The 85,924-nt window shown below is 76.2% G+C and carries 11 protein-coding genes (1 of these 11 running past the window's edge); 9 read left to right on the top strand and 2 right to left on the bottom strand.

The features are described from left to right. Positions 1–63 precede the first annotated feature (63 nt). Positions 64–28,452 carry a type I polyketide synthase gene (locus F6X68_RS00860; RefSeq protein WP_225851879.1) on the top strand — a complete coding sequence of 9,463 codons (28,389 nt, stop codon included), beginning with the start codon at positions 64–66 and terminating at the stop codon, positions 28,450–28,452. Positions 28,453–28,604: 152 nt separating this feature from the next. On the opposite strand, the gene F6X68_RS00855 is transcribed toward F6X68_RS00860, so the two are convergent. Then, positions 28,605–29,006: a hypothetical protein gene (locus F6X68_RS00855; RefSeq protein ID WP_151452416.1), complete on the bottom strand. Its 402-nt coding sequence runs from the start codon at positions 29,004–29,006 to the stop codon at positions 28,605–28,607. Further along, entirely contained in the window at positions 28,999–29,757 is a 759-nt protein-coding gene (locus F6X68_RS33915) for a hypothetical protein (RefSeq protein WP_225851877.1), read from the bottom strand. Before F6X68_RS33915 ends, F6X68_RS00855 begins: the two co-directional genes overlap by 8 nt. Positions 29,758–29,941: 184 nt before the next feature. On the opposite strand from F6X68_RS33915, the gene F6X68_RS00845 reads away from it, so the two are divergent. The 8 genes from F6X68_RS00845 to F6X68_RS00810 all read left to right on the top strand — a co-directional run. Continuing rightward, complete coding sequence (locus tag F6X68_RS00845; protein WP_151452415.1) at positions 29,942–30,376, top strand: hypothetical protein; 435 nt, start codon at positions 29,942–29,944, stop codon at positions 30,374–30,376. Then, the gene (locus F6X68_RS00840; protein ID WP_151452414.1) at positions 30,373–31,815 is read left to right on the top strand and encodes a PrsW family intramembrane metalloprotease; all 1,443 of its coding nucleotides are present in this window, start codon (positions 30,373–30,375) and stop codon (positions 31,813–31,815) included. The genes F6X68_RS00845 and F6X68_RS00840 overlap by 4 nt, the downstream gene beginning before the upstream one ends. A gap of 57 nt (positions 31,816–31,872) precedes the next feature. Then, positions 31,873–32,652: a hypothetical protein gene (locus F6X68_RS33345; RefSeq protein WP_192581215.1), complete on the top strand. Its 780-nt coding sequence runs from the start codon at positions 31,873–31,875 to the stop codon at positions 32,650–32,652. An 894-nt stretch (positions 32,653–33,546) separates the two neighbouring features. Next, complete coding sequence (locus F6X68_RS00830) at positions 33,547–43,677, top strand: type I polyketide synthase (protein ID WP_151452413.1); 10,131 nt, start codon at positions 33,547–33,549, stop codon at positions 43,675–43,677. Between the two features lie 43 nt (positions 43,678–43,720). Continuing rightward, positions 43,721–58,327 carry a type I polyketide synthase gene (locus tag F6X68_RS00825; RefSeq protein ID WP_151452412.1) on the top strand — a complete coding sequence of 4,869 codons (14,607 nt, stop codon included), beginning with the start codon at positions 43,721–43,723 and terminating at the stop codon, positions 58,325–58,327. Positions 58,328–58,368: 41 nt separating this feature from the next. Beyond that, entirely contained in the window at positions 58,369–69,558 is an 11,190-nt protein-coding gene (locus F6X68_RS00820; protein ID WP_151452411.1) for a type I polyketide synthase, read from the top strand. A 61-nt stretch (positions 69,559–69,619) separates the two neighbouring features. Beyond that, positions 69,620–83,746 carry a type I polyketide synthase gene (locus tag F6X68_RS00815; protein ID WP_151452410.1) on the top strand — a complete coding sequence of 4,709 codons (14,127 nt, stop codon included), beginning with the start codon at positions 69,620–69,622 and terminating at the stop codon, positions 83,744–83,746. A gap of 47 nt (positions 83,747–83,793) precedes the next feature. Continuing rightward, a protein-coding gene (locus tag F6X68_RS00810; protein ID WP_151452409.1) for a type I polyketide synthase crosses the window boundary here: on the top strand, positions 83,794–85,924 show its 5' end (the start). Its footprint extends 8,816 nt past the window's final position; 2,131 of the gene's 10,947 nt are visible here — the first part of the coding sequence; its start codon is at positions 83,794–83,796; its stop codon lies off the right edge, out of view.

Below are 85,924 nucleotides of genomic sequence, written 5' to 3'. Positions count from 1 at the left end.
GAGCCGCCCGCCGCCGACGCCGCGGCCCCCGCCGACGCCGGCCCGGCCCCCGCCCTGCCGGCGGTGCCCGTGCTGCTGTCCGCCCGGTCGGAGGCCGCGCTGAGGGCGCAGGCGGGCCGCTGGGCCCGGTGGCTGGACGACGACGAGACCCTCCGGCCGGTGGACGTCGGCTGGTCGTCGGTGGTGTCGCGCTCCGCGCTGGAGCACCGCGCGGTCCTCACCGCCACCGACCGCGAGGACCTGCTGGCCGGGCTGCGCGCCCTCGCCGCCGGCCAGCCGTCCGGCGCGGTGGTCGCCGCTCAGGCCGCCGACCGGGGCCCGCTCGCGGTGCTCTTCTCCGGCCAGGGCGCGCAGCGCGCCGGCATGGGCCGGGAGTTGTACGCCGAGTTCCCGGTCTTCGCGACCGCCCTCGACGAGGTGTGCGTGCAGCTCGACCCGCTGCTGCCGCGCCCGCTGAAGGACGTGCTGTTCGCACCGGAGGGTTCCGCCGAGGCGGAGCTGCTGGACCAGACCGCGTTCACCCAGGCCGGGCTGTTCGCCGTCGAGGTGGCGCTGTTCCGGCTCGTCGGCTCGTACGGCGTGGTGCCGGACTTCGTGGGCGGCCACTCGATCGGCGAGGTCGCCGCCGCGCACGTGGCCGGGGTGCTGTCCCTGGCCGACGCGGCGGCGCTGGTGGCGGCGCGGGGCCGGCTGATGCAGGCGCTGCCCACGGGCGGCGGGATGCTCGCCGTCGCGGCGGCCGAGGCCGACGTGCTCGCCACGCTCGACGGCCTGGCCGACGTGGGAGTCGCGGCCGTGAACGGGCCGACCTCGGTGGTCGTCTCCGGCGCCGTCGAGGCCCTCGACGAGGTGGAGCGGCTCTGGAAGGACCGAGGCGCACGCACCCGCCGGCTCACGGTCAGCCATGCGTTCCACAGTCCGCTGATGGAGCCGATGCTCGACGGGTTCCGGGCCGTCCTCGACGGGCTGACCTTCGCCGCGCCGACGTTGCCGATCGTGTCGAACGTGACCGGGGCGCTCGCCGACGCCGACGAGATCCGCACCGCCGACTACTGGGTGCGCCACGTCCGGCAGGCCGTCCGCTACGCCGACGGGGTCGCCGCGCTGCGCGCCGCCGGCGTGGACGCGTTCCTGGAGATCGGCCCGCGCAGCGTACTGACCGCGATGACCCGGGACGTGCTGAGCGGGCAGGAGCCGGCGGACGCCGACGACGACACCCCGGTCATCGCCGTGCCCGTCCTGCGCGCCGACCGCCCCGAGGCGCGGGCCCTGCTCGCCGCCCTCTCCGAGCTGCACGTCAACGGGGCGCCCGTCGACTGGCCGGCCCTCTACGCCGGCACCGGCGCGACCCCGGTCGCCCTGCCCACGTACGCGTTCCAGCGGCAGCGTTACTGGCCCGAGCAGATGCCGGTCTCGGTCACCGGCCCGGTCAGCCCGGACGTGGTGGACGTCGAGTTCTGGTCGGCGGTGGAACGTTCCGACGTGGCGGCCCTCGCCGCGCAGTTCGGCGACGACGGGGCGGACGTCCTGGCCCCGGCCCTGCCGGTCCTGTCGTCCTGGCGCAAGGCGCGGCTGCGGGACGCGGTCGTCGACGGCTGGTCGTACCGGGTGGTGTGGAAGCGGACCGCCGCCCCCGCGCCGGTCAGCCCGTCCGGCCGCTGGCTGCTCGTCGAACCGGCCGGCGACGCCCCCACGACGGAATGGGCCGAGGCGCTCGCGGGGGCACTGGTCGCCGCCGGCGGCGAGGTGTCCCGGCTGGCGGTGGACCCGACGGCGGAGCGCGACCAGGTGACGGCGCGGGTGGCCGAGGCCGTGGGGGACAGCCCGTTCACCGGGATCGTCTCCCTGCTGGGCCTGCTGGACCGGCCGCACCCCGGCCAGCCGGCGGTGCCGCTCGGCACGGCCGCCACGATGACGCTGGTGCAGGCCCTGCACGCCGCCGACGTCGCCGCGCCACTGTGGACGGTCACCCGGGGCGCGGTCGGCACCGGCGACGCCGACCCGGTCCGCAGCGTCGCCCAGGGCGGCCTGTGGGGCCTGGCCCGGGTCGCCGGGCTGGAACACCCGCAGCTCTGGGGCGGCCTCGTCGACCTGCCGGACGGCCCCGACCGGAGCGACTGGGACCACCTGGTGGGCGTCCTGACCGGCGGCGGCCCCGAGGACCAGGTCGCCGTACGGCCCTCGGCCGTCTTCGTACGCCGACTGGTGCGCGCCACGCCGGCCGCCGTAGGCACCGTCGAGCGCTGGCAGCCGTCCGGCACCGTCCTGATCACCGGCGGCACCGGGGCGCTCGGCGCCCACGTGGCCCGCTGGGCGGCGGCCAACGGCGCGGCGCACGTCGTGCTGACCAGCCGCCGGGGCGAGCACGCTCCCGGGGCGGCCGAGCTGCGCGACGAGCTGACCGGGCTCGGCGCCCGGGTGACCCTGGTCGCCGCCGACATGGCCGACCGCGCCCGCGTCGAGGCGCTGCTGCGCGACGTCGACGCCGATCCGGCGCCGCTGACCGCGGTGGTGCACGCCGCCGGGGTGGGCCAGCTGAACATGCTTGCCGACACCGACCTCGCCGGGCTGGCCGGGGTACTCGACGGCAAGATCGCCGGTGCCGTGCACCTGGACGAGCTGCTGGGCGACCGGCCGCTCGACGCGTTCGTGCTCTTCTCCTCCATCGCCGGCATCTGGGGCAGCGGCGGACAGGCCGCGTACGCCGCCGGCAACGCCTTCCTCGACGCGCTCGCCGAGCGGCGCCGCGCCCGTGGCCTGGCCGCCACCGCCGTGGCCTGGGGACCCTGGGCCGAGGGCGGCATGGCCAGCGGCGAGGGCCAGGAACTGCTGGCCCGGCGCGGCCTCAGCCCCATGTCGCCGGCCCAGGCCGTGTACGCGCTGCGCAGCGCCGTCGGCCGGGCCGTGCCGTCGGTGACCGTGGCGGACGTCGACTGGTCCCTGTTCACCCCGGCGTTCGCCGCCGCCCGCGCCCGCCCCCTGCTCGACGACATCGCCGAGGCGCGCGACGCCCTGCGCGTGGTCGACGCCGAACCGGAGGACACCGCCGGCGGCGGGCTGCGGCAGCACCTGTTGACGCTGCCCCGCGCCGAGCAGGACCGCCACCTGACCGACCTCGTACGCACGCACACCGCCGCCGTGCTCGGCCACTCCGGCACCGAGCTGGTCAAGGCGAACCGGGCGTTCAAGGAGCTGGGCTTCGACTCGCTGACCGCTGTCGAGCTGCGCAACCGGCTCGGCGCCGCCACCGGACTCACCCTGCCCACCACCCTGGTCTTCGACTACCCGAACCCGGCCGCCCTCGCCGACCACCTGTCGGCGACGCTGCGCCTGCACGAGGTCGACACCGTCACCACCTGGGGCCCCGCCGGGCCGGTGGACGACGACCCGATCGTCATCGTCGGCATGAGCTGCCGGTACCCGGGCGGCGTGGCCAACCCGGACGACCTGTGGGACCTGGTCGCCACCGGGCGCGACGGGATCAGCGGCTTCCCCGACGACCGGAACTGGGACATGGGCCGGCTGCTGGCCGTCGACGCCGACGGGCGACCCGTGTCGCACACCCGCGAGGGCGGCTTCGTCGACGGCGCCACCACGTTCGACCCCGGCTTCTTCGGCATCTCGCCGCGCGAGGCGGTCGCCATGGACCCGCAGCAGCGCCTGCTGCTGGAGGCGTCCTGGGAGGCCGTCGAGCAGGCCGGCATCGACCCGGACGAGCTGCGCGGCAGCCGTACCGGCGTCTTCGTCGGCGCCTCCCCGTCGGGCTACGGCACCACCGACACCCCGGCGGAGCTGGCCGGATACCAGCTCACGGGCGGCGCGCACAGCGTCATCTCCGGCCGGGTGTCGTACACCTTCGGGCTGGAGGGCCCGGCGGTGACGGTCGACACCGCCTGCTCGTCGTCGCTGGTGGCGGTGCACCTGGCCGCCCAGGCGCTGCGCGGCGGCGAGTGCGACATGGCGCTGGCCGGCGGCGTCACCGTCATGGTGACCCCGGGCGCCTTCGTCGAGTTCTCCCGCCAGGGCGGCCTCGCCCCGGACGGGCGCTGCAAGTCCTTCGCCGCCGACGCCGACGGCACCGGCTGGTCGGAGGGCGTCGGCGTACTGCTGGTCCAGCGGCTCTCCGACGCCCGGCGGCAGGGCCGCCAGGTGCTCGCCGTGATCGCCGGCAGCGCCGTCAACCAGGACGGCGCGTCCAACGGCCTCACCGCCCCCAACGGGCCCGCCCAGCAGCGGGTGATCCGGCAGGCCCTCGCGAACGCCCGGCTGACCACGGCCGACGTGGACGCCGTCGAGGCGCACGGCACGGGTACGACCCTGGGCGACCCCATCGAGGCGCAGGCGCTGCTGGCCACCTACGGCCAGGGCCGCCCCGCCGACCGGCCGCTGCTGCTCGGCTCGATCAAGTCGAACATCGGCCACAGCCAGGCCGCCGCCGGTGTCGCCGGCATGATCAAGATGGTGCAGGCGATGCGGTACGGCCTGCTCCCGCAGACCCTGCACCTCGACGAGCCGACCCCCCACGTGGACTGGACCGCGGGAGCGGTGTCCCTGCTGGCCGAGGCGCGTCCCTGGCCAGCGGTGGACCGGCCGCGCCGGGCCGCCGTGTCGTCGTTCGGCATCAGCGGTACGAACGTGCACCTGATCCTGGAGCAGCCGTCCGCGCCGACCGGCGGGGACGAGCCGGAGGTCGAGGGCGAGCCCTCGCGGACGCCGTCGGTGCTGCCGGTGCTGCTCTCGGCCCGGGACGCGGCCGGACTGTCGGCGCAGGCCGACCGCTGGGCGCAGTGGCTCAGCGGCACCCGGACCTCGCGCCCGCTCGACGTGGCCTGGTCGTCGGTGGCGTCGCGGTCCGTGCTGGAGCACCGGGCGGTCGTGTCCGGTGCGACCCGCGACGAGCTGCTGGCGGGCCTCGAAGCCGTGGCGGCGGGCGAGCCCTCGGCCGGCGTGCTCACCGGCCCGGGCACTCAGCGCGGCCAGCTCGCGCTGTTGTTCTCGGGTCAGGGTGCGCAGCGTGCCGGGATGGGCCGGGAGTTGTCGGCGGAGTTCCCGGTGTTCGCGACCGCGCTGGCCGAGGTGTGTGCGCATCTCGATCCGTTGTTGCCGCGTCCGTTGCGGGAGGTGTTGTTCGCTGAGGCGGGCAGCCCCGAGGCGGGGTTGCTGGATCGGACGGTGTTCACGCAGGCTGGGTTGTTCGCGGTCGAGGTGGCGCTGTTCCGGTTGGTGGAGTCGTTCGGGGTCGTGCCGGACATGCTGGCCGGTCACTCGATCGGTGAGGTGACGGCGGCGTACGTGGCCGGGGTGTTGTCCCTGGCCGACGCGTGCCAGCTCGTGGCCGCGCGGGGCCGGCTGATGCAGGCGCTGCCCACGGGTGGCGGGATGCTGGCGGTGGCCGCTGACGAGGCTGCGGTGGCGGAGTCTCTCGCTGGGCTGACCGACCGCGTCGGCATCGCCGCGGTCAACGGCCCCGCCGCGGTGGTGGTGTCGGGTGCGGTTGACGCGCTGGACGAGGTCGAGCGGCTCTGGCGCGACCGGGGCATCCGCACTCGCCGGCTGACGGTCAGCCACGCGTTCCACAGCCCGTTGATGGAGCCGATGCTGGCCGAGTTCCGGGCGGTACTGGACGGGTTGACGTTCTCCGTGCCGTTGCTGCCGGTCGTGTCGAACGTGACCGGTGCGCTGGCCGGCGACGAGATCCGTACGGCCGACTACTGGGTGCGGCACGTGCGTGAGGCCGTCCGCTACGCCGACGGGGTCACCGCCCTGCGCGAGGCGGGTGTGGACACGTTCCTGGAGGTCGGCCCGCAGAGCGTGCTGACCGCGATGGCCGCCGACGTGCTGCCCGACGACGACGGTGTGCTGGCCGTGGCCGTGCAGCGGCGGGACCGGGCGGAGGCGCAGGCGCTGCTGCACGCCCTGGCGGAGCTGCACGTGCACGGCGTGCCGGTGACCTGGACGCAGTGGTTCGCCGACACTGGCGCGCGCCGCGTCGACCTGCCCACGTACGCCTTCCACCGCGAGCGGTACTGGCTGCCGCCGGCCGGCCAGTCGGCCGACGTCTCGGGAGCCGGCCTCGGCGTGGCGCGGCACCCGCTGCTCGGCGCGGCGGTGTCGGTCGCCGGCGAGGACATGGTCGTGCTGACCGGCCGGCTGTCGGTGTCGACCCACCCGTGGCTCGCCGACCACGTCATCTCCGGCGCCGTGATCGTGCCCGGCACCGCCCTGGTGGACCTCGTCGTCCGGGCGGGCGACGAGGTCGGTGCCTCCCGTGTCCGCGAACTGACCGTGCTCGCCCCGCTCGTGCTGCCCGCCACCGGCGGCGGGGTACGGGTACAGGTCCGGGTCGGTCCCGTCGACGGGACCGGCAGCCGCTCGGTGACCGTGCACTCCCAGCCCGAGGACGACCCCGAGTCGGGCTGGACCCGGCACGCCGACGGCCTCGTCAACGCCCCCACGGCCGACGAGCCCACGGTGGGCGCGTGGCCGCCGCCCGGCGCGTCCGAGGTGGACGTCACCGGCTGGTACCCGGCGGTGGCCGAGCACGGGCTCTCCTACGGGCCGGTCTTCCGTGGCCTGCGGCGGGCGTGGACCGCCGAGGGCGAGGTGTTCGCCGAGGTCGCACTCCCCGACGAGGTGCTCGGGGACCCGGCGGGATTCGGGGTGCACCCGGCACTGCTGGACGCCGCCCTGCACCCCGTCGGGCTGCTGCCCGCCGACGGGGCCGGTGGCGCCCGGGTGCCGTTCGCGTTCGAAGGCGTGCAGGTCCACGCGGTCGGGGCCCGGACGCTCCGGGTCCGCCTCACCGCCACCGGCAGCTCCGTGCGGCTGGTCGCCGTCGACGAGACCGGTGTGCCGGTGGTGTCGGTGGACTCGCTGACGCTGCGCGAGCTGACCGGCATGGCGGCGCCGTCCGACGAGGCGCACCGATCCCTGTTCGAGGTGTCCTGGCAGCCCGAGCAGATCACCGCGCCCGACGGCGCGTACGGCTGGGTCGTGCTCGGTGACCGGCCGCTCGACGGCGCGCCGCAGCTTCCGGCGTACGCCGAGGTCGCGGCGGTGGCCACGGCGGTGACGGACGGAACGGCCCCCGCTCCCGCGGCGCTGCTGCTGCCCGTCTCTCCGGCGGCGCCCGGGGCGGACCTGCCCGACGCGGCGCGGTCGGTCACGGCGGACGTCCTCGGCGCGGTGCAGGCCTGGCTGGCCGCCGATTCCCTGGCGGACTCGCGGCTGGTCGTGGTGACCCGTGGCGCGGTGGCCACCGGCACGACCGACCGCGTCACCGACCTGGCGGGCGCCGCGGTCTGGGGCCTGCTGCGCTCGGCCCAGTCGGAACACCCCGGCCGGATCGTGCTGGCCGACCTCGAACCGGGCGTCGACCTGGACGCCGACCTGCTGGCCCTGCTCGCCGCAGCCGCCGACGACCCCGCCCTCGGCGGGCAGCTCGCGGTGCGGGCGGGCACGGCGTACCTGCCGCGGCTGGTCCGCGCCACCGGCGACGCGCGCACCCCGGCGACCCTGGGCCGGGGGACCGTCCTCGTCACCGGCGGCACCGGCTCGCTCGGCGCCCTGGTGTCCGAACACCTCGTCACGGCGTACGGCGTGCGCTCGCTGGTGCTGGCGTCCCGGCAGGGCCCGGCGGCCCCCGGCGCCGACGACCTGGTGCAGCGGCTGGCCGAGCTGGGCGCGACCGCCCGGGTGGTCGCCACGGACGTGACCGACCGCGAGCGCGTCGGCGAGCTGGTCCGGGCGATCACCGCCGAGGACCGCCTGGCCGGGGTGGTGCACACCGCCGGCGTCCTCGACGACGGCGTGATCAGCGGGATCACCGCCGAGCGGCTGGCGGACGTGCTGGCCCCGAAGGTCACGGCCGGCTGGTGGCTGCACGAGGCGACCGCCGAGCTGGACCTCGACCTGTTCGTGCTCTTCTCCTCCGTCGCCGGGGTGCTCGGCTCTCCCGGCCAGGCCGCCTACGCGGCCGGCAACGCCTTCCTGGACGCCCTCGCCGTGCTGCGGGCGCAGCGCGGGCTGCCCGCGGTCAGCCTCGCGTGGGGCATGTGGGACACGGACGGCATGGCCGCGTCGATCAACGACACCGACCGGGCGCGGGTGACCCGGGCCGGTCTGGTTCCGATGACCGCCCCGGTCGGGCTCGGGCTGTGGGACGCCGCCCTGGCCCACGGCGGCGCGGCGCTGGTACCGGCGGTGGTCGACCTGCCCGCCATGCGGGCGCAGACCGCCGCCGGCCGGGTGCCGGTGATGCTGCGGGCCCTGGTGGGACCGGGCACGAAGCGTCGCCGCTCCGGCTCCGGCGCCTGGGTCGACCGGCTGGCCGGGCTCGACCCACAGGAGGCGCGCACGCAGGTGGCCCTGCTGGTCCGGGGGATGATCGCGCAGGTCCTCGGTCACGGCGGCGCCGAGGCGGTGCCGGCGGACCGGGCGTTCCGGGAACTGGGCTTCGACTCGCTGACCGCCGTCGAGCTGCGCAACCGGATCAACGGCGCGACCGGGCTGCGGCTCACGTCGACGCTCGTCTTCGACTACCCGACCCCCGGCGCCCTGTCGGAGCACCTGTACGAGCAGCTGTCCGGCCAGGTCGCCGACCAGCAGCAGGCCGTGCGGGCGACCACCGTCGACGAGCCGATCGCGATCGTGGGCATGGCCTGCCGCTACCCGGGTGGCGTGACGAACCCGCAGCAGCTGTGGGACCTGGTCGCCGCCGGGGCCGACGGCATCGGCGAGTTCCCCACCGACCGGGGCTGGGAACTCGACCGGCTCTTCCACCCCGACCCGGACAACCCCGGCACGTCGTACACCCGGCACGGTGGCTTCCTGTACGGGGCCGCCGAGTTCGACCCGGACTTCTTCGGCATCTCGCCGCGCGAGGCGATCGCGATGGACCCGCAGCAGCGGCTGCTGCTGGAGACCTCGTGGGAGACGTTCGAGTCGGCCGGTCTCGACCCGCAGCGGTTGCGCGGCAGCCGGACCGGCGTGTTCGCCGGCCTGATGTACCACGACTACGCCTCCGGCGTGCAGGACCTGCCCGAGGGCGTGGGCGGTTACCTCGGCACCGGCACCTCCGGCAGCGTGCTGTCCGGTCGGGTGGCGTACACGTTCGGCCTGGAGGGGCCGGCGGTCACCGTCGACACGGCGTGCTCGTCGTCGCTGGTGGCGCTGCACCTCGCGGTGCAGGCGTTGCGCAGCGGCGAGTGTGATCTGGCGCTGGCCGGTGGCGTGACGGTGATGGCCACCCCCGGCACGTTCATCGAGTTCTCCCGGCAGCGGGGTCTGTCGGCCGACGGCCGCTGCAAGTCGTTCGCGGCGTCGGCCGACGGCACCGGCTGGTCCGAGGGCGTCGGCGTGCTGCTCGTGCAGCGCCTCTCCGACGCCCGGCGCGAGGGCCGGCGGGTCCTGGCGGTGGTACGCGGATCGGCGATCAACCAGGACGGCGCGTCCAACGGGCTGACCGCCCCGAACGGTCCCTCTCAGCAGCGGGTCATCCGGCAGGCGCTGGCGAACGCGCGGCTCACCACCGCCGACGTGGACGCCGTCGAGGCGCACGGCACCGGCACCACCCTCGGCGACCCCATCGAGGCGCAGGCCCTGCTGGCGACGTACGGGCAGGACCGTCCGGAGGACCGGCCGCTGTGGCTGGGCTCGATCAAGTCGAACATCGGCCACACCCAGGCCGCCGCCGGGGTGGCCGGCATCATCAAGATGATCATGGCGATGCGCCACGGGCTGCTGCCGTCCACGCTGCACGTCGACGAGCCGTCCCCGCACATCGAGTGGAGCGCCGGGGCGGTCTCCCTGCTCACCGAGGCACGCGACTGGCCCGTGGCGGGCCGGCCGCGCCGCGCGGCGGTCTCGTCGTTCGGAGTCAGCGGCACCAACGCGCACGTCATCATCGAGCAGCCCCCCGCAGAGGCGGAGCCGACCCGGGGCGAGGGCGCGCCGACGCCCGCCGCCGAGCGGCTGCCGGCCCCGGTGCTGCTGTCGGCCCGCTCCGAGGCCGCCGTCGCGGCCCAGGCGGAGCGCTGGGCCCGCTGGATCGCCGGCGACGAGGAACTGCGCCCCGTCGACGTCGGCTGGTCGTCGGCGGTCAGCCGGGCCGTCATGGAGCACCGCGCGGTGGTCACCGCGACGGACCGGGACGAACTGCTGTCCGGGCTGCGCGCCCTCGCCGCCGGCGAGTCGGCCGCCACCGTGGTCGACGGCACGGGCGCGACGCGTACGCAGCTGGCTGTGCTCTTCTCCGGCCAGGGTGCGCAGCGCGCCGGGATGGGCCGGGAGTTGTCCGCCCTGTTCCCGGTGTTCGCGACCGCGCTGGACGAGGTGTGCGGACACCTCGACCCGCTGCTGCCGCGTCCGTTGCGGGAGGTGCTGTTCGCCGAGGCGGGCAGCCCCGAGGCGGAGCTGCTGGACCAGACCGTCTTCACGCAGGCCGGTCTGTTCGCGGTCGAGGTGGCGCTGTTCCGCCTCGTGGAGTCGTTCGGGGTCGTGCCGGACATGCTGGCCGGTCACTCGATTGGCGAGGTGACGGCCGCGTACGTGGCCGGGGTGTTGTCGCTGGCCGACGCGTGTGCTCTCGTGGCCGCGCGGGGCCGGTTGATGCAGGCGCTGCCCACGGGCGGCGGGATGCTGGCCGTGGCCGCCGCCGAGGCCGCCGTGGCGGAGTCGATCGCCGGGCTGACCGACCGCGTCGGCATCGCGGCCGTCAACGGGCCCACCGCCGTGGTGGTCTCGGGTGCGGTCGAGGCCCTGGACGAGGTGGAGCAGGCCTGGCGGGACCGGGGCGTGCGTACCCGCCGGCTCACCGTCAGCCACGCGTTCCACAGCCCGCTGATGGCGCCGATGCTCGACGAGTTCCGCGCCGTACTGGCGGGGCTGACGTTCCGGGCGCCGCTGCTGCCGGTGGTGTCGAACCTGACCGGCGCGCTCGCCGACCCGCAGGAGATCACCCGCGCCGAGTACTGGGTGCGGCACGTGCGGGAGGCCGTGCGCTACGCCGACGGCATCGCCGCCCTGCGGGCCACCGGGGTCGACACCTTCCTGGAGATCGGCCCGCAGAGCGTCCTGACCGCGATGAACGCCGACCTGCTCGCCGAGGACGCGCTCGCGGTGGCCGTCCAGCGCCGGGACCGTCCCGCCCCGCAGGCACTGCTGCACGCCCTCGCCGACCTGCACGTCCACGGCGTCCCGGTGACCTGGACGCAGTGGTTCACCGACGCCGGCGCCGCCCGGGTCGACCTGCCGACGTACGCCTTCCAGCACCAGCGGTACTGGCTCGGCGCGGGCCAGGCGCGTACCGCCGACGTGTCCGGCGCGGGCCTCGGCGTGGCCGGGCACCCGCTGCTCGGCGCGGCGGTCACCGTCGCCGGCGCGGACATGGTGGTGCTGACCGGCCGGCTGTCCCTCGCCACCCACGCGTGGCTCGCCGACCACGTCGTCTCCGGCGCGGTCATCGTGCCCGGCACCGCCCTGGTGGAGTTGGCCGTCCGGGCCGGCGACGAGGTGGGCGCGTCGCGGGTGCGGGAGCTGACCGTCGCCGCGCCGCTGGTGCTGCCGGAGGCCGGCGCCGTACGGGTGCAGGTACGCGTCGGCGCGGCCGACGAGGCCGGCACCCGGGTCGTGGCGGTGCACTCGCAGGCCGAGGGCGACCCGGAGGCCGACTGGGTCCACCACGCGGAGGGCGTGCTGGAGCCGGCGACGGCCGACGAGCCGAGCCTGGGGGAGTGGCCCCCGACCGGCGCGTCCGAGCTGGACGTCACGGGCTGGTACCCGACGCTTGCGGAGCACGGCCTGACGTACGGGCCGGTGTTCCAGGGGCTGCGCCGGGTGTGGACCGCCGGCGACGACGTGTACGCCGAGGTGGCGCTGCCGGACGAGGCGGCGACGGAGGCGGCGCGCTTCGGCGTGCACCCGGCGCTGCTGGACGCCGCCCTGCACCCGATCGGGCTGCTGCCCGGCACCGAGGGGTCGGGCGGGGCGCGGGTGCCGTTCGCGTTCGAGGGTGTGCAGGTGCACGCCTCGGGTGCGCGGGTGCTGCGGGTGCGGCTGTCGCGTACGGGCTCGGCGGTGCGCCTGGTCGCGTGCGACGAGTCGGGCGCGGCCGTGGTCTCGGTCGACTCCCTCGCCCTGCGCGAGCTGACCGGCGTGGCCGCGGCGGGCGCGGCGGCCCGCTCGATGTTCGAACTCACCTGGCAGGCCGAGGAGATCGCCGCCGCCGGGGACCTCTCCGGGTGGGCGCTGGTCGGCTCGCCGGCAACCGCCGACCTGCCGGCGTACGGCGACGTCGAGGCGCTCGTCGCGGCGGTCGACGCCGGCCGGACGGTCGCACCGAAGGCGCTGCTGCTGCCGCTCGACGCGCCGGAAAGCGCCGTCCCCGACGCGGTACGCGCGGCGACCACGGCCGTGCTGGCGACCGTCCGGTCCTGGCTGGCGGCGGACGTGCTGGCGGAGTCGCGGCTGGTGGTGGTGACCCGGGGCGCGGTGTCGGTGGGTGCCGAGGACCGGGTGTCCGACCTGGGCGGTGCGGCGGTGTGGGGTCTGCTGCGGTCGGCGCAGTCGGAGCATCCGGGTCGCATCGTGCTGGCGGACGTCGACGGCGACGTGGACACCGGGTTGCTGGGTGTGCTGGCCACGGTGGCCGACGAGCCGGTGGCGTTCGGTGGTCAGGTCGCGGTGCGCTCCGGTGGGGTGTTTGTGCCGCGTCTGGTGCGCGCGGTGGCCCCGGCGTCGGTGGAGACGCCGGTTGTGGGTGGCGGCGTGGTGCTGGTGACCGGTGGTACGGGTGCGTTGGGTGCGCTGGTGGCGGAGCGCCTGGTGTCGGTGCACGGGGTGCGGTCGCTGGTGCTGGTGTCGCGGCGTGGCCTGGAGGCTGCGGGCGCTGGTGAGCTGTCGGAGCGGCTGACGGCGCTGGGCGCGTCGGTACGGATTGCCGCCTGCGACGTGACGGACCGGGACCAGGTGTTCGGTCTGGTGGCCGAGGTTTCCGCCGGGGGTCGGCTGGCGGGCGTGGTGCACACGGCCGGTGTGTTGGACGACGGGGTGATCGAGCGGGTCACCGAGGAGCGGCTGGCCGGGGTGTTGGCGCCGAAGGTGTCGGCGGGTTGGTTCCTGCACGAGGCGACGGCGGGTCTGGATCTGGATCTGTTCGTGGTGTTCTCGTCGGTGGCGGGTGTGCTCGGTTCGCCGGGCCAGTCGGCGTACGCGGCGGGCAACGCCTTCCTGGACGGGTTGGCGGTGTACCGGCGGCAGCTCGGGTTGCCGGCCGTGAGCCTGGCGTGGGGCATGTGGGACACCGCCGGCATGGCGGCGTCGATCGACGAGGCGGATCGGGCGCGGTCCGCGCGGGCTGGCCTGACGCCGATGAGCGCCGAGGTCGGGCTGGAGCTGTTCGACGCCGCCCTGGTGGCGGAGCGGCCGGCATTGGTGCCGGCCGTGATCGACGTACCGGCGATGCGCGCAGCGCTCGGCGCCGGCCCCGTGCCGGCCGTGCTGCGTACCCTGATCGGGTCGACGGCGGCCCGGCGACGGGCCGCGCGGGGCGGCGACTGGGCCAACCAGCTCGCGGGCCTGACGCCCGACGAGGCGCGCGCCCAGATCGACGTGCTGGTGCGGGGCCTGGTCGCGCAGGTGCTCGGGCACGGCGGTGCGGAGGCGGTGCCCGCGGACCGGGCGTTCCGGGAGCTGGGCTTCGACTCGCTGACGGCCGTGGACCTGCGTAACCGGTTGAACGCGGCCACCGGGCTGCGGCTGGCCTCGACGCTGGTCTTCGACTACCCGACCCCGGCCGTGCTCGTCGACCACCTGCACGAGCAGGTCTCCGGGCAGATCACCGCCCGCCAGACGGCGGTGCTCACCGCCAGCACCGACGAGCCGATCGCGATCGTGGGCATGGCCTGCCGCTACCCCGGTGGCGTCGAGAGCCCGGACCAGCTGTGGGCGTTGCTGGCCGGCGGCGGCGACGGGATCTCGGAGTTCCCCACCGATCGCGGCTGGGACCTGGAAAGCCTGTTCGACCCGGACCCGGAACACAGCGGCACGTCGTACACGCGCCACGGTGGCTTCCTCTACGGGGCCGCCGACTTCGACCCGGGCTTCTTCGGGATCTCGCCGCGCGAGGCCCTGGCGATGGACCCGCAGCAGCGGCTGCTGCTGGAGGCGTCGTGGGAGTCGTTCGAGTCGGCCGGGCTGGACCCGCAGCGGTTGCGGGGCAGCCGGACGGGTGTCTTCGCCGGCGTGATGTACCACGACTACGCCTCCCGCCTGATGGACCTGCCGCCGGACGCCGAGGGCTTCGTCGGCACGGGCACGTCGGGCAGCGTGCTGTCCGGCCGGGTCGCGTACACCTTCGGCCTGGAAGGCCCGGCGGTCACCGTCGACACCGCCTGTTCCTCCAGCCTCGTGGCGTTGCACCTCGCGGCGCAGGCGTTGCGCTCCGGCGAGTGCGATCTGGCGTTGGCCGGTGGCGTGACGGTGATGGCCACGCCCGGCACGTTCATCGAGTTCTCCCGGCAGCGCGGGTTGTCGCAGGACGGCCGCTGCAAGTCGTTCGCGGCGTCGGCCGACGGCACCGGCTGGTCCGAGGGCGTCGGCGTGCTGCTCGTGGAGCGGCTGTCGGACGCGCGGCGCAACGGGCACCGCGTGCTGGCGGTGGTGCGGGGCACGGCCGTGAACCAGGACGGCGCGTCCAACGGCCTGACCGCCCCGAACGGTCCGTCGCAGCAGCGGGTGATCCGGCAGGCGCTGGCGAACGCGCGCCTGACCACCGCTGACGTGGACGCCGTGGAGGCGCACGGCACGGGCACGACGCTGGGTGACCCGATCGAGGCGCAGGCGTTGTTGGCGACGTACGGGCAGGAGCGTCCGGGGGACCGGCCGCTGTTGTTGGGGTCGGTGAAGTCGAACATCGGGCACACGCAGGCCGCCGCTGGTGTGGCTGGTGTGATCAAGATGGTCATGGCGATGCGGCACGGCCTCGTGCCGGCGACCCTGCACGTGGACGAGGCGTCGCCGCACGTCGACTGGACGGCCGGGGCGGTGGCCCTCGCGACGGAGGCGACGCCGTGGCCGCAGGTGGGCCGGCCGCGTCGGGCGGCGGTGTCGTCGTTCGGGATCTCCGGCACCAACGCGCACGTGATCATCGAGCAGCCGCCGGCCGAGGCGATCGAGGGCGAGATCGTCGCCCGCGACGTGCCGCCGGTCGTACCGGTGCTGCTGTCGGCCCGCGACGCCGCCGCGCTGTCGGCGCAGGCGGGCCGGTGGGCGCGCTGGCTGACCGCTGAGGAGGCCCCGCGTCCGCTGGACGTGGCCTGGTCCTCCGTCACCACCCGGCCCGCGCTGGAACACCGGGCGGTCGTCACCGCCGCCGACCGGGACGACCTGGTCGCGGCGTTGACCGCCCTCGCCGACGGCGACCCCACCGGTACGGTCGTCTCCGGCGCCGCCGGCCAGCGCGGCCAGCTCGCCCTGCTCTTCTCGGGTCAGGGTGCGCAGCGCGCCGGGATGGGCCGGGAGTTGTCCGCCCTGTTCCCGGTGTTCGCGACCGCGCTGGACGAGGTGTGCGGACACCTCGACCCGCTGCTGCCGCGTCCGCTGCGGGAGGTGCTGTTCGCCGAGGCGGGCAGCCCCGAGGCGGAGCTGCTGGACCAGACCGCCTTCACGCAGGCCGGTCTGTTCGCGGTCGAGGTGGCGCTGTTCCGCCTCGTGGAGTCGTTCGGGATCGTGCCGGACATGCTGGCCGGTCACTCGATCGGCGAGGTGACCGCCGCGCATGTCGCGGGCGTGCTGTCCCTGGCGGACGCGTGTGCCCTCGTGGCTGCGCGGGGTCGGTTGATGCAGGCGCTGCCCACCGGCGGCGGGATGCTGGCGGTGGCCGCCGACGAGGCCGCGGTGGTCGAGTCGATCGCCGGGCTCGCCGACCGGGTGGGCGTCGCGGCCGTCAACGGGCCCACCGCCGTGGTGGTGTCGGGTGCCGTCGAGGCCCTCGACGAGGTGGAGCGGGCCTGGCGGGACCGGGGCGTGCGCACGCGCCGGCTCACGGTGAGCCACGCGTTCCACAGCCCGTTGATGGAGCCGATGCTGGCCGAGTTCCGCGCGGTCCTGGACGGCCTCACCTTTGCCGCGCCGCTGCTGCCGGTCGTGTCGAACGTGACCGGTGCCCTGGCCGGCGACGAGATCCGCACGGCCGACTACTGGGTGCGGCACGTGCGCGAGGCCGTCCGCTACGCCGACGGGATCACCGCCCTGCGCGAGGCGGGTGTGGACACGTTCCTGGAGGTCGGCCCGCAGAGCGTCCTGACCGCGATGGCCGCCGACGTGCTGCCCGACGACGACGCCGTGCTGGCCGTGGCCGTGCAGCGCCGGGACCGGCCGGAGGCGCAGGCGCTCCTGCACGCCCTCGCCGAGCTGCACGTGCACGGGATGCCGGTGACCTGGACGCAGTGGTTCGCCGACACCGGCGCGCGCCGCGTCGACCTGCCCACGTACGCCTTCCAGCACCAGCGCTACTGGCCCGCCGCCAACCGGGCGCGTACGGGCGACGTGTCCGGGGCCGGGCTCGGCCGCACCGAGCACCCGCTGCTCGGCGCGACGGTGGACCTGGCCGGCGACGACGAGATGGTGCTGACGGGCCGGCTCTCCCTGGCCACGCACCCGTGGCTGGCCGACCACACGGTCTCCGGGCTGACGCTGGTGCCGGGCACCGCCCTGGTCGAGCTGGCCGTGCGGGCCGGCGACGAGGTGGGCCTCTCCCGGCTGCGGGAGCTGACCATGGCCGCCCCGCTGGCCCTCCCCGGAACGGGAGGCGTGCGGATCCAGGTGCGGGTGTCCACGTCGGAGTCGCCGCAGCGTCCCGTCGCCGTCTACTCCCGCCCCGACGACGACCCCGAGGCGGGCTGGACCCGGCACGCGGAGGGCGTGCTGGAGCCCTCCACCGCCGACGAGCCGGACCCGGTCACCTGGCCCCCCGCCGGCGCGGCCGAGGTGGACCTGGCGAGCTGGTACCCGACGCTGGCGGAACACGGCCTGACGTACGGGCCGGCCTTCCAGGGACTCCGGCGCGCCTGGACCAGCGGCGCCGAGGTGTACGCCGAGGTGGTCCTGCCGGACGACGCCGCGACGGAGGCCGCCGGGTTCGGCGTGCACCCGGCGCTGCTGGACGCCGCCCTGCACCCGATCGGGCTGCTGCTCGATGGCGAGGAGTCGGGCGGTCCACGGGTGCCGTTCGCGTTCGAGGGCGTGCAGGTGCACGCCTCGGGGGCGGGGGCGCTGCGGGTGCGCCTGACCCGCGACGGCTCCGGGTTGCGGCTGGCCGCGTACGACGAGGTGGGCGCGCCGGTCGTGTCGGTGGACTCCCTCGTCCTGCGGGAGCTGACCGGTGTGGCCGCGCCGGGCGTGGCCGCGCGGTCGCTGTTCGAGCTGCGGTGGCCGGCCGTGGAGGCCGCGCCCGCCGGGGAGCTTTCCGGATGGGCGCTGGTGACCGGCGGCCGGGAGCTGGTGGCACCCGCCGGAGTGCCCACGTACCCCGACGTGGCGACGGTCGCGGGGGAGGAGTCCGTCCCCCGGACGCTGCTGCTGCCGGTGTTCCCCGCGTCCGGTTCGGCGGCGGCGACGCCGGAGTCGGTCCGGGCGGTGGCTTCGGACGTGCTGGCGACGGTGCAGTCCTGGCTCGCGGCGGACGCCCTGGCGGACTCGCGGCTCGTGGTGGTGACCCGGGGCGCGGTGTCCGTCGGGGACGAGGACCGGGTGACCGACCTGGCCGGTGCGGCGGTGTGGGGTCTGCTGCGGTCGGCGCAGTCGGAGCACCCGGGCCGCATCGTCCTCGCGGACGTCGACGGTGACCCGGATGCCGGGCTGGTGGCCCTGCTGGACGGCGTCCTGCGGGAGCCGGCCGCGACCGGCGGCCAGCTCGCCGTCCGCGAGGGCGCGGTGTACTCGCCGCGCCTGGTCCGGGCCGGCATCACGGCCGCGCAGACGCCCAGCCTGGGTGCCGGTGCGGTGCTGGTGACCGGCGGTACGGGTGCGCTCGGTGCGCTGGTCGCGGAGCACCTGGTGTCGGTGCACGGCGTGCGCTCGCTGGTGCTGGTGTCGCGGCGTGGTCCGGAGGCCGCCGGTGCGGGCGAGCTGTCGGAGCGGCTGTCCGCGCTGGGTGCGTCGGTGCGGGTCGTCGCCTGTGACGTGACGGACCGGGACCAGGTCGGTGCGCTGGTGGCCGAGGTCACCGCCGGGGAACGCCTGGCGGGTGTGGTGCACACCGCTGGTGTTCTCGACGACGGGATCGTGGAGGGGCTGACGGCGGAGCGCCTTGCCGGAGTGTTGGCGCCGAAGGTGTCGGCGGGTTGGTTCCTGCACGAGGCGACGGCGGGTCTGGATCTGGATCTGTTCGTGGTGTTCTCGTCGGTGGCGGGGGTGCTCGGCTCGCCGGGCCAGTCGGCGTACGCGGCGGGCAACGCCTTCCTCGACGCCCTGGCGGCGTACCGGCGGCAGCTCGGGTTGCCGGCCGTCAGCCTGGCGTGGGGCATGTGGGACACCCCCGGCATGGCCGCCTCGATCGAGGAGGCGGACCGGGCGCGTTCCGCGCGGGCTGGCCTGACCCCGATGAGCGCCGAGACCGGGTTGGAGCTGTTCGACGCCGCCCTGGGCGCCGACCGGGCGGCCCTCGTACCGGCCGTGATCGACGTGCCCGCGCTGCGGGCGGCGACCTCCGGCGGCCCCGTGCCGGCCGTGCTGCGCACCCTGATCGGCGTGACCGGCACCCGCCGCCAGGCGGGGCAGGGCGGTGGCGGCTGGGCCGACCGGCTCGCCGGGCTGACCGAGGACGAGGGCCGCGCCCAGGTCGACGTGCTGGTGCGGGGCCTGGTCGCGCAGGTGCTGGGGCACGGCGGTGCGGAGGCGGTGCCGGCGGACCGGGCGTTCCGGGAGCTGGGCTTCGACTCGCTGACGGCGGTGGACCTGCGTAACCGGTTGAACGCGGCCACCGGGCTGCGGCTGGCCTCGACGCTGGTCTTCGACTACCCGACCCCGGCCGTGCTCGCCGACCACCTGTGGTCGGAGTTGGCCGGGGTACGCCAGTCGACCGCCGGCCCGGTCGCCGGCACGGTCGTCGGCACCGACGAGCCGATCGCGATCGTGGGCATGGCCTGCCGCTACCCGGGCGGGGTGGAATCCCCCGACGAACTGTGGGAGCTGCTGGCCGGCGGCGGCGACGGGATCTCCGAGTTCCCGGCGGACCGCGGCTGGGACCTGGAGTCGCTGTTCGACCCGGACCCGAACCGCAGCGGTACGTCGTACACGCGCCACGGTGGCTTCCTGTACGGCGCCGGCGAGTTCGACCCGGGCTTCTTCGGGATCTCGCCGCGCGAGGCCCTGGCGATGGACCCGCAGCAGCGGCTGCTGCTGGAGGCGTCGTGGGAGTCGTTCGAGTCCGCCGGGCTGGACCCACAGCGGTTGCGGGGCAGCCGGACGGGTGTCTTCGCCGGCGTCATGTACCACGACTACGCCTCCCGGCTCATGGACCTGCCGACCGAGGTGGAGGGCTACGTCGGGACCGGTACCTCCGGCAGCGTGCTGTCGGGTCGGGTCGCCTACACGTTCGGCCTGGAAGGCCCGGCGGTCACCGTCGATACGGCGTGCTCGTCGTCGCTGGTGGCGCTGCACCTCGCGGCGCAGGCGTTGCGCTCCGGCGAGTGTGATCTGGCGCTGGCCGGTGGTGTGACGGTGATGGCGACGCCGGGGACGTTCATCGAGTTCTCGCGGCAGCGCGGGTTGTCGCAGGACGGCCGCTGCAAGTCGTTCGCCGCGTCGGCCGACGGCACCGGCTGGTCCGAGGGCGTCGGCGTGCTGCTGGTGCAGCGCCTCTCCGACGCCCAGCGCGAGGGCCGGAAGATCTACGCCGTGGTGCGCGGCACCGCCGTGAACCAGGACGGCGCGTCGAACGGGCTGACGGCCCCGAACGGTCCCTCGCAGCAGCGGGTGATCCGCCAGGCCCTCGCGAACGCGCGGCTCACCACCGCCGACGTGGACGCCGTCGAGGCGCACGGCACCGGCACCACCCTCGGCGACCCGATCGAGGCGCAGGCGTTGCTGGCGACGTACGGGCAGGAGCGTCCGGGGGACCGGCCGCTGCTGTTGGGGTCGGTGAAGTCGAACATCGGGCACACGCAGGCCGCCGCCGGTGTCGCCGGTGTGATCAAGATGGTCATGGCGATGCGCCACGGGCTCGTCCCGGCGACCCTGCATGTGGACGAGGCGTCCCCGCACATCGACTGGACGGCCGGGGCGGTGACCCTCGCGACCGAGCCCACCCCGTGGCCGGCCGTGGACCGGCCGCGTCGGGCGGCGGTGTCGTCGTTCGGCATCTCCGGCACCAACGCGCACGTGATCATCGAGCAGCCGCCGGCCGAGGCGATCGAGGGCGAGATCGTCGCCCGGGACGTGCCGCCGGTCGTGCCGGTGCTGCTGTCCGCGCGCTCCGACGCGGCCCTGGCCGGCCAGGCGGGCCGGTGGGCGCGCTGGCTCGCCGCCGAGGAGGCCCCGCGTCCGCTGGACGTGGCCTGGTCCTCCGTCACCACCCGGCCCGCGCTGGAGCAGCGCGCCGTCGCCGTGGTGGCCGACCGGGACGACCTGCTCGCCGCGCTGCGCGCCCTCGACGCTGGCGAGCCCTCCGGGGCCGTCGTGACCGGCTCCACCGCCGTACGCGGCCAGCTCGCGCTGCTGTTCTCGGGTCAGGGTGCGCAGCGTGCCGGGATGGGCCGGGAGTTGTCGGCGGAGTTCCCGGTGTTCGCCGCCGCGCTGGCCGAGGTGTGTGCGCATCTCGATCCGTTGCTGCCGCGTCCGTTGCGGGAGGTGTTGTTCGCTGAGGCGGGCAGCCCCGAGGCGGGGTTGCTGGATCAGACGGTGTTCACGCAGGCTGGGTTGTTCGCGGTCGAGGTGGCGCTGTTCCGGTTGGTGGAGTCGTTCGGGATCGTGCCGGACATGCTGGCCGGTCACTCGATTGGCGAGGTGACGGCGGCGTACGTGGCCGGGGTGTTGTCGCTGGCCGACGCGTGTGCTCTTGTGGCCGCGCGGGGCCGGTTGATGCAGGCGCTGCCCACCGGCGGCGGCATGCTGGCTGTGGCCGCTGACGAGGCCGCGGTGGCGGAGTCCATCGCGGGCCTGGGCGACCGCGTCGGCATCGCCGCGGTCAACGGGCCCACCGCCGTGGTGGTGTCGGGTGCCGTCGAGGCCCTCGACGAGGTGGAGCGGATCTGGCGCGACCGGGGTGCGCGTACCCGCCGGTTGACGGTGAGCCACGCGTTCCACAGCCCGTTGATGGAGCCGATGCTCGACGAGTTCCGGGCGGTCCTGGACGGGTTGACGTTCTCCGCGCCGTTGCTGCCGGTCGTGTCGAACGTGACCGGTGCCCTGGCCGGCGACGAGATCCGCACCCCGGAGTACTGGGTGCGGCACGTGCGGGAGGCGGTGCGCTTCGCCGACGGGGTCACCGCCCTGCGCGAGGCGGGTGTGGAAACGTTCCTGGAGGTCGGCCCGCAGAGCGTGCTGACCGCGATGGCTGCCGACGTGCTGCCCGGCGACGACGGTGTGCTGGCCGTGGCCGTGCAGCGGCGGGACCGGGCGGAGGCGCAGGCGCTGCTGCACGCCCTGGCGGAGCTGTACGTGCACGGCGTGCCGGTGACCTGGACGCAGTGGTTCGCCGACGCTGGCGCGCGCCGCGTCGACCTGCCCACGTACGCCTTCCAGCACCAGCGCTACTGGCCGGAGGGCACGCCCGCGAAGCAGGCCGCCCCGGAGGGCGGCGACGCCGAGTTCTGGGCCGCCGTCGAGCGGGGCGACCTGGCCGCCCTCGCCGCCGAACTCGGCGACGACACCGAGGACCTGGACGCGCTCGCCCCGGCCCTGCCGCTCCTGGCGCGCTGGCGTCAGCACCGGTCGCGGGACACCGCCCTCGACGGGTGGTCGTACCGGGTCGGGTGGGAGCCGGTGCGGCCGGCCCCGGCGACCCGGTTGTCCGGGCGGTGGCTGGTCGTCACCGTCGACAGCGGCGCCGACGCGGGCGTGGCGAAGACCCTCACCCAGGCGGGCGCGCGGGTGGACACGCTCACCGTGTCGTCCACCCTCGCCCGCGCCGAACTGGGCAAGCGGCTGGGCCGGATCAGCGGGGACGGCTGGGCCGGGGTGCTCTGCGTGCTGCCCCGGCAGGACCGGCCCCTGGCGCACACCCCGGCGGTACCCGCCGGCGCGGCCGCCCTGCTCACCCTCACCCGGGCGCTCACCGAAACCGGCCTGCCGGGACGGGTGTGGGCGCTGAGCCGTACCGCGATGCCGGTCACGGCCGGAGAGCGGGCCGGCGACGTCTGGGCGGCCCTGGCCTGGGGCCTGGGCCGGGTCGTCGCCCTCGAACAGCCGGACCGCTGGGGCGGCCTGGTCGACCTGCCCGACCGCGCCGACCGCGGCGCCCGCGCCGGGCTCGTCGCGATCCTCGCCGACGGCACCCTGGACCAGGTGGCCGTCCGCCGCAACGGCCTCTTCGGCCGGCGGCTGGTGCCGGCCGCGCCGCCCGCGGGTGCGGGTTGGCGGCCCGCCGGGACGGTGCTGGTGACCGGTGGTACGGGTGCCCTGGGTCGGCACGTGGCGCGCTGGTTGCTGGCCAACGGGGCCGCCGAGGTGGTGCTGGCCTCGCGGCGGGGTCCGGCGGCGCCGGGCGCGGCCGAGCTGGTGGCCGAGTTGGGCGCGGTGCGGGTGGTGGCGTGCGACGTCACCGACCGGGCGGCGGTCGACGCCCTCGTGGCGGACCTGCCCGGGCTGACCGCCGTCGTGCACACCGCCGGGGCGTCCGGCGGCACCACCCCGGCGTACGAGGTGACCGACGGCGAGCTGTCGGAGACCCTGGCCGGCAAGGTGCTCGGCGCCGTGCACCTCGACGCCGCCTGCCGGGGCCGGGACCTCGACGCGTTCGTGGTCTTCTCCTCCGTCGCCGGCGTCTGGGGCGGCGGCGGGCAGGCCGGCTACGCGGCCGGCAACGCCCTGCTCGACGCGCTCGTCGCCGCCCGTCGGGCGGCCGGCCTGCCCGCCACCGCCCTGGCCTACGGCCCGTGGGCGGAGGACGGCATGGCCTCCGGCGAGACGGCCGACGGCCTGCGCCGCCGCGGGTTCAGCCCGCTCGCACCCGACGCCGCCGTCGCGGCGCTCGGCCGCTGGGTGAACGCCCCCGAGGCGGCCCCGGTGATCGTGGACGTCGACTGGGCCCGGTTCGTCACGGCGTTCACCGCCGCGCGGCCGAGCCACCTCTTCGACCGGGTCGCCCCCGCCGTCACCGAGGAGCCGGAGCGGCCGGAGAACGCCGCCGCCACCGACGGGCTGCGGGCCAGGCTCGCCACGCTGCCGGCGACCGGCCAGGAGGCGCTGCTGGTCGACCTCGTCCGCGCCGAGGCGGCGGCCGTCCTCGGCCACCCCACCACCGACCAGGTGCCGGCCGGCCGGGCGTTCCGGGAGCTGGGCTTCGACTCCCTCGCCGCCGTGCAGCTGCGCGACCGGCTGGGCCGGGTCACCGGCCTGACCCTGCCGTCGACAGTGGTCTTCGACCACCCGTCGGCGGCGGAACTGGCCCGCTTCCTGCGTACCGAAATCGTGGTCGGCGCGGACGGCGGACCGGTCACCGGCGGCGTGGCCTCGGCCCGGCCGCCGGCGGACGAGCCGATCGCGATCGTCTCCATGGCCTGCCGCTTCCCCGGCGGGGTGTCCTCGCCGCAGGAACTGTGGCGGCTGCTGGCCGACGGCGTGGACGCGGTGACGCCGATGCCCACCGACCGGGGCTGGGACCTCGACGCCCTGTTCGACAGCGACCCGGAGCGGGTCGGCACCAGCTACACGCGCAGCGGCGGCTTCCTGCGGGACGTGGCCGGCTTCGACGCCGCATTCTTCGGGATCAACCCGCGCGAGGCCCTCGCCATGGACCCGCAGCAGCGGCTGCTGCTGCACACCACCTGGGAGGTCTTCGAACGCGCCGGCATCGACCCCCACCGGGTGCGTGGCTCCGCCACCGGCGTCTTCATGGGCACCAACGGGCAGGACTACGCCACGCTGCTGCTGGGCGCCCGCTCCCAGGTGGAGGGCTACCAGGCGACCGGCAACGGCGCGTCGGTGGTCTCCGGCCGCCTGGCGTACTCGTTCGGGCTGCACGGCCCGGCGGTCACCGTCGACACGGCCTGCTCGTCGTCGCTGGTGGCGCTGCACCTGGCCGCGCAGGCCCTGCGCAGCGGCGAGTGCGACCTCGCCCTCGCCGGCGGCGTGACGGTGATGTCGACCCCCGGCGCGTTCCTGGAGTTCTCCCGGCAGCGCGGCCTCGCCGCCGACGGGCGGGTCAAGGCGTTCGCCGAGGCCGCCGACGGCACCGGCTGGGGCGAGGGCGTCGGCGTCCTGCTGCTCCAGCGGCTCTCCGACGCCCAGCGCGACGGCAACCGGATCCTCGCCGTGGTACGGGGCAGCGCCGTCAACCAGGACGGCGCGAGCAACGGCCTCACCGCGCCGAACGGGCCCGCGCAGCAGCGGGTCATCCGGCACGCGCTGGACAACGCCGGCCTCACCCCGGGCGACGTGGACGTCGTCGAGGCGCACGGCACCGGCACCACCCTCGGCGACCCGATCGAGGCGCAGGCGCTGCTGGCGACGTACGGCAGGGACCACTCCGCCGAGCGACCGCTGTGGCTCGGGTCGGTGAAGTCGAACATCGGCCACACCCAGGCCGCGGCGGGCGCCGCCAGCCTGATCAAGATGGTGCTGGCCCTGCAACACGAGGTGCTGCCGGCGACCCTGCACGTGGACGCGCCGACCCCGCACGTCGACTGGTCCTCCGGCACGCTGGCGCTGCTCACCGAGGCGCGGCCGTGGACCACCACGGACGGGCCGCGCCGGGCCGGCGTCTCCTCGTTCGGGATCAGCGGCACCAACGCGCACGTGATCATCGAAGAGGCCCCGCAGCGGCCGGCACCGGTCGCCGCCGACGGGGAAGGGCCCGAAGCGACCGTCGGGCACGGCGACACGCGACGCGACCACCGCGCCGTGGCCCTGCCGTGGCCGGTCTCCGCCGCCGACCTGCCCGCGCTGCGCGAGCAGGCCGGCCGGCTGGCCGACCGGGTGGCGACGGACGACGACCCCGCCGACCTGGTCGCCTGGGCGCTCGCCGACGGCCGGGCCCACCTCGGCCGGCGGGCCACCGTGGTCGCCGCCGACCGGGAGACCCGGCTGGCCGCGCTGCGGGCGCTGGCCGGCGGGGAGGACCACCCCGCGCTGGTCACCGCCCGACGGCACGGCGGCGGCCTCGCCGTCCAGTTCTCCGGCCAGGGCGCCCAGCGCCCCGGCGCCGGCCGGCAGCTGTACGACACGTTCCCCGTCTTCGCGGCGGCCCTCGACGAGGTCTGCGCGGCGCTGGACCACCAGCTGCCGCAGCCGCTGAAGCCGGTGCTGTTCGCGGCCGAGGGCAGCGCCGAGGCCGCGCTGCTCGACGAGACGGTGTTCACCCAGGCGGGGCTCTTCGCGCTGGAGGTGGCCCTGTTCCGGCTGGTCGAGTCGTTCGGGGTGGTGCCCGGGCACGTCGCCGGGCACTCCATCGGCGAGATCACCGCCGCGCACGTCGCCGGGGTGCTGTCCCTCGCGGACGCCGCCACGCTGGTGGCCGCCCGGGGCCGGCTCATGCAGGCCCTGCCCGCCGGGGGCGGGATGCTCGCCGTCGCCGCCGACGAGTCGGCGGTGGTCGAGTCCCTCGCGGGGCTGACCGACCGGGTCGGCGTCGCCGCCGTCAACGGTCCCACCGCCGTGGTGCTCGCCGGGGCCCTCGACGCCCTCGACGGGCTGGAGCGGACCTGGCGGGAGCGGGGGGTGCGCACCCGGCGGCTGCGGGTCAGCCACGCGTTCCACAGCCCGCTGATGGAGCCGATGCTGGCCGAGTTCCGCGCCGTCCTCGACGGGCTGACGTTCGCCGCGCCGCTGCTGCCGATCGTGTCGAACCTGACCGGGCGGCTCGCCGGGCCCGACGAGATCCGTACGCCCGACTACTGGGTGCGCCACGTCCGGGAGGCCGTCCGGTACGCCGACGGGATCGCCGCGCTGCGCGACGCGGGCGTCGACACCTTCCTGGAGCTCGGCCCGCAGGCGGTGCTGACCGCGATGACCGCCGGCCTGCTGCCCGGCGACGACGACGGGACGGCCGTGGCGGCGCTGCGCGCCGGCGTCGACGAGCCGGCCGCCCTGCTCGCCGCGCTGGCCGTCGTGGACGGCACCGGGCGGGACGTCGACTGGGCGGCGGTGCTCGCCGTGCTGGCCGGCCCCCGTCCGGATGCCCGCCGGCTGCCCGAGCTGCCCACGTACGCGTTCCGGCCGCAGCGCTACTGGCCGACCCTCGATGCGGCGCCGACGCCGGCCGCCGACCCGGTCGACGACGCGTTCTGGCGGGCCGTCACCGACGGCGACCTGGGCCGCCTCGGACTCGACCCGGACCAGCCGATGCGCGAGCTGCTGCCGGAACTGGAGTCGTGGCGGCGCCGCCAGCACCTCGACGGCACCCTGGCCGGCTGGCGGTACCGGGTCACCTGGGAGCGCCGGGCGCTGACCGGCGCCGACCCCGGCACGTGGCTGGTGGTGGCCCCGCCGCACCAGGTCACCGACCGGGTGCTCGCCGCCCTCACGGCCGGCGCCGCCACGGTGCACCTGCTGACCGTCGACCCGGCCACGGCCACCCGCGACGGGCTGGCCGCCGACCTCGACCGGCTCGCCGCCGCGCACCAGCCGACGGCGCTGCTCTCCCTGCTGGCGCTGGACGAGGCGCCGCACCCGGAGCAGACCGCGCTGCCGACCGGCCTGGCCGCGAACCTGCTGCTCGTGCAGGCGCACACCCGCCGTTCCGGCCCGCCCGTGCCGCTGTGGCTGGCCACCACCGGCGCCGTCGCCGTGGACGACGAACCGGTCGTGCACCCGACGCAGGCCACCACGTGGGGCCTCGGCCTCGTCGCCGCGCTGGAACACCCCCGGCACGTCGGCGGAGTCGTCGACCTGCCGGCGGGCCCGGCCGAGGCGGCGTACGCGGCCCTGGCCGCAGCCCTGGTCAACGTCGACGGGGAGGACCAGCTCGCCGTCCGGGAGGCCGGCGTGCACGCCCGACGCCTGGTCCGCGACACCGGGCGGCCGGCGACGGGCGGCGGGTACCGCCCGAACGGCACGGTCCTGCTCACCGGCGGGACCGGCGCCCTTGCCCGGCACACCACGGACTGGCTGGGCCGCCAGGGCGCGGAGGTGCTCCCGCTGGCGGAGCCGGCGACGGGCAAGCTCGGTGACCTGATGGAGCAGCTCGCCGCCGAGAGCCGGCCGGTCACGGCGCTCGTGCACGTGCCGGCGGAGACCGGATCGGTGCCGCTGGCCGAGCTGACCCTCGCCGGCCTCGCCGCCGACCTGGCCGCCACCGTCGGCGACGTCCCGAGGTACGCCGACGAGCTGGCGCACCGGCCGCTCGACGCGTTCGTGCTGTGCACCTCCACCACGGGGGTGTGGGGCGCGGGCGGCCGGGCCGGCCAGTCCGCCGGCGACGCGCTGCTGCACGCGCTCGCGGCGAACCGGCGGCACGGCGGACTGGCGGCCACCGCCGTGGCGTGGGGCCCGTGGAGCGACGATCCCGAGTCGGCCGAGCAGGCGCAGCTGCGCCGGCGGGGCCTGCCGGGCCTGCCCCCGGAGCTGGCCGTCGAGGCGTTCGGGCAGGCGCTGCGCGCGGAGGCGGGGCTGATCGTCGCCGACGTGCGCTGGGACCGGTTCGTGCCGACGTTCGCGTCGATGCGGCCGTGCCCGCTGCTGACCGGGGTCCCCGAGGCGGACGCGGCGATGCCCGCCGACGACGACCGCCAGCCGGCGGACGACGAGGCGGCGACCGCGCTGCGGGAGCGGCTTCGGCCGCTGAGCCCCGGCGAACGGGAGGGCGTCCTCGTCGAACTCGTGGGCAACCTGGCGGCGGCCGTGCTCGGCCACCCCGGGGGCGGGGGGCTGGAGCCCGACCGGGCGTTCCGCGAGGTCGGCTTCGACTCGATGACGGCCGTGGAACTGCGCAACCGGCTCCGTGCCGCCACCGGCGTCCAGCTGCCCGCGGGCGTGGTGTTCGACTACCCGACGCCGGCGGCGCTCGCCCGGCACCTGCGCGACCAGCTGGTCGAGGACGGCGCCGCCGCGGCGGCCCCGCTGCTCGCCGAGCTGGAGCGGCTCGACGGCGTCTTCGCGGCCGACGCGCCGGACCGGCTGACCCGGCAGAAGCTGCTGGTGCAGTTGCAGGCGTTCGTCGCCCGGTGGGGCGACGAGCGTGGTCCCGTCGAGGAGAAGCCGGCCACGCACACCCTCGACGACGCCACCGACGCCGAGATCTTCGATTTCATCCACCGCGAGCTGGGTGGCCCCGGAGGCAGCCTGCCGGGGCTGTAGGAACGGGTTGGCGCGACCGTCGTCGGCGGTCGCGCCGCCCGTGGTCGGGCGGGGTGCCGCACCCGCCCGGCCACGGCCCGCAAGGACGGTGCGCCGGAGCGTTCAGCAGGCCGCCGGCGCGGACGCTTCGGACCTCGACCAGGGCGTTGTGGTCAGAACACGAGTTCCTCGGCCACCAGTGACCTCTCGCGGAGCAGCTCCTCGTCCCGGTGCGGCACGGTGTAGCGGCGTTCGCGGATCAGCGCCAGGAACTCGTCGGGGAGGGCCACCCGGTGCCGGTGGACGTGGTACGCCAGGTCGTCGCGCCACAGCCAGTCACCGTCGGTGCGGATCGTCGACCCGTTCATGATCTGTCGCGTCGAGTCGAACGGGTCGTCGGCCAGGTCCATCATGTCGATGAGGACGTATCCGCCCCTGAGGTAGCGGACGACCTCGTCGACATCCGGCAGCTCCTCGGCGGAGACGTTGTCGAAGATGCTCTCCTGGACCAGGTCCAGGCCGACGGGTCCCAGCTCGCGGAACATCCCGGCGAACCGCAACGCCGGCTCACCCATCTGTCCTCCCACCGGGATAGAAGGTCACCCACTGGCCGCCGTTCCTGATCCGAGGAACCTGCCCCGCTGGACCATACCGGTTCACACCGACCGCGTCGGTGGGTGCCATGACCGTCACCCCCAGCGCGTCCGCGACCTGCTGGGCCGGCGGCGCGACCCCCGCGTCGGGCGCCACGGTGCCCGAGTGGCAGGACACCAGGCGCACCGGGCCGCCGCCGTAGTGCGGATTGCCGCGGATCGCCTCGGCGATCTGCGCCGGGTGGGTGTAGTTCGAGGGATGGCCGGCACCGTCCGCCCCGACGACGCCCGGGCGGAAGAGCCCGTTGCGCTCACCATGCACCACGACGTCGTGGTAGCCGGGCTCGGGCGCGACGGCATCGAAGTTCCGCAGGGTCGACTCGTCGTAGCCGATCGCCGTGGCGCCGGGGCGGTGGTAGACCGGGTCGCCGCCGGCGAGGTGCGAGTCCGGCGGCCGGGTCGGCGACTGCGGGTGCGTGCGTGCATCGGCCCAGTCCGACCTGCGGCCCATCGGATCCGTCGTCGCCGGTATCCCCATGAGGGCGTTGAGCACCTGTGGGAAGAACACGGCGAACGCCGTGTAGCCGGCGAGGGCGGCAGCACCGAGCACCGCAGCCGCGGCGATGCCGACGGCGGGGACCGCTCCGTAGCAGCCGGCGAGGCCGTCGGCCATCCCGCCACAGTCGATGGGTACGCCCTCGGCCAGCACCTCGACCGACACCGCCGCAGACATGGCCTCCCCATCCGAGCGTCGGAATCGAGCCACGTGAAGGCGTGAGCGCGTGCACCTGGGGGACCGTCGCTTCGGGTTAGGCTAGGTTAACCCACCACCGTGGACGGAGGAAGCCGTGTCAGACGGGGCCGCGCCCACGGGAGACGGGGCCGCGCCCACGGAAGACGACCTTCCGGTACGCGTGATGACGGTCCTCGGCCTGATCGCGGTGATCGTCCTCCTCGCCTCGGCCGGCGTCCTGGCCGTGTCCTGGCCGAGCACCCCACAGCGTTCTCCCGCCTTGGCGATCCGGCTGCACGCGTACGACCTGGCGACCGCGCGCATCGTCGATCGACCGCAGAAGAGGTTCCGAGAGGGGCAGATTCCGGCCGCCACGATCGACGAGGGTGTGGCCGGGGCAGCAGCCACGCGACCCGCGCGGGCGAGCTGGTACGACGTCTTCGGCCACCGGACCAACAGCGTGGACCTGCCGGATCTCGACGACCTGCGGGCCAGGCCGGTGCCGTTGAGCGCCACCTCCGCCGTACCCGCGGGGACCTACCAGTTCGTGTTGGCCACCGTCCGGGGGAACCGGGCGGAGGAGGTGCTCGTCTGGGTGCACGTGGAGATCGAGCGGTGACGGAGACGACCACGCAGCCGAGCGGCGCCCCGCCGCCCCGGTCGGTGGACCGGCCGGTGGCACCGGACCCGGTGGTGGCGGACCCGACGGCGCCGGCTGCGTACCGGCTCGACCGGCTCGGCGCCGCGCTCACCACCGGCGAGGCGTTGCTGGTGATGATCGCCGTGGCGTCGCTGGTCGCCGTCATCCGGGACGACGGCACCGGGGTACGCGTCCTTGGCATGGTCAGCCTCGGGGCCGCCGGCGTCTCGCTCTTCGTCGCCTGCATCGCCGCCGTCGTCGTCGCCATGACCTCCGCCACGGGTGCCTCGCCGCGTGGCCGCTTCAAGACCTGGGCCTTCGGCGGTGCGCTGGCGTTCGCCGCGCCGGCCCTCCTGATCGTGCTTCTCACCCTCCTACAGGTGGGAATCGCCTGGCGGGGCGCGCTGCTGAGCATCCCGACGACCCTCTTCGCGCTGTGGACGTTCCGCCGGATGCAGCGCAACCGCAAGCCACCGTGGCGACTGGTCGTGGCCGCCTTCGCCTGGGGTCTGTTCGTCGCCGCCTACTTCGCCCAGATGGTCGAGGGCATCCTGCACGTCGTCATCACGGCAGAGCTCATGCCGGGCACCGCGGCGATCGTCAGTCACGCGGCCGCCGCCGCGGTCCCCGAGGAACTGGGCAAGGGCGCCGGGGTCCTCGTGGTCGTACTGCTCGCCTGGCGGCGCGTCGACGGCATGCTCGGTGGCATCGTCATCGGCGCCTGCGTCGGAATCGGCTTCCAGTTCGCCGAGTCGATGTCCTACATGACCGGGGACTTCGGCGCCGTGCTCTACCAGCACTGGTACCGGCAGGTCACCGGGCTTCTGGTCAGCCATGCCACCTACACGGGGATCATCGGCGCCGGCATCGGACTCGCCATGCAGTTCCGCGACTGGCGACGGCGGGCGGTCTGCGTTGGCAGCGGCTTCGCCGTCGCCATCGCGGCCCACCTGATCTGGGACATCTTTGCAATGGGCCGCCTGTACTGGGAGTCCGACAATTCCACGCTCCAGTTGTTCGTTGTGCAGCCGCTGAACCTCATCGTGCTCAAGGGGCCGGCGTTCGCCATCCTGCTGTTTCTCATCGTCATCGCTCTGCGCCAGGAAACCAGGTCACTGCATCGGCAGCTCCGGGGTGAGGCGTGCGACCCGCGCGGCGCGATCACCCGGGCCGAGGTGCCCGTACTGGTGAATCCGTCGCTGCGTCTCCGGATGCGGCTACAGGCACTCCTGCGTGGTGACCGTCCGGCCTACACGCGGATGAAGCGTCTGCACTCCGCGCAACTGGACCTGGCATTCGCCAGATGGCGCCGCCACCGGGGCGACCCGCCGCCGGGGACCGAAGACACGCTGCGGCAGCGGATTCGCGATCTGAGGACGGAAGCCCCTCCGGTTCCGCCGGCCGCCGGCCAGCGGTAACTCAGGCCCGGGCAGGGGATTTGGCCGTCCCTAGTGGAGCTGTGCCACACTGCCCGGGTGACGCTGCCTCCGACGTCCGACGTGCCTGACGACCAGGGTGCTACCCCACCGGGACCCGGCAACGCGGCGCCACCGCCACCGCCACCGCCACCGGCATCGCCACCACCGCCACCGCCACCGCTGCCACCGGCGCCGCCGCCGAAGAACAACGGACCTCTCATCATCGGTGTCATCGCCGGGGTGCTGGCGCTGTGCCTGCTCGGGACCTGCGTGGTCGCGGCCGGTGCGCTGGTCGTCGCCAACAGGGGCGACGACGGCCGGCCGGTGGCCGTCGCGGACGGAACCCCTCCCGTGCCGTCGCCGACGACACCCCCACCACCGTCCACGCGGGAGACGTACGCTCCGCCGGAGCCGCCGCCCACGACCGAAGCGGCCCCACCACCACCGCCGCCCGCGAAGATCGGGCAGTGCATCGTCGTCAGCGAGGACGGCGACTTCCTGGGTGTCGGCAACTGCAACGGCACGCGGGGCACCTATCGGGTGGTGTCGGTGGACTACGACCAGGGCGCGTGCGCTGATCCCAAGTCCGCGTACATCGGGGAAGACGGCTACCGCCTGTGTCTCGAGCGCCATCTGGTGCGCAACTACTGCTACAAATTCCCGAAGGGCAATGGCTGGATCGTCGGCGCGTCGAAGTGCAAGGCAAAGGGCACGGTGCACATCGTCGACATCGTCCCAGGGGCGGCCAACGACAGAAACTGCACACGGGACTACCGGTGGAACCGCTGGTACCGGTTCACGCATCCGACTGTCGTCTATTGCGTGATGCAGTACTAGTGGGTTTCCGTGACAATCCCGCTGCTGCGGCTCGGGCCATCGGTCTGGTGACGACGACAGTGCCGGTGGCTTCGCAGCACGTGTGACGGCCCATTCCGCGGCGCGTCGCAGGCGGTAGTCGACGGCGGTTCACGCGGGGCGGCCGCCCACCGCTGGATTTCTCGGCCTTCCGGTGGGTGTCCTGGCCGCCCTGCCCGGGATGCTTGCGGCCCTGCTCGCAGGCGAGGCGTGTCCCGGCGGTCGACCGTCCCGGGGCCGCGGGCCAGCCCGTGCCCCGGTGGCCACGCCACACCGGCGCCGAACCAGCGGTACGAGGTCCGCCACGGCGCGTACACCTCGGGCTCATCCCGCCCCGGGCCCGGTCCGGACCGTCGGATGGCCGGCATCGAGGTGGTCGGCGAGCCGGACGACGGCGGGGACGGCCCACCGGACCCCGTCGACGATCTGCCGTTTCGTCCGATATGGCGGATGCCCTCGGCCCGGCACCCGCAGGCCGGACGAGCCGCGGCCTCGCCCACCGGGCGTCGTGCACGCCAGGCCGCCTCGCAGCCGCTACCCTGGCGCCAGGTCTCCGGTCGGTCGTCGATTCCCTCGGCCGCTAACCGATCTGCCGGAGCGCCGCTCTTATCGATCACCGCCACGCTGGGCCCACCTCCCCGCCCGGCAGTCCCTAACGAAACACGGGCTAGGGGCACCCGTAGGGGCACGCTAGGGGTTGTGACCGCAGTCCGGCGACAATTACCTTTCGTCCGGCGCGTAAGACCTGGTGGGGGCTGAAACGCTTTTTGTCTGGCAATTCGTGGTCGGCTGAATGGGCTTAGATCTTCGCGGCTTGTGGCGTCTGTGGACGGTATTGGGCCGCCTGTTTCTTTCCGGCCCGAAGAGGTGGCGTCAATGGCGACTGAAGATACGCTCCGGGAGTACCTGAAATGGGTGACGGCGGACCTTCACCAGACCAGGAGGAAGCTCGGCGAGCTTGAGGCGGCCAACCGGGAGCCGATCGCCATCGTCGGCATGGCCTGCCGGTTCCCGGGCGGGGTGAGCTCGCCCGAGGAGCTGTGGGAGCTCGTCGACTCCCGCCGCGACGCCTTCTCCGCGTTCCCCGCCGACCGCGGCTGGGACCTGGCGCGGCTGTTCCACCCGGACCCCGACCACCCCGGCACGTCGTACGTCGCCGAGGGCGGCTTCATCGACTCCGCCACCGAGTTCGACGCCGCGTTCTTCGGCATCTCGCCGCGCGAGGCGCTCGCCATGGACCCGCAGCAGCGGCTGCTGCTGGAGGCCGCCTGGGAGGCGTTCGAGCACGCCGGGCTCGACCCCTCGGCGCTGCGCGGCCACCAGGTGGGAGTGTTCGCCAGCACCACCGGCCAGGACTACGTGGGCCTGCTCCAGCAGCCGCCGCCCGGCACCGAGGGCTACATCCTCACCGGCACCGCGGCCAGCGTCGTGTCCGGCCGGATCTCGTACGCGCTCGGCATCGAGGGCCCCGCCGTCACCGTCGACACCGCCTGTTCGTCGTCGCTGGTCGCCCTGCACCTGGCCTGCCAGGCGCTGCGGCAGGGGGAGTGCACCCTGGCCCTCGCCGGCGGTGCCACCGTCATGTCCACCCCGTCCGCCTTCATCGGCTTCAGCCGCCAGCGGGGCCTGGCCATGGACGGCCGGGTCAAGTCGTTCGCCGCCGCCGCCGACGGCACCGCCTGGGGCGAGGGGGTCGGCCTGCTGCTCGTCGAGCGGCTCTCCGACGCGCGGCGCAACGGCCACCCCGTCCTCGCGGTGGTGCGCGGCAGCGCGGTCAACCAGGACGGCGCGAGCAACGGGCTGACCGCCCCCAACGGCCCGTCCCAGCAGCGGGTCGTGCTCCAGGCGCTGGCCAGCGCCCGGCTCGCGCCCGAGCAGGTCGACGTCGTGGAGGCGCACGGCACCGGCACCACCCTCGGCGACCCCATCGAGGCGCAGGCGCTGCTGTCGACGTACGGGCAGGGCCGGCAGCCGGACCGGCCGCTCTGGCTCGGCTCGGTCAAGTCGAACATCGGGCACACCCAGGCCGCCGCCGGCGTGGCCGGGGTGATCAAGATGGTGATGGCGCTGCGGCACGAGACCGTGCCGGCGACGCTGCACGTCGACGAGCCCACCCCCAACGTGGACTGGACGGCCGGCGCGGTGTCGCTGGCGACCGAGCCGCAGCCGTGGCCCGCCGGGGAGCAGCCCCGCCGCGCGGGCATCTCCTCCTTCGGCATGAGCGGCACCAACGCCCACGTGATCATCGAGGAGGCGCCCGCCGCCGACCCGGCCCCCGTGGACGCCCCGGACGGCGCCGCCGCGACCGACCCGGTCGCCGTGCCGGCCGCCGCCGACACCGCCCCGGTCGACGGGGCCGGCCTCGTGCCGGTGCTGGTCTCCGCCCGCGACGCCGGGTCCCTGGCCGCGCAGGCGACCCGCTGGGCCGACTGGCTCGACGACCGCCCCGAGCTGCGGCTGACCGACGTCGGCTGGTCGTCGGCGCGTACCCGGGCCAGCCTCGAGCACCGGGCCGTGCTGCTCGCCGCCGACCGCGCCGGCCTGGCCGACGGCCTGCGCGCGCTCGCCACCGGCGGCGACGCCCCGGGCCTGGTCACCGGCGCCGGCCCGCGCGGCGGCAAGCTCGCGTTCCTCTTCTCCGGCCAGGGCGCGCAGCGCAGCGGCATGGGCCGCGAGCTGGCCGCCGCGTTCCCCGTCTTCGGCCGGGCGCTCGCCGAGGTCTGCGCCGAGCTGGACCGGCACCTGCCCCGCCCGCTCACCCCGGTGCTCTTCGCGCCCGAGGGCGACGAGGCCGCCGGGCTGCTCAACCAGACCCTCTACACCCAGGCCGGCCTGTTCGCCGTCGAGGTCGCGCTGTTCCGGCTCCTGGAGAGCTGGGGGATCGTCCCGGACGTCCTGCTCGGCCACTCGATCGGCGAGCTCTCCGCCGCGCACGCGGCCGGCGTGCTGTCGCTGCCCGACGCCGCCACCCTCGTCGCCGCCCGGGGCCGGCTGATGCAGGCCCTGCCGGCCGGCGGCGCGATGCTGGCCGTCCAGCTCCCCGCCGACGCCGTCCGGGCCGCCCTGGCCGGCGTCGAGGACCGGGTCGCCGTGGCCGCCGTCAACGGGCCCACCGCCGTGGTCGTCTCCGGCGCGGCCGACGCCGTCGAGGAACTCGAACGCCGCTGGGCCGACCAGGGCGTACGCACCAGGCCGCTGCGGGTCAGCCACGCCTTCCACAGCCCGCTGATGGAACCCATGCTCGCCGAGTTCGCCGCCGTGGTGCGCGGGCTGGAACTGCACCCGCCGACGCTGCCGATCGTGTCGAACCTGACCGGCACGGTCGCCGACCCCGACGAGATCCGCACCGCCGAATACTGGGTGCGGCACGTGCGGGAGGCCGTCCGGTTCGCCGACGGCGTCGACCAGCTGCGCGCCCTGGGTGTGCGTACGTTCCTGGAGGTCGGCCCCAGCGGCGTGCTCACCGCGCTGGCCCGCGACGTCCTGACCGCCGCCGGCGCCGACGACGACACCGCCGCCGTGGCGCTGCTGCGCCGCGACCGCCCCGAGCCCGCCTCCGCCCTCACCGCCCTCGCCGAGCTGCACGTCGGTGGGGTCGAGGTCGGCTGGGCGGAGCTGTTCGCCGGCGCCGACACCGCGCGGGTGCCCCTGCCCGCGTACGCCTTCCGCCGGCAGCGCTTCTGGCCCGAGCCGCCGCCCGCCGCCCCCGACACCGTGTCGGCGGACGGCGACGACGAGTTCTGGACCGCCCTGGAGCAGGCGGACGTCGACACGCTGCGCGGCGAGCTGGGCGACGACGACGAGCAGGTCCAGGCGCTGCTGCCGGCCCTGCCCGTACTCACCTCCTGGCGCCGCTCCCGGCGGGAACGCTCCCTCGTGGACGGCTGGTCGTACCAGGTGACCTGGCAGCCCGTGCCGGTCGAGGACGGCGACGGCCCGGCGGGCCGCTGGCTGGTCGTGCTGCCGGCCGACGACGCGCCGGCGTGGGCCGACGGCCTGGCCGGGCTCTTCGGCGACGACGAGCCGCTGGTGCTGCGCGTCGGCGCGGCGGACCTCGACCGCGCGGCGCTCACCGCCCGGCTGCGGGACCTCCTCGACGGCCGGCCGGTCGACGGCGTGCTCGCCGTGGTCGCCGGCCAGGACCGGCTGCTGGCCGAGCACCCCGGCGTGACCCTGGCCGCGGCCAGCACCCTCGCCCTGGTCCAGGCGATGACCGACCTGGACCTGGTGGCGCCGCTGTGGTGCGTCACCAGCGGCGCGGTCGCGGCGGCCCCGGGCGACCGGGTCGCGCACCCGTTGCAGACCGAGGTCTGGGGCCTCGGCCGCGCGGCGGCCGTCGAGCAGCCGCACCGCTGGGGCGGCCTGGTCGACCTGCCGGCCACCGTCGACGACGCCACCACCCGGCGGCTCGCCGCCGTGCTGGCCGGTCACGTCGGCGAGGACCAGGTGGCCGTCCGGCCCGGCGGGACCTGGGCCCGCCGGCTCACCCCGGCCCCGCCCGCGGCGGACGAGCCCTCCGCCGGCGACTGGTGCTCCGGCACCGTCCTGGTCACCGGCGGCACCGGCGCCCTCGGCGGCCACGTCACCCGCTGGCTGCTCGGCCGCGGCGCCGGGCGGGTGGTCCTGGCCAGCCGCCGGGGCACCGCCGCCCCGGGCGTGGCGGACCTGGTCGACCGGTACGGCGCCGACGGGCGGGTCACCGTCGCCACCTGCGACGTGACCGACCGGCGCTCCGTGGCGGACCTGGTGGACGCGCTGCCCGACCTGACCGCGGTCGTGCACGCCGCCGGCACCGACCAGCTCACCCCGCTGACCGACACCACCCTCGACGAGTTCTCCCACGTCGTCGCGGGCAAGGTGCTCGGCGCCCTGCACCTCGACGCCTGCCTCGCCGAGCGCGACCTCGGCGCGTTCGTCATGTTCTCCTCCATCTCCGGCGTGTGGGGCAGCGCCGGGCAGTGCGCCTACGGCGCCGGCAACTCCCTGCTGGACGCCCTGGCCGTCAACCGGCGCGACCGGGGCCTGCCGGCCACCGCCGTCTCCTGGACGGCCTGGGGCGGCGAACACGGCATGGCCGCCGAGAACGTGGCCACCGAGCAGCTCAACCGGATGGGCCTGCCGCCGATCGACCCGGAGAAGGCGCTCGTCGCCCTCGACCGGGCGCTGCGCCGCCCGACGCCCTGCGTGACCGTCGCCGACGTCGACTGGAGCCGGTTCCACCCCGCGTTCACCGTGGCCCGGCCCAGCCCGTTCCTGGGCGGCGTGCCGCAGGTGCGGGCGCTCGTCGCGCAGGAGGAGGAGGCCGCCGCGCCCACGGGCGGGGTCGCCGCGCCGCTGCGCCACCTCGCGGCGCTGCCGGCGGCGGAGCAGGAGCGGGAGCTGCTGCGGCTGGTCAACGAGCAGACCGCGGCGGTGCTGGGGCACGCCACGCCCGACGAGCTGCGCGGACGCCCGTTCAAGGACCTCGGCTTCGACTCGCTGACCGCCGTGGACTTCCGGGGACGGCTGAACGCGGCCACCGGCCTGCGGCTGCCCACCACGCTGGTCTTCGACTACCCGACCCCCGCCGAGCTGGCCGCACACCTGCGCGAACTGGTCTCGGGCGCCACCCCGGCCGACGCCCCGCAGACCGTCGTCGTCGACGCCGACGAGCCCGTCGCGATCGTCGGGATGGCCTGCCGCTACCCCGGCGGCATCGACGGGCCGGAGGCGTTCTGGCGGCTGGTCGCCGACGGGGTGGACGCCATCTCGCCGTTCCCCACCGACCGGGGCTGGGAGATCCCCGAGCCGGCGGAGGGGACGCACCCCCCGGCGGGCGGCTTCCTCTACGACGTGGCGGACTTCGACCCCGCCTTCTTCGAGATCTCGCCCCGCGAGGCCCTCGCCATGGACCCGCAGCAGCGGCTCGCCCTGGAGACGTCCTGGGAGGCGCTGGAGCGGGCCGGGGTGGACCCGGCGACGCTGCGGGGCACCCGTACGGGCGTCTTCGTGGGCGCCTCCACCTCCGGCTACGGCACCGGGCTGACCGAGGTCCCCGAGGGCGTCGAGGGCTACCTGATGACCGGCGCCGCGCACAGCGTGATCTCCGGCCGGGTCGCGTACGCCCTCGGGCTGGAGGGACCCGCCGTCACCGTCGACACCGCCTGCTCCTCGTCGCTGGTGGCGCTGCACCTCGCCGGGGCGGCGCTGCGGCGCGGCGAGTGCGACCTGGCGCTGGCCGGCGGCGTGGCCGTGATGGCCACCCCCACGGCGTTCCAGGAGTTCTCCCGCCAGGGCGGCCTCGCCTCTGACGGGCGGTGCAAGTCCTTCGCCGCCACGGCGGACGGCACCGGCTGGTCCGAGGGCGTCGGCATGCTGCTCGTGCAGCGGCTCTCCGACGCCCGCCGGCAGGGCCGGCGCGTCCTCGCCGTCGTACGCGGCTCCGCCGTGAACTCCGACGGCGCGTCGAACGGCCTGACCGCCCCCAACGGTCCCTCCCAGCAGCGGGTGATCCGGCAGGCGCTCGCCAGCGCCCGGCTGGCGGTCACCGACGTGGACGTCGTCGAGGCCCACGGCACCGGCACCGTCCTCGGCGACCCGATCGAGGCGCAGGCGCTGCTCGCGACGTACGGGCAGGACCGCGGCGACGCGGGCCCGCTGCTGCTGGGCTCGGTGAAATCGAACATGGGCCACGCGCAGGCCGCCGCCGGCGTGGCCGGCGTGATCAAGATGATCCTGGCGATGCGGGAGGGCACCGTCCCGGCGACGCTGCACGTGGACGAGCCGTCGCCGCACATCGACTGGTCCTCCGGCGACGTGGAGCTGGTGACCCGGTCCCGGCCGTGGCCGGCGGTCGACCGGCCCCGCCGCGCGGCGGTCTCCTCGTTCGGCATCTCCGGCACCAACGCCCACGTGGTCGTCGAGCTGCCCACCGACGCGCCCGCCGACGCCGGGGCGGCCGACGCCCCGACGCCGCCGGCCGTCGGCGCGGAGGTGCGGGAACGCGCCGCCGGGCTGGTCGCCGCCGACGTGGTGGTGTGGCCGGTCTCGGCCCGCTCGACCTCCGCGCTGGCCGCGCAGGCGTCCCGGCTGGCCCGGCACCTGCGGGCCCACCCCGGCCTCGCCCCGGCGGCGGTCGGCTGGTCCCTCGCCGCGACCCGCTCGGCGTTCGACAGGCGTGCCGCGGTGCTCGGCGCGACCCCCGGCGAGCTGCTGGCCGGCCTGGACGCGCTCGCCGCCGGCACCCCGGCCGGCAACGTGCTGACCGGCACCGTCGCCAACCACGGCGCCGGCCCGGTGTTCGTCTTCCCGGGCGCCGCCCCGGCGGGCGCGGCGGCCGGACTCGTGGGCCGCTGCCCGGTCTTCGACGACGCCCTCGCCGAGTGCCGGCAGGCCCTCGCCCCGTGGGTCGACGTCGACCCGGCCGCCCTGCTGACCGGCGCGGACGCCTCCTGGGGCGAGCGGCCGGAGCTGGCCCGGCCCGTGCTGTTCGCCGTCGGGGTGGCGCTCGCCGCCGTCTGGCGGCACGCCGGCCTCACCCCGGCCGCGGTCGTCGGCGACGGCGACGGCGAGGTCGTGGCCGCCCACGTGGCGGGCCTGCTGTCCCTGCCCGACGCCGCCCGGACGGTGGCGCTGCGGGCCCGGGCCGCCGCCGGCGAGCTGGACCCCGACGGCCTCCGCGTCGCCCTGGCGGGGCTCGCCCCGCAGCCCGGGACCGCCCGGCTGGCCTCCACGCTCACCGGGGACTGGGCCGACGCGGCCACCCTCGGCGTCGACCACTGGGCCGACCTCCGCGCCGACGCCCCGGCCGATTCCGGGGCCGCGCACCCGGCCGGTCCGGGCACCGACGAGGCGGCCCGGCCGGAGCAGCTCGACGCCGCCCTGCGCGCCGCCGTCGACGCCGGACACGTGACCTTCGTGGAGATCTCGCCGGAGCCGGCGCTGACCGACCGGGTCGCCGCCGTCCTCGACGCGACCGGTGTCACCGGCCACGTCCTGGACACCCTCGCCGGGGCCGACGACGCCGCCACCCGGCTGCTGACCGGCCTCGCCACCGCGTACACCCTGGGTCTGGCGGTGGACCACCGCCGGCTGCTGCCCGAGGCCGAGCCGGTCGACCTGCCCACGTACGCCTTCGACCGGAACCGCTACTGGCTGGAGCGCACCGGCGCGCACCGCTCGGTCCTGCCCGCCGTGGGCCTCGACGTGGTCGACCACCCGCTGCTCAGCGCGGTGGCCGACCTGCCCGGCGACGAGGGGCTGCTGTTCACCGGCCGAATCACCCTCGCCACCCACCCCTGGCTGGCCGACCACGCCGTGCTGGGCACGGTGCTGCTGCCCGGGACGGCGCTGGTGGAGCTGGCGTCCTGGACCGGCCGGCAGGCCGGCGCGGCGACCGTCGCCGAGCTGAACCTGGAGGCGCCGCTGGCGATCCCCACCGAGGGAGGGATCGACCTGCGGGTCCGCGTCGGCCCGCCGGACGAGACCGGGCACCGGCCCGTCGCCATCCACACCCGGCGCGACGACGACACCGGACCCGACGGTTCCCGCGCCTGGCAGCGGCACGCCTCCGGCCAGCTCGCCGACACCGTCGACCCGGAGCCCGCGCCGGCCGCCGTGTGGCCGCCCGCCGACGCCGAGCCGATCGCCCTCGACGGGCTCTACGCCCGGCTCGCCGCCCAGGGCTACCACTACGGCCCGGCCTTCCGGGCGCTGCGCGCCGCCTGGCGGTCGGGCCCGGACATCCTCGCCGAGGTCGCCCTGGACGCCGACGCGTCCACCGACACCACGGCCTTCTCGGTGCACCCGGCCCTGATGGACGCGGCGCTGCACGCCATCGGCGCCAGCGCCACGGCGGGTGCCACCGACGCCACGGCCGGCGACCCCGCCGGCGGCGCGTCGGGCGCCGAGGGCGGCCCCGACATCCGCCCGGGCCTGCCGTTCACCTGGTCGGGCGTGACCATCCGGCCCACCCGCGCCCGCGAGCTGCGGATCCGGCTGCGCGCCACCGACGCCTCATCCGTGGCCCTGACCATCACCGACACCGGCGCCACCCCGGTCGCCTCCGTCGACGGTCTGGTCCTGCGGCCCATCTCCGGCGAGCAGCTCAGCGCCGCCCGCCGGTCGGCCAGCCGGTCCCTGCACCGCCTCGACTGGGTCGCCCCCGCCACCGGCCGCGCCGACGGCACGTCCCGGCTCGTCGCCCTCGGCGACGACTGGCCCGGCGCCGACCGGCACCCGGACCTCTCCGCCCTGGTCGCCGAGGTGCGCGCGGGCGCTCCGGTGCCCGACGCGGTGGTGGTGACCTGCGCCGGACCCGCCGCCGACGAGCCGCACCCGGCCCGCCAGGCGCACCGCGTCGCCCACCGCATGCTCGCGCTGGCCCAGCAGTGGCTCGCCGAGGAGTCCCTGACCGCCGCCCGGCTGGTGGTGGTCACCCGCGGCGCGGTCCGGGTCGACCCGGACGAGCGGATCGCCGACGTGCCGGCCGCCACCGCCTGGGGCCTGCTGCGTTCCGCCCAGTCGGAGAACCCCGACCGGATCGTGCTCCTCGACGTCGACGACGACGCCTCGGCCGCCGCGCTGCTGCCGGCGGCCCTGGCCACCGGCGAACCCCAGCTCGCGGTACGCGCCGGCCAGCTCCGGGTGCCCCGGCTGACCCGGCTCGGCCCGCCCCCGGCCGAGGCGTCCGGCCCCGACCTGGCCGCCGGCACCGTCCTGGTGACCGGGGCGACCGGCCTGCTCGGGCGGCTCGTGGCGCGACGGCTCGTGACCCGGCACGACGTACGGCACCTGCTGCTGGTCAGCCGCAGCGGGGCGGACGCCCCGGGCGTCGCCGCGCTGGTCGACGAGCTGGCCGGACTGGGCGCCACCGCCCGGGTGGTCGGCTGCGACGTCACCGACCGCGACGCGCTCGCCCTGCTGGTCGACCAGATCCCCGCCGACCTGCCGCTGACCGGCGTGGTGCACGCGGCCGGGGTGCTCGACGACGGCGTCCTGCCCGCGCTCACCCCGGACCGCTTCGACACCGTGCTGCGCCCCAAGGTCGACGCGGCCTGGCACCTGCACGAGCTGACCGAGAAGCTGGACCTGGCCGCGTTCGTGCTCTTCTCCTCGGCGGCCGGCCTCTTCGGCGGCCCCGGGCAGGCCAACCACGCGGCGGCGAACTGCTTCCTCGACGCCCTCGCCCAGCACCGGCGCGACCGGGGACTCCCGGCGCTCTCGCTGGCCTGGGGGCCGTGGGTCAACGACACCGGCGACGGCCAGACCGGGCACGTCGACGAGGCCCGGATGAACCGGGGCGGCTTCGTCCCGCTCGGCGCCGACGAGGGCATGGACCTGTTCAGCGAGGCGCTGCGCTTCGCCGAGCCGGTGGTCGTACCGGTCAACCTGGACCTCGCCCTGATCGGCCGGCACGGGCCGGCGGCGGTGCCGCCGGTGCTGCGGTCGCTGGTCCGGCCGGCGACGACCGGCGCGGTGCGGGCCGCCGAACGCGATCCGGCCGAGGCGCTGCGGGAGACCCTCGCCGCCACGGCGGAGGCCGACCGCGACCAGGTGCTCTCCGACCTGGTCCGCACCCACGCCGCCGCGGTCCTCGGCTACGCGTCGATCCGCTCGATCGACGTCGAGCGCGGCTTCGTCGAGCTGGGCTTCGACTCGCTGACCGCCGTCGAGTTCCGCAACCGGCTCAACGCGGCCACCGGCCTGCGGCTGCCGTCCACGCTGATCTACGACCGGCCGACCACGGCCGCGCTGGTCGAGTACCTGCGGGGCGCGCTGCTGGCGGAGCGGAGCACCTCCGCGCTGACGGTGCTCGGCGAGCTGAACAAGCTGGAGCACGCCATGCGGGCGGTGGCCTCGGCCGACACCGACCGGGCCGCCGTCGGCGCCCGGCTGCGTGAACTGCTCTCCCTGTGGACCTACACCGAGTCCGGTGCGGACTCCGCCGCCGACGAGGGCGCCAGCCTCGAGTCGGCCTCCGCCGAGGAGATCTTCAGCCTGCTGGACGAAGAGTTCGGCTCGGCCTGATCCGGCATGTCGCACACCTCGAACCCCGATACGGAGTGGCCCGATGCCCACTGAGGCAGAGTTCCTCGACTACCTCCGGCGTGCGACTGCCGACCTGCGCGACGCGCGTCGGCGGGTGCGCGAGGTGGAGGCCAAGGACCGCGAGCCGATGGCCGTCATCGGGATGGCGTGCCGGTTCCCGGGCGGCGTGTCCAGCCCGGCCGAGCTGTGGGACCTCGTCGACCGGGGCGGCGACGGGGTGGGCGACTTCCCGGCCGACCGGGGCTGGGACCTGGAGCGGCTCTTCAACGTCGACCCGGACAACCCGGGCACATCGACCAGCAGCCAGGGCGGCTTCCTCTACGACGCGCCGCAGTTCGACCCGGGCTTCTTCGGCATCAGCCCCCGCGAGGCCCTGGCGATGGACCCCCACCAGCGGCTGCTGCTGGAGACCTCCTGGGAGGCGTTCGAGCACGCCGGCATCGACCCGCAGCGGCTGCGCGGCAGCCGGACCGGCGTCTTCGCCGGGGTCATGTACCACGACTACGCGTCGCGGGTGCTGGACCTGCCCGATGGCGTCGAGGGCTACATCGGCACCGGCAACTCCGGCAGCGTGGTGTCCGGGCGGGTGGCGTACACCTTCGGGCTCGAGGGCCCGGCGGTCACGGTGGACACGGCGTGCTCGTCGTCGCTGGTCGCCGTGCACCTCGCGACGCAGGCGCTGCGCCAGCGCGACTGCGACTTCGCGCTCGCCGGCGGCGTGACGGTCATGTCCACCCCGGGCACCTTCGCCGACTTCTCCCGCCAGCGGGGCCTGGCCTCGGACGGCCGGTGCAAGTCGTTCGCCGCCGCCGCCGACGGCACCGGCTGGTCCGAGGGCGTCGGCGTGCTGCTGTTGCAGCGGCTCTCCGACGCCCGCCGCGACGGCCGGCGCATCCTCGCCGTGGTCCGGGGCAGCGCCGTCAACCAGGACGGCGCCAGCAGCGGGCTCACCGCCCCGAACGGCCCGTCGCAGGAGCGGGTGATCCGGCAGGCCCTCGCGAACGCCCGGCTGTCCCCGGCCGACGTCGACGTGGTCGAGGCGCACGGCACCGGCACCACCCTCGGCGACCCGATCGAGGCGCAGGCGCTGCTGGCCACGTACGGGCAGGACCGGGGCGAGGGCGGACCGCTTTGGCTGGGCTCGGTCAAGTCGAACCTGGGCCACACCCAGGCCGCCGCGGGCGCCGCCGGACTGATCAAGATGATCGAGGCGATCCGGCACCGCACCATGCCCGCCACCCTGCACGTCGACGAGCCGTCCCCGCACATCGACTGGTCCGCCGGGCAGGTGTCGCTGCTGACCGAGGCACGCCCGTGGTCGGCCGCCGACCGGCCGCGCCGGGCCGCCGTGTCGTCGTTCGGCATCAGCGGTACGAACGCGCACGTCATCCTGGAGGAGGCGCCCGTCGACGACGCCCCGTCCACCGACGAGGCCCCGCCCGCCGCCGACGCGCCGGTGGCGCTCCCGCTCGCCCCGGTGTTCCTCTCCGCCCGTACGCCCGAGGCGCTCGCCGGGCAGGCCGGCCGCTGGGCCGACCACCTCGCCCGCGTCGACTCCCTGCGCCCGCTGGACGTCGCGGCCTCCTCGGTCAACCGCGCGGGGCTCGAACACCGCGCGGTCGTCCTGGCGGGCGACGCGGACGACCTGCTCGCCGGGCTGCGGGCCCTCGCCGCCGGCGAGCCGACCGGCGCCGTCACCACCGGCGCGTCGGCCCCGCGCGGCCGGGTGGCCTTCCTCTTCTCGGGTCAGGGCGCGCAGCGCGCCGGCATGGGTCGCGAGCTGTACGCGGCCTTCCCGGTCTTCGCCGCCGCCCTCGACGAGGCGTGCGGGCACCTCGACCCGCTGCTGCCGCGCGCGCTGCGCGAGGTGCTGTTCGCCGGGGCGGGCACGCCCGAGGCGGAGCTGCTGGACCAGACGGTCTTCACCCAGGCGGGCCTGTTCGCCGTCGAGGTGGCCCTGTTCCGGCTCGTCGAGTCGTTCGGGGTCGCGCCGGACCTGGTGGCCGGGCACTCCATCGGCGAGATCGCGGCGGCGCACGTGGCGGGCGTGCTCTCCCTGGCCGACGCGTGCGCGCTGGTCGCCGCGCGGGGCAGGCTCATGCAGGCCCTGCCGGCGGGCGGCGGCATGCTCGCCGTGGCGGCCGACGAGGCCGCCGTGGTCGCCTCCCTCGCCGGGCTGACCGGCCGGCTGGACGTGGCCGCCGTGAACGGCCCCGCCGCCGTGGTGGTGGCGGGCGACGTCGAGGCCCTCGACGAGGTGCAGCGGGTGTGGTCCGAGCGGGGCGTGCAGACCCGCCGGCTGCGGGTCAGCCACGCCTTCCACAGCGCGCGGATGGACCCGATGCTGGCCGAGTTCGCGGCCGTCGCCGAGGGGCTGACGTTCCGGCCGCCGACGATTCCGGTGGTGTCGAACCTGACCGGCCGCGTCGCCGACGCCGACCAGCTCTGCGACCCGGGCTACTGGGTGCGCCACGTACGCGGCACCGTGCGCTTCGCCGACGCCGTCGACTGCCTGCGCGCCGAGGAGGTCGACACCTACCTGGAGGTGGGGCCGAACGGCGTCCTGACCGCCATGGCGCAGAACTGCCTCGCCGAGCGGGCGGAGGACGACACCGCGCCCCTGCTGGCCCCGGTGTCGCGCCACGACCGGCCCGAGCCGCAGGCCCTCCTGGAGGCCCTCGCGCTGCTGCACGTGCACGGCGTGACCGTCGGCTGGGCCGACCTGCTCGACCGGGCCGGCGGTCGGCACCTGGACCTGCCGACGTACGCCTTCCAGCACCAGCGGTACTGGCTGGAGCCGGCGGGCCGGTGGACGGACGTCTCCGGGGCGGGCCTCGGGGCGGCCGGGCACCCGCTGCTCGGCGCGGCCGTCTCCGTGGCCGGCGAGGACATGGTGGTGCTGACCGGCCGCCTGTCCACGTCGACGCACGCGTGGCTCGCCGACCACTCGGTCTCCGGCGTGGTGATCGTGCCGGGCGCCGCCCTGGTGGAGTTGGCGGTGCGGGCGGGCGACGAGGTGGGCGCGTCGCGGGTGCGGGAGTTGACCGTGGCCGCGCCGCTGGTGCTGCCGTCGGCGGGTGCGGTGCGGGTGCAGGTGCGCGTCGGCGCGGCCGACGAGGCGGGCACCCGGTCGGTGACCGTGCACTCCCAGCCGGAGGAGACCGTCGACCCGGAGTGGGTCCGGCACGCGGAGGGCGTGCTGGAGCCGGCGACGGCCGACGAGCCGGGCGTGGGGGAGTGGCCGCCGGCCGGCGCGGCCGAGGTGGACGTGGCGGGCTGGTACCCGGCGCTGGCCGAGCGCGGTCTGGCGTACGGGCCGGTGTTCCGGGGGCTGCGCCGGGTGTGGACGACCGGCGGCGACGAGGTGTTCGCCGAGGTGGCGTTGCCGGACGAGGTGGCGGGCGACGCGGCGGGCTTCGGGGTGCACCCGGCGCTGCTGGACGCCGCCCTGCACCCGATCGGGCTGCTGCCCGGTGCGGAGGGTTCGGGCGGGCCGCGGGTGCCGTTCGCGTTCGAGGGCGTGCAGGTGCACGCCTCGGGCGCGCGGGTGCTGCGGGTGCGGCTGTCGCGCGCGGGCTCGGCGGTGCGGCTGGTGGCGTGCGACGAGTCGGGTGCGGCCGTGGTGTCGGTGGACTCCCTGGCGCTGCGGGAACTGACCGGGGTGTCGTCGTCCCCGGACGCGTCGGCCCGGTCGCTGTTCGAGGTCGCCTGGCAGGCCCAGGAGGTCACCCCGGCCGGGGACGTCTCCGGGTGGGCGCTGGTGGGCTCGCCCGCCGCCGCCGACCTGCCGGCGTTCGCCGACGTCGAGGCGGTGACCGCGGCGGCCGCCGGGCCGTCGGGCGTGGCGCCGCGCCTGCTGCTGGTGCCGGCGGGCAGCCTGCGCCGACCCGACCACGCCGGGACGGAGACCCTCCCGGTCCACGACGGGGACGCCGACCTGCCGGCGGACGCCGCCGACAACGACCCCGACGCGGTACGCGCGGCGACCACGGCCGTGCTGGCGGCCGTCCGGTCCTGGCTGGCGGCCGACGCGCTGGCGGAGTCGCGGCTGGTGGTGGTGACCCGGGGCGCGGTGTCGGTGGGTGCCGACGACCGGGTGTCCGACCTGGGCGGTGCGGCGGTGTGGGGTCTGCTGCGTTCGGCGCAGTCGGAGCATCCGGGTCGTATCGTGCTGGCGGACGTCGACGGTGACGTGGATGCCGGGTTGCTGGGTGTGCTGGCCACGGTGGCTGACGAGCCGGTGGCGTTCGGTGGTCAGGTCGCGGTGCGTGCGGGTGGGGTGTTCGTGCCGCGTCTGGTGCGCGCGGTGGCCCCGGCGTCGGTGGAGGCGCCGGTTGTGGGTGGCGGTGCGGTGCTGGTGACCGGTGGTACGGGTGCGTTGGGTGCGCTGGTCGCGGAGCGCCTGGTGTCGGTGCACGGGGTGCGGTCGCTGGTGCTGGTGTCGCGGCGTGGCCCGGAGGCCGCGGGCGCGGGTGAGCTGTCGGAGCGGCTGACGGCGCTGGGCGCGTCGGTACGGATTGCCGCCTGCGACGTGACGGACCGGGACCAGGTCGGTGCGCTGGTCGCCGAGGTCACCGCCGGGGAACGCCTGGCGGGCGTGGTGCACACCGCTGGTGTCCTCGACGACGGGATCGTGGAAGGGCTGACGGCCGAGCGCCTCGCCGGAGTGTTGGCGCCGAAGGTGTCGGCGGGTTGGTTCCTGCACGAGGCGACGGCGTCGCTGGATCTCGACTTGTTCGTGGTGTTCTCGTCGGTGGCTGGGGTGCTCGGCTCGCCGGGCCAGTCGGCGTACGCGGCGGGCAACGCGTTCCTGGACGGGTTGGCGGTCCACCGGAGGCAGCTCGGGTTGCCGGCCGTCAGCCTGGCATGGGGCATGTGGGACACCCCCGGCATGGGCGCGTCCCTCGATGAGGCGGACCGGGCGCGATCGACCCGGGGCGGCGTCACCGCGATGAGCGCCGAGACCGGGCTGCGGCTGTTCGACGCCGCCCTGACCGCCGACCGGCCGGCCCTGGTACCGGCCGTGATCGACCTGGCCGCCCTCCGGGCCGCGGCTGGCGCCGGCCTGGTGCCGCCGATGCTCCGCAACCTGGTCGGTACGACCACGACGCGCCGCCAGGCGGGACAGGGCACCACCTGGGCGACCCGCGTCAGCGGCCTCGCCGCCGACGAGGCGCGGGCCCAGATCGACGTGCTGGTACGCGGCCTCGTCGCGCAGGTGCTCGGGCACGGTGGCGCGGAGGCGGTGCCGGCCGACCGGGCGTTCCGGGAGCTGGGCTTCGACTCGCTGACGGCCGTCGACCTGCGTAACCGCGTCAACGCGGCCACCGGCCTCCGGCTGCCCTCGACGCTGGTGTTCGACTACCCGACGCCCCAGGCGCTCGCCGTCCACGTGCACGCCGAACTGGCCGGCGCCGCCGCCGGTCCCGCCGCGTCCGGGGCGCGGGCCACGGCCGCATTCGACGAGCCGATCGCCATCGTCGGCATGGCCTGCCGCTACCCGGGCGGCGTCGAGACGCCCGACCAGCTCTGGGCGCTGCTGGCCGCCGGCGGCGAGGGCATCGGGGAGTTCCCCACCGACCGCGGCTGGGACCTGGAGAGCCTGTTCGACCCCGACCCCGACCACCCCGGCACGTCGTACACGCGCCACGGCGGTTTCCTCTACGGCGCCGGCGAGTTCGATCCCGGCTTCTTCGGCATCTCGCCGCGCGAGGCCCTGGCGATGGACCCGCAGCAGCGGCTGCTGCTGGAGGCGTCGTGGGAGTCGTTCGAGTCCGCCGGTCTCGATCCGCAGCGGTTGCGGGGCAGCCGGACGGGTGTCTTCGCCGGCGTCATGTACCACGACTACGCCTCCCAGCTCATGGAGCTGGCCGACGAGGTGGAGGGCTACGTCGGCACCGGCAACTCGGGCAGCGTCCTGTCCGGCCGGGTGGCGTACACGTTCGGCCTCGAAGGCCCGGCCGTCACCGTCGACACCGCCTGTTCCTCCAGCCTCGTGGCGCTGCACCTCGCGGCGCAGGCGTTGCGCTCCGGTGAGTGTGATCTGGCGTTGGCCGGTGGCGTGACGGTGATGGCGACGCCGGGGACGTTCATCGAGTTCTCCCGGCAGCGGGGCCTGTCGCAGGACGGCCGCTGCAAGTCGTTCGCCGCCTCGGCCGACGGCACCGGCTGGAGCGAGGGCGTGGGTGTCCTGCTCGTGCAGCGGCTCTCCGACGCCCAGCGGGAAGGCCGGCGCATCCACGCCGTGCTGCGGGGCACGGCCGTGAACCAGGACGGCGCCTCGAACGGTCTGACCGCGCCGAACGGCCCGTCGCAGCAGCGCGTGATCCACCAGGCCCTCGCGAACGCCCGCCTCACCCCGGCCGACGTGGACGCCGTCGAGGCGCACGGCACCGGCACCACCCTCGGCGACCCCATCGAGGCGCAGGCCCTGCTGGCGACGTACGGGCAGGAGCGTCCGGGGGATCGGCCGCTGCTGTTGGGGTCGGTGAAGTCGAACATCGGGCACACGCAGGCGGCTGCCGGTGTGGCCGGTGTGATCAAGATGGTCATGGCGATGCGGCACGGTCTGGTGCCGGCGACCCTGCACGTGGACGAGGCGTCGCCGCACGTCGACTGGACGGCCGGGGCGGTGGCCCTCGCGACGGAGCCCACCCCGTGGCCGCAGGTCGGCCGGCCGCGTCGGGCGGCGGTGTCGTCGTTCGGCATCTCCGGCACCAACGCGCACGTGATCATCGAGCAGCCGCCCGCCGAGCCGGTCGAGGCACGCGCCGCCGACCGTCCGCGCGCCGGCGTCGTACCCCTGGTGCTCTCCGCCGTGGACGCCCCGGCGCTGCGCGAACAGGCGGCCCGGCTGGGCGCGCACCTCGCGGCGCACCCGGAGCTGGCCCCGGCCGACGTCGCGCACGCCCTGGCGACCACCCGGGCCGCGTTCGGGCACCGCGCCGTCGTCCTCGGCCGCGACACCGTCGGCCTGACGCGGGCCCTGGAGTCGCTCCGCCTCGGCGAGGCCACCCCCGACACGGTCACCGGCACCGCGCTGCGCGGCGGCGACCCGGTCCTCGTCTTCCCCGGCCACGGCGACCCGTGGCCCGCCACGGCGGTCGAGCTGCTGGACCGGGCGCCGGAGTTCGCCGCCTCGATCGCCGCCTGCGAGGCGGCCCTCGCACCCCACGTGGACTGGTCGCTCACCGCCGTGCTGCGCGGCGCGGACGGCGCCCCGCCCGCGACGGACACCCGGGTGACGAACCCCGTCCGGTGGGCCGTGGCGGTCTCGCTGGCCCGCTGGTGGCGTTCGCTCGGCGTCCGGCCCGCCGCCGTGGTCGGGCACGCCCACGGCGAGGTCGCGGCCGCCTGCGTGGCCGGCGCGCTGTCGCTGGAGGACGCGGCGAGGACGATCGCCCTCGGCAGCCGGGCCGACGCCGACCCGGGCGCGCTGGCCGGGACCACCCTCGGGGCGGCCGAGGTGCCGCTGTACTCGGCGGCGACCGGCGGACGGGTCGACACCGACGGCCTCGACGCCGCCCGCTGGTACCGGGGGCTGGCCGACGGCGTCGACGTCGACCCGGTCGTGCGCGCCCTGCTCGGCGAGGGCCACCAGGTCCTCGTCGAGGCCGCCACCGGGCCCGTGCTCGCCGCCGGAATGCGGGAGATCGCGCAGGGCGTCGACGACGCCGTCGTGGTGGCCGCCGACGACACCGACGCCGGCGGTTGGCCCCGGATGCTGACCGTCCTCGCCGGGCTGCACGTGCACGGCGTGCCCGTGGACTGGACGGCCGTCCTGGGCGCCCGCACCGGCCCGCCGGTGGAACTGCCGACGTACGCCTTCCAGCGCCAGCGGTACTGGCCGCAGGCGCAGGTCACGACCGGCCCCGCCCTTGCCGGCCAGGACGAGGCGGACCGGCACTTCTGGGAGGCCGTGGAACGCGCCGACCCGCAGGCGTTGGCCGCCGCCATGCGGATCGACGAGACGGCGGCCCGGGCCCTCGACCCCGCGCTGCCGCTGCTCTCCTCGTGGCGCCGACGCCGCCGCGACGAGTCCACGGTGGACTCGTGGCGCTACCGGGTGACCTGGAAGCCGGTGACCGTCGCGCCGGAGGTCACCCTGTCCGGCGCCTGGCTGCTGCTGGTGCCGGCGGACGGCGCCGCGCGCCCCCTGGTCGACGGCGTCGCCCGGGCCCTCACCGAGGGCGGGGCCGAGGTCGTCCGGATCGACGTGCCGGGGACGGACCGGCAGGCGCTGGCCGAGCGGCTGGCGCGCACCGGCGCCGTCGCCGGCGTGCTCTCCCTGCTCGGCCTGGACGACGTCGCGCACCCGACCCACCCGGTGGTGCCGGCGGGACTCGCCGGCACGTACGCCCTGGTCCAGGCCCTCGGCGACGCCGGGATCACCGCCCCCCTGTGGTGCGCCACCACCGGCGCGGTCTCCACCGGCCGGGCCGACCCGCTCGACCGCCCCCGCCAGGCGATGCTCTGGGGCCTCGGCCGGGTGGTCGCCCTCGAACACCCGGACCGCTGGGGCGGCCTCGTCGACCTGCCCACCGAGCTGGACCCCCGGGACCGGGGCCGCCTCGTGGCGGTGCTGGCCGGCGTCGACGCCGAGGACCAGCTGGCGCTGCGCCCCTCCGGGGTGTTCGCCCGGCGACTGGTCCGGGCCCGCGCCGAGCGCACCGCGACGGGGGACTGGCGTCCCGCCAGCGGCGCCGTCCTGGTCACCGGCGGCCTCGGGTCGATCGGGGCCCAGGTGGCGCGCTGGCTGGCCCGCGAGGGCGTCGGCGAGCTGGTGCTGACCGGCCGCCAGGGCCCCGCCACGCCCGGCGCCGACGAGCTGGCGGACGAACTGCGCGCCGCCGGCGCCACCGTCACCGTGGCCGCCTGCGACGTCGCCGACCCCGCCGCCGTGCGGGCCCTCGTCGAGCGGCTCGCCGGGCAGGGCACCCGCATCGGGGCCGTGTTCCACACCGCTGGCGTCGCCCACGCCGCACCGGTCGCGGCCACCGACGTGGCCGACCTCGCCGACGCCCTGCGGGCCAAGGTGGCCGGCGCGGTCAACCTCGACGAGGTGTGCGGCGACGAGCTGTCGGCGTTCGTGCTCTTTTCCTCCGGCGCGGGCGTCTGGGGCGGCGGACACCAGGGCGGCTACGCCGCGGCCAACGCCTTCCTCGACGCGCTCGCCGAGGACCGGCGCCGGCGCGGCCGGGCCGCCACCGCCGTCGCCTGGGGCGCCTGGGACGGCGGCGGCATGGTCGACGCCGAGGGCGCCGCCGACCAGATGTTCCGCTCGGGCGTGCGGGCCATGCGCCCCGACCTCGCGGTCTCCGTCCTGGCCGAGGCGTTGGACCACGGCGACACCACGCTCACCGTGGCGGACATCGCCTGGGACCGGTTCCTCCAGACCTACACGCTGGCCCGCCCCCGGCCGCTGATCGCCGACGTCCCGGAGGTGGCGCGGCTGCTCGCCGCCGGGCAGCGCGACGGCGACGGGCCCGACGCGGCCTCACCGCTGCGCGGCCGGCTGGCCGGACTCGCCGCACCGGAACGGCGCCGCGTCCTGCTCGACCTCGTCCGGGTCCACGCGGCGGCGGTGCTGCGACTGTCCTCGCCGCAGGCGCTCGCGGCGGACCGGTCGTTCCGGGAGATCGGCTTCGACTCGCTCAGCGCCGTCGAGATGCGCAACCGGCTCGCCGAGGCGGTGGGGCTGAACCTGCCGGCGACCCTGGTCTTCGACCGCCCGACGCCCGACGCCCTCGCCGAGCACCTGGCGACCCGGCTCACCGGCGACGACACCCCGGCGGCCGAGCCCGTGCGGGCCGCCACCGCGCTGGACGAGCCGATCGCCATCGTCTCGATGAGCTGCCGCTACCCCGGCGGCGTCGCCGGCCCGGAGGACCTGTGGCGACTCGTCGCCGAGGGGCGCGACGGCATCGCGGAGTTCCCGGCCGACCGGGGCTGGGACCTGGCGGCGATCTACGACCCCGATCCCGACCGGCCCGGCACCTCGTACGTGCGGGAGGGCGGCTTCCTCACCGACGCCGCCGGCTTCGACGCCGCCCTGTTCGGCATCTCCCCGCGCGAGGCGATGGTGATGGACCCGCAGCAGCGGGTGCTGCTGGAGAGCGCCTGGGAGCTGTTCGAGCGGTCCGGCACCGCGCCGGCCGACATGCGGGAGACCAACACCGGCGTCTTCGTCGGCACCAACGGCCAGGACTACGCGACGCTGCTGATGGCCGCCCGGGTCGAGACCGAGGGCTACCAGGCCACCGGCAACGTCGCCGCCGTCATCAGCGGTCGGCTGGCGTACCACTTCGGGTTGCAGGGCCCCGCCGTCAGCGTCGACACCGCCTGCTCGTCGTCGCTGGTGGCGCTGCACCTGGCCTGCCAGTCCCTGCGGCAGGGCGAGTGCGACGTCGCGGTCGCCGGCGGCGTGACGGTGATGGCCACCCCCGGCCCGTTCCTGGAGTTCGCCCGGCAGCGAGGGCTGGCCCTCGACGGCCGGTGCAAGTCGTTCGCCGGGGCGGCCGACGGCACCGGCTGGGGCGAGGGCGTCGGCCTGGTGATGTTGCAGCGGCTCTCCGACGCCCAGCGCGACGGCCGGCGGATCCTGGCCGTCGTGCGCGGCTCGGCGATGAACCAGGACGGCGCCAGCAACGGGCTGACCGCCCCCAACGGGCCGGCGCAGGAGCGGGTGATCAGCCAGGCGCTGGCCAACGCGCGGCTGACCGCCGCCGACGTGGACGCCGTCGACGGGCACGGCACCGGCACCCGCCTCGGCGACCCCATCGAGGCGCAGGCGCTGCTGGCCACGTACGGGCGGGACCGGCCCGCCGACCGGCCGCTGCTGCTCGGCTCGGTCAAGTCGAACATCGGCCACACCCAGGCCGCCGCCGGCGTCTCCGGCGTGATCAAGATGGTGATGGCGCTCCAGCACGACCTGCTGCCGCCCACCCTGCACGTGGACGAGCCCTCGCCGCACGTGGACTGGTCGGCGGGCGCGGTCGCGCTGCTGACCGAGGCGCAGCCGTGGCCGGATGCGGACCGGCCGCGCCGGGCCGGCGTGTCGTCGTTCGGGGTCAGCGGCACCAACGTGCACGTCATCCTCGAGCAGGCGCCCGCCGCCGCGCCGGCCGACACCCCGACGCCCCGGCCGGCCGACGGACCGCCGGTGCTGCCCTGGGTCGTCTCGGCCGACGCCGCCAGCAGCCTGCGGGCCCAGGCGGCCCGGCTGGCCGACTGGCTGCCGGGCACCGCGACGCCCGCCGCCGACGTGGCCCGGGGACTGGCCACCGGACGCTCCCCGCTGCGGTACCGCGCGGTGCTGCTCGCCGCGGACGCCGACGCGGCCCTCGGCGGCCTGCGGGCACTCGCCGCCGGCGAGGAGCACCCCGGACTAACCCGGGGCGTCGCCGAGCCCGGCGGCGCGCTGGCGGCGCTTTTCTCCGGCCAGGGCGCCCAGCACGCCGGGATGGGCCGTCGCCTGTACGAGACGTTCCCGGTCTTCGCCGCGACGGTCGACGAGACGTGCCAGCACCTGGACGCGTACCTGCCACGGCCGCTGCGCACGGTGCTCTTCGCCGAGCCCGGCACCGCCGAGGCCGACCTGCTCGACCAGACGGCCTTCACCCAGGCCGGGCTCTTCGCCGTCGAGGTGGCGCTGTTCCGGCTGCTCGAACACTGGGGGATCCGGCCCGACTTCGTGGCCGGGCACTCCGTCGGGGAGATCAGCGCGGCCCACGTGGCCGGGGTGCTCGACCTGCCCGACGCCTGCGCGCTCGTCGGCAACCGGGGCCGGCTGATGCAGGCCCTGCCCGCCGGCGGCGGGATGCTCGCCGTCGCCGCGCCCGAGGTCGACGTGCTGCGGGCGCTGGACGGCACGTCGGGACAGGTCGCCGTCGCCGCCGTGAACGGGCCGGCCGCCGTCGTCGTCGCCGGGGCGCAGGACGCGCTGACCGAGCTGGCCGACCACTTCGCCGGCCTCGGCGTGCGTACGAAGCGGCTGCGGGTCAGCCACGCCTTCCACAGCCCGCTGATGGAGCCGATGCTCGCCGACTTCGCGGCCGTGGCGGCGAGCCTGTCGTACGCCCCGCCGACGGTGCCGCTGGTGTCGAACCTGACCGGCGCGGTCATCGACGCCGAGCAGCTCTGCACCCCCGACTACTGGGTCCGGCACGTCCGCGAGGCGGTCCGCTTCGCCGACACCGTCACCCACCTGCACGCCCACGGGGTGACCCGGTTCCTGGAGATCGGGCCGGACACCGTGCTGACTGCCCTGACCGCCGACGCGCTGCCGGCGGACGCCCCGGTCATGGTGACCGGCGTGCAGCGGCCCGGCCAGGACGAGGTGGCCACCCTGCTCGGCGCGGTGGCCCGACTGCACTGCCACGGCGTGGCCGTCCGCTGGTCGCGGCTGCTGCCCGGCGTCGGCCCCGTGGACCTGCCCACGTACGCGTTCGACCACCAGCGGTTCTGGCCGACCCTCGACGCGGCGCCGGCGCACACCCCCGCCGCCGCGCCCGACGACGTCGACTCGGCGTTCTGGCGGGCCGTGGCGTCGGGCGACGGCGACGCGCTCGCCGGGCGGCTCGGCCTCGACGCGGACCGGCCGCTGCGCGAACTGCTGCCGGACCTGGACCGGTGGCGGCGCCAGCAGCAGGAGGACACCCTCGCCGGCGGCTGGCGCTACCGGGTCACCTGGCGTCCGCAGGCCCTCGCCCCGGGTGCCGTCGACGGCACGTGGACCCTGGTCCACAGCGGCACGGACCAGCCGGTCGTCGACCGGCTCGCCGAGCTCGTCACCGCCCGGGGCGGCACCGTGCGGCAGCTCGCCGTCGACCCGGCCACGACCGACCGCACGGCGCTCGCCGCGCAGCTGGCCGGCGCCGTGCCGACCCGGATCGTGTCGCTGCTCGCCCTCGACGAGCGACCGCAGCCCGACCGGCCCGCCGTGCCGCTGGGCCTGACCGCGAACCTCGCCCTGGTGCAGGCGGTCACGGACGCCCTGCCCCCGGTGCCACTCTGGCTGCTCACCCGGCAGGCCGTCGCCACCGCCGACGGCGACCCCGTCGTCCGCCCCGCCCAGGCCACCACGTGGGGCCTCGGCCTGGTGACCGCGCTGGAACACCCCCGGCACTGGGGTGGCCTGCTGGACCTGCCCGAGACCCTGACCCCGGCCGCCGCCGAGTACGTCCTGGCGGCGCTCACCGCCGCCGGGCACGAGGACCAGCTCGCGGTGCGCGACTCCGGGACGTACCTGCGCCGGCTGGCCCGCGCGCCCCGCGCCGAGGCGGCGGCCGACTGGCAGGCGCCGGGCACCGTCCTGGTCACCGGCGGCACGGGCGCCGTCGGCCGGTACGCCGCCGCCTGGTTCGCCCGGCACGGCGCGCGGCGGCTGCTGCTGGTCAGCCGGCGCGGCGCGGCGGCCCCCGGCGCGGACGAGGCGGTGGCGGAACTGGCCGCCCTCGGCGCCGAGGCCCGGGTGCTGGCCTGCGACCTGGCCGACCGGGACGCGGTCGCCGAGCTGGTCCGTGGCCTGCGCGCCGACGGCGAGACCGTGCACGCGGTGGTGCACGCCGCCGGGGTGGGCCGGCTCAACCCGGTCGCCGCGGTGACCGGGGCGGAACTCGCCGACGTCGTCGCCGGCAAGATCGCCGGCGCCCGGCACCTCGACGAGTTCCTCGACCCGGAGCCGCTCGACCTGGTCGTGCACTTCTCCTCCATCGCGGCCGTCTGGGGCGTCGGCGACCACGGCGCGTACGCCGCCGGCAACGCCTTCCTGGACGCCTGGGCGCAGTCCCGGCCGGCCGGGGGTCCCCGGCACCTCTCGGTGAACTGGGGGCCGTGGGCCGGCGGCGGCATGGTGACCGACGCGCACGCGGCGGCCATGAGCCGGCGCGGGGTGTCCCTGCTGGACCGGGAACCGGCGATGGCCGCCCTGCGCGCCGGCCTCGACGGCGACGACACCGCCCTCACCGTCGCCGACATCGACTGGGACCGCTTCGCGCCGGTGTTCGCCTCCGCCCGGCCCCGGCCGCTGATCAGCGAGATCGCCGAGGTGGCCGCCCAGGCCGCGGCGGCGCGGGCCGACGCCGAGGACGGTGACCAGGTCGCCGGCGAGCTGCGCAAGCGGCTCGGCGAGCTGTCGCAGGCCGAACAGGCGCGGCTGCTGGTGGACCTCATCCGCACCGCCGCCGGCGAGGTCATCGGCCACGACAGCCCGTACGCCGTCGAGGCCGGCCGGCCCTTCCGGGACCTCGGCTTCGACTCGCTCACCGCCGTGGAGCTGCGGGGCCGGCTGGCCCGCTCGACGGGGCTGAGCCTGCCCAGCTCGGTGGTGTTCGACTACCCGACGCCGCAGGCGCTGGCCGAGCACCTGCGGGCCGAACTGCTCAGCGAGGCCTCGGTGGAGGCCCTGCCGACGCTGTCGGAGCTGGACCAGTTGGAGAGCGCCCTCGCGCTGCGCGACCCGGACGACATCGGCCGGGTGCGGATCACGATGCGGCTGCACAGCCTGCTCGAACGGCTCGGCACCGCCGAGGAACGCCGGGAGGAGACCGCCGAGGTCGCCGACCGGCTGCGGGTGGCCAGCAACCAGGAGCTGTTCGACCTCATCGACCAGGACCTCGGGCTCTCCTGAGCCGCCCGGGGACCTGTGGTGTCACGAGAAAGCGAGATGTCATGGCGGACGAAGAGCGGCTGCGCGAATACCTGACGCGGGTCGTCGCCGAACTTCAGCAGACCCGCCAACGGCTGCGCGAGGTCACCGCCGAGGAGTCCGAGCCGGTGGCGATCGTGGCGATGAGCTGCCGCTACCCGGGCGGCATCAGCTCGCCCGAACAGCTGTGGGAGTTCGTCTCGTCCGGCGGGGACGCCATCGGCGACTTCCCCACCGACCGGGGCTGGGACCTGGAGCGGCTCTACCATGCCGACCCGGACAACGCCGGCACCTCGTACACCACCTCCGGCGGGTTCCTGCACGACGCGGGGCGCTTCGACGCCGCCCTGTTCGGCATCTCGCCGCGCGAGGCGGTCGCCATGGACCCGCAGCAGCGGCTGCTGCTGGAGACCACCTGGGAGCTGTTCGAGCGGGCCGGCATCGCCCCGCTGTCGCTGCGCGGCAGCCGCTCCGGCGTCTTCGTCGGCACCTCCGGGCAGGACTACGCCGCCGTGCTGCACCGGGCCCCCGGCGTCGAGGGGTACGTGCTGACCGGCACCGCCGCCAGCGTGGTCTCCGGCCGGCTGGCGTACACGTTCGGCCTCGAAGGCCCGTCGGTCACCGTCGACACCGCCTGCTCGTCGGCGTCGGTCGCCATCCACCTCGCCTGCCAGGCGCTGCGCCAACGCGAGTGCGGCCTCGCCCTGGCCGGCGGCGCGACCGTGCTGGCCACCCCCGGCCCGTTCGTCGAGTTCTCCCGGCAGCGCGGCCTCGCCGCCGACGGCCGGTGCAAGTCCTTCGCCGCGTCCGCCGACGGCACCGGCTGGTCCGAGGGCGTCGGCATGCTGCTGCTGGAACGGCTCAGCGACGCCCGCCGCAACGGCCACCCGGTGCTCGGCGTCATCCGCAGCTCGGCGGTCAACTCCGACGGCGCGTCCAACGGCCTGACCGCCCCCAACGGCCCGTCCCAGCAGCGGGTCATCCGGCAGGCCCTGGCCGGCGCGAAGCTCACCCCCGACCTGGTCGACGTGGTCGAGGCGCACGGCACCGGCACCACCCTCGGCGACCCGATCGAGGCCCAGGCCCTGCTCGCCACGTACGGCCGGGAGCGCGGCGACGCCGCGCCGCTGCTGCTCGGCTCCATCAAGTCCAACATCGGCCACACCCAGGCCGCCGCCGGCATCGCCGGGGTGATCAAGATGGTGGAGGCGATGCGGCACGGCGTCGTGCCGGCCACCCTGCACGTCGACGAGCCCACCCCGCACGTGGACTGGGCCACCGGCGCGGTCACCCTGGTCACCGAGGCCACGCCGTGGCCGGCCGTGGACCGGCCGCGCCGCGCCGCCGTCTCCTCCTTCGGCATGAGCGGCACCAACACCCACCTCATCCTCGAACAGCCCGAGCCGGCCCGCGCCGAGGCCGACCGGCCGGAGCCGCCCGCGCCCGCGCCGGTGCTGCTCACCGGCCGTACCCGCGCCGCGCTGCGCCACCAGGCCGAGCGCTGGTCGCGGTACGTCGCCGACGACCCGGACGTGCGCCCGGCCGACGTCGCCTGGACCTCGGTGGTCTCCCGCTCGCCCCTGGAACACCGGGCGGTCGTCCTCGCCGACGACCGCGACGGCCTGCTCGCCGCCCTGCACGCCCTCGCCGACGACCGGCCCGCCCCCGGCCTGGTCACCGGTGCCGCCGCCGAACGCGGCGGGGTCGCGTTCCTCTTCTCCGGCCAGGGCGCCCAGCGCGCCGGTGCCGGCCGGGAGCTGTACGAGACGTACCCCGTCTTCGCGGAGGCGCTCGACGAGGTCTGCGCCCACCTCGACCACCGGCTGCCCCGGCCGCTGAAGCCGCTGCTGCACGCCGAGCCCGGCACCGACGAGGCGGCGCTGCTCGACCAGACCGTCTTCACCCAGGCCGCGCTCTTCGCCGTCGAGGTGGCGCTGCACCGGCTGCTCGGCTCCTGGGGGCTGGCCCCGGACATGGTCGCCGGGCACTCCGTCGGCGAGCTGACCGCCGCCCACGTCGCCGGCGTGCTCACCCTCGACGACGCCTGCGCCCTCGTCGCCGCCCGGGGCCGGCTCATGCAGGCCCTGCCCGCCGGCGGCGCGATGCTCGCCGTCGCCGCCGACGAGGCCCGGGTCGCCGAGTCGATCGCCGCGCTGACCGACCGGGTCGCCGTCGCGGCCGTCAACGCCCCCGGCGCCGTCGTCGTCTCCGGCGACGGCGCGGCCATCGACGAGCTGGCCGACCTCTGGACCGGCCGGGGGGTGAAGGTGCGGCGGCTGCGGGTCAGCCACGCCTTCCACAGCCCGCTGATGGAGCCGATGCTCGCCGAGTTCGCCGCCGTCGCCGCCGGCCTCGACCTGCGCGCCCCCACCCTGCCGGTGGTGTCCAACCTGACCGGCGAGCTGGCCGACCCGGCGCAGCTCACCGACCCGAACTACTGGGTGCGCCACGTCCGGGAGGCGGTCCGCTTCGCCGACGGCGTACGCACCCTGCGCGCCCACGGCGTCGGCACCTTCGTGGAGGTCGGCCCCGACGCCGTCCTCACCGCCGGCATCCAGGAGACCCTCGCCGAGGCCGAGGCCGGCGACGCTGCCCCCGCCGTGGTGGTGCAGGTGCTGCGCCGGGACCGCCCGGACCGTCGCGCCCTGCTCGCCGCCCTCGCCCAGCTCCACGTCGCCGGCACCCCGGTGCGCTGGGCGGACCTCCTCGCCGACCGGCCCGGCCGGCTCGTCGGCCTGCCCACCTACCCGTTCGAGCGGCAGCACTACTGGGTGCCGGCCGAGGCGCCCGCCGACGAGGCCACCGCCGGCGGGGCGGGTGCGCTCGACCGGCGGTTCTGGGCGGCCGTCGAACGCGCCGACCTCGACGCGCTGCGCGACACCCTCGCCGTCACCGACACCGCCGCCGCCGAGTCGCTGCGTACCCTGCTGCCCGTCCTCGCCGACTGGCGGCGGCAGCGGCAGGAACACTCGGTGCTCGACGGCTGGCGGTACCGGGCCGACTGGCAGGTGACCGGCGAACCCGCCCCCGCCCGGCTGGCCGGCACCTGGCTGCTGGCACTGCCCGCCGGCGGCGCCGACGACCCGGCGGTGCGGACCGTCCGGGCCGCGCTGACCGGTGCCGGCGCCGACGTGCTGCCGCTGACCGTGGAGCCGGACGCCGACCGGGCCGGCCTCGCGGCGTCCCTCGCCGGCACCGACCCCGCCGGCGTCGTCTCCCTGCTCGCCGCCGAGCCGCCCGCCGCCGACAGCACCGTCCTGCCCGGCCTGGCCGCCACCCTCGCGCTCGTGCAGGCACTCGGCGACGCCGACCTGGCCGCGCCGCTGTGGCTGGTCACCCGGGGCGCGGTCGCCGCCGCCTCGTACGACCGGCTCACCGACCCGGCGCAGGCCGCCGTCTGGGGCCTCGGCCGGGTGGTCGGCGTCGAGGCCCCGCACCGCTGGGGCGGCCTGGTCGACCTGCCGCCGGAGCCCGACGACCGGGCCGCCACCCGGCTCGCCGCGATCCTCACCGGATCGACCGGCGAGGACCAGCTCGCGGTACGCGGCCCCGGCGTCTTCGCCCGCCGCCTCGTGCGCGCCGCCCTCGGCGACCGCCCGCCGGCGCGCCGGTTCACGCCCACCGGCACCGCCCTGATCACCGGCGGCACCGGCGGACTCGGCGCCCGCGCCGCCCGCTGGCTCGCCGCCGCCGGAGCCGAGCACGTCGTGCTGGTCAGCCGGCGCGGACCCGACGCCCCCGGCGCCGCCGAGCTGGAGGCCGAGCTGACCGGCCTCGGGGCCCGGGTCACCGTCGCCGCCTGCGACATCGCCGACCGGGCCGCCCTTGCCGACCTGCTCGACCGGGTCGAGGCCGAGGGCCCGCCCGTGCGCACCGTCCTGCACACCGCCGGCATCGCGCAGGCCACCCCGCTGGCGGAGGTCACCCCCGCCGAGCTGGCCGAGGTGACCGTCGGCAAGACCGCCGGCGCCGCCCACCTCGCCGACCTCCTCGCCGACCGGGAACTGGACGCCTTCGTCGTCTACTCGTCCATCGCCGCCACCTGGGGCAGCGGCGGGCAGGCCGGGTACGCGGCCGGCAACGCCTACCTCGACGCGCTGGTGCAGCGGCGGCGGGCCGAGGGCCGGGCCGGCACCGCCATCGCCTGGGGACCGTGGTCCGACGGCGGCATGCACGCGGCGGACGCCGAGCGCAACCTGCGCCGCCGGGGCCTGCCCGCCATGGACCCGACCGTCGCCATGGGCGCGTTGCAACAGGCCCTCGACCACGACGACGTCACCGTGACGGTGGCCGACGTGGACTGGGCCCGGTTCGCCCCCGCGTACGCCTCCGCCCGCCGCCGGCCACTGCTGGAGGGCGTACCGGAGGCGCGGGCCGCCCTCGACGGCGGCGTCGCGGTCGACGACGGCGACGAGGGCCCAGCGGCGACCCTGCGCCGGCGGCTCGCCGGGCTGGCCCCGGCCCGCCGCGAGGAGGCCGTCGCCGACCTGGTCCGGGAACTCGCCGCCGACGTGCTCGGCCACGACGGCGGGGCCGCGGCCATCCCGGCGACCACCGCGTTCCGGGACCTCGGCTTCGACTCGCTGACCGCGGTGGAGCTGCGCAACCGGCTCGTCGCCGCCACCGGGCAGGCGCTGCCCACCACCCTGGTCTTCGACCACCCCACCCCGGTCGTGCTGGCCCGGCTCCTGCTCACCGGCCTCTTCGGCGCCGACGCCGACGCCGGGCCGGCCCCCGTCGCCGCCCCGGCCGCCGTCGACGACGACGAACCGGTGGCCATCGTCGCCATGGCCTGCCGCTACCCCGGGGGCGTCGACGACCCCGAGCGGCTGTGGCGCCTCGTCGCGGACGGCGTGGACGCCATCGGCGACTTCCCGACCGACCGGGGCTGGGACCTCGACCGGCTCTACGACCCCGACCCGGCCAACCCCGGCACCACCTACACCGACAAGGGCGGCTTCCTCGACGGGGCGGCGGAGTTCGACCCGGGCTTCTTCGGGATCTCGCCGCGCGAGGCGGCGGCCATGGACCCGCAGCAGCGGTTGCTGCTGGAGGTCTCGTGGGAGGCGGTCGAGCGGGCAGGGGTTGAGCCTGGGGTCCTACGGGGTTCGCGAACAGGGGTGTTCGTGGGCACGAATGGTCAGGACTATGGGGCCCTGCTCATGGCTGCGGGGGAGCAGGCCGAAGGGTTCGGGGCCACGGGCAACGCCGCCAGTGTGGTGTCGGGTCGGGTGGCGTACGCGTTGGGGTTGGAGGGGCCGGCGGTGTCGGTGGACACGGCGTGTTCGTCGTCGTTGGTGGCGTTGCACCTGGCGGTGCAGTCGCTGCGGCGCGGCGAGTGCGACATGGCCCTCGCCGGCGGCGTCACGGTCATGGCCACCCCCGGCACCTTCTTCGAGTTCTCCCGGCAGCGTGGGCTGGCCGCCGACGGCCGGTGCAAGGCGTTCGCGGCGGCTGCGGACGGCACCGGCTGGGGCGAGGGCGTGGGCATGCTGCTGGTCGAGCGGCTGTCGGACGCCCGGCGCAACGGCCACCGCGTCCTGGCGATCGTGCGGGGCAGTGCCGTCAACCAGGACGGTGCCTCCAACGGGTTGACGGCGCCGAACGGCCCGTCGCAGCAGCGGGTGATCCGGCAGGCCCTCGCGGGTGCCCGGCTGGGCACCGCCGACGTGGACGTGGTCGAGGCGCACGGCACGGGCACGACGCTCGGCGACCCGATCGAGGCGCAGGCGCTGCTGGCCACGTACGGGCAGGGCCGCGAGGGGCACGAGCCGCTGCTGCTCGGCTCGATCAAGTCGAACCTCGGCCACACCCAGGCCGCCTCGGGCGTGGCGGGTGTGATCAAGATGGTGCTGGCGATGCGCGAGGGCGTGGTCCCCGCGACGCTGCACGTGGACGAGCCGTCCCCGCACATCGACTGGTCCGCCGGGGCCGTCGAGTTGGCGATCGAGTCGCGGCCGTGGCCGGCGGTGGAGCGGCCGCGCCGGGCGGCGGTGTCGTCGTTCGGCATGTCCGGCACGAACGCCCACGTGATCATCGAGCAGGCCGACGAGCCGGAGGCCGTCGCCCCCGCCGTGGCCGGCCCCGGACTGGTGGCGTCGGGCGTCGTGGCGTGGCCGGTGTCGGCGCGGTCGAAGGCCGCACTGGCGGGCCAGGCGGCCCGGCTGACGCAGTACGTGCGTGAGCGCGGCGAGGTCGATGCGGCGGCGGTGGGCTGGTCCCTGGCGACGACCCGGTCGGTGTTCGACCAGCGGGCCGCCGTGGTCGGTTCCACCTCCGAGGACCTGCTGGCGGGGCTGGACGCCTTGGCGTCGGGGGCGCCGGCCGGCAACGTCGTCGCCGGCACCGCCATGCCCCACGGTGCGGGTCCGGTGTTCGTGTTCCCGGGTCAGGGTGCGCAGTCGGCGCGGATGGCCGCCGGTCTGGTGGGGCGTACGCCGGTGTTCGACGCGCGGCTGGCGGAGTGCCAGCGGGCCCTGGCGCCGTACCTGGACGTGGACCTGGTGTCGGTGTTGACGGGTGAGGACGAGTCGTGGTTGGCGCGGGTCGAGGTCGTGCAGCCGGTGCTGTGGGCTGTCGGTATGGCGCTCGCGGCGGTGTGGCAGCACGCCGGTGTGGTTCCTGCTGCGGTGGTCGGTCACTCGCAGGGTGAGATCGGTGCCGCGTGCGTGGCCGGGATCCTGTCCCTGGACGATGCGGCGAAGGCCGTGGCGCTGCGGTCGCGGGCGCTGACCGTCCTGCGGGGCACCGGCACGATGGCGTCGGTCGATCTCTCCGCCGAGGCGGTCGCCGAGCGGCTCGGGGAGTTCCCCGGCGTGGGTGTCGCGGCGGTCAACGGCCCGTCCACGGTCGTGGTGTCGGGTCCGCCGCAGCCGGTGGCCGACCTGGTGGAAGCGTGCCAGGCCGACGGGGTGCGCGCCCGACTGATCCCCGTGGACTACGCGTCGCACTCGGCCGCCGTGCAGGAGGTGGCCGAGCGGTTGCGCGCCGACCTGGCCGACGTGGCCCCGCAGCCGGGCCACACCCGGCTGGTGTCGACGCTGACGGGGGACTGGGTGGACCCGGCGTCGATGACGGCCGGCTACTGGTACGACAACCTGCGGCAGACCGTCCAGTTCGACGCCGCCGTCCGCGTCGCGGTCGCCGCCGGGCACACCACGTTCGTCGAGATCAGCCCGCACCCGGTGCTGACGATGCCGGTCACGGCCATTCTCGATGACGCCGGTGCGAGCGGGCACACGCTGGGCAGCCTGCGGCGGGGTGACGACGACGCGACGCGGCTGCTGACGAACCTCGCCACCGCCCACACGATCGGCCTGCCCGTCGACCTGACGGCCGTGCTGGCTCGCACCGACGCCGTCGCGCTGCCCACGTACGCCTTCGCGCACGGACGCTTCTGGCTGGACGCCCCCGCGCACCGGGTACGCGACGTCGGCTCCGCCGGCCTCCAGGACACCGACCACCCGCTGCTCAGCGCGGCCGTACCCGTCGCCGACGACCAGACGGTGGTGCTGACCGGGCGGCTGTCGGTGCGTACCCACCCGTGGCTCGCCGACCACGCCGTCGGCGGGGCGGTCATCGTCCCCGGCACCGGCGTGGTCGACATGGTGGTCCGGGCCGGCGACGAGGTCGACGCCGGCCAGGTGGGCGACCTGACGCTGATCAACCCGCTGGTGCTCCCGCCGGCCGGCGCGGTGCAGGTGCAGGTACGCGTGGGCCCGCCCGGCGACGCCGGCGAGCGGAGCGTCACCGTGCACTCCCGCCCCGAGGAGGACGCCGACACCGAGTGGACCCGGCACGCCGAGGGCCTGCTGCTGCCGCACCTGCCCGCCCCGACGGCCGTAGCGGGGCAGTGGCCGCCGGCCGACGCCGTCGAGGTCGACGCCGACCTGGACGCCTGGTACGCGCAGATGGCCGAGGGCGGCCTCGGCTACGGCCCCGCCTTCCGTGGCCTGCGCCGGGTGTGGCGCGGCGACGGCGAGGTCTACGCCGAGGTGGCCCTGCCCGAGGAGGCGACCGCCGACGCGTCCCGCTTCGGCCTGCACCCGGCCCTGTTCGACGCGGCCCTCCAGGCCAGCGGGATCACCGCCCTGCTCGGCGACGCGGCGGACACCTCCGGGGCAGGCTGGATGCCGTTCGCCTTCCGCTCGGTCGCCCTGCACGCCCACGGCGCCACCCGGCTGCGGGCGCGGCTGCGGTCGCTCGGCCCGGACACCGTCGCGGTCACCCTCGCCGACACCGCCGGCCAGCCGGTCGCCACCGTCGAGTCGCTGACGTTCCGCCCGGTCGCCGCGGGCCGGGCCGACGAGGCCGCCGCCCTGCGCCGCACCTCGGTGTTCCACCTGGACTGGACGCCGCTGACGGGCACCGACGCGGCGGCCGGGGAGGCCCGCTGGGCGCTGCTCGGCGACGACACCCTCGGCCTCGCCGACGCGCTGGCCGCCGCCGGGCACCCGGTGCGGGCCCACGCCGACCTGGCAACGTTGGTCGCGGCGGTCGAGGAGTCCGGGGACGTACCCGATGTGGTGCTGGATCTGCGCTCCGGCGCGGAGACGGACCCGCAGCGGGCCGGCGCGGCCGCGCACGACGCGGCCCGCGACGCGCTCGCGCTGGTGCAGCAGTGGTTGGGCGAGCCCCGGCTGGAGCGGTCCCGGCTGGTGCTGCACACCCGGGGCGCGGTCGGCGCGGCCCCGGGCGAGGCCCCCCGCGACCTGGCCCGGGCGAGCCTGTGGGGGTTGGTGCGTTCAGCGCAGTCCGAGCACCCCGGCCGGTTCACGCTGCTCGACACCGACGACGCCGCCGCCTCCCGGGCGGCCGTCCCGGCGGCCGTCGCCTCCGGCGAGCCGCAGCTCGCGCTGCGCGACGGCGTGCCGCTGGTGCCCCGGCTGGCCCGGGCCCGCGACGCCGGGGTGCTGCCGCTGCCCGCCGACGAGGTGCCGTGGCGCCTCGACGTCACCGAGAAGGGCACGCTGGAGAACCTGGCCCTGCTGCCCGGCCCCGAGGTTTCCGGGGAACTGCCGGCGGGCCACGTCCTGGTGGGGATGCGCGCCTCCGGGCTGAACTTCCGCGACGTGGTGCTGGCCCTCGGCATGGTCCCCGACCAGGAGGTGCTGGGCAACGAGGGCGCCGGCGTGGTGCTCGGCGTCGGGCCGGGGGTCACCGACCTCGCCCCCGGCGACCGGGTGATGGGCATCTTCTCCGGCTCGTTCTCCTCGGCGGCGGTCACCGACCGCCGGCTGCTCACCCGTATCCCCGACGGCTGGTCCTACACGGACGCCGCCGCCGTGCCCGTGGTCTTCCTGACCGCCTGGTACGGCCTGGTGGAGCTGGCCCGGCTGCGCGCCGGGGAGTCCGTGCTCGTCCACGCGGCGGCCGGCGGCGTCGGCATGGCCGCCGTGCAGATCGCCCGCCACCTCGGCGCGGAGGTCTACGGCACGGCCAGCCCCGGCAAGTGGCCGGCGCTGCGCGCCACCGGCTTCGACGACGCGCACCTCGCCTCCTCCCGCAGCCTCGACTTCGCCGGGGAGTTCCGCGACCGCACCGGCGGGCGGGGCGTCGACGTGGTGCTCAACGCCCTCAGCGGCGAGTACGTCGACGCGTCGCTGCGGCTGCTCGCCGACGGCGGCCGGTTCGTCGAGATGGGCAAGACCGACAAGCGGGACCCGCAGCGGGTCGCCGCCGACCACCCGGGGGTCAGCTACCAGGTCTTCGACCTCATCGAGGCCGGCCCGGCGAAGATCGGCGCGATGCTGGCCGAGCTGATGGCGCTCTTCGCCGCCGGTGCGCTGCGGCCCCTGCCCCGGCGCACCTGGGACGTCCGGCGTGCCCCCGAGGCGTTCCGCTTCCTCAGCCAGGCCCGGCACGTCGGCAAGCTCGCCCTGAGCGTCCCGCAGGCGCCCCGGCTCGACGGCACGGTCCTGGTCTCCGGGGCGACCGGCACCCTCGGCGCGCTGCTCTGCCGGCACCTGGTCACCGCGCACGACGCCCGGCAACTGCTCCTGGTCAGCCGGCGCGGCCCGGACGCCGAGGGCGCCGACGAGCTGCTCGCCGACCTCAAGGCGCTCGGCGCGGACGTGTCGATCGTCGCCGCCGACCTGGCCGACCCGGAGACCGTGGCGGACGTGCTCTCCATGGTGGACCGGCGGCACCCGCTGCGCGCCGTCGTGCACGCCGCCGGCGTCCTCGACGACGCGACCGTCGAGTCGCTCACCCCCGACCGCCTCGACGCGGTGCTGCGGCCCAAGGTCGACGTGGCCTGGAACCTGCACCGGGCGACCCTCGGTCACGAGCTGAGCGCGTTCGTGCTCTTCTCCGCCGCTGCCGGCGTGTTCGGCGGCCCCGGCCAGGGCAACTACGCCGCCGGCAACGCGTTCCTCGACGCCCTCGCCGAGCACCGGCGGGCCCTCGGCCTGCCGGCCGTCGCGCTGGCCTGGGGCCGCTGGGCGCAGGCCAGCGGCATGACCGGGCACCTCGACTCGGCCGACATCCGCCGGCTCGACCGGGGTGGCATGGCCGCGCTGTCCAACGAGGAGGGCCTCGCCCTGTTCGACGCGGCCTGGCGCTCCGAGCGGGCGACGCTGATGCCCGCGAAGATCATCACTGGGGTGGCCGCGCCCGGTGCGCCCGTGCACCCGCTGCTGGCGAACCTGGTCCGCGCCGCCGGCCGCCGGGCCGCGGCCGGTGAGGCCGCCGACGGGCAGGCGTACGCCGAGACGCTGCGCGCCCTGCCCGCCGACAAGCGGGTACGCGCCCTGCGCGACCTGGTGCTGGCGCACGTGGCGGTCGTCCTCGGCCACGGCGACCCGGCCGGCATCGAGCCGACCCGGGCGTTCCGGGAACTCGGCTTCGACTCGCTCACCGCCGTCGAGCTGCGCAACCGGCTCGGCGCGGCCACCGGGCTGCGGCTGCCGGCGACGCTGGTCTTCGACAACCCGACGCCCGAGGCGCTCGCCACCCACCTGGCCGGTCAGTTCGCCCCGGCGACCCCGGCGGGCGAGGCGTCCACTGCCGGCCGGGAACTGGACCGGCTGGAGGCGGCGCTCGTCGGGCTCGACCCGACCGACGACGAGTTCCGCAAGATCACCGACCGGCTGCACGGCCTGCTGGGCCGGCTGACCGAGCGGCAGGCGGACGCGGACGGCGACGACGACCTGGAGTCGGCCACCGCCGAGAACATCTTCGACCTGATCGACCGCGAGCTGGAGACGTCGTGACCACCAGCCGCAACGACATCAGCCGCAACGACATCGGCATGCCGAGTGAGGTAGGTCCACGGTGAGCAACGAGGACGAGAAGTACGTCGAGTACCTGAAGCGTACGACCTCGGAGCTGCGGCGTACCCGGCGGCGGCTGCGCGAGCTGGAGACCCGGGACTCCGAGCCCATCGCCATCGTGGCGATGAGCTGCCGCTACCCGGGCGGGGTCGACAGTCCCGAGGCGCTGTGGCAGCTCGTGCACGACGGCGGCGACGGGATCGGGCCGTTCCCCGCGGACCGGGGCTGGGACCTGGAGAACCTCTTCCACCCCGACCCCGACCACCCGGGCACCAGCTACGTGCGCGAGGGCGGCTTCGTCTACGCCGCCGCCGACTTCGACGCCGACCTGTTCGGCATCTCGCCCCGCGAGGCAGTCGCCATGGACCCGCAGCAGCGGCTGCTGCTGGAGACCTCCTGGGAGGCGTTCGAGCGGGCCGGGCTGCCGCTGCCGGCCGTACGGGGCAGCCGTACCGGCGTCTTCGTCGGGGCGTCCTCGCACGGCTACGACGGCATGATGGCGCAGGCCGAGAACGGCGAGGGGCACCTGCTCACCGGCAACGCCACAAGCGTCATCTCCGGCCGCGTCGCGTACACCCTCGGGCTGGAGGGGCCGGCGGTCACCGTCGACACCGCCTGCTCGTCCTCGCTGGTCGCCGTCCACCTGGCCGCCCAGGCACTGCGCAACGGCGACTGCGAGCTGGCCCTGGCCGGCGGCGTGACGGTGATGCCCACCCCGGCGGTCTTCGTCGGCTTCAGCCGGCAGCGCGGCCTCGCCGCCGACGGCCGGTGCAAGGCGTTCGCCGCCGGCGCGGACGGTACCTCGTGGTCCGAGGGCATCGGCATGCTGCTGCTCACCCGGCTCTCCGACGCGCAGCGGCACGGCTACCCGGTGCTGGCCGTGGTGCGGGGCAGCGCCGTCAACCAGGACGGCGCGTCCAACGGGCTCAGCGCCCCGCACGGCCCGTCCCAGGTCCGCGTGATCCGCCAGGCCCTCGCCAACGCCCGGCTCACGCCCGAGCAGGTCGACGTGGTCGAGGCGCACGGCACCGGCACCCGGCTCGGCGACCCGATCGAGGCGCAGGCCCTGCTCAGCACGTACGGGCAGGACCGGGACGAGGCCGCGCCGCTGCTGCTCGGGTCGGTCAAGTCGAACATCGGGCACACCCAGGCCGCCGCCGGTGTCGCCGGCGTGATCAAGATGGTGATGGCGATGCGGCACGGCGTCGTGCCGCCGACCCTGCACGTCGACGAGCCGTCCCCGCACATCGACTGGACCGCCGGGGCGGTCACCCTCACCACCGCCGCCACGCCGTGGCCGGCCGTGGACCGGCCGCGCCGGGCCGCCGTGTCGTCGTTCGGCGTCTCCGGCACCAACGCGCACACCATCATCGAGCAGGCCCCGGTCGAGGCCGAGGTCGAGGTCGAGGCCGAGCCGACCGCGCCGCAGGCCCGCGCGGTGGCCCCCGTGCTGCTCTCCGCCCGCTCCGACGCCGCGCTCGCCGCGCAGGCCGGCCGCTGGGCCGCCCGCTTCGCCGCCGACGACACCCTGCGCCCGCTCGACGTGGCCTTCTCGTCGGTCACCTCCCGCTCCACCCTGGACCGGCGCGCCGTGCTGTCGGCGACCGACCGCGACGACCTCCTGGCCGGGCTGCGCGCCCTCGCCGCCGGGGAACCGGCCGGCACCGTCGTGCTCGGCGCCGGGTCGCCGCGCGGCCAGCTCGCGGTGCTCTTCTCCGGCCAGGGCGCGCAGCGCGCCGGCATGGGCCGGGAGCTGTACGCCGAGTTCCCCGTCTTCGCCGCCGCCCTCGACGAGGTGTGCGGGTACCTGGATCGGGCCCTGCCGCGCCCGCTGCGCGAGGTGCTCTTCGCCGCCGAGGGCTCGGCCGACGCCGAGCTGCTGGACCGGACCGTGTTCACGCAGGCCGGCCTGTTCGCCGTCGAGGTGGCGCTGTTCCGCCTCGTCGAGTCGTTCGGCATCGCCCCCGACCTGGTCGCCGGCCACTCGATCGGCGAGGTCACGGCCGCGCACGTGGCCGGGGTGCTGTCGCTGGAGCACGCCTGCGCGCTGGTGGCGGCGCGGGGCCGACTGATGCAGGCGCTGCCCACCGGCGGCGGGATGCTCGCCGTCGCGGCCACCGAGGCCGACGTCCTCGCCACGCTCGACGGCCTGGCCGACGTGGGGATCGCGGCGGTCAACGGGCCGACCTCGGTGGTGGTCTCCGGTGCCGTCGAGGCCCTGGACGAGGTGGAGCGCGTCTGGCGGGAGCGGGGCGTACGCACGCGCCGGCTCACGGTCAGCCACGCGTTCCACAGCCCGCTGATGGAGCCGATGCTCGCCAGGTTCCGCGCGGTGCTCGACAAGCTCACCTTCGCCGCGCCGGCGCTGCCGGTGGTGTCGAACGTGACCGGGGCGCTCGCCGACGCCGACGAGATCCGCACCGCCGACTACTGGGTGCGCCACGTGCGGGAGGCCGTCCGCTTCGCCGACGGAATCGCCGCGCTGCGTGCCGCCGGGGCGGACACGTTCCTGGAGGTCGGGCCGCGCAGCGTACTGACCGCGATGGTCGGCGACGCCCTGCCGGACGGGGACGGCGTGCTCGCCGTGCCGGCGCAGCGCGGGGACCGGCCCGAGGCCCACGGGCTGCTGGCCGGGCTGGCCGAGCTGCACGTGCGCGGGGTGGCCGTGGACTGGCAGCCGTGGTTCGCCGACACCGGCGCGCGGCGGGTGGACCTGCCCACGTACGCGTTCCAGCACCAGCGCTACTGGCCCGAGATCGGCGGCACCGCCGGAGCGACCGCGCCGACCGACACGGCCGAGGGGGACTTCTGGGCGGCCGTGGAGCGCGGCGACCTGACCGGGGTCGCCGCCCACCTGGCCGTGCAGGACGACCCCGCGGCGGTCGAGGCCCTCGCCCCGGCCGTACCGGTGCTCTCGTCGTGGCGACGGGCCCGGCAGCGCGACGCCGTGGTGGACGGCTGGACGTACCGGGTCGAGTGGGAGCCCGTCCGCCCCGCCGCCGCGCCGGCGCTGACCGGCCGCTGGCTGGTCGTCACCGCCGACGCCGACGACGCCGGGGTGGCCGGCACACTGACCGGCGCCGGCGCCCACGTCGACACCCTCACCGTCGCCCCGGGCGCCGACCGCGCCGAGCTGACCGGGCTGCTGCGCGGCCACGGCGACCAGGGCTGGGCCGGCGTGCTCTGCGTGCTGCCCGCGACCGACCGGGCGCTGCCGGACGCCCCGGCCGTCTCCGTCGGTGCCGCGCTGCTGCTCACCCTCACCCAGGCGCTCGCCGACGCCGGCCTGCCCGGCCGGCTCTGGTGCCTCACCCGGGGCGCCGTCCGCGTCGGCGGCGAGACCCCCGCCGACCCGTGGCCCGCCCTGGCCTGGGGCCTGGGCCGGGTCGTCGCCCTCGAACAGCCGGACCGCTGGGGCGGCCTGGTCGACCTGCCCGCCCGCGCCGACCGGACCGCCGCCGACGCGCTGCTCGCCGTCCTCGCCGACGCCGGCCACGACCAGGTGGCGATCCGCCCGCAGGGCATCCTCGGCCGGCGGCTGGTGCCGGCCGCGCCGCCCGCGGGTGCGGGTTGGCGGCCCGCCGGGACGGTGCTGGTGACCGGTGGTACGGGTGCCCTGGGTCGGCACGTGGCGCGCTGGTTGCTGGCCAACGGGGCCGCCGAGGTGGTGCTGGCCTCGCGGCGGGGTCCGGCGGCGCCGGGCGCGGCCGAGCTGGTGGCCGAGTTGGGCGCGGTGCGGGTGGTGGCGTGCGACGTCACCGACCGGGCGGCGGTCGACGCCCTCGTGGCGGACCTGCCCGGGCTGACCGCCGTCGTGCACACCGCCGGCGTGGTCGACGACGGCGTCCTCGACGGGCTCGACCTGGGCCGGATGCAGGCCGTCCTCGACGGCAAGGTCCGCGCCGCCCGCGTGCTGCACGAGGCCACCGCCCGCCGCGACCTCGACGCGTTCGTACTCTTCTCCTCCCTCGCCGGGGTCATCGGCAGCGCCGGACAGGGCAACTACGCGGCGGCCAACGCCTACCTCGACGCGTTCGCGGCCTGGCGACGCGACCAGGGCCTGCCCGCCACCGCCATCGCCTGGGGCGCCTGGGCCGAGGACGGCATGGCCGCGGCGCTGACCGCCCGGCTCGCCCGGGGCGGCGTCGACGCGCTCCCCGTCGCCGAGGCCGTCACCGCCCTCGGCCGGCTGGTCAACACCGCCGAGCCGGCCGTCACCGTCGCCGACGTCGACTGGGGACGCCTCGCCGCCTCCTGGGGCCGCCCGACGCCACTGATCGCCGCCCTGCCCGGCGTGCCCGCCGTGCCCACCGGCCCCGCCCGCGCCGTGGTGGTCGGCCGGTCCCTGCCGCAGCTCGCCGACCTCGTGCGCACCCAGGCCGCCGTCGTGCTCGGCTACCCGGCCGGCCAGCCGCTGCCCGAGCGCACCTTCCGCGACCTCGGCTTCGACTCGCTCACCGCCGTCGAGTTGCGCAACCGGCTCACCGCCGAGACCGGCATGACGCTGCCCGCCACGCTGGTCTTCGACCACCCCACGGTCGCCGAACTCGCCGCGCACCTGCACGGCCTCACCGCCGGGCACACCACCGGCGAGGTGGTCGCCGACGGCACGGGCCGCGACCGCGAGCCGATCGCCATCGTCGCGATGAGCTGCCGCTTCCCCGGCGGGGTCACCTCGCCCGAGCAGCTCTGGGACCTGCTGGCCACCGGCACCGACGCGTTGAGCCTGATGCCCGGCGAGCGCGGCTGGAACCTCGCCGAGCTGTACCACCCCGACCCCGAGCACCTCGGCACCAGCTACGTCCGGGAGGGCGGCTTCGTCGCCGGGGCCGGCGAGTTCGACCCGGCGTTCTTCGGCATCAGCCCCCGCGAGGCCCTCGCCATGGACCCGCAGCAGCGGCTGCTGCTGGAGGCCACCTGGGAGGCGTTCGAGCGGGCCCGGATCGACCCGACCGCGCTGCGCGGCAGCCGCACCGGCGTGTACGTCGGCACCAACGGCCAGGACTACGGCTCGCTGCTGATGGCCGCCGGGGACGTCGACGAGAACTACCTCGCCACCGGCACCTCCGCCAGCGTCATCTCCGGCCGGCTGGCGTACACCTTCGGGCTGCACGGCCCGGCGGTCACCGTCGACACCGCCTGCTCGTCGTCGCTGGTCGCGATGCACCTGGCCGCGCAGGCCCTCCGGACGGGCGAGTGCGACCTCGCCCTGGCCGGCGGCGCCACGGTGATGGCCACCCCCGGCATCTTCGTCGGCTTCTCCCGCCAGCGCGGCCTCGCCGCCGACGGCCGGTGCAAGCCGTTCGCCGGGGCCGCCGACGGCACCGGCTGGGGCGAGGGCGTCGGCCTGCTGGTGCTCCAGCGCCTCTCCGACGCCCGCCGCGACGGCAACCCGGTCCTCGCCGTGCTGCGCGGCAGCGCCGTCAACCAGGACGGCGCCTCCAACGGCCTCACCGCCCCCAACGGCCCCGCCCAGCAGCGGGTGATCCGCCAGGCCCTCGCCAACGCCGGGCTCACCGCCGACCAGGTGGACGCCGTCGAGGCGCACGGCACCGGCACCACCCTCGGCGACCCGATCGAGGCGCAGGCACTCATCGCCACCTACGGGCAGGACCGTCCCGCCGACCGGCCGCTCTGGCTCGGCTCGATCAAGTCGAACATCGGGCACACCCAGGCCGCCGCCGGTGTGGCCGGGGTGATGAAGATGGTCCTGGCGATGCGGCACGGGGTGCTGCCGCCCACCCTGCACGTGGACGAGCCCACCCCGCACGTCGACTGGAGCGCCGGCAGCGTCGAGCTGCTCACCTCCGCCCGGCCGTGGGAGCCGGCCGACGGTGTACGCCGCGCCGCCGTCTCCTCGTTCGGCATCAGCGGCACCAACGTGCACACCATCCTCGAACAGGCCCCCGCCGACGAGCCGGAGCCCGAGCCGGCGGCCGACGCGCCGACCGGGGAGCTGCCCTGGGTGCTCTCCGGGCGCACCGTCGACGCCCTCACCGCCCGCACCCGGGACCTGCTCGACCACCTCGACACCGTCGACGACGACGTGCTCGCCGACGTCGGCTGGTCGCTGGCCGCCACCCGCGCGTCCCACGACCACCGGGCCGTCGTCTTCGCCGCCGACCGCGACGACCTGGCCGCGTCCCTCGACGCGCTCGCCGCCGGCCGGCCCACCCCGCAGACCGTCACCCGCGCCCCCGGCACGCCAGGCGAGGTCGCCTTCGTCTTCCCCGGCCAGGGCTCCCAGTGGGTCGGCATGGCCGCCGAACTGCTCGACACCGCCCCGGTCTTCGCGGAGAAGTTCGCCGCCTGCGCCGAGGCGCTGCGCCCGTACGTCGACTGGTCGCCGACCGACGTGGTGCGCGGCGCGCCCGACGCCCCGTCGCTGGAGCGCGTCGACGTCGTGCAGCCCACCCTGTTCGCGGTCAGCGTCTCGCTCGCCGCGCTCTGGGAGTCGTACGGGGTGCGCCCCTCCGCCGTCGTCGGCCACTCGCAGGGCGAGATCGCCGCCGCGCACGTCGCCGGCGGCCTCACCCTGGACGACGCGGCGGCCGTGGTGGCCCTGCGCAGCCGCATCATCGCCGGCATCGCCGGGGACGGCGGCATGGTCTCGGTCGCCACCACCGCCGACGAGGCCACCGCGACGATCACCCGCTGGGCCGGCCGGGTCGCCCTGGCCGCCGTCAACGGGCCCACCTCCGTCGTGGTCTCCGGCGACAGCGCCGCCCTCGACGAGCTGGTCGCCCACTACGAGTCCCGCGAGGTGCGGGTGCGCCGCGTCCCCGTGGACTACGCCTCCCACTCCGCCCACGTCGAGCAGCTGCGCGAGCAGCTCCTGGAACTGCTCGCCGGGCTGCGGCCCCGCACCGGCGAGGTCCGGTTCCGCTCCACCGTCGAGGGGGACTGGCTCGACACCGCCGCCCTCGACGCCGACTACTGGTACCGCAACCTGCGGCAGACCGTCCGCTTCGACGACGCGGTGCGCAGCCTCGTCGCCGCCGGCTACCAGACCTTCGTCGAGGTCAGCGCCCACCCGGTGCTGACCATGGCCGTGCAGGAGAGCGTCGAGCTGGCCGCCGCCGACCCGGACGCGGTCACCGTCACCGGCAGCCTGCGCCGGGGCGAGGGCGGCCTCGGCCGCTTCCTGCGCGCCCTGGCCGAGGTCTGGGCCGGGGGTACGGCGGTGGACTGGCGACCCGCCTTCACCGGCCTCGCCGGCCGCCGCCTCGACCTGCCCACGTACCCGTTCCAGCGGCAGCTCTACTGGCCGCAGCCGTCCGCCGCGCCCGCCCCGGCCGCCGGCGTCGCCGGCCCGGTGCAGGACGACGAGGTCGACGCCCGGTTCTGGGCGGCCGTCGAGGCGGAGGACCTGACCGCGCTCACCGCCGAACTCGCCGCCGCGACCGACTCGGAGCCCGTGCCGGACGCCGCGTTCGCGGACGTGCTGCCGGTCCTCGCCGCCTGGCGTCGCCGGCACCGCGACCAGGCCACCGTGGACTCCTGGCGGTACCGGGACAGCTGGACACCCGTCGCCCCCGACGCCGCGGGCGAGCCCGCCGTCACCGGCACCTGGTGGCTGCTCACCGGCCCCGACGACACCGGCGCTGCCGAGGCCGCCTTCTGCGCCGAGGCGTTGCGGCGGCACGGCGGCACCGTCGTACCGCTGGCGCTGGACGCCGACCGCACGGACCGCGCGGCGCTCGCCGCCCGGCTGCGCGACCTCGCCGACGGCGGCACGCCCGCCGGGATCCTGTCGCTGCTGCCGCTCGACGAGACGCCCGCCCCGGCGCACCCGTCGGTGCCGGTCGGCTTCGCCGGCACCGTGACCCTGGTGCAGGCGCTCGGCGACGCCGGCGTCCGCGCGCCGCTGTGGTGCCTCACCCGGGGTGCCGTCGCCACCGGCCCGGCCGACCCGCTGCCGCACCCGCTCCAGCAGCTCACCTGGGGCTTCGGCCGGGTCGCCGCACTCGAGCACCCGGACCGCTGGGGCGGCCTCGTCGACCTTCCCGACGAGCTCGACGACGCGGCCGGCCGCCGGCTGGTCCGCGTCCTCGCCGGCGCCGACGGGGAGGACCAGGTCGCGCTGCGGTGGGCCGGCGCCTTCGGCCGGCGACTGCTGCACGCCCCGCTCGGCGACGCCCCCGCCCCGCGCACCTGGCGGCCCTCCGGCACCGCCCTGGTCACCGGCGGCACCGGCGCGCTCGGCGGACACATGGCCCGCTGGCTCGCCGCCAACGGCGCGGCGCACCTGGTGCTGGTCAGCCGGCGCGGCCGGCAGGCCGAGGGCATCGCCGACCTCGAGGCCGAGCTGGTCGGACTGGGCGCCCGGGTCACCGTCGCCGCCTGCGACGCCGCCGACCGGTCGGCGCTCGCCGCCGTCCTCGCCGACCTGCCGCCCGAGCACCCGCTGACCACCGTCGTGCACACCGCCGCCGTGCTCGACGACTCGGTGATCAACTCGCTGACCCTGGAGCAGGTCGACTACGCGCTGAGCGCGAAGGTCACCACCGCGCTGAACCTGCACGAGCTGACCCGCGAGCTGGACCTCGACGCGTTCATCCTGTTCTCCTCGATGGCCGGCACCGTCGGCAGCTCCGGCGTGGGCAACTACGCCCCCGGCAACGCGTTCCTCAACGCCCTCGCCGAGCACCGGCGGGCCCTCGGCCTGCCCGCCACCTCCATCGGCTGGGGCGCCTGGGGCGGCGGCGGCATGGCCGACGGCGAGTTCGGCCAGATGCTGCACCGCCACGGCGCACCCGAGATGCCCCCGCGCCTCGCCGTCGCGGCCCTGCACCAGGCCGTGGAGCACGACGAGACCTTCCTGACCATCTCGAACATCGCCTGGGACCGGTTCTTCGTCGCGTTCACCGCCACCCGGCCCGGTCCGCTGATCTCGGAGATCCCCGAGGCGCAGCGGTTGCAGGCCACCAAGGGCCTCGCCGAGACGAAGGAGACCGACGAGGCCGGCCCCGCCGGCGCGTTCACCCGGATGAGCGCCGCCGAGCGCCAGCAGGCGCTGCTCGACCTGGTCCGCGACCAGGCGGCCATGGTCCTCAAGTACGCCGACGGCCAGGCCGTCGACCCGCACCACGCGTTCCGGGACCTCGGCTTCGACTCGGTGACGGCGGTGGAGCTGCGCAACCGGCTCGCCACCGCCACCTCGCTGCGGCTGCCGGTGACCCTGGTCTTCGACTACCCGTCGCCGACCGCGCTCGCCCGGCACCTGCACGAGGAACTGGGCGGCGAGGCCGCCGTGGCCGTCGAGGCCGCCCCGGTGACGCTCGGCGACGACGAGCCGGTGGCCATCGTCGCCATGTCCTGCCGCTTCCCCGGCGGGGCGCACGACCCGGAGCGGTTCTGGCAGATGCTGCACGCCGGCCGTGACGCCGTGTCCGACCTACCCGGCGATCGGGGTTGGGACGTCGAGCGGCTCTACGACCCCGACCCCTATTCCACCGGCACCTCCTACGTCCGCAGCGGCGCCTTCCTCTACGAGGCGGCGGAGTTTGATGCCGGTTTCTTCGGGATTTCCCCCCGCGAGGCGTTGGCGATGGATCCGCAGCAGCGGTTGCTGCTGGAGGTTTCGTGGGAGGCGGTCGAGCGGGCAGGGGTTGAGCCTGGGGTCCTTCGGGGTTCGCGAACAGGGGTGTTCGTGGGCACGAATGGTCAGGACTATGGGGCCCTGCTGATGGTGGCGGGGGACGAGGTGGAGGGCTTCGCGGGCACGGGCAACGCCGCGAGTGTGGTGTCGGGTCGGGTGGCGTACGCGTTGGGGTTGGAGGGGCCGGCGGTGTCGGTGGACACGGCGTGTTCGTCGTCGTTGGTGGCGTTGCACCTGGCGGTGCAGTCGCTGCGGCGCGGCGAGTGCGACCTCGCCCTCGCCGGCGGCGTGACCGTGATGTCGACCCCCGGGCTGTTCGTGGAGTTCTCCCGGCAGCGTGGGCTGGCCGCCGACGGCCGGTGCAAGGCGTTCGCCGCGGGCGCCGACGGCACCGGCTGGGGCGAGGGCGTGGGCATGCTGCTGGTCGAGCGGCTGTCGGACGCCCGGCGCAACGGCCACGAGGTGCTGGCGATCGTGCGGGGCAGCGCCGTCAACCAGGACGGTGCCTCCAACGGTCTGACCGCCCCGAACGGCCCCTCCCAGCAGCGGGTGATCCGGCAGGCCCTCGCGTCGGCGCGGCTCTCCACGGCCGACGTGGACGTGGTCGAGGCGCACGGCACGGGCACGACGCTGGGCGACCCGATCGAGGCGCAGGCGTTGTTGGCGACGTACGGGCAGGAGCGCGACGCGCCGCTGCTGCTGGGGTCGGTCAAGTCGAACATCGGCCACACCCAGGCCGCCGCCGGCGTCGCCGGCGTGATCAAGATGGTGCTGGCGATGCGCGAGGGCGTGGTCCCCGCAACGCTGCACGTGGACGAGCCGTCCCCGCACATCGACTGGAACTCCGGCGCCGTCGAGTTGGCGATCGAGTCGCGGCCGTGGCCGGCCGTGGACCGGCCTCGTCGGTCGGCGGTGTCCTCGTTCGGCATCTCCGGCACGAACGCCCACGTCATCATCGAACTGCCGGAGGACCTCCCCGCCGAGAGCGCGGAGCCCGACGGCGAGGCCGCCGAGGGTCGCAGCCCGGGGCTCGTGGCCTCCGACGTCGTCGTCTGGACGGTGTCGGGGCGGTCGAAGGGCGCGCTGGCCGGTCAGGCCGCCCGCCTGGCCCAGCACGTCCGCGCGCACGCCGACCTCGACGCGGCGGCGGTGGGCTGGTCCCTCGCCGCCACCCGGTCTACGTTCGACCAGCGGGCCGCCGTCGTCGGGGCCACCGTGGCCGAGCTGCTGGCGGGGCTCGACGCCCTGTCCGCCGGCGCGCCGGCGGGGAACCTCGTCACGGGTACGGCCTCCGGAACCGGTGCGGTGTTCGTGTTCCCGGGTCAGGGTGCGCAGTCGGCGCGGATGGCGGCCGGTCTGGTGGGTCGTACGCCGGTGTTCGACGCGAAGTTGGCCGAGTGCCAGCGGGCCCTCGCCCCGTATCTCGATGTCGATCTCGTGTCGGTCTTGACCGGTGACGACGAGTCGTGGTTGGCGCGGGTCGAGGTCGTGCAGCCGGTGCTGTGGGCCGTGGGTATGGCCCTCGCCGCCGTGTGGCAGCACGCCGGTGTGGTTCCGGCTGCGGTGGTCGGTCACTCGCAGGGCGAGATCGGTGCCGCGTGCGTGGCCGGGATTCTCTCCCTGGAGGACGCGGCGAAGGCCGTGGCGCTGCGCTCCCGGGCGCTGACGGTCCTGCGGGGCACCGGCACCATGGCCTCGGTCGACCTCTCCGCCGAGGCGGTCGCCGAGCGGCTGCCGGCGTTCCCGGGTGTCGGGGTGGCGGCGGTGAACGGCCCGTCCACGGTCGTGGTCTCGGGTCCGCCGCAGCCGGTCGCCGACCTGGTCGAGTCCTGCCAGGCCGAAGGTGTGCGGGCCCGGTTGATCCCGGTGGACTACGCGTCGCATTCGGCGGCGGTACAGGAGGTCGCCGAGCAGTTGCGCGCCGATCTGGCCGACGTGACTCCGCGACAGGGCCACGTCCGACTCGTCTCCACGCTCACCGGGAACTGGGTCGACCCGTCCTCGATGACGGCGGACTACTGGTACGACAACCTGCGGCAGACCGTCCAGTTCGAGGCCGCCGTGCGGGTGGCCGTCGAGGCGGGTCACACGACGTTCGTGGAGATCAGCCCGCATCCGGTGTTGACGATGCCGGTGACGGCGATCCTGGACGACGCCGGCGCGAGCGGGCACACGCTGGGCAGCCTGCGTCGCGGTGACGACGACGCGACGCGGTTGCTGACGAACCTCGCCACCGCCCACACGATCGGCCTGCCGGTCGACCTGGGCACGGTCCTCGCCGGGACCGACGTCGTGGCGCTGCCCACGTACGCCTTCGACCGGAGCCGCTTCTGGCCGACCGCGGTGACCGGGCAGGGCGACACCGAGGAGACCCCGAGCGGCGTCGACTCCGCGTTCTGGGCGGCCGTCGAAAGTGAGGACCTGGCCGCGCTCGCGGAACTCACCGAGCAGGACGCGGCGGAGTCCCTGGAACGGCTGGGCGCCGCCCTGCCGGTGCTCGCCTCCTGGCGGCGGCAGCAGCGCAACCGGTCCAGCCTCGACGACCTGCGGTACCGCAGCGTCTGGCAGCCGTACACCGGGACGCCGGTCAGCTTCCTGCCCGGCGCCTGGTGGGTCGTCGCCGACGAGCGGCACCCGGAGGAGGGCGAGGCCGCGGTGGTCGAGCTGACCCGCCGGGGCGCCGACGTCCGACTGGTGCTGGTGCCGGAGAACCTGACCGACCGGGCCGCCCTCACCGCGCACCTGAGCGGTGCCGTCCGCACCCCCGACGGCGTACCGGCTCCGGTGGACGGGGTGCTGTCGCTGCTCGCCCTCGCCGACGGCGCGGTCGACGACACCCAGCCGGTGCCGCCCTTCCTCGCCCGCTCGCTGGCGCTGATCCAGACGCTCGGGGACCTCGACGTCGCCGCGCCGCTGTGGTGCGTCACCCGGGGCGCCGCCGGCACCACCCGCAGCGGCGCGCCCGGCCGGCCGGAGCAGTCGCTGCTCTGGGGCCTCGGCCGGGTCGTGGCCCTCGAACACCCCGAGCGGTGGGGCGGCCTGGTCGACGTGCCGGCCACCCTGGACGACCACGGCTGGGACCTGCTCTGCGCCGCGCTCGCCGGCCTCGACGGCGAGGACCAGCTCGCGGTCGACGGCGCCACCATCCTCGTCCGCCGGCTGGTGCGGGCGCCCGGCGGTGAGGCGGCCACCGACGAGGCGGGCTACCCGGGCACGACCCTGGTCACCGGCGGCACCGGCGCGCTCGGCGCGGAGGTGGCCCGCTGGCTGGCCGCCCGGGGCGCCGAGCACCTGATGCTGGTGAGCCGCCGCGGCGCGGACGCCCCCGGCGTCGCCGAACTCGTCCGCGAGCTGACCGGGGCGGGCACCCGGGTGACCGTCGCGGCCTGCGACGTGGCCGACCGGGCGGCGCTGGCGAAGCTGCTCGACGAGGTACCCGCCGACGCGCCGCTGACCAGCGTGGTGCACGCGGCCGGCGTGCTGGAGGACGGGGTGCTCGACGGGCTCACGGCCGACCGCCTCGCCACCGTCCTGCGGCCCAAGGTGCTCGGCGCCCTGCACCTGCACGAGCTGACCGTCGGGCGGGAACTGCGCGCGTTCGTGCTGTTCTCCGCGCTGGCCGGTCAGCTCGGCGCCGCCGGTCAGGGCAGCTACGCCGCGGCCAACGCCTACCTCGACGCCCTCGCCGAGCAGCGGCACCGGCAGGGCCTGCCGGCCACGTCGGTCGCCTGGGGCCCCTGGGCGGCCGGCGGGATGGCCGCCACCGACCAGGCCGTGGAGGAGCGCCGCCGCCGCACCGGCGTGGCCCGCCTCGACACGGAAGCCGCGCTCACGGCGCTCGCGCAGTGCGTCGCGCGGGGCGAGCCGGCGACGATGGTGGCCGGCATCGACTGGGCCCGCTACGTGCCCGGGTTCGTGGCCGTGCGGCCCAGCCCGCTCATCGCGGGCGTGGCCGAGGCGCGCCGGGCCGTCGCCGAGCGGGCCGAGGACACCGGCGTTTCCGCGGAGTCCCTGGCCGCCCTGCTCGCCGGGCAGACCGACGCCGAACGACGCAAGACCCTGCTGGAGCTGGTACGCGGGCAGGCCGCCGCGGTGCTCGGCCACGCCTCGATGGACGCCGTCGAGCCGGACCGGGCGTTCCGGGAACTCGGCTTCGACTCGCTGACCGCCGTGGAGCTGCGCAACCGGCTCACCGCGGCGACCGGCGTCCGGCTGCCCGCCACGGTCGTCTTCGACTACCCGACCGCCGCCGGGCTGGCCGAGTACGTGCGGGCCGCGATCGTCGACGGCGGCGTGGTCGGGGTCGCACCGGTCTTCGGTGAGCTGGACAGGTTGGAAGCGGCGCTCTCCGGCTCGGCGCCGGACCGCAGCGCCAGAATTCGGATCACCGAGCGGCTGCGGGCGCTGCTGGCCTCCCTCAACGAGGCCGACGCGCCGGCGGACGGCGACACCGTCGCCGAGAAGCTCCAGGACGCGACGCCGGACGAGGTCTTCGACTTCATCGACCGCGAGCTGGGGATGTCCTGACGTGATCGCTGCTGCGACGACGGGTCAACACAAGGAGTGCGCGGTCCATGGCTGACGAGGCGAAGCTTCTCGACTACCTCAAGCGGGTCACCGCTGACCTGCACCAGGTGCGCCAGCGCCTGCGCGAGGTGGAGGCCGGTGAACAGGAACCGGTCGCCATCGTCTCCATGAGCTGCCGCTTCCCCGGCGGGGTGCGGTCGCCCGAGGACCTGTGGGAGGTCGTCGCGTCCGGCCGGGACGTGGTCTCCGACTTCCCGGAGGACCGCGGCTGGGACCTCGGGTCGCTCTACGACAGCGACCCCGAGCAGAGCGGCACCTCGTACACGCGGCAGGGCGGCTTCGTCCACGACCTGGCCGACTTCGACCCGGGCTTCTTCGCGATCTCCCCCCGGGAGGCGCTGGCGATGGACCCGCAGCAGCGCTGGCTGCTGGAGACCTCGTGGGAGGCCCTGGAGCGGGCCGGCATCGACCCGCACTCGCTGCGCGGCAGCCGCACCGGTGTCTTCGCCGGCAGCACCGGCCAGGACTACGGCACCGTGCTGATGGGTGCCGCGCAGGGCCTCGAAGGGCACCTGATGACCGGCAACGCCGGCAGCGTGGTCTCCGGCCGGATCGCCTACACCTTCGGGCTGGAGGGGCCGGCGGTCACCATCGACACCGCCTGCTCGTCGTCCCTGGTCGCCCTGCACCTGGCGGGGCAGGCGCTGCGGCAGCGGGAGTGCACCCTGGCCATCGTCGCCGGGGTCACCGCCATGTGCACCCCGGCCGCCTTCGTCGAGTTCTCCCGGCAGCGCGGCCTCGCCGCCGACGGCCGGTGCAAGGCGTTCGCCGCCGCCGCCGACGGGACCGGCTGGTCCGAGGGCGTCGGCGTCCTGGTGCTGGAGCGGCTGTCGGACGCGCAGCGCAACGGCCACCCGATCCTCGCCGTGGTGCGGGGCAGCGCGGTGAACCAGGACGGCGCCTCCAACGGCCTGAGTGCCCCGAACGGGCCGTCGCAGCAGCGGGTGATCCAGCAGGCCCTGGCCAACGCCGGTCTCGCCGCCGGCGGCGTGGACGTGGTGGAGGCGCACGGCACCGGCACCCGGCTCGGCGACCCCATCGAGGCGCAGGCGCTGCTCGCCACGTACGGGCAGGACCGGGGGGACTCGGCGCCGCTGCTGCTCGGGTCGGTCAAGTCGAACATCGGTCACGCCCAGGCCGCCGCCGGTGTCGCCGGTGTGATCAAGATGGTGATGGCGATGCGGCACGGCGTCGTGCCGCCCACCCTGCACGTGGACGAGCCGACGCCCGAGGTCGACTGGTCGGCCGGCGAGGTGTCGCTGGTGACCGAGGCGACGCCGTGGCCGGCGGCGGGCCGCCCGCGCCGCTCGGCGGTCTCCTCGTTCGGGGTGTCCGGCACCAACGCGCACACCATCCTGGAGCAGGCCCCGGCGCCCCAGCAGTCCCCGTCGGCCGCCGCCGCGCCGGTGGTCGAGCGGCCGGTCGTGCCGGTGCCGGTGTCGGCCCGGGACGCGGCCGGCCTCGCCGCGCAGGCGGGCCGCTGGGCGGCCCGGATCGCCGCCGACGAGACCCTGCGGCCCCTGGACGTGGCGTTCTCGTCGGTCACCTCCCGCTCCACCCTGGACCACCGGGCCGTGGTCTCCGCGACGGGCCGCGAGGACCTGCTGGCCGGGCTGCGCGCCCTCGCCGCCGGGGAGCCGTCGGGCGCGGTCGTCACGGGTCAGGCCGGCGGCCGGGGAACGCTGGCGGTGCTCTTCTCCGGCCAGGGCGCGCAGCGCGCCGGCATGGGCCGGGAGTTGTACGCCGAGTTCCCGGTCTTCGCGACCGCGCTGGACGAGGTGTGCGTGCAGCTCGACCCGCTGCTGCCGCGCCCGCTGAAGGACGTGCTGTTCGCTCCGGAGGGTTCCGCCGAGGCGGAGCTGCTGGACCAGACCGTGTTCACCCAGGCCGGGCTGTTCGCGGTCGAGGTGGCGCTGTTCCGGCTCGTGGAGTCGTTCGGGGTCACACCGGACTTCGTGGGCGGCCACTCGATCGGCGAGGTCGCGGCCGCGCACGTGGCCGGGGTGCTGTCCCTGGCGGACGCGGCGGCGCTGGTGGCGGCGCGGGGCCGGTTGATGCAGGCGCTGCCGGCCGGTGGCGGGATGCTGGCCGTCGCGGCGGCCGAGGCCGATGTGCTCG

Origin of the sequence: Micromonospora sp. AMSO12t (assembly GCF_008806585.1) — a bacterium.
In the GTDB taxonomy this organism is placed as follows: Bacteria; Actinomycetota; Actinomycetes; order Mycobacteriales; family Micromonosporaceae; genus Micromonospora; species Micromonospora reichwaldensis.
The sequence above is the reverse complement of the archived record's forward strand: the minus strand, read 5'-3'. Positions and strand labels throughout refer to the sequence as shown.

Bases quoted from the DNA above. Each gene is read 5' to 3' on its own strand.
- F6X68_RS00855 (WP_151452416.1), bottom strand. From the start codon at position 29,006: ATGGGTGAGCCGGCGTTGCGGTTCGCCGGGATGTTCCGCGAGCTGGGA.
- F6X68_RS33915 (WP_225851877.1), bottom strand. From the start codon at position 29,757: ATGTCTGCGGCGGTGTCGGTCGAGGTGCTGGCCGAGGGCGTACCCATC.
- F6X68_RS00845 (WP_151452415.1), top strand. From the start codon at position 29,942: ATGACGGTCCTCGGCCTGATCGCGGTGATCGTCCTCCTCGCCTCGGCC.
- F6X68_RS00830 (WP_151452413.1), top strand. From the start codon at position 33,547: ATGGCGACTGAAGATACGCTCCGGGAGTACCTGAAATGGGTGACGGCG.
- F6X68_RS00825 (WP_151452412.1), top strand. From the start codon at position 43,721: ATGCCCACTGAGGCAGAGTTCCTCGACTACCTCCGGCGTGCGACTGCC.
- F6X68_RS00820 (WP_151452411.1), top strand. From the start codon at position 58,369: ATGGCGGACGAAGAGCGGCTGCGCGAATACCTGACGCGGGTCGTCGCC.